This is a genomic window from Streptomyces sp. NPDC040589, assembly GCF_055594445.1.
In genome coordinates this window covers 1-113,887 of sequence record NZ_JBVIWP010000006.1, presented here as the reverse complement: position 1 = coordinate 113,887, position 113,887 = coordinate 1, and the positions used below count along the sequence as shown (strand labels likewise).

At 71.2% G+C, this 113,887-nt stretch carries 104 protein-coding genes, 1 pseudogene and 1 riboswitch (1 of these 106 cut by a window edge); of the genes and pseudogenes, 49 read left to right on the top strand and 56 right to left on the bottom strand.

Annotated features, from left to right (window positions below; genetic code table 11):
- On the bottom strand, positions 1-506 hold the 5' portion of the coding sequence (locus tag ACZ58V_RS26435) for a hypothetical protein (RefSeq protein WP_471292882.1). It extends 355 nt beyond the left edge of the window; 506 of the gene's 861 nt are visible here — the first part of the coding sequence; the start codon lies at positions 504-506; the stop codon falls past the left edge of the window.
- Positions 503-1,108, bottom strand: coding sequence for a SigE family RNA polymerase sigma factor (locus ACZ58V_RS26430; RefSeq protein ID WP_471292879.1), 606 nt, complete (start codon positions 1,106-1,108; stop codon positions 503-505). Before ACZ58V_RS26430 ends, ACZ58V_RS26435 begins: the two co-directional genes overlap by 4 nt.
- A gap of 271 nt (positions 1,109-1,379) precedes the next feature.
- Here ACZ58V_RS26430 and ACZ58V_RS26425 point away from each other — a divergent pair, with 271 nt between their 5' ends.
- The gene (locus tag ACZ58V_RS26425; protein WP_468193149.1) at positions 1,380-2,837 is read left to right on the top strand and encodes an NCS2 family permease; all 1,458 of its coding nucleotides are present in this window, start codon (positions 1,380-1,382) and stop codon (positions 2,835-2,837) included.
- An 86-nt stretch (positions 2,838-2,923) separates the two neighbouring features.
- On the opposite strand, the gene ACZ58V_RS26420 is transcribed toward ACZ58V_RS26425, so the two are convergent.
- The 6 genes from ACZ58V_RS26420 to ACZ58V_RS26395 all read right to left on the bottom strand — a co-directional run bounded on the left by ACZ58V_RS26420 (position 2,924) and on the right by ACZ58V_RS26395 (position 8,707).
- Positions 2,924-4,381, bottom strand: a complete 1,458-nt coding sequence (locus ACZ58V_RS26420; RefSeq protein WP_468193630.1) for a peptidoglycan D,D-transpeptidase FtsI family protein — start codon at positions 4,379-4,381, stop codon at positions 2,924-2,926.
- A gap of 55 nt (positions 4,382-4,436) precedes the next feature.
- Positions 4,437-5,099: a response regulator transcription factor gene (locus tag ACZ58V_RS26415; RefSeq protein ID WP_468193148.1), complete on the bottom strand. Its 663-nt coding sequence runs from the start codon at positions 5,097-5,099 to the stop codon at positions 4,437-4,439.
- Entirely contained in the window at positions 5,096-6,349 is a 1,254-nt protein-coding gene (locus ACZ58V_RS26410) for a sensor histidine kinase (RefSeq protein WP_468193146.1), read from the bottom strand. The genes ACZ58V_RS26415 and ACZ58V_RS26410 overlap by 4 nt, the downstream gene beginning before the upstream one ends.
- A complete protein-coding gene (locus tag ACZ58V_RS26405; protein WP_468193144.1) occupies positions 6,346-7,362 on the bottom strand; it encodes a hypothetical protein in 1,017 nt (338 codons plus the stop codon). Before ACZ58V_RS26405 ends, ACZ58V_RS26410 begins: the two co-directional genes overlap by 4 nt.
- 97 nt (positions 7,363-7,459) lie before the next feature.
- On the bottom strand, positions 7,460-7,930 hold the full coding sequence (locus tag ACZ58V_RS26400; RefSeq protein ID WP_468193142.1) for a GNAT family N-acetyltransferase: 471 nt from the start codon (positions 7,928-7,930) through the stop codon (positions 7,460-7,462).
- Between the two features lie 3 nt (positions 7,931-7,933).
- Entirely contained in the window at positions 7,934-8,707 is a 774-nt protein-coding gene (locus ACZ58V_RS26395; RefSeq protein ID WP_189730338.1) for an IclR family transcriptional regulator, read from the bottom strand.
- A gap of 150 nt (positions 8,708-8,857) precedes the next feature.
- On the opposite strand from ACZ58V_RS26395, the gene ACZ58V_RS26390 reads away from it, so the two are divergent.
- The 5 genes from ACZ58V_RS26390 (at position 8,858) to ACZ58V_RS26370 (ending at position 13,594) form a co-directional block, all read left to right on the top strand.
- Positions 8,858-10,387 (top strand): aldehyde dehydrogenase (NADP(+)), encoded by a 1,530-nt coding sequence (locus tag ACZ58V_RS26390; RefSeq protein ID WP_468193141.1) that lies wholly within the window; start codon positions 8,858-8,860, stop codon positions 10,385-10,387.
- A 98-nt stretch (positions 10,388-10,485) separates the two neighbouring features.
- The gene (locus ACZ58V_RS26385) at positions 10,486-11,094 is read left to right on the top strand and encodes a DUF1349 domain-containing protein (protein WP_471292872.1); all 609 of its coding nucleotides are present in this window, start codon (positions 10,486-10,488) and stop codon (positions 11,092-11,094) included.
- A 46-nt stretch (positions 11,095-11,140) separates the two neighbouring features.
- Entirely contained in the window at positions 11,141-11,647 is a 507-nt protein-coding gene (locus tag ACZ58V_RS26380) for a GNAT family N-acetyltransferase (protein WP_468193138.1), read from the top strand.
- Positions 11,648-11,721: 74 nt separating this feature from the next.
- Positions 11,722-12,444, top strand: a complete 723-nt coding sequence (locus tag ACZ58V_RS26375; protein ID WP_468193136.1) for a DsbA family oxidoreductase — start codon at positions 11,722-11,724, stop codon at positions 12,442-12,444.
- A 97-nt stretch (positions 12,445-12,541) separates the two neighbouring features.
- The gene (locus ACZ58V_RS26370; RefSeq protein WP_468193134.1) at positions 12,542-13,594 is read left to right on the top strand and encodes an aminotransferase class V-fold PLP-dependent enzyme; all 1,053 of its coding nucleotides are present in this window, start codon (positions 12,542-12,544) and stop codon (positions 13,592-13,594) included.
- A 64-nt stretch (positions 13,595-13,658) separates the two neighbouring features.
- Here the strand turns inward: ACZ58V_RS26370 and thpD are convergent, their stop codons facing one another.
- The 6 genes from thpD to ACZ58V_RS26340 form a co-directional block, all read right to left on the bottom strand.
- A complete protein-coding gene (thpD, locus tag ACZ58V_RS26365; RefSeq protein ID WP_189730326.1) occupies positions 13,659-14,567 on the bottom strand; it encodes an ectoine hydroxylase in 909 nt (302 codons plus the stop codon).
- 6 nt (positions 14,568-14,573) lie between these two features.
- The gene (locus ACZ58V_RS26360) at positions 14,574-14,972 is read right to left on the bottom strand and encodes an ectoine synthase (protein ID WP_184599670.1); all 399 of its coding nucleotides are present in this window, start codon (positions 14,970-14,972) and stop codon (positions 14,574-14,576) included.
- Positions 14,973-15,015: 43 nt separating this feature from the next.
- A complete protein-coding gene (gene ectB / locus ACZ58V_RS26355) occupies positions 15,016-16,287 on the bottom strand; it encodes a diaminobutyrate--2-oxoglutarate transaminase (RefSeq protein WP_471292867.1) in 1,272 nt (423 codons plus the stop codon).
- A gap of 58 nt (positions 16,288-16,345) precedes the next feature.
- Complete coding sequence (gene ectA / locus ACZ58V_RS26350; protein ID WP_189730324.1) at positions 16,346-16,852, bottom strand: diaminobutyrate acetyltransferase; 507 nt, start codon at positions 16,850-16,852, stop codon at positions 16,346-16,348.
- Positions 16,853-17,191: 339 nt separating this feature from the next.
- Positions 17,192-17,731 carry a DinB family protein gene (locus ACZ58V_RS26345; protein WP_468193131.1) on the bottom strand — a complete coding sequence of 180 codons (540 nt, stop codon included), beginning with the start codon at positions 17,729-17,731 and terminating at the stop codon, positions 17,192-17,194.
- 149 nt (positions 17,732-17,880) lie between these two features.
- Positions 17,881-18,981 (bottom strand): pyridoxal-phosphate-dependent aminotransferase family protein, encoded by a 1,101-nt coding sequence (locus ACZ58V_RS26340; RefSeq protein ID WP_468193129.1) that lies wholly within the window; start codon positions 18,979-18,981, stop codon positions 17,881-17,883.
- 121 nt (positions 18,982-19,102) lie between these two features.
- On the opposite strand from ACZ58V_RS26340, the gene ACZ58V_RS26335 reads away from it, so the two are divergent.
- A complete protein-coding gene (locus ACZ58V_RS26335; protein WP_471292862.1) occupies positions 19,103-20,194 on the top strand; it encodes an amidohydrolase family protein in 1,092 nt (363 codons plus the stop codon).
- 156 nt (positions 20,195-20,350) lie between these two features.
- A complete protein-coding gene (locus ACZ58V_RS26330; protein WP_471292860.1) occupies positions 20,351-21,274 on the top strand; it encodes an SCO1860 family LAETG-anchored protein in 924 nt (307 codons plus the stop codon).
- A gap of 563 nt (positions 21,275-21,837) precedes the next feature.
- Here the strand turns inward: ACZ58V_RS26330 and cobC are convergent.
- The 11 genes and pseudogenes from cobC to ACZ58V_RS26275 form a co-directional block, all read right to left on the bottom strand.
- On the bottom strand, positions 21,838-22,893 hold the full coding sequence (cobC, locus tag ACZ58V_RS26325) for an Rv2231c family pyridoxal phosphate-dependent protein CobC (RefSeq protein ID WP_468193126.1): 1,056 nt from the start codon (positions 22,891-22,893) through the stop codon (positions 21,838-21,840).
- Positions 22,883-23,701 (bottom strand): sirohydrochlorin chelatase, encoded by an 819-nt coding sequence (locus tag ACZ58V_RS26320; RefSeq protein WP_468193124.1) that lies wholly within the window; start codon positions 23,699-23,701, stop codon positions 22,883-22,885. The genes cobC and ACZ58V_RS26320 overlap by 11 nt, the downstream gene beginning before the upstream one ends.
- A 173-nt stretch (positions 23,702-23,874) precedes the next feature.
- Positions 23,875-24,267 (bottom strand): annotated as a pseudogene (locus ACZ58V_RS26315) (cobalamin biosynthesis protein); the annotation flags it as partial.
- A 17-nt stretch (positions 24,268-24,284) separates the two neighbouring features.
- Positions 24,285-25,667 carry a cobyrinate a,c-diamide synthase gene (locus ACZ58V_RS26310; RefSeq protein ID WP_471292855.1) on the bottom strand — a complete coding sequence of 461 codons (1,383 nt, stop codon included), beginning with the start codon at positions 25,665-25,667 and terminating at the stop codon, positions 24,285-24,287.
- Positions 25,667-26,266, bottom strand: a complete 600-nt coding sequence (cobO, locus tag ACZ58V_RS26305) for a cob(I)yrinic acid a,c-diamide adenosyltransferase (protein WP_189730307.1) — start codon at positions 26,264-26,266, stop codon at positions 25,667-25,669. Before cobO ends, ACZ58V_RS26310 begins: the two co-directional genes overlap by 1 nt.
- Entirely contained in the window at positions 26,266-28,287 is a 2,022-nt protein-coding gene (locus tag ACZ58V_RS26300; RefSeq protein WP_468193121.1) for a putative cobaltochelatase, read from the bottom strand. Before ACZ58V_RS26300 ends, cobO begins: the two co-directional genes overlap by 1 nt.
- Before the next feature lie 112 nt (positions 28,288-28,399).
- Positions 28,400-29,911 carry a cobyric acid synthase gene (locus ACZ58V_RS26295; RefSeq protein ID WP_468193120.1) on the bottom strand — a complete coding sequence of 504 codons (1,512 nt, stop codon included), beginning with the start codon at positions 29,909-29,911 and terminating at the stop codon, positions 28,400-28,402.
- Positions 29,908-30,849: a cobalamin biosynthesis protein gene (locus tag ACZ58V_RS26290; RefSeq protein ID WP_468193119.1), complete on the bottom strand. Its 942-nt coding sequence runs from the start codon at positions 30,847-30,849 to the stop codon at positions 29,908-29,910. Before ACZ58V_RS26290 ends, ACZ58V_RS26295 begins: the two co-directional genes overlap by 4 nt.
- 101 nt (positions 30,850-30,950) lie before the next feature.
- Positions 30,951-31,089, bottom strand: a riboswitch (cobalamin riboswitch).
- Positions 31,090-31,245: 156 nt separating this feature from the next.
- The gene (locus tag ACZ58V_RS26285) at positions 31,246-31,467 is read right to left on the bottom strand and encodes a hypothetical protein (RefSeq protein ID WP_184599685.1); all 222 of its coding nucleotides are present in this window, start codon (positions 31,465-31,467) and stop codon (positions 31,246-31,248) included.
- 35 nt (positions 31,468-31,502) lie between these two features.
- Positions 31,503-32,744: an inorganic phosphate transporter gene (locus tag ACZ58V_RS26280; RefSeq protein WP_468193118.1), complete on the bottom strand. Its 1,242-nt coding sequence runs from the start codon at positions 32,742-32,744 to the stop codon at positions 31,503-31,505.
- A gap of 144 nt (positions 32,745-32,888) precedes the next feature.
- Positions 32,889-33,641, bottom strand: a complete 753-nt coding sequence (locus tag ACZ58V_RS26275) for a lysozyme (RefSeq protein WP_471292848.1) — start codon at positions 33,639-33,641, stop codon at positions 32,889-32,891.
- Positions 33,642-33,839: 198 nt separating this feature from the next.
- On the opposite strand from ACZ58V_RS26275, the gene ACZ58V_RS26270 reads away from it, so the two are divergent.
- From ACZ58V_RS26270 to ACZ58V_RS26260, 3 genes are all read left to right on the top strand, one after another.
- Complete coding sequence (locus tag ACZ58V_RS26270; protein ID WP_471292845.1) at positions 33,840-34,571, top strand: class II aldolase/adducin family protein; 732 nt, start codon at positions 33,840-33,842, stop codon at positions 34,569-34,571.
- Between the two features lie 626 nt (positions 34,572-35,197).
- Complete coding sequence (locus ACZ58V_RS26265) at positions 35,198-36,325, top strand: alpha/beta hydrolase family protein (RefSeq protein ID WP_471292842.1); 1,128 nt, start codon at positions 35,198-35,200, stop codon at positions 36,323-36,325.
- Between the two features lie 189 nt (positions 36,326-36,514).
- Entirely contained in the window at positions 36,515-37,915 is a 1,401-nt protein-coding gene (locus tag ACZ58V_RS26260) for a hypothetical protein (protein WP_468193113.1), read from the top strand.
- Positions 37,916-37,937: 22 nt separating this feature from the next.
- Here ACZ58V_RS26260 and ACZ58V_RS26255 read toward each other — a convergent pair whose 3' ends face one another.
- Entirely contained in the window at positions 37,938-38,351 is a 414-nt protein-coding gene (locus ACZ58V_RS26255; RefSeq protein WP_468193111.1) for a VOC family protein, read from the bottom strand.
- A gap of 250 nt (positions 38,352-38,601) precedes the next feature.
- Here ACZ58V_RS26255 and ACZ58V_RS26250 point away from each other — a divergent pair, with 250 nt between their 5' ends.
- The 3 genes from ACZ58V_RS26250 to ACZ58V_RS26240 all read left to right on the top strand — a co-directional run bounded on the left by ACZ58V_RS26250 (position 38,602) and on the right by ACZ58V_RS26240 (position 41,664).
- Positions 38,602-40,200, top strand: a complete 1,599-nt coding sequence (locus tag ACZ58V_RS26250; RefSeq protein ID WP_468193110.1) for an ABC-F family ATP-binding cassette domain-containing protein — start codon at positions 38,602-38,604, stop codon at positions 40,198-40,200.
- A 335-nt stretch (positions 40,201-40,535) separates the two neighbouring features.
- Positions 40,536-40,754, top strand: coding sequence for a helix-turn-helix domain-containing protein (locus ACZ58V_RS26245; protein WP_010037790.1), 219 nt, complete (start codon positions 40,536-40,538; stop codon positions 40,752-40,754).
- A gap of 106 nt (positions 40,755-40,860) precedes the next feature.
- The gene (locus tag ACZ58V_RS26240; RefSeq protein WP_468193108.1) at positions 40,861-41,664 is read left to right on the top strand and encodes an enoyl-CoA hydratase/isomerase family protein; all 804 of its coding nucleotides are present in this window, start codon (positions 40,861-40,863) and stop codon (positions 41,662-41,664) included.
- Between the two features lie 30 nt (positions 41,665-41,694).
- Here the strand turns inward: ACZ58V_RS26240 and ACZ58V_RS26235 are convergent, their stop codons facing one another.
- Entirely contained in the window at positions 41,695-42,408 is a 714-nt protein-coding gene (locus ACZ58V_RS26235) for an Asp23/Gls24 family envelope stress response protein (RefSeq protein ID WP_468193107.1), read from the bottom strand.
- 87 nt (positions 42,409-42,495) lie between these two features.
- On the opposite strand from ACZ58V_RS26235, the gene ACZ58V_RS26230 reads away from it, so the two are divergent.
- The 5 genes from ACZ58V_RS26230 to amaP are packed head-to-tail and all read left to right on the top strand — an operon-like array spanning position 42,496 to position 44,866.
- Complete coding sequence (locus tag ACZ58V_RS26230) at positions 42,496-42,969, top strand: Asp23/Gls24 family envelope stress response protein (protein WP_184599695.1); 474 nt, start codon at positions 42,496-42,498, stop codon at positions 42,967-42,969.
- 46 nt (positions 42,970-43,015) lie between these two features.
- Positions 43,016-43,201: a hypothetical protein gene (locus ACZ58V_RS26225; RefSeq protein WP_468193105.1), complete on the top strand. Its 186-nt coding sequence runs from the start codon at positions 43,016-43,018 to the stop codon at positions 43,199-43,201.
- The gene (locus ACZ58V_RS26220; protein ID WP_468193103.1) at positions 43,198-43,581 is read left to right on the top strand and encodes an Asp23/Gls24 family envelope stress response protein; all 384 of its coding nucleotides are present in this window, start codon (positions 43,198-43,200) and stop codon (positions 43,579-43,581) included. Before ACZ58V_RS26225 ends, ACZ58V_RS26220 begins: the two co-directional genes overlap by 4 nt.
- On the top strand, positions 43,578-44,282 hold the full coding sequence (locus ACZ58V_RS26215; protein WP_468193102.1) for a DUF6286 domain-containing protein: 705 nt from the start codon (positions 43,578-43,580) through the stop codon (positions 44,280-44,282). The genes ACZ58V_RS26220 and ACZ58V_RS26215 overlap by 4 nt, the downstream gene beginning before the upstream one ends.
- On the top strand, positions 44,279-44,866 hold the full coding sequence (gene amaP / locus ACZ58V_RS26210) for an alkaline shock response membrane anchor protein AmaP (protein ID WP_471292834.1): 588 nt from the start codon (positions 44,279-44,281) through the stop codon (positions 44,864-44,866). Before ACZ58V_RS26215 ends, amaP begins: the two co-directional genes overlap by 4 nt.
- Positions 44,867-44,884: 18 nt before the next feature.
- Here the strand turns inward: amaP and ACZ58V_RS26205 are convergent, their stop codons facing one another.
- Genes ACZ58V_RS26205 through ACZ58V_RS26185 form a run of 5 tightly spaced genes read right to left on the bottom strand, consistent with a single transcriptional unit; the run spans position 44,885 to position 49,912 of the window.
- Positions 44,885-45,640, bottom strand: coding sequence for an SDR family oxidoreductase (locus tag ACZ58V_RS26205; protein ID WP_468193099.1), 756 nt, complete (start codon positions 45,638-45,640; stop codon positions 44,885-44,887).
- Between the two features lie 5 nt (positions 45,641-45,645).
- Positions 45,646-47,430, bottom strand: coding sequence for a glycoside hydrolase family 15 protein (locus tag ACZ58V_RS26200; RefSeq protein WP_471292830.1), 1,785 nt, complete (start codon positions 47,428-47,430; stop codon positions 45,646-45,648).
- 33 nt (positions 47,431-47,463) lie between these two features.
- Positions 47,464-47,784, bottom strand: coding sequence for a hypothetical protein (locus ACZ58V_RS26195; RefSeq protein WP_471292827.1), 321 nt, complete (start codon positions 47,782-47,784; stop codon positions 47,464-47,466).
- The gene (locus ACZ58V_RS26190) at positions 47,781-48,368 is read right to left on the bottom strand and encodes a sigma-70 family RNA polymerase sigma factor (protein ID WP_471292824.1); all 588 of its coding nucleotides are present in this window, start codon (positions 48,366-48,368) and stop codon (positions 47,781-47,783) included. The genes ACZ58V_RS26195 and ACZ58V_RS26190 overlap by 4 nt, the downstream gene beginning before the upstream one ends.
- Complete coding sequence (locus ACZ58V_RS26185) at positions 48,365-49,912, bottom strand: sodium:solute symporter family protein (RefSeq protein ID WP_471292821.1); 1,548 nt, start codon at positions 49,910-49,912, stop codon at positions 48,365-48,367. Before ACZ58V_RS26185 ends, ACZ58V_RS26190 begins: the two co-directional genes overlap by 4 nt.
- A gap of 237 nt (positions 49,913-50,149) precedes the next feature.
- On the opposite strand from ACZ58V_RS26185, the gene ACZ58V_RS26180 reads away from it, so the two are divergent.
- Positions 50,150-52,306: a carbon starvation CstA family protein gene (locus tag ACZ58V_RS26180; RefSeq protein ID WP_468193093.1), complete on the top strand. Its 2,157-nt coding sequence runs from the start codon at positions 50,150-50,152 to the stop codon at positions 52,304-52,306.
- Between the two features lie 394 nt (positions 52,307-52,700).
- On the opposite strand, the gene ACZ58V_RS26175 is transcribed toward ACZ58V_RS26180, so the two are convergent.
- From ACZ58V_RS26175 to ACZ58V_RS26165, 3 genes are all read right to left on the bottom strand, one after another.
- The gene (locus ACZ58V_RS26175) at positions 52,701-53,498 is read right to left on the bottom strand and encodes an SURF1 family cytochrome oxidase biogenesis protein (RefSeq protein ID WP_471292818.1); all 798 of its coding nucleotides are present in this window, start codon (positions 53,496-53,498) and stop codon (positions 52,701-52,703) included.
- Between the two features lie 49 nt (positions 53,499-53,547).
- Positions 53,548-53,781, bottom strand: a complete 234-nt coding sequence (locus tag ACZ58V_RS26170; protein WP_215122319.1) for a hypothetical protein — start codon at positions 53,779-53,781, stop codon at positions 53,548-53,550.
- A gap of 87 nt (positions 53,782-53,868) precedes the next feature.
- Complete coding sequence (locus ACZ58V_RS26165) at positions 53,869-54,849, bottom strand: DEDDh family exonuclease (protein WP_468193089.1); 981 nt, start codon at positions 54,847-54,849, stop codon at positions 53,869-53,871.
- Between the two features lie 489 nt (positions 54,850-55,338).
- Here ACZ58V_RS26165 and ACZ58V_RS26160 point away from each other — a divergent pair, with 489 nt between their 5' ends.
- Both ACZ58V_RS26160 and ACZ58V_RS26155 read left to right on the top strand, forming a co-directional pair.
- A complete protein-coding gene (locus ACZ58V_RS26160) occupies positions 55,339-56,271 on the top strand; it encodes a sterol desaturase family protein (RefSeq protein ID WP_471292813.1) in 933 nt (310 codons plus the stop codon).
- A complete protein-coding gene (locus tag ACZ58V_RS26155; protein ID WP_471292810.1) occupies positions 56,268-56,948 on the top strand; it encodes a lysoplasmalogenase in 681 nt (226 codons plus the stop codon). Before ACZ58V_RS26160 ends, ACZ58V_RS26155 begins: the two co-directional genes overlap by 4 nt.
- 3 nt (positions 56,949-56,951) lie before the next feature.
- On the opposite strand, the gene ACZ58V_RS26150 is transcribed toward ACZ58V_RS26155, so the two are convergent.
- The 4 genes from ACZ58V_RS26150 to ACZ58V_RS26135 all read right to left on the bottom strand — a co-directional run bounded on the left by ACZ58V_RS26150 (position 56,952) and on the right by ACZ58V_RS26135 (position 61,757).
- Positions 56,952-57,986, bottom strand: a complete 1,035-nt coding sequence (locus ACZ58V_RS26150) for a CopD family protein (protein WP_471292807.1) — start codon at positions 57,984-57,986, stop codon at positions 56,952-56,954.
- Between the two features lie 52 nt (positions 57,987-58,038).
- Positions 58,039-58,569, bottom strand: coding sequence for a hypothetical protein (locus ACZ58V_RS26145; RefSeq protein WP_468193084.1), 531 nt, complete (start codon positions 58,567-58,569; stop codon positions 58,039-58,041).
- Positions 58,570-58,646: 77 nt separating this feature from the next.
- Positions 58,647-60,167 carry a S8 family serine peptidase gene (locus ACZ58V_RS26140; RefSeq protein ID WP_468193083.1) on the bottom strand — a complete coding sequence of 507 codons (1,521 nt, stop codon included), beginning with the start codon at positions 60,165-60,167 and terminating at the stop codon, positions 58,647-58,649.
- A gap of 60 nt (positions 60,168-60,227) precedes the next feature.
- Positions 60,228-61,757: a S8 family serine peptidase gene (locus tag ACZ58V_RS26135; RefSeq protein WP_471292804.1), complete on the bottom strand. Its 1,530-nt coding sequence runs from the start codon at positions 61,755-61,757 to the stop codon at positions 60,228-60,230.
- Between the two features lie 254 nt (positions 61,758-62,011).
- Between ACZ58V_RS26135 and ACZ58V_RS26130 the strand changes: the two genes are divergently transcribed.
- The 3 genes from ACZ58V_RS26130 to moaA all read left to right on the top strand — a co-directional run bounded on the left by ACZ58V_RS26130 (position 62,012) and on the right by moaA (position 65,151).
- Positions 62,012-62,368, top strand: coding sequence for a DUF485 domain-containing protein (locus tag ACZ58V_RS26130; RefSeq protein WP_468193081.1), 357 nt, complete (start codon positions 62,012-62,014; stop codon positions 62,366-62,368).
- The gene (locus ACZ58V_RS26125) at positions 62,365-63,990 is read left to right on the top strand and encodes a solute symporter family protein (protein WP_468193080.1); all 1,626 of its coding nucleotides are present in this window, start codon (positions 62,365-62,367) and stop codon (positions 63,988-63,990) included. The genes ACZ58V_RS26130 and ACZ58V_RS26125 overlap by 4 nt, the downstream gene beginning before the upstream one ends.
- A 171-nt stretch (positions 63,991-64,161) precedes the next feature.
- Entirely contained in the window at positions 64,162-65,151 is a 990-nt protein-coding gene (gene moaA, locus ACZ58V_RS26120) for a GTP 3',8-cyclase MoaA (RefSeq protein WP_468193078.1), read from the top strand.
- A 64-nt stretch (positions 65,152-65,215) separates the two neighbouring features.
- On the opposite strand, the gene ACZ58V_RS26115 is transcribed toward moaA, so the two are convergent.
- A complete protein-coding gene (locus ACZ58V_RS26115; RefSeq protein WP_471292799.1) occupies positions 65,216-65,431 on the bottom strand; it encodes a hypothetical protein in 216 nt (71 codons plus the stop codon).
- A gap of 207 nt (positions 65,432-65,638) precedes the next feature.
- On the bottom strand, positions 65,639-66,034 hold the full coding sequence (locus ACZ58V_RS26110; RefSeq protein WP_468193075.1) for a DUF3099 domain-containing protein: 396 nt from the start codon (positions 66,032-66,034) through the stop codon (positions 65,639-65,641).
- A 244-nt stretch (positions 66,035-66,278) separates the two neighbouring features.
- Here ACZ58V_RS26110 and ACZ58V_RS26105 point away from each other — a divergent pair, with 244 nt between their 5' ends.
- Positions 66,279-66,554: a GlsB/YeaQ/YmgE family stress response membrane protein gene (locus tag ACZ58V_RS26105; RefSeq protein WP_468193073.1), complete on the top strand. Its 276-nt coding sequence runs from the start codon at positions 66,279-66,281 to the stop codon at positions 66,552-66,554.
- A 60-nt stretch (positions 66,555-66,614) separates the two neighbouring features.
- Here ACZ58V_RS26105 and tyrS read toward each other — a convergent pair whose 3' ends face one another.
- The 3 genes from tyrS to ACZ58V_RS26090 all read right to left on the bottom strand — a co-directional run bounded on the left by tyrS (position 66,615) and on the right by ACZ58V_RS26090 (position 70,870).
- Positions 66,615-67,883 carry a tyrosine--tRNA ligase gene (gene tyrS, locus ACZ58V_RS26100; RefSeq protein WP_468193072.1) on the bottom strand — a complete coding sequence of 423 codons (1,269 nt, stop codon included), beginning with the start codon at positions 67,881-67,883 and terminating at the stop codon, positions 66,615-66,617.
- Positions 67,884-67,955: 72 nt separating this feature from the next.
- A complete protein-coding gene (locus ACZ58V_RS26095) occupies positions 67,956-69,350 on the bottom strand; it encodes a metallopeptidase TldD-related protein (RefSeq protein ID WP_468193070.1) in 1,395 nt (464 codons plus the stop codon).
- Entirely contained in the window at positions 69,347-70,870 is a 1,524-nt protein-coding gene (locus ACZ58V_RS26090; RefSeq protein ID WP_471292795.1) for a TldD/PmbA family protein, read from the bottom strand. Before ACZ58V_RS26090 ends, ACZ58V_RS26095 begins: the two co-directional genes overlap by 4 nt.
- A 190-nt stretch (positions 70,871-71,060) precedes the next feature.
- Between ACZ58V_RS26090 and ACZ58V_RS26085 the strand changes: the two genes are divergently transcribed.
- From ACZ58V_RS26085 to ACZ58V_RS26075, 3 genes are read left to right on the top strand one after another with little or no spacing between them, the layout of a single operon-like run.
- Positions 71,061-76,328: a DEAD/DEAH box helicase gene (locus ACZ58V_RS26085; RefSeq protein ID WP_471292792.1), complete on the top strand. Its 5,268-nt coding sequence runs from the start codon at positions 71,061-71,063 to the stop codon at positions 76,326-76,328.
- Complete coding sequence (locus ACZ58V_RS26080; protein ID WP_471292789.1) at positions 76,325-79,339, top strand: helicase-related protein; 3,015 nt, start codon at positions 76,325-76,327, stop codon at positions 79,337-79,339. Before ACZ58V_RS26085 ends, ACZ58V_RS26080 begins: the two co-directional genes overlap by 4 nt.
- On the top strand, positions 79,336-83,838 hold the full coding sequence (locus ACZ58V_RS26075; RefSeq protein ID WP_471292786.1) for an Eco57I restriction-modification methylase domain-containing protein: 4,503 nt from the start codon (positions 79,336-79,338) through the stop codon (positions 83,836-83,838). The genes ACZ58V_RS26080 and ACZ58V_RS26075 overlap by 4 nt, the downstream gene beginning before the upstream one ends.
- An 81-nt stretch (positions 83,839-83,919) precedes the next feature.
- Here ACZ58V_RS26075 and ACZ58V_RS26070 read toward each other — a convergent pair whose 3' ends face one another.
- Entirely contained in the window at positions 83,920-84,141 is a 222-nt protein-coding gene (locus tag ACZ58V_RS26070) for a DUF397 domain-containing protein (RefSeq protein WP_471292783.1), read from the bottom strand.
- Positions 84,138-85,004 (bottom strand): helix-turn-helix domain-containing protein, encoded by an 867-nt coding sequence (locus ACZ58V_RS26065; RefSeq protein WP_471292780.1) that lies wholly within the window; start codon positions 85,002-85,004, stop codon positions 84,138-84,140. Before ACZ58V_RS26065 ends, ACZ58V_RS26070 begins: the two co-directional genes overlap by 4 nt.
- A gap of 155 nt (positions 85,005-85,159) precedes the next feature.
- Here ACZ58V_RS26065 and ACZ58V_RS26060 point away from each other — a divergent pair, with 155 nt between their 5' ends.
- The 8 genes from ACZ58V_RS26060 (at position 85,160) to ACZ58V_RS26025 (ending at position 92,118) form a co-directional block, all read left to right on the top strand.
- Positions 85,160-85,645, top strand: coding sequence for an ATP-binding protein (locus ACZ58V_RS26060; protein ID WP_471292777.1), 486 nt, complete (start codon positions 85,160-85,162; stop codon positions 85,643-85,645).
- A 123-nt stretch (positions 85,646-85,768) separates the two neighbouring features.
- Complete coding sequence (locus tag ACZ58V_RS26055; RefSeq protein ID WP_471292774.1) at positions 85,769-87,985, top strand: AAA family ATPase; 2,217 nt, start codon at positions 85,769-85,771, stop codon at positions 87,983-87,985.
- Positions 87,982-89,196, top strand: a complete 1,215-nt coding sequence (locus ACZ58V_RS26050) for an McrC family protein (protein ID WP_471292771.1) — start codon at positions 87,982-87,984, stop codon at positions 89,194-89,196. The genes ACZ58V_RS26055 and ACZ58V_RS26050 overlap by 4 nt, the downstream gene beginning before the upstream one ends.
- A 68-nt stretch (positions 89,197-89,264) precedes the next feature.
- A complete protein-coding gene (locus tag ACZ58V_RS26045) occupies positions 89,265-89,549 on the top strand; it encodes a type II toxin-antitoxin system Phd/YefM family antitoxin (protein ID WP_471292768.1) in 285 nt (94 codons plus the stop codon).
- A gap of 58 nt (positions 89,550-89,607) precedes the next feature.
- Entirely contained in the window at positions 89,608-89,940 is a 333-nt protein-coding gene (locus ACZ58V_RS26040; protein ID WP_471292765.1) for a PIN domain-containing protein, read from the top strand.
- Positions 89,941-90,110: 170 nt separating this feature from the next.
- A complete protein-coding gene (gene fabG, locus ACZ58V_RS26035; RefSeq protein ID WP_382828421.1) occupies positions 90,111-90,830 on the top strand; it encodes a 3-oxoacyl-[acyl-carrier-protein] reductase in 720 nt (239 codons plus the stop codon).
- Between the two features lie 5 nt (positions 90,831-90,835).
- Positions 90,836-91,603: an enoyl-ACP reductase FabI gene (gene fabI, locus ACZ58V_RS26030; protein ID WP_468193067.1), complete on the top strand. Its 768-nt coding sequence runs from the start codon at positions 90,836-90,838 to the stop codon at positions 91,601-91,603.
- 161 nt (positions 91,604-91,764) lie between these two features.
- Entirely contained in the window at positions 91,765-92,118 is a 354-nt protein-coding gene (locus tag ACZ58V_RS26025) for a hypothetical protein (protein ID WP_468193065.1), read from the top strand.
- Here ACZ58V_RS26025 and ACZ58V_RS26020 read toward each other — a convergent pair.
- Positions 92,096-92,788 carry a FadR/GntR family transcriptional regulator gene (locus tag ACZ58V_RS26020; RefSeq protein WP_471292761.1) on the bottom strand — a complete coding sequence of 231 codons (693 nt, stop codon included), beginning with the start codon at positions 92,786-92,788 and terminating at the stop codon, positions 92,096-92,098. The two genes, ACZ58V_RS26025 and ACZ58V_RS26020, sit on opposite strands and share 23 nt — an antisense overlap.
- 79 nt (positions 92,789-92,867) lie before the next feature.
- Here ACZ58V_RS26020 and ACZ58V_RS26015 point away from each other — a divergent pair, with 79 nt between their 5' ends.
- From ACZ58V_RS26015 to ACZ58V_RS26000, 4 genes are all read left to right on the top strand, one after another.
- Positions 92,868-94,253 (top strand): CynX/NimT family MFS transporter, encoded by a 1,386-nt coding sequence (locus ACZ58V_RS26015; protein WP_471292758.1) that lies wholly within the window; start codon positions 92,868-92,870, stop codon positions 94,251-94,253.
- 69 nt (positions 94,254-94,322) lie between these two features.
- The gene (locus tag ACZ58V_RS26010) at positions 94,323-94,439 is read left to right on the top strand and encodes an SGM_5486 family transporter-associated protein (RefSeq protein ID WP_106974401.1); all 117 of its coding nucleotides are present in this window, start codon (positions 94,323-94,325) and stop codon (positions 94,437-94,439) included.
- A 167-nt stretch (positions 94,440-94,606) separates the two neighbouring features.
- Positions 94,607-94,813, top strand: a complete 207-nt coding sequence (locus ACZ58V_RS26005; protein ID WP_382828436.1) for a hypothetical protein — start codon at positions 94,607-94,609, stop codon at positions 94,811-94,813.
- 65 nt (positions 94,814-94,878) lie between these two features.
- Positions 94,879-95,397: a SixA phosphatase family protein gene (locus ACZ58V_RS26000; RefSeq protein ID WP_471292754.1), complete on the top strand. Its 519-nt coding sequence runs from the start codon at positions 94,879-94,881 to the stop codon at positions 95,395-95,397.
- A 71-nt stretch (positions 95,398-95,468) separates the two neighbouring features.
- Here the strand turns inward: ACZ58V_RS26000 and serB are convergent, their stop codons facing one another.
- Both serB and ACZ58V_RS25990 read right to left on the bottom strand, forming a co-directional pair.
- Positions 95,469-96,683, bottom strand: coding sequence for a phosphoserine phosphatase SerB (serB, locus tag ACZ58V_RS25995; protein WP_468193059.1), 1,215 nt, complete (start codon positions 96,681-96,683; stop codon positions 95,469-95,471).
- Positions 96,684-96,812: 129 nt separating this feature from the next.
- On the bottom strand, positions 96,813-98,918 hold the full coding sequence (locus ACZ58V_RS25990) for a streptophobe family protein (RefSeq protein ID WP_471292750.1): 2,106 nt from the start codon (positions 98,916-98,918) through the stop codon (positions 96,813-96,815).
- A 241-nt stretch (positions 98,919-99,159) separates the two neighbouring features.
- On the opposite strand from ACZ58V_RS25990, the gene ACZ58V_RS25985 reads away from it, so the two are divergent.
- Positions 99,160-101,673 carry an ABC transporter ATP-binding protein/permease gene (locus ACZ58V_RS25985; protein WP_471292747.1) on the top strand — a complete coding sequence of 838 codons (2,514 nt, stop codon included), beginning with the start codon at positions 99,160-99,162 and terminating at the stop codon, positions 101,671-101,673.
- A 90-nt stretch (positions 101,674-101,763) separates the two neighbouring features.
- Here ACZ58V_RS25985 and ACZ58V_RS25980 read toward each other — a convergent pair whose 3' ends face one another.
- The 3 genes from ACZ58V_RS25980 to ACZ58V_RS25970 form a co-directional block, all read right to left on the bottom strand.
- Positions 101,764-102,492, bottom strand: a complete 729-nt coding sequence (locus tag ACZ58V_RS25980; protein ID WP_468193055.1) for a transglycosylase SLT domain-containing protein — start codon at positions 102,490-102,492, stop codon at positions 101,764-101,766.
- A 279-nt stretch (positions 102,493-102,771) separates the two neighbouring features.
- On the bottom strand, positions 102,772-103,890 hold the full coding sequence (locus ACZ58V_RS25975) for an S-adenosylmethionine:tRNA ribosyltransferase-isomerase (protein ID WP_471292742.1): 1,119 nt from the start codon (positions 103,888-103,890) through the stop codon (positions 102,772-102,774).
- Complete coding sequence (locus ACZ58V_RS25970) at positions 103,887-104,585, bottom strand: SDR family NAD(P)-dependent oxidoreductase (protein WP_471292739.1); 699 nt, start codon at positions 104,583-104,585, stop codon at positions 103,887-103,889. The genes ACZ58V_RS25975 and ACZ58V_RS25970 overlap by 4 nt, the downstream gene beginning before the upstream one ends.
- 235 nt (positions 104,586-104,820) lie before the next feature.
- On the opposite strand from ACZ58V_RS25970, the gene ACZ58V_RS25965 reads away from it, so the two are divergent.
- The 3 genes from ACZ58V_RS25965 (at position 104,821) to ACZ58V_RS25955 (ending at position 107,002) form a co-directional block, all read left to right on the top strand.
- Positions 104,821-105,966 (top strand): GAF domain-containing sensor histidine kinase, encoded by a 1,146-nt coding sequence (locus ACZ58V_RS25965; protein ID WP_468193051.1) that lies wholly within the window; start codon positions 104,821-104,823, stop codon positions 105,964-105,966.
- Positions 105,959-106,600 (top strand): response regulator transcription factor, encoded by a 642-nt coding sequence (locus tag ACZ58V_RS25960; RefSeq protein WP_328337677.1) that lies wholly within the window; start codon positions 105,959-105,961, stop codon positions 106,598-106,600. The genes ACZ58V_RS25965 and ACZ58V_RS25960 overlap by 8 nt, the downstream gene beginning before the upstream one ends.
- Positions 106,601-106,756: 156 nt before the next feature.
- Positions 106,757-107,002, top strand: a complete 246-nt coding sequence (locus tag ACZ58V_RS25955) for a chaplin (RefSeq protein ID WP_215122348.1) — start codon at positions 106,757-106,759, stop codon at positions 107,000-107,002.
- 202 nt (positions 107,003-107,204) lie between these two features.
- Here ACZ58V_RS25955 and ACZ58V_RS25950 read toward each other — a convergent pair whose 3' ends face one another.
- Positions 107,205-108,017 (bottom strand): hypothetical protein, encoded by an 813-nt coding sequence (locus ACZ58V_RS25950; protein WP_471292734.1) that lies wholly within the window; start codon positions 108,015-108,017, stop codon positions 107,205-107,207.
- Positions 108,018-108,178: 161 nt separating this feature from the next.
- On the opposite strand from ACZ58V_RS25950, the gene ACZ58V_RS25945 reads away from it, so the two are divergent.
- The 3 genes from ACZ58V_RS25945 (at position 108,179) to ACZ58V_RS25935 (ending at position 110,594) form a co-directional block, all read left to right on the top strand.
- Positions 108,179-108,976: an ABC transporter ATP-binding protein gene (locus tag ACZ58V_RS25945; protein ID WP_189730195.1), complete on the top strand. Its 798-nt coding sequence runs from the start codon at positions 108,179-108,181 to the stop codon at positions 108,974-108,976.
- Positions 108,977-109,071: 95 nt separating this feature from the next.
- On the top strand, positions 109,072-109,503 hold the full coding sequence (locus ACZ58V_RS25940) for an NfeD family protein (RefSeq protein WP_391108335.1): 432 nt from the start codon (positions 109,072-109,074) through the stop codon (positions 109,501-109,503).
- Between the two features lie 131 nt (positions 109,504-109,634).
- Positions 109,635-110,594: an SPFH domain-containing protein gene (locus tag ACZ58V_RS25935; RefSeq protein ID WP_184599739.1), complete on the top strand. Its 960-nt coding sequence runs from the start codon at positions 109,635-109,637 to the stop codon at positions 110,592-110,594.
- Between the two features lie 56 nt (positions 110,595-110,650).
- Here ACZ58V_RS25935 and ACZ58V_RS25930 read toward each other — a convergent pair whose 3' ends face one another.
- The 3 genes from ACZ58V_RS25930 to ACZ58V_RS25920 form a co-directional block, all read right to left on the bottom strand.
- On the bottom strand, positions 110,651-111,157 hold the full coding sequence (locus ACZ58V_RS25930; protein ID WP_468193048.1) for an HNH endonuclease: 507 nt from the start codon (positions 111,155-111,157) through the stop codon (positions 110,651-110,653).
- A 208-nt stretch (positions 111,158-111,365) separates the two neighbouring features.
- Positions 111,366-111,905, bottom strand: a complete 540-nt coding sequence (locus ACZ58V_RS25925) for a YbhB/YbcL family Raf kinase inhibitor-like protein (protein ID WP_468193046.1) — start codon at positions 111,903-111,905, stop codon at positions 111,366-111,368.
- A 53-nt stretch (positions 111,906-111,958) separates the two neighbouring features.
- Positions 111,959-112,741 (bottom strand): sporulation protein, encoded by a 783-nt coding sequence (locus ACZ58V_RS25920; protein WP_189730189.1) that lies wholly within the window; start codon positions 112,739-112,741, stop codon positions 111,959-111,961.
- Between the two features lie 145 nt (positions 112,742-112,886).
- On the opposite strand from ACZ58V_RS25920, the gene ACZ58V_RS25915 reads away from it, so the two are divergent.
- Entirely contained in the window at positions 112,887-113,528 is a 642-nt protein-coding gene (locus ACZ58V_RS25915) for a DNA-3-methyladenine glycosylase (protein ID WP_468193045.1), read from the top strand.
- Positions 113,529-113,887: the final 359 nt, after the last annotated feature.

Sequence of the window (113,887 nt, the reverse complement as noted above, 5' to 3'; positions counted from 1 at the left end):
CTCTGTGCCCAGAAGTCGTTGCTGTGCGGGTCGACCGAGCCGTCCGACCACAGCGGCCCGTCCTCGGTGGCGGCGGGCGGCCGCGTGGTGACGGAGGCGCTCTGCTTCCCGGAGGGCGGCGGGGCGGACTCGCGGCGCTCCGGCGAGGAGGTCGGCGTGGGATCCACCGGTGGCACGGGGGCCCGGCTCGTCGCCTCCGGCGACGGCCTGGGCGTGGGCGTCGGCGACGTCGCCACCTCCTGCTGCGGCGGGGCGGCCTCGTCCTTCACCGCGGAGGCGACCGCGTAGCCGCCCACCGCCAGCACGCCCGCCACCGCGGCCGTCGCACCGGCCACCCGCATCCAGCCGAACACCGGCGGACGCGTCGCGCGGTGGGCGGATACGGCCGGACCGGCCATGCCGCGCTCGACCCGGGCCAGGATGCTCTCCCGGTCGGGCTCGTGCCCCCCGGCCGCCTCGTGCAGCCGGGCGCGCAGCTCCTCGTGCACGTCCCGCCGCATGGTCATCGGTCCCTCCCTCCGCCCTCACCGGTGCGCGCCCGCAAGCCCTCCACGGAGGGTGAGCAACGGGGTGCCCCCACCGCCGCGTGCATGCGCTGCGGCACTCCCTTCGTGCCCAGCAACCGCTGCAGTTCGGCCATTCCCTTCGAGGTCTGGCTCTTCACCGTACCCACCGAGACGCCCAGGGCGAGCGCGGTGTCCTTCTCCGACAGGTCGAAGGCGTGCCGCAGCACCACACAGGCCCGCTTGCGGAACGGCAGCCGGCGCAACGCCTCCTGGACGTCGACCACGCCCGCGACGTCCGGGTTCTCGGTGTTCTCCTCGCGCTGGGACCAGAACAGCGCGATGCGCCGCCGCTCTCGCACCGCGCTGCGGATGCGGGTGCGGGCCAGGTTGGCGACCACACCGCGGGCGTACGCCGCCGGATGGTCGGCGGCGCGCACCCGGTCCCAGCGGTGCCACAGCGCCAGTAACGCGTCCGCCGCCAGGTCGTCGGCGGTGTCCGACTCGCCCGTCAACAGGTAGGCCAGGCGGGACAGTTCTGCGTAATGGCGCTCGAAGAAGGCGTGGAACTCCACGGAGGCGGCGTCGTCGACGACTGTGCCCACGGGCGACCTCTCCTCGCAGCGGCTTCGGGCACTCCCGGGCGGGGGCGCCTGTGCGTGTCATGTAGATGACATGTGATCATCCGGGGGAGGCCCGGACGAGATCGGGAAGCGTAGCAGCGTTCGTCAGGATGGTTCGTACGGAGCTTCGAACAACGTATGGCGGGCCGGACTTCGATTCCGTAACACGAAGAAAACCTGAACGTGGTTCAACGCGAGGAAAATCCAGCCAGCACCCGCACACCGATCACCCAGGCATCAAGGAGCACTCGTCATGTCCGAATCGCAGAAGGTGGCCGACCGGTCCGACGCCGCACCACCACCGGTGAACAGCGTCGACCGGTTCTTCAAGATCTCCGAGCGGGGATCCACCTTCGGCCGTGAGATCCGCGGCGGCTTCGCCACGTTCTTCACGATGGCCTACATCCTTGTCCTGAATCCCATCATCCTGGGCAGCGCGAAGGACAAGTTCGGGCACCAGCTGGACGCCGTCCAACTCACCACCGCCACCGCCCTGGTGGCCGCGGTCATGACGATCATCATGGGCGTGGGCGGCAATCTGCCCCTCGCGCTCGCCGCCGGACTCGGCCTGAACGCCGTGGTCGCCTTCCAGATCGCCCCGCTGATGAGCTGGGACGACGCGATGGGCCTGATCGTCCTCGAAGGCCTGCTGATCTGCGTGCTGGTGGTGACCGGTCTGCGCGAGGCCGTCATGCACGCCATACCCCAGCCGCTCAAGCAGGCGATCAGCGTCGGCATCGGCCTGTTCATCGCCTTCATCGGCTTCGTCGACGCCGGGTTCGTCAGCCGTATCCCGGACGCCGCGAACACCACCGTGCCCGTTCAGCTGGGCGGCACCGGCACCCTCACCGGCTGGCCGATGCTCGTCTTCTGTCTCGGCCTGCTGCTGACGATCGGCCTGCTCGCCCGCAAGGTCAAGGGCGCCATCCTGATCAGCATCGTCGGTATGACGGCGGTGGCGATCGTGATCAACTCCATCGCCGACATCAAGACCTGGGGCCTGACCACACCGTCCTGGCCCGGCAACCTCGTCGACACCCCCGACTTCGGACTCATCGGCGACTTCGACCTGTTCGGCGCGTTCAGCGCCCCCGGCGTCGGCGTCATCACGGTCGTCCTGCTGATCTTCACCCTGATCCTGTCCGACTTCTTCGACACCATGGGCACGGTCGTCGGCGTCAGCGCCGAGGCGGGCCTGCTGGACGAGGAGGGCAAGGTCCCGAACCTCGGCCGGGTGCTGCTGATCGACGGTGCCGCGGCGGTCGCGGGCGGCGCGGCCTCGGCCTCCTCGGCGACCTCCTACATCGAGTCGGCGGCCGGCGTCGGCGAGGGCTCGCGCACCGGTTTCTCCAACCTCGTCACCGGCGGTCTGTTCGCCCTCGCGCTGTTCCTGACCCCGCTGCTCACCATCGTCCCGCTCCAGGCGGCAGCCCCGGCCCTGGTCGCCGTCGGCTTCCTGATGATGACCCAGGTCAAGTACATCGACTGGGACCGGTACGACATCGCGATCCCCGCGTTCCTCACCATCGCCGTGATGCCGTTCACCTACTCCATCACCAACGGCATCGGCGCCGGCTTCCTCGCCTACGTCGTCATCAAGACCGTGCTGGGCAAGGCCAAGGAGGTCCACTGGCTGCTGTGGGGGACCTCGGCGCTGTTCCTCGTCTACTTCGCGATCGACCCGATCGAGCAGATCCTGGGCGCGAAGTAACGGCAGATGGGCCGCCCCCGGGGGGAAGGGGGCGGCCCATCTGTCTGTAGAGACGGCTTTCGTACGGCGAAGGTTCAGTCGGAGGTTCAGTCCTTCAGCGCCGCTTCCATCATCGCCTTGGCGACCGGCGCCGCCAGGCCGTTGCCGCTGACCTCCGAGCGGGCGGCGTTCGACTGCTCGACCATGACCGCCACGGCGACCTCCTTGCCCGACGAGTCGGACTTGCCGTACGAGGTGAACCAGGCGTACGGCACCTGGCTGTTGTTCTCGCCGTGCTGGGCGGTGCCAGTCTTGCCGCCGACCGTCGCGCCCGCGATCTGGGCGTTGGAGCCGGTGCCCTTGTCCACGACGGTCTGCATCGCCGACTGCAACTGCTCAGCGGTCGAGGAACTGACGATCTCCTTCGAGTCCGCCTCGTCGTCGTAGTCCTCCAGCACATCACCGCCGCTGTTGGTGATCTGCGACACCATGTGCGGCGAGACCAGCTTGCCGCCGTTGGCGATGGCCGCAGACACCATGGCCATCTGCAGCGGGGTCGCGGTGACGTCGAACTGGCCGATGCCCGTCAGGGCGGTCTGCGACGGGTACATGTCCGACGGGTACACGCTCGTGTAGGCCCGGACCGGCACATCCAGCTTGTCGTCGTTGAAGCCGAACTTCTCGGCCATCGCCTTCACCTTGTCCTGGCCCAGCTGGACGGCCATCTTCGCGAAGACGTTGTTGCACGAGTACTGCAGCGCCGTGCGGATCGTGGCGTCCGTGCAGGGCGCGTTCGGGTTCTCGTTCGACAGCTTCTTGCTGGTGCCCGGCAGCGTGTACGGGTCCGGGCTGTCGGTCTTGTCGTCCACCGAGTCGTACAGCCCGTCCTCCAGCGCCGCCGCGGCCACGACCAGCTTGAACGTCGAGCCGGGCGGCAGCGGCTGCCGCAGCGCACGGTTGGTCAGTGGCTTCTCCGGGTCGCTCGTGAGCTTCTTCCAGGCCGCCCCGGCGGTGTTGGCGTCCGTCAGCGACGAGGGGTCGTACGACGGCGTCGACACGACCGCGAGGATCTTGCCGGTCTTCGGGTCGACGGCGACGGCGCCGCCCTTCTTGTCGCCGAGCGCGTCGATCGCCGCCTTCTGCACGCCCGGGTCGATCGTGGTGACCACGTTGCCCGGTTCGGCCCGCTGGTTGGTGACGGTGTCCATCACGGACTTCAGACGGTTGTCCGTGCCGTTCAGGAGGTCGGTGTAGATGCCTTCCAGCTGGGTCGGCGCATACGCCTGCGAGGCGTAGCCCGTCACCGCCGCGTACCGCTCACCGTCCGTGTACGTGCGCTTGTACTTGAGGTCGCCTGTCTTCGTCGCGGTCGAGCCGGTGACCGACCGGCCGCCCACGATGATGTTCCCGAGCGGCGCCGAGTACGTCTCGATGGCGTTCCGCCGGTTGTCCTTGTCGTCTGCGAGCGCCTGGCCGTCGTAGAACTGCACCCAGGTCGCCCTGACCAGCAGAGCGAACACAAGGAGCAGCGCGAAGACCGATGCGCGCCTGATCGTCTTGTTCATCCCGAACATGAGGACGAACCAGGAGGGGTGGATCGTTCCCACCCGTCCCCTTTTCTCATTCGGCGTTAAGAAAGCCCGCCTCGTACGCCGCGATGACCGCCTGCGTACGGTCCCGGGTGCCCGTCTTGGCCAGGACCGCCGCCACGTGCGATTTCACCGTGGCGGGGCCGACCTCCATCCGGCGGGCGATCTCCGCGTTGGTCAGCCCGCCCGCCATGTGCCGCAGGACCTCACGTTCGCGTCCCGTGAGCTTCGCCACCCACACGGGCGGCGTGGGGCGCGCGCGAGCGTGCTCCGTCGCCAGCGTGCGGACGGCCGCCGGGAACAGCAGGCTGTCGCTGCGCGCCACCAGCCGCACCGCCTGCACGAGCGCGTCGGCGTCCGCCCGTTTCAGCAGGAACCCGGCGGCTCCGGCGCGCAGCGCGTCGTACACGTAGGAGTCGTTCTCGAACGTCGTCACGACGACGATCCGGGGCGGCTCGTCCAGCGTGGCCAGGATCTGCTCGGTGGCGCGGATGCCGTCGATCTCCGGCATGCGCACGTCCATGAGGACGACGTCCGGCCGCAGGTCCCGGACGACCGACACGGCCTCGGCACCGGTGGCCGCCTCGCCCACCACCTCCAGGTCCGGCTCGGCGGAGAGGATGGCGCGCAGCGCGGTGCGCACCATGCGCTCGTCGTCGGCGAGGACGACACGGATGGGTGCCGGGCGGGTCATGCGGGTCCTCTCATCGGCAGGTGTACGCGCAGACGCCAGGTCTGTGCGGCGGTCGGTCCGGCCGTCGACGTCCCGCCCAGCAGCCTGGCCCGGTCCGCGATGCCGCGCAGCCCGTGGCCGCCGCCGGGCCGGGAGGGCGCGGGGCCGGTCACCGGATTCTCCACGGTGATCTCCAACCGCCCGCCCGCCACCGCGATCCGCACCTCCACGGCGACCCGGTGACCGGTGTGCCTGAGGGCGTTGCTCAGCCCCTCCTGCACGATGCGGTAGGCCTCGCGGGACAGCAGCGGAGGCAGCGCCTCCGGGTCGGCGTCGATCGTGGCCGTCACCCGCGCCCCGCTCGCCCGGGTGCGGGACAGCAGGCCGTCGAGGTCGCCGGCGAGGGTGGGCGCCGGGGCTGTCCCGGGGCCGTCGCCCTCGCGCAGCACGCCCAGCACGGCGTCGAGTTCGCCGACGGTCCGCCGGGTCGTGTCCTCGATCGCGGCGAGGGCCTCGCGCACGAACTCCGGGTCGGAGTCGAGGACCCGGCGTGCCGCGCTCGCCTGGAGGGTGACCGCGCTCAGCGCGTGACCGACCGAGTCGTGCAGCTCCCGCGCCAGCCGGTTGCGTACGGCGAGGTCGGCGGCGCGTGCCTCGGCGGCCGCCAGCCGGCCCTCGGGAGACGGGCCGAGCAGGGCGGGTGCCCAGCGGGCCAGCAGCGCACCGCAGCCGGCCGCGCAGCCCGCGAGGGCGACGAGCATCGCCGCGCCCGCGACCGGCGCGAGCGCCAACGCCCAGGCGTGGTCGAAGACTTCGGGCAGCCCGAGCCGGGTGCCGCGCAACCCCGCGAGGAGCGGCAGCACGATCAGCACGGCGGCGAACGGCGGCACGGCCAGCGACATCCCGGCGATGATCCCGCCCAACCCGAGATGGAGCGTGAACCAGCCCGCCGTGCGCCCCTTCTCGCCCCGCGTCCGGGCCGGTCCGAAGGCGAGCCGGTCCGCGTCGACACCGCACAGCCAGCGCACGGCGGCTGCTTCCAGCGGCCGGGTCAGCGGGAACACGGACGTGACGGCGGCGAGCGGCAGCCCCACCCCGAACGAGGCGAGCTGGAGGGGGAAGGACCCGAAGACGTCCGTGCCGCCGGCGGCCGGGCCGATGATCACCGAGCCGACCAGCACATACGGCATGGCGAGCGCGCCGCCGAGGATCAGGTGGACCCAGCGCAGCCGCGCCCGCCGGCCGAACAGAAGCCGGGCGGCCTGTCTCACGCCGCCCGCCGAGCGGCCCTGGCCGAGCGCTCGGCGAAGTAGTAGACGCCGATGGCGGCGACGAGGAAGCCGACGAGCATCTGCCCAGCGTAGGCGAGGCTCATCAGCGGCGTAGGACGGTCGGCGAGGTCCTCCACACCGCCGAGGGAGGCCAGCGCCAGCCAGCCGCCCCAGCAGGCCACGGCACCCGAGCCGACCCAGGCGAGCCCGAGCGGCACCGCCACGGGCAGGGCCCGGCCGCGCCGGAACGCCAGCAGGAGGCCGCCGGCGACGGCCGCGACGAGGAACATCACGTACACGGCCTCCAGGACGTGGAAGTCGGCGGTGCGGTCCGCCGCCCGTCCCTCGCTGAGCCCGGCGGTGACGCCGCAGGCCCACAACAGATGGACGGTGAGCGGCAGCAGGGCGAGCACGGCGGCCGCGACGGCGAGCGCGCGGTGGGCGGGCCCGACGACTCCGACGGGCAGCTCCCACACCCGGCCGCGCCACAGGTGCCCCCAGCGGTCGCGGGCGTAGAGCACGAACAGGGCGCCGAGAGCGATCCCTTGGAGGATGAACCCGGTGTACACCACGGTGAACACCCATGCGTGGAGGAAGGAGTCATGGCCCTGGTCCGGCGCGGCTCCGCCGCCGAACGCCTTCACGACCAGCTGTGCCGGGAACCCGGTCATGATCGGCGCGAGCAGCCCGGTGGCGACCCACACGGGAAACGCCGGCAGCCACGCGGGCACCTTCAGCCCCCAGGGCCGGGTCAGCACCAGCGCCAGCACGATCACCGCGCTGTCCAGCAGCACGGACAGTCCGTTGATCACGGCCATGCCGGCACGGTCGTCGAGCAGGGCGCTCCCCTCGGGGATACCGACGTGGCTGCCGGCGATCCAGGCGGCCTTGAGCCCGAGGTACGGCAGACAGGAGAGGACGGCGACGGCGCGGAGAACGCGCCGGGGGCGGCTGAGCCCCGAAGGTCCGGGAGCGGATGTGGGCGCGGCGGCGGGAGCGAGCGACTGCGTCATGCGATCAGGCTCCCGCGCGGGAGGCCAACGGCACGTCCTGCACGGTGACGATCCGCCTCCGCCGGATGGGGGAGATCCGGATGGGGGGAGAGGCCCCTCAGCCCTCCAGGAGCAGCACCGTCTCGTCGATCTCGGCATCCCGGGCCTGGGCGTACCCCGTGGCCGCCGCCACGGCACGGAACCCGCACTTCTCCAGGACACGCAGCGACCCCACGTTGTCCGAAGCCGCCCGCGCGTAGAGGGGACGCTCGTCCACCTCCGTCACCAGCGCCCGCAGGGCGTCGGTCGCGATGCCCTTGCCCCAGTACGCGCGGTCGATCCAGTACGTCACCTCGCGCTCGCCCGGCTCCCCGTACACCGCCGCGCTGCCGACCACGTCACCGTCGGCCAGCACCGTGCGGACCACGGCGGACGAGGAGCGGATCTTGGCCCAGTGGGCGTCGAAGGCATCCCGGTCGGCCGGGTCCTTGGGGGTGAAGGCCGCCATGTGCAGCGCCTCGGGGTCGTTCATCTGCCGGAAGAAGACCGGCAGATCGCTGTCGTGGATCTCGCGCAGCTCGACATTCATGCCTCAGAGCCTACGGGTGGCCAGTGTCAGCCGGTCCCGTGCGTCGAACAGCGCGTCCTTCACGAGCTGTTCGTGCGCCGGTGTCAGCCGGGCCACCGGCACCGAGCAGCTGATCGCGTCCCGCGCCGGGGTGCGGTACGGGATCGCCACGCCGAAGCAGCGCAGCCCCAGCGTGTTCTCCTCGCGGTCCACGGCGAAGCCCTGCTCCCGCACCTGGTGCAGCTCCTCGATGAGCTTCTCCCGGTCGGTGATCGTGTGCTCGGTCAGCGCGGGCAGCGTCTCCGGGAGCATCTTGCGGACCTGCTCGTCCGAGTACGTGCTCAGCAGTGCCTTGCCGAGGGACGTGGAGTGCGCGGGCAGACGGCGGCCGACCCGGGTGAAGGGGCGCAGATAGTGCTGCGACTGACGGGTGGCGAGGTAGACGACGTTCGTGCCGTCCAGGCGGGCCAGGTGGATGGTCTCCGTGGTGTCGTCCGAGAGCCGGTCCAGCGTCGGGCGGGCCGACGCGACCACCTCGTCGCCGTCGATGTACGACGTGCCGACCAACAGGGCCCTCACGCCGATGCCGTACCGCGTGCCCGTCGCGTCCGTCTCCACCCAGCCCAGCTCGACCAGGGTGCGCAGCAGCATGTACAGGCTGGACTTGGGATACCCGACGGCCTCCTGGACCGCCGCGAGGGAGTGCATACCGGGCCGGCCGGCGAAGTACTCCAGCAGTTCCACGGTCCGCACCGCGCTCTTGACCTGCGCACCGCCGCCTGTCTCGCCTGCCGACATCGCCCTTGACCCCTTCGTTCGACGAGAAGCTGGAGATATAGTCTCCGACAGCATTCATCATCAGAGACAGCGTTCAGTATATCGAACATCCCTGGTGATGACGTACATACTGCGGCATTGCATGCGGCAACGAATGTGGAGGGACCCGCGGTGGCAGCAGCACCAGTCTGGAGTGTCGACCCCCGAACCGGGAAGCAGCGCGAGCAGGTTGCGGTGGAGGCCACAGCCCAGGAGGTGGACGCCGCCGTCCGGGCCGCGGACGAGGCGCGGGGCGCACTCGCCGACCGCGCCGTCCGCTCGGCCTTCCTGCGCACCGCCGCCGACGAGCTGCAGGCGGCCAAGGACGGTCTCGTCGAGACCGCCGACGCCGAGTCCGCGCTCGGCCCGGTCCGGCTCACCGGCGAACTCGCCCGCACCTGCTTCCAGCTGCGGGCCTTCGCCGACATAGTCGACGAGGGCGCCTTCCTCGACGTCGTCGTCAACCACCCCGACGACACCGCGACCCCGCCGATCCCGGACCTGCGCCGCTACAAGGTGCCGCTGGGCGTCGTCGCCGTCTACTCGGCGTCGAACTTCCCCTTCGCCTTCTCGGTCGCGGGCGGCGACACCGCGAGCGCCCTCGCGGCCGGCTGCCCGGTCGTCGTCAAGGCCCACCCGGACCACCCGGCCCTGTCCGAGTACGTCGCCGTGGTACTGCGCCGGGCCGCCGCCCGGCACGGCATCCCCGAGGGCGTCGTCGGGCTGGTGCACGGCTTCGAGGCCGGCGTCGAGCTGATCAAGCACCCGCTGGTCGCGGCGGCCGGCTTCACCGGCTCCGTACGAGGTGGCCGTGCGCTCTTCGACGCGGCGGCCGCCCGCCCCGTCCCGATCCCCTTCCACGGCGAGCTGGGCTCCCTGAACCCGGTCGTCGTCACCGAGGCCGCGGCCGCCGAGCGCGCCGAGGCGATCGGCGCGGGCCTCGCCGGGTCGATGACGCTGGGCGTCGGCCAGTTCTGTGTGAAGCCGGGCCTCGTCCTCGCCCCCGCCGGCGCCGCCGGTGACGCGCTGCTGAAGTCCCTGACCGACGCCGTCAGCGACACCGACGCGGGGGTCCTGCTCGACCACCGCATGCGCGACAACTTCGTCGCCGGTGTCGCCGAGCGCGCGCGGCTGTCCGACGTGGAGTCCCCGGTCACGCCCGGCTCGGGCGGCGAGCACACCGTCAGCGCGGGCTTCCTCACCGTCCCGGCGAGCAGGCTGGCCGCGGAGGGTGAGCACGACCTGCTCCTGGAGGAGTGCTTCGGGCCGGTCACCGTGGTGGCCCGCTATGAGGACGACGCCGAGGTGAAGGCGGTGCTGTCGCGGCTGCCGGGCAACCTCACGGCGACCGTGCAGCTGTCCGAGGAGGAGGCGGCGGGGGAGGGCCGCGGGGCGGAGATCCTCGCGGAGCTGACGCCGCTGGCCGGTCGCGTCCTCGTGAACGGCTGGCCGACGGGTGTCGCGGTCGCGCCCGCGCAGCACCACGGCGGTCCGTACCCGGCCACGACCTCCACGTCCACGTCGGTCGGCGGTACGGCCATCGAGCGGTGGCTGCGGCCGGTGGCGTACCAGAACGCGCCGGCGGCGTTGCTGCCTGCGGAGTTGCGGGACGACAACCCGCTGGGGCTGCCTCGTCGGTTCAACGGGCGTTTGGAGCGGTAGCGCCGTGGGGGTGCGGTGAATCGCGGTCTTCCGGTTCGTTGTGGTTGATCGCGCAGTTCCCCGCGCCCCTTGAGGTGGGACCTGGAAGAGTTGGCTGGATGGATCTGGAACTTTCCGAACTTCCTTTCGGTCTGCGTACGTATGGGCCTGACGGCCACTGGTCTTACGAGGACGGTGTGCTCTCCGGGTGGGCCGGGCCCAGGCAGGATCGGTTCGTGCCGCCCACCGGGGAGGGGCTGGACCCCGCCGCCGACGCGCCGCGGCTGCTCGGGGCGCCCGAAGGGGACTTCCAGCTGATCGCCCGGGTCACGGTGGGGTTCGGTGCGGCCTTCGACGCGGGCGTGCTCTACGTGCATGTCGGGGAACGGGCCTGGGCCAAGCTCTGCCTGGAGTACTCCCCGGACGTTCCCACCGTCTGCACGGTCGTCACCCGGGGCCACTCGGACGACGCCAACTCCTTCACCGTGGACGGCAGTTCCGTCTGGCTGCGGGTGAGCCGCACCGGCCGGGCCTTCGGCTTCCACGCCTCCCGGGACGGCGAACACTGGACCTTCGTCCGCCTCTTCACCCTGGGCGAGGAGAAGGAGACGGGCGCGGCCCTGGTCGGCTTCATGACGCAGTCCCCGATGGGGGAGGGCTGTGTGGTGACGTACGACCACATCGAGTTCCGCCCGAACTGGCCGAAGGACCTGCGGGACGGCAGCTGAGGTCCGCCGGTGGAACCGCCTCCTCGCCCGGCGCGTCCTGTGCTGCATGATCGAAACCAACCCGAATGTCGACGGTCTGGAGATCAGGACCGCACTGCCCGCCGAAGCCGGGGAGGTCGCCGCCTTACACCAGCGCGCCCGGGCCACCTACTACCCGGACGGGTTCCCGGACGACGGGGCCGACTGGCAGGGCCGGTGGCGGGAGGCGATAGGGAGGTCCGACGGGCGGGTGCTGTGCGCGGCGCGTGACGGGCGCCTGGCCGGGATCGCCTCCTACCGCAGGGCGGAGGGGGCTCCCGCCGGCACCGTCACGCTGTTCCAGTTCCACGTCGACCCCGACCGCTGGCGCGCCGGAATCGGCACCGCCCTGCATGCCGCGTGTGTGGAGGAGTGGCGGACCGGCGGGGTGCGTACGGCCTGGCTCGACGTGCATGTGGCCAATGAGCGGGCACGGGGCTTCTACGGTCGCCAGGGCTGGGTGCCGGACCCGGAGTCGCCGGTCGCCCCGGGCGATCACCACATGCGGCTGCGTCTCACCGTTCCCGGGGAATGAAGCCACCTGCTTGAACGTTCATGCACTTGGCGGAGGGAGTCTCCGTACCCGTACGAGCTGGAGAGAGCCGAGACATGCGCGTCGAGATCTGGAGCGACATCGCCTGCCCCTGGTGCTACGTGGGCAAGGCCCGCTTCGAGAAGGCGCTGCGGGACTTCCCGCACCGCGACGAGGTCGAGGTCGTGCACCGCTCCTTCGAGCTGGACCCGGGCCGCGCCAAGGACGACATCCAGCCCGTGATCACGATGCTCACCAGGAAGTACGGGATGAGCGCCGCGCAGGCCGAGGCGGGCGAGGACAACCTGGGCGCGCAGGCCGCCGCCGAGGGGCTGGGCTACCGCACCCGGGGCCGCGACCACGGCAGCACCTTCGACATGCACCGCCTGCTCCACCTCGCCAAGGAGCACGGCCGCCAGGAGCAGCTGCTCGACGTGCTGTACCGGGCCAACTTCGCCGAGGAGCGCTCGGTCTTCGGCGAGGACGAGCGGCTCGTGGAGCTCGCCGTGGCCGCCGGGCTCGACGCGGACGCCGCCCGTGCGGTGCTCGCCGACCCGGAGGCGTACGCCGCCGAGGTCCGGGCCGACGAGCGGGAGGCCGCGCAGCTCGGCGCGAACGGTGTGCCGTTCTTCGTGCTCGACCGGAAGTACGGCGTCTCCGGCGCCCAGCCCGCCGAGGTCTTCGCCCAGGCCCTGACGCAGGCGTTCGGTGAGCGCGCGCCGCTGAAGATCGTCGACAGCGGAGCCACCGACGGCGCGGACGCGTGTGGCCCGGACGGCTGTGCGGTGCCCCAGCACTGAAACCCGCAGGTCGGGGCGTATCCATAAGCGCTTCTTAGCGACGTCACGCAGACATCGGCAATGGACGGGGGGTTCCCCGGGGACGCAGAGTGGTCCCATGGAGACCTTCGAGAACCTCGTCCGTGCCGAGTTCACCCCGAAGCGGACCTACCTCAACACCGCGAGCAACGGGCTCCTGCCCGCCCGTACCGTCACCGCCGTGCACCAGGCGGTGCGGATGCGTGCCGAGGGCACGCCCCTGGGTCCCCTGTACGAGGACGTGGAGGCCGCCCGCGCGTCCTTCGCCCGGCTGGCCGGGGTGCCGGCCGAGCGTGTCGCGACCGGCGCCTCGGTCGCCGAGTACGGCGGTCTGATCGCCGCCTCGCTGCCCGCCGGCGCCGAAGTCCTCACGGCGGAGGGCGACTTCGCTTCTCTGGTGAACCCGTTCCATGTGCGCGGCGACCTCAAGGTACGCGCCGTGCCCCTGGAGCGGCTCGCCGAGTCCGTCCGCCCCGGCACCGCGCTTGTCGCGGTCAGCACCGCCCAGTCCGCCGACGGCCGGCTCGCCGATCTGCCCGCCGTGCGCGAGGCGGCCCGGGCGCACGGGGCCCGCACCTACGTCGACGCCTCGCAGTCGGCCGGCTGGCTGCCCATGGACGGTGACGCGGACGACTTCCTCGCCGCCGTCGGCTTCAAATGGCTCATGGGGCCGCACGGGGCCGCGTTCTTCGTCGCCCCGCGGGACTTCGGCGGCCTCACCCCGCTGCTCGCCGGCTGGGTCGCCGGCGAGGTCCCCTGGGACAGCTGCTACGGCCCCGTCGAGCAACTCGCCCACTCCGCAGGGCGGTTCGACATCAGCCCGGCCCTGTTCACCTACGCCGGGCTGCGCGCCTCGCTGGCGCTGATCGAGGAACTCGGCGTCGACGCCGTGCACGCCCACGACCTCGCGCTCGCGGACCGCTTCCGTGCCGGGCTCGACGGGCTGGGCCACGCGCCGGTGTCCGCGCCGGGCTCGGCGATCGTGTCCGTGCCGGGGCTCGGCCACCGGCAGGGCGAACTGAGCCGGGCGGGCATCGAGGTGTCCGACCGGGCCGGCAATCTGCGGGCCGCGTTCCACCTCTACAACACCCCGGCGGACGTCGACCGGCTCCTGGACGTCCTGTCCGGCTGAGGACATGACCGGGCCGGGCCTCCCGTCCCACACGAGGAGGCCCGGCCCGGTGCTCAAAGGGGCGTCACCGCACCGGCGTGAACTCCCGGGCCCCGATGAAATCGGGTCGCCTGACCGGCGCCGCGAACGGCTCGACCGCCGTGTTCTCCACGCTGTTGAACACGATGAACACGTTGCTGCGCGGGAACGGCGTGATGTTGTCGCCGGAACCGTGCATGGCGTTGCAGTCGAACCAGGTCGCCGAACCGGCCTTGCCCGTGAACAACTTGATGCCGTGCTGCGAGGCCAGCCGGCTCAGCGCCTCGTCGGAGGGCGTGCCCGCGTCCTGCATCTGCAGCGACTTCTTGTAGTTGTCCTTCGGCGTTTCTCCCGAGCACCCGAGGAACGTCTTGTGCGACCCCGGCATGATCATGAGCCCGCCGTTGGTGTCGTAGTTCTCGGTCAGCGCGATCGAGACCGACACCGTGCGCATCCGCGGCAGACCGTCCTCGGCGTGCCACGTCTCGAAGTCCGAGTGCCAGTAGAAGCCACTGGCCCCGAAGCCCGGCTTGACGTTGATCCGCGACTGGTGGACGTACACGTCCGAGCCGAGGATCTGCCGCGCCCTGCCGACGACCCGCTCGTCGCGCACCAGCCTGGCGAACACCTCGCTGATCTTGTGCACCTCGAAGACCGTGCGGATCTCCTTGGACTTCGGCTCGACGATCGACCGCTCGTCGGCCCGCATGTCCGGGTCGTGCACCAGCCGGTTCAGCTCGTTTCGGTAGACCGCGACCTCGTCCTCGGTGATCAGCTCGTCGATGGCGAGGAAGCCGTCACGCTCGAACGACAGCAGGTCGGCCGGCGCCACCGGGCCCGGGGCGTCGGGCGCACCCCAGACGACCGGGTCCTGGCGCGGCGTCAGCACCTCGGCGGCGCCACGACTCGGATAGAGGTCCGGCATACCGGTGGTGGTGTCGTAGGTGGCGGTCATGAAACGTCACACCTCCTCGGTGAGCAGCGGGTATACGCCGTTCTCGTCGTGGTCCTCCCGTCCGGTGACAGGCGGGTTGAAGACGCAGAGGCAGCGGAAATCCTGCTTGATCCGCAGCGTGTGCTTCTCGTGCCCGTCCAGGAGGTACATGGTCCCGGGGGTGATCGTGTACGACTTCCCGGTCTCGTGGTCGGTCAGCTCGGCCTCACCCTCCACGCAGACAACGGCCTCGATGTGGTTCGCGTACCACATCGACGTCTCCGTACCCGCGTACAGGACCGTCTCATGCAGGGAGAAGCCGACCTTCTCCTTGGCGAGGACGATGCGTTTGCTCTCCCACGTACCGGACGCCGACTTCACGTGCCGGTCGGTACCTTCGATCTCCTTGAACGAACGGACAATCACGGTGCTGCGATGCCTCCTAGGTGAGTGGTGCTCGGTTGGTGTGTCAGGCGGTCTCTCGGACGGCGCGGGCCAGCGTCCGCAGGCCCTCGTCCAGCTCTTCCGGCGTGATGGTGAGGGCGGGGAGCATCTTGACGACCTCGCTCTCGGGGCCGGACGTCTCGATCAGCAGCCCCAGGTCGAAGGCGCGCTTGGCGACCTTGTTCGCGCGATCCTTGTCGTGGAACTCCAGGCCCCACACCAGGCCGCGGCCCCGGTACTCCTTCACGTCGGCCAGGTTCTCCTCGGTGATGGAGATCAGCGCCTGCTCGACCTGCTCGCCGCGCTTGCGGGTCTGCTTCTCCATCGCGGAGCCGTCGGCCCAGTACGTCTCCAGGGTCGCGGTGGCCGTGACGAACGCGGGGTTGTTGCCGCGGAACGTGCCGTTGTGCTCGCCGGGCTCCCAGACGTCGAGCTCGGGCTTGAACAGGCACAGCGACATGGGCAGGCCGTAGCCGCTGATCGACTTCGAGACGGTGACGATGTCCGGCACGATGCCCGCCTCCTCGAAGGAGAAGAAGGCGCCGGTACGGCCGCAGCCCATCTGGATGTCGTCGACGATCAGCAGCATGTCCTGCCGCTCGCACAGCTCGGACAGGGCGCGCAGCCACTCGGGCCGGGCCACGTTGATGCCGCCCTCGCCCTGCACGGTCTCGACGATCACGGCGGCCGGCTTGTTCAGGCCGGAGCCCTGGTCCTCCAGCAGTCGCTCGAACCACAGGAAGTCCTCGACCGTGCCGTCGAAGTAGTTGTCGAACGGCATGGGCGTGCCGTGCACCAGCGGGATACCGGCGCCGGCCCGCTTGAAGGCGTTGCCGGTCACGGCCAGCGAGCCCAGCGACATGCCGTGGAAGGCGTTGGTGAACGAGACGATCGACTCGCGCCCCTTCACCTTCCGCGCCAGCTTCAGCGCGGCCTCCACGGCGTTGGTGCCCGTCGGGCCGGGGAACATGACCTTGTAGGGCAGGTCGCGCGGCCGCAGCAGCAGGTTCTGGAAGGCCTCCAGGAACGTGCGCTTGGCGGTGGTCGACATGTCGAGCCCGTGCGTGACGCCGTCGCGCTCCAGGTAGTCGATCAGCGCGCGTTTCAGGACCGGGTTGTTGTGCCCGTAGTTCAGTGACCCCGCTCCGGCGAAGAAGTCGAGGTACTCGTGGCCGTCCTCGTCGTACATACGGCTGCCCACGGCGCGGTCGAAGACGGTGGGCCAGCCGCGGCAGTAGCTGCGTACCTCGGACTCAACGGTCTCGAAGACACTCAGGTCGGGCTGGGTGATGGTCACGACGAATCGCTCCTCGGTGCGTGGGGGAAGTCTGCGGGAGTGGGGGTGGGACGGGAAGTCAGTGGGGCAGCGGGCCGATGCGGTACAGGACCTCGGGGTCGTGCGGCCCGTCGGGGAACACGGCCGTGTCGAAGAGCACCTCGCGCTCCAGCCGGGCGCCGTGACGCTCGGCGAACGACGTGAACAGGCGCTCCGAGGCGGTGTTGCCCGGAGTGATGGTGGTCTCCACCGTCGTCACCCCGAGGTCGGCCACGGTGCGGGCGGCAAGCCCGTCGAGCAGCGTGGCGGCCAGCCCGCGCCCGCGGTGTGCCTCGTCCACGGCCACCTGCCAGACCAGCAGGGTGCGCGGGCTGTCCGGCCGCACGTACCCGGTGATGAAGCCCATCGGCTCGCCGTGCTCGTCACGCGCCACGGCCGACGTCGCCGCGAAGTCGCGGCACCACAGCAGATAGCTGTAGGACGAGTTCAGGTCCAGAACCTTCGAGTCCTTCGCCATCCGCCACAGTGCGGCTCCGTCGGCCACGGTGGGACGGTCGATTTGCGGATCTGCTTGTACGGCAGTCATGCCAATTGAATTTACCCAGAGAAATTCAAAATCGCATCGCCGGACGGGGTCGCGCATGAGCCATGACTGTGTTATCGCGCGGGCGCGAGTCTTTAGGTGTAGGGGTGGTGAGATGCCCAAGTTTGTGCCGGAAATATCGGGCGAAGTGGTCACAGTGTGTAACGCGTCACAGCCATGTAATCCCCACGAGATCTGCCCGAATTTCCTCGCGAAGTGTCCCCAGAATCTCTGGGTTTAGGACCGAAGAAAGCGGGCAGAAGAATACGGGAAGCTGTTCGTTGATGAATTCTTAATATGTGTGCCAGCTTACATGCGGGGTGTAGTCAAAGCACGTGTAATTCAGGCCCCGGTCACTCCGTCGATGCGTTCCCGCAGGATATCGGCGTGACCGTTGTGCCGGGCGTACTCCTCGATCATGTGAATCAGCACCCATCGCAGGCTGACCTCCATCCCCGGGACCGGCCCCTCGGCGACCCGCCCGACGTGGTCCAGCGGCAGCCGGGCACACAGCTCCCGCCCGCGCGCGATCTCCCCCCGCCAGAGCTCCAGCGCCTCGTCGAGGCCCCTCCCCGGATCCAGCGCGTAGCCGGTCGGGTCCTCGAACAGAGGCGGCACGCCGAGACCGGCGGTCACTCTCTGGAACCAGTTCCGCTCGACCTCGGCGAGGTGCTGCACCAGCCCGAGCAGCGTCAGCGCGGACGGCTCGGCCGACGGGATCCGCGCCTGCGCGTCGTCCAGCCCCGCGCACTTCAGCTCCAGCGTGGCCCGGTGGAAGTCCAGCCAGCTCTCGAGCATGGCCCGCTCGTCACCACTGAGGTGCGGCACGGGACGGCCGTCGGGGAGGGACGGGGTGTGTTCGGCAGATGTGTCGGTGGTCATGCGGGGAGCATGGCACGCACCACTGACATCGCTCCCTGGCTACTGGCGCCGACCGGCGTCTTTCCGCCCGTCCGGCGCTTGAGGACGAGGCCGTCCGGGCCGAAGCGGGGGCCTGGGGCGCAGCCCCCAGCGGAGACCTCAGCCCCCGACTACCGCCACGCCTCCTCCACGGCCCGCAGCGCCCCCTCCACATCCACCTTCAGCCCCTGCTCGGAGAGCGCACCCCCGAGCGCCGCCAGACTCGCCCGCACAGCGCCCGGCGTCGCGTCCGCGCCGTAGTGGTTGACCCGGATCATCTCCTTGGCCAGCGCACCCCCGCCGGCGGCGACCGGCAGCGCCGGATCCGACGTCAGCGCCCTGGCCACCAGCTCCGACGCCACCACCCCGGACGGCGCCCGGAGCGTCGTGGCGACGGGCGCCGCGTCCCGGGCCTCGTACACATACGGTTCCAGGCCGCCACCGAGCGCGACCGCCCCGGCCCGCGTGGCCGCCGCGGCGGAGGCGTGCCGGGCCATCACGGCATCGAGCCCCGCCGCCTCGATCCGCTCCACGCACGCCTCCAGCGCCAGCATCTCCAGCTGCGCCGGAGCGTGCGGCAGCGCCTTGCGGCCGCCGTCGATCCACCGCTCCTTCCAGTCGAGGAGCGACAGATACGACCGGCGCGGCGCCCGCGGGTTCGCCGCCATCCGGGCCCAGGCCCGCTCGCTGACCGACACCGCCGAGACACCGGCCGGACCGCCCATCGCCTTCTGCGCCCCGATCACGCACAGGTCCACGCCCCACGCGTCCGTCAGCACCGGCTCGGCACCGATCGACGCCACCGCGTCCAGGTAGAACAGCGCCCCGTGCGCCCGCACCACCTCGCCGATCTCCGCGACCGGATTGGTGTTCCCGGTCGCCGCCTCCGCGTGCACCAGGGACACGAAGCCGATCTCCGGGTGCTCGGCGAAGGCCTGCCGGATCTGCTCGGCCGTGACCGCCGTGTGGAAGGGCACCGCCAGGTCGACCACCGTGGCACCGCAGTCCCGCAGCCAGTCGCCGAAGGTCTTCCCGTACGGGCCCGTGATGACGTTCAGCGCCGTCGTCCCCGGGCCGGCCGTCGCACGGATCGCGCCCTCCAGCGGCAGCAGCGCCTCGCCCTGCATGATCACGACGTCCTGCTCGGTGCTCAGCAGCCGCGCCACACGGTCCTCGATCGCGGCGAAGTGGTCCGCGCCGAGCGGGGCCAGGTCCAGAAACGGGTGCGTCACGGTGGGGCTCTCTCCATTCACGGGGGCCAACGGCATCTGCACGGGGCCGACGGCATCGAGGGTAACCGGCGGGTACGTCCCCCCTCGCAGGTGAGGTCCGCTGCTCATTAGGGTGCGGTGCATGAGCGATCGCACGGTGCTGCACGTGAAGGGACGGGTGCTCGTCGGGCCCGAGGACGTCCGCGACGAACTGTGGGTGGTGGACGGCCGCGTCTCCTACGACCGTCCCGCCGGCGCCCGCGACATCCGCACCGTCAAGGGCTGGGCCCTGCCCGGCCTCGTCGACGCGCACTGCCACGTGGGACTCGACCGGCACGGCGCGGTCCCCCAGGACGTCGCCGAGAAGCAGGCCCTGACCGACCGGGACGCGGGCACGCTGCTGATCCGCGACGCGGGTTCACCCTCCGACACCCGCTGGGTCGACGACCGCGAGGACCTGCCGAAGATCATCCGCGCCGGGCGGCACATCGCCCGCACCCGCCGCTACATCCGCAACTACGCCTGGGAGATCGAGCCGGAGGACCTGGTCGCCTACGTCGCCCAGGAGGCCCGGCGGGGCGACGGCTGGGTCAAGCTGGTCGGCGACTGGATCGACCGCGACCTCGGCGACCTGTCGGCCTGCTGGCCCCGCGGCGCGGTGGAGGCGGCGATCGCCGAGGCCCATCGCCTGGGCGCCCGCGTCACCGCGCACTGCTTCGCGGAGGACTCGCTGCAGGACCTCGTCGAGGCGGGCATCGACTGCGTCGAACACGCGACGGGCCTGACCGAGGACCTCATCCCGCTGTTCGCCGAACGGGGCGTCGCCATCGTCCCGACCCTGGTCAACATCGCGACCTTCCCGCAGCTCGCCGACGGCGGCGAGTCCCGGTTCCCGCGCTGGTCGGCCCATATGCGCCGGCTCCACGAACGCCGCTACGACACCGTCCGGGGCGCCTGGGACGCCGGCATCCCCGTCTTCGTCGGCACCGACGCCGGCGGCACCCTCGCCCACGGCCTGGCGGCGGCCGAGGTCGCCGAACTGGTCACCGCGGGCATCCCGCCCCTCGACGCCCTGGCGGCCGGAACCTGGAAGGCCCGCACCTGGCTCGGCCGCCCCGGACTGGACGAGGGTGCCCCGGCCGACCTCGTCGTCTACGACCAGGACCCCCGGGCCGACGTACGCGTCCTGGCGGCGCCGCGCCGGGTGGTGCTGAACGGGCGCGTGGTCGGGTAGCCGAGCGGGTGACGCGAGGGAACGTCAGTGCCGGGGGATTCGAAAACTTCCACGGTATCGCCACGTTGGAGTGAAGAGGCATCAGATCGCTGACGCCGTACCCCGGGTGCGCGAGTCTTTCCGGGTCCCGAGCCTGTCTCTCCTGGAGTCCCCACCGTGAACAGCACTTCCTTCCGCATGCCCGCACGCCGTCTGGCGACCGTGGCGACGGCCACGGCCCTCGCCGCCGGGCCTGTGGCACTGACCGGAGTGAGCCCGGCGCACGCCACCGGCGATCACGGCCGCGCGAGCGCCCTCGTCCTGCGCACCGGCCTCGATGTCTCCCTGCTGAACAAGTCGGTCGAGGCCCCGCTCGCCGTCACCCTCAACGAGGTACAGGCCCCGCAGAGCGCCGAGAAGACCGCGCTGACCGCCCGCCTGGACGGGGTGAACGGCGGAAAGCCCTTCAGCGTGCTGCGCGCGGACGTGGCCGAGGCGAGAGCCACCGCGACCGCCACGAAGGCCGAGGGGAGCACCACCCTGGCCCGCGCCCGCGTCCATGTCCCCGGCCTGCCGCTGCTGTCGGTCGTCGAGATCGAGCAGATCACCGCGAAGGCCGTCTGCGAGGCCGGGAAGAAGCCCGTCGCCACGACCGGCCTGCCCGGCTCGGTGACCGTGCTCGGCAAGCGCGTCACCCTGACCGCCGGCGGCCCGACGGACGTCAAGGTGCCGGGCGTCGGCGACGTACGCCTGGACCTCTCGAGGACGCGGACGACATCCCGGACGGCCGCCGCCACCGCCCTCGAACTCAAGGTGTCCGTCAACCCGTTGAAGCTGAACGTGGCCGAGGTGAACGGCACGCTCACCCTGGCCGAGGCGACCTGCGAGACACCGAAGGCCGCGCAGGCCGCACAGCCACCGTCCGAGCCCTCCGCCGAGCCGTCCGACGCCCCCGCCGGGCTCGAGCCGCAGGGCGCGCCGGCCGAGGAGGGTCTGGCCGAGACGGGCGGCAGCTCGACGACCCCGTACGTCACGGGCGGCGCGATCGCCCTGCTCGCGGTGGGCGGGGGAGCGGTGGCCCTGGCACGCCGCCGGAACTGACCTCCCGGGCCGGGGGCGTCAGGCGCGGCGGAGAACCGGTCCAGGGGAGGGCCCGGACCGCGCGCCTCCTCGCCGACTCGCCGACTCGCCCGGGCCGCCCCGGCACACGGACCGGAGCGGAGACGGCGGGGGCCGCCCAGGCCGGGTAGCCGTTTGCCGGTGCCGGCCGCGGGGGTTGGACGAGCCCGACGGTGCCGCGGTAGCCGTTTGCCGGTGCCGGCCGCGGGGGTTGGACGAGCCCGACGGTGCCGCGGTAGCCGTTTGCCGGTGCCGGGCGGGGGTTGGACGAGCCCGACGGTGCCGCGGCAGGGGTTTGCCGGTGCCGGGCGGGGGTTGGACGAGCCCGACGGTAGCCGCGGCAGCCGTTTGCCGGTGCCGGGCGGGGGTTGGACGAGCCCGACGGTAGCCGCGGCAGCCGTTTGCCGGTGCCGGGCGGCGGTTGGACGAGCCCGACGGTGCCGCGGCAGCCGTCTGCCGGTACCGCCCGCCGGTTCGACGAGCCCGACGGCGCCGGCGAGCGGCGCCCCGCCGGGAATCACCGCGGGCCCGCCGACCGTGAACCGTCAGCCCGTCACCGCACGCTCCAGCGCCCGCAGGAACCCGTCCGTCGTCGTCCGGTCCCGTACCGCCAGCCGTAGCCACTCCTCGTCCAGGCCGGGGAACGTGTCGCCGCGGCGCACGGCGTAGCCGAGGTCGCGCAGGCGCCGGCGGACGGCCGCCGCGTGGGGCAGGCGGATGAGGAGGAACGGGCCCTCCGCCGGCTCGACCACCCGCAACCCCGCCGGGGCGAACCGCGCGAGGCCCGCCACCAGGTGGGCGCGGTCCGCCGCGACGCGATGGGCGGCGTGGGCCGCCTCGGCCACGCCCCGGGGCCCCACGCACGCCCGCGCCGCGGCCAGCGCCGGTGTCGACACCGGCCACAGCGGCTGCGCCCGCTCCAGGTCCTCGATGGTCTCCGGCGCCGCCAGCACGTACCCGATCCGCAGTCCGGCCAGCCCCCACGTCTTGGTCAGGCTGCGCAGCACCACCAGACCGGGGACGTCGACGCGGCCCGCCAGGGCCTCGCGTTCGCCCGGCACCGCGTCCAGGAACGCCTCGTCCACCACCAGCACCCGCCCGGGACGGGCGAGCCCGGCGATCGTCTCCGCCGGATGCAGCACCGACGTCGGGTTCGTCGGATTGCCGATCACCACCAGGTCCGCGTCCTCGGGAACGGCCGCCGGATCCAGCCGGAAGCCGTCCTCCGCGCGCAGCAGCACCCGGTCGACCGCGTGCCCCGCGTCCCGCAGCGCCGCCTCCGGCTCCGTGAACTGCGGGTGGACGACGACCGGCCGCCGCACCTTCAGCGCCCGCGCCAGCAGAACGAACGCCTCCGCCGCCCCCGCCGTCAACAGCACCCGCTCCGCCGGCAGCCCGTGCCGCTCCGCCACCGCCGCGCGTGCGGCCCGCCCGTCGGGGTAGGCCGCGAGCCCGCCCAGCGACGCGGCGATGCGCTCCCGCAGCCACACCGGAGGCGTGTCGGCCCGGACGTTCACGGCCAGATCGACGAGCGATCCGCCGTCGTCCCGGACCTCCGCGTCCCCGTGGTGCCGCAGATCGTGCCCGCTCTCAGTGCGCATCCGAGTCCGCCCCCCGGTGGAAGTGCCCGGGCGCGTGGTGACCCGTGACGGCCTCCTCGTAGCGCTCCCACACCAGGTCCAGCAGCTCCGGCTCCGGACCGATGACGCCGGCCGAGCGCACCTCGATCTCCGGGTGCGCCTCCGCCCAGCCCTCCGTCTGCTGCCGCACCCGGTCCGGCTGGACACCGGTGAACAGGAAGTACGGCAGGACCACGATCCGCCGGGCCCCCAGCCGCACGCACCGGTCGAGCCCGTTCGGCACGTCCGGCGCCGCCAGCGACACGAACGCCGTCTCGACCCCCGCGTACCCGCGGCCCTCCCACAGCAGCCGCGCCGCCCTGTGCACCTCGGCGTTGGCGTCCGGGTCCGTGGACCCGGCCCCCACCAGCAGCACCGTCACATCGGCCCGGTCGCCCGGCCTGCGCCCGGCGGTGCCGCCCAGCGCCTCGTCCAGCCGCCGTTCCAGCACGTCCAGCAGCGCCGGGTGCGGGCCGAGCGGGGGCCCGTACGTGTACGAGATCCCGGGGTGCCGCTCCTTCTCACGGGCCAGGGCCGCCCGGATGCCGCCCTTGGCGTGCCCGGCGGGCACCAGCATCAGCGGAACGGCGGTGAAGTGCCGTACGCCCCGCTCCACCAGCTCGGTGACGGCGTCGCCCAGCGGCGGCCGCGACAGTTCGACGAAGCCGCCCGCGACGGGCAGTTCCGGGCGTCGGGACCCCAGCTCCCGTACGAACTCGCAAAACGCCTCGGATCCGGTGTCGTCGCGGGCGCCTTGGCCGGCGATGAGCAGGGCGGGAGGGGTGGTCACAGGTGCTCCTCGACGGAAGTGGGGTGGAACGGCGGGACGTTGCGCGCGGCCGCGGCCGCGGACTCGGCCGGACGGGTCGGGCCGGGACCCGGCTCGGCGCCCTGCGGGCGACCGACGGTCTCGCGGCAGGTGACGCCCACCGCGGCCGTCTCGATGTCGCGCGAGGTGTCCGGGCGGGCGCCCGCCCGGAGCCCGTCCACCCCTGGCCGCCGCACGACGGCACAGGTCGCCCTCGCGGGGCTCGCGGCCGACTTCCGCTTGGGGACGAGGAGTTCACCCCCGCCGGCGAGCGCGGCGGCCTCGGCCACCGACGGGGTGCCGACGGCGGTGAGCGGCACGTCGGACGGGTGCGGCACCTCGACCTCAGCCAATTCCCCGGCGGAGTAGGTCACCAGGGGCACCCCGAGCCGCCGCGCGGCCTCCACGACGCCCGGCTCCTCTGCCTTGGCGTCGACGGTGGCGAGCTCGGCCACGGACGCCGCGGACAGCCCGGCCTCCCGCAGGGTGTCCTCGACAAGCCCGAGCACCTCCTCGACGGAGACACCCCGCGAGGCCCCGATCCCGACGCCGACCAGCGTGCCGCTCATGACGTCCGGCACCTCTCCACGAACCGGAGGGCGACACCGGGCTCGGACGCCCAGTGCGTGTGCAGATAACTCGCGTGCACACCGCGCCGTACGAACCCTTCGACCCGCCGCTCCGGGGACCGGAACCCCCAGGCGGGATCCGGCCCCGAGCCGGGCTCCACGGCGGTCCGGTGGAATTCGTGCCCCCGCATCCGTGTCCCCGCCTCCGCGAGCACACTGTCGCCGACCGCCACGGCGTCCCGGTATCCCAGGGTGAGCCGCCGCGTCATCCGCGCCCCGGCGTCCAGCACCCCGCACATCGGCTGCCCGTCCAGCTCCCGGCACAGATACAGCAGCCCCGCACACTCGGCGGCGACCGGGGCGCCGCTCTCGGCCAGGCCGGCGACGGCCTTGCGCAGGGGTTCGTTGGCGGACAGCTCGGAGACGTACATCTCCGGGAACCCGCCCCCGATCACCAACCCGCTTGTGTCTTCGGGCAGTTCCTCGTCCCGCAGGGGATCGAAGGGCACGACCTCGGCACCGGCTGCGGTGAGCAGCTCGGTGTGCTCGGCGTAGGAGAAGGTGAACGCCTCACCGCCGGCCACGGCGATCCGTGGCCGGGGTCTCTCGTGCGACCGTGCCGGGTGGTGGCCGGGTGAGGAGACCGCCTCGGCCGCGTCCCAGGCCGCACAGGACAACGCGCCCGCCCCCTGGGCCAGCCGCATCAGCGCGTCCAGATCACAACCCTCGGAAACCTGCGCGGCCATGGCCGCGACAGCCCCCAGGGCCTCCTCGCGCCGCTCGGCGACCGGAACCAGCCCCAGATGCCGCGACGGCGTGTCCACCTGCGGCGCCCGCCGCAGCACCCCGAGCACCGGCACCCCGACCTGCTCCATGGCCTCCCGCAGCAGCCACTCGTGCCGGTCCGACGCGACCTTGTTCAGGATCACGCCCCCGACCCGCACCTCCGGATCCCAGGTGGTGAACCCGTGCACCAGCGCGGCCACCGACCGGGACTGCGACGACGCGTCGACGACCAGCACCACCGGCGCCCGCAGCAGCTTGGCGACATGAGCCGTGGACGCCAGCTCGCCCTCACCGGCCGCCCCGTCGAACAGCCCCATCACGCCCTCGACGACGGCGATGTCACACCCCCGCGCCCCGTGCAGGAACAACGGCCCGACCAGCTCCGGCCCGCACAGATAGGCGTCGAGGTTCCGTCCCACGCGCCCGCTCGCGAGCGCGTGATACCCGGGGTCGATGTAGTCCGGCCCGACCTTGTGCGGGGACACGGCGAGTCCCCGCGCGGCGAACGCGGCCATCAGCCCCGTGGCGACGGTGGTCTTGCCGCTGCCGGAAGCCGGCGCGGCGATGACCAGCCGTGGGACGGACGAGGACATCACCACTCGATGCCCCTCTGCCCCTTCTGCCCGGCGTCCATGGGGTGCTTCACCTTGGACATGTCGGTCACGAGGTCCGCGAAGTCGACGAGCTTCTCGGGCGCGTTCCGCCCGGTGATCACGACATGCTGGGTCCCGGGCCGGTTCCGCAGCACCTCCACGACCTCGTCGGTGTCGATCCAGCCCCAGTGCAGCGGGTAGGCGAACTCGTCCAGCACATACAGCTTGTACGTCTCGGCCGCCAGGTCCCGCTTGACCTGCTCCCAGCCCTCCCGGGCCTTCTCCTCGTTGTCCATCTGCCCGTCGCGCTGCACCCACGACCAGCCCTCGCCCATCTTGTGCCAGTCGACGGACCCGCCCTCACCGGACGCCCCGAGCACGCGCAGCGCGTTCTCCTCGCCGACCTTCCACTTCGCCGACTTGACGAACTGGAACACCCCGATCGGCCACCCCTGGTTCCAGGCCCGCAGCGCGAGCCCGAAGGCGGCGGTGGACTTGCCCTTGCCGACGCCCGTGTGCACGAAGACGAGCGGCCGGTTCCGGCGCTGTCGGGTCGTCAGTCCGTCGTCCGGAACGACACTCGGCTGTCCCTGCGGCATTACGCGGCCCTCCTCGAAGTACCCTGCACATCCTTGACCAGCCCGGCGATCGAGTCGGCCCGCAGCTCGTCCAGCGTCACGGCGGTGCCGCCCAGCTCGCCCGCGAGCTGCCCGGCGAGCCCCAGCCGCACCGGACCCGACTCGCAGTCCACGACGACGGACGCGACGCCCTCGGCCGCGAACAGCCGCGCCGCGCGCCCGGCCAGGGCGACCGGCTCCGGGCCCCCGGTGGCCCGCCCGTCCGTCACCACCACGACCAGCGGCCGCCGCGCGGGATCGCGCAGCCGCTCCACCCGCAGCACGTCGTGCGCGCGCAGCAGCCCGGCCGACAGCGGCGTACGGCCGCCGGTCGGCAGCGACTCCAGCCGGGCCGCCGCCGCGTCCACGGACGAGGTCGGCGGCAGCGCGACCTCCGCGCCCGACCCCCGGAAGGTCACCAGGCCCACCTTGTCCCGCCGCTGGTACGCGTCCAGCAGCAGCGACAGCACGGCCCCCTTCACGGCGCTCATCCGCTGCCGCGCCGCCATCGACCCGGAGGCGTCCACGACGAACAGCACGAGATTGCCCTCGCGGCCCTCGCGGGTGGCCTGCCGCAGGTCGTCGCGGCGCACCACGAGTCCCGGCCCGGACCGCCCGCGCGCCCGCTGGTGCGGGGCCGCGGCCTGCACGGTCGCCGCCAGGTGCAGCTTGGTGAGGGAGCCCTTCGGCCGCCGGGCGCCGGTGGTCCGGCCGTGTTCGGTCCGGGCCCGCGAACGCCGCCCGGCGGCACCCTCGCCGAGTCCGGGCACGCTCAGCACCTTGGTCCGGAAGGGTTCGGAAGCGCGTGCGGCCGACTGTTCGCCGGCTCCCGACGGCTGCGGCTGCGGCTGTCCCTCCTGCTCGCCCTCCGGCCGGGGCTCCTGGTCACCGCCCTGAGGCCCGTCGTCGGGCGCCGGCTGTCCACCGCCCCCGCCGGGCCCGTCCGGCCCCGAGTCCGGGTCCGGGTCGAGGTCCGGGTCCGGGTCGTCGTCCCCGGAGAACTCCTCCAGGGTCTCGTCCAGCTTGTCCTCGTCAAGACCCGGCGCGTCGAAGGGGTTGCGGCGCCGGCGGTGCGGCAGCGCGAGCAGCGCGGCCTGCCGTACGTCCTCGGCGAGCACGTCCGTACGCCCGGCCCAGGCCGCGAGCGCCGTAGCGGTCCGGGCCATCACGATGTCGGCGCGCATGCCGTCCACCTCGAAGGCCGCACAGGTCGCCGCGATCTGCCGCAGCGCGTCGTCGCCCAGCCGCACCGACGGCAGCAGCTTCTTCGCGGCCACGATCCGGGCCCGTACGTCGGCCTCCTCGTCGGCCCAGCGGGCGGCGAACCCGGCCGGGTCGTCGTCGTAGGCCAGCCGCCGTCGTACGACCTCGACGCGCTGCTCGGGCTCGCGCGAGGCCGCGACCTCGACGGTCAGCCCGAACCGGTCGAGCAACTGCGGCCGCAGCTCGCCCTCTTCGGGGTTCATGGTGCCGACGAGCAAGAAGCGGGCGGCGTGCCGTACGGAGACGCCCTCACGCTCCACGTACGAGGCGCCCATCGCGGCCGCGTCCAGCAGCAGGTCGACCAGGTGGTCGTGGAGGAGGTTGACCTCGTCGACGTAGAGGATGCCGCGGTGCGCGTCGGCGAGCAGGCCGGGCTCGAAGGCCTTCACGCCCTCCGACAGGGCCCGTTCGATGTCCAGCGCGCCGACCAGCCGGTCCTCGGAGGCGCCGACGGGCAGCTCGACCATGCGGGCCGGCCGGGAGGCGAAGCCCCCCGGCTCGTGCGGCCCGTCAGGGCAGCCGGGGTCGGGCGAGCCGGGGTCGCAGGAGAAGCGGCACTCGGAGACGACGTCCACCTCCGGCATGAGCGCCGACAGCGCCCGCACGGCCGTCGACTTGGCCGTGCCCTTCTCGCCGCGCACCAGCACACCGCCGACCGCCGGTGACACGGCGTTCAGCAGCAGCGCGAGCCGCAGATCGTCCTGGCCGACCACGGCCGTGAACGGAAAGGGGGTGGTCACTTTTCGTCGTCCTCCAAGTCGCCTTCGAATCGCGGATGGATCGGGCAGCCGGTCCAGCGTCTCAGGTGGCCCGCGGTCGCCGTGCCGGCGGTCCACATCACCGCCACGGCCCTCATGCGGGCGCTCCCGGCGGGACGAAGGGCAGCCCCGGCGGCGCGCCGGACTCGATGAGCCGCCACAGCGCGTCCGTGTCCGCGTGCTGTTCGATCAGGTCGCCGAGCCGGTCGAGCTGCTCCTCGCGCAGCGCGGCGAACGAGGTGTCCGGCGCCGGTACGAAGCGGCGGCCGGCGGCGGCCGCCACCTCCCGCAGGAAGGCACGCCGGAATCCGTCCGACTCCAGCGAGCCGTGCCAGTGCGTGCCCCAGGTCTGGCCGACCCGGCAGCCGTCCAGGAAGGGGGCGCCGCCGGTGACATCGGCGACCCCGTGGTGGATCTCGTAGCCCTCGACGTGCTCCCCGAGGGCCTCGCCCGCCGGCCGGGTGAGGGTCTTCTCGCGGGCGAACCGCACCCGCACGGGCAGGATCCCGAGCCCGTCGACCCGGCCCCTGCGGCTCTCGACGTCGTCCTCGATGTGCTCGCCGAGGATCTGGAAGCCGCCGCAGATGCCGAGGACGGGCCGCTGCTCGGCGGCCCTGCGCACCAGCGCGTCGGCCAGCCCGCGCTCCCGGAGCCACTCCAGGGCACGGACGGTCCCCCGGGTCCCCGGCACGATGACGAGGTCGGCGTCCGCCAGTTCCTCCGGCCGGTCCACGAACCGCACGACGACACCGGGCTCGGCGGCCAACGCGTCGACATCCGTGAAGTTGGACATGAGCGGGACCGCGCAGACGGCGACGCGCAGCACGTCCTCGCCGACGGGCGGGGCGACGACGGACTCCCGGACCGTCCCTCGCAGGGAGACGCGCAGCCCGTCCTCCTCGTCGATCCCGAGCCCGTGCCGGAAGGGCAGAACGCCGTACGTGCGCCGCCCGGTGAGGCCGTGGAGCATGTCGAGCCCCGGCTCCAGCAGGGAGACGTCCCCGCGGAACTTGTTCACGAGGAACCCGGCGACACAGTCCTGGTCCTCACGGGACAGCAGGGCGACGGTCCCGAAGAACGAGGCGAAGACCCCGCCCCGGTCGATGTCGCCGACGACGAGCACGGGGAGCCCGGCGTTACGGGCGATCCCCATGTTGACGATGTCCGTCCGCCGCAGATTGATCTCGGCCGGCGAACCGGCCCCCTCGCAGATCACCGCGTCATACGTGCCCCGCAGCCGCTCCAGGCAGTCCAGCACCGTCCCGAGCAGCCTCTGCTGCCGCCCCCCGTGGTACCCGCGCGCACTGAGCTCGCCGACCGGCTTGCCCAGCAGCACGACCTGACTGCTCTGCTCGCCGCCGGGCTTGAGCAGCACGGGATTCATCAGCGCGGTCGGCTCCACACGGCACGCCTGCGCCTGCATGGCCTGCGCCCGCCCGATCTCGGCGCCCTCCCGTGTCACGAACGAATTCAGGGACATGTTCTGCGCCTTGAAGGGCGCGACCTTGACCCCCTGCCGCACCAGCCACCGGCAGATCCCGGCGGTCACGACGCTCTTGCCGGCGTCGGAGGTGGTACCGGCGACGAGAAGCCCCCCGCCCGTCATGACGTACGCCCCTTCACGATGTGGCGCGCGGCGACACAGACGCCGAGCGCGAGCCAGCCGACGCGCCTGGACAGCCGTACGGCCCGTTCGATGTCCCCGGTGCCGACGCCGCGCCCCGCGCCGTTGAGGACGGGACGGTGCTCGACGCGTCCGCCGTAGGACAGGGTTCCGCCGAGCCGCACCCCGAGCGCCCCCGCGAACGAGGCCTCCACGGGCCCGGCGTTGGGACTCGGATGCTTGGCGGCGTCGGAACGCCAGGCCGTCACGGCTCCCCGGGGGTCGCCCCCGGCCACGGCCGCGAGCACGGCGGTCAGCCGGGCTCCTGGCCACCCCACGACATCGTCCAGCCGCGCGGAGGCCCACCCGTAGCGCCGGTACCGGGCCGACTTGTGCCCGACCATGGCGTCGAGGGTGTTGACGGCCCGGAACCCGACGAGCCCCGGCACACCGCCGACGGCCCCCCACACGAGCGCCCCCACGACGGCGTCGGAGGTGTTCTCCGCGACGGACTCGACGACGGCCCGGGCGATCCCGTCGGCGTCCAGGGCCTGCGGATCCCGTCCGCACAGATGCGGCAACCGCGCACGGGCCGCTTCGACGTCCCCGGCCTCCAGGGCGCGCCCGATGGCCTGTGCCTCCCGGGCGAGCGAAGTCCCGCCGACGACGGCCCAGGTGGCGACCCCGGTCAGCCCGACCGACGCGACAGTGGACGTACGCACGGCACGCGCGGCGACGGCCCCGAGCGCGACGGCCCCGCCCGCACACACCACGGTGTGCAGCGCGCCCCACCCGCGGTGGTCCCGCCACAACACCCGCTCCACCACACCCGCGGCCCGCCCGAACACGGCGACCGGATGCCCCCGGCGAGGATCGCCGAGCAGCAGATCACCGATCAGACCGGCGGCGGCACCGTACGCGTGGACGCGACCGGCACCCATGGGCTCAGCCGGCCACGGGGGCGGACAACGGTGGGGTACTGGCCCTCGATCGGCAGCCGAACATGGCGATATGTCCTCACTCAGGGTGTCCACGCCCTGGTTCGACGAGACCGGCGGTGAGAGTTCCTGGCTCCCGGTGAGTGCTACCCCGGTGACAGTGGCGGGACCGCGCCGGACTTCCACCGGCTTCCTCTCCTGCCGCCGCATTGGCCCCGGCAGTCCACCACGGCCGCGAACAGCCGTCAACTTGCTGTTGACCTGCGAGGGGAGAGTGTGGACAAGCCCACACCGCCTGCCTCGCGGGGGGGTGCCAACAGCTGCCCCGCACAAGGCAACCGGGCGGCCCGGGACCGAAGCCCCGTGCCGCCCGGCGACAGACGATCGTGGTGGTCGTGGTCAGGCCACGATCAGATAGATCCCGTACCCGACAGCCGCCGCACACGCCGCGAAGCACGCGTACGCACCCGTCACCGCAAGCCCCGCGGACCCGCCCGCCGCCACCGCCCGCTCGCGGCGCGACAGGCCCGTGATGCCGAGGGTGAACAGGCCGACGAGGGTCACGGTGGCCACGAGGCTGACGCCGAAGACGGAGCCGAGGGTCGCCCAGTCGATCTTCATCTCAGAGATTCTTCCTTGTCACCGGGTGGGCGGGATCAGACCGGGGTGGTCGTGGTGGAGGGCTTCCGTTCGGCCTGGGCCTGGGCCGGGATCGTGGCGGCCAGTTCCTCGGACGGGCCCGCCGGAGGCGGCGTCACCGCGGCGATCGCGGTGGTCACGACACCCGCCGGCTCCTCGTCGACCTCGTTGACGTTCGTGTGGTCGACGACCTCACGGCGCGACAGCTTCCAGATCACCGCGCTGGAGGCGACCAGGAAGACCGCCACGACCGCCGTGCCCCAACTCCCGAAGCCGGTCACGTACTCGGCGAGCGCGCCCACCAGGGCCGCCGCCGGCAGCGTCAGACCCCAGGCGACGAACATCCGGGTCGCCGTCGACCAGCGGACCACGCCGCCCTTGCGGCCGAGTCCCGCGCCCATCACCGCGCCGGACACGGAGTGGGTGGTGGAGAGGGAGAAGCCGAGGTGCGAGGAGGCCAGGATGACCGTCGCCGCGCTGGTCTGGGCGGCGAAGCCCTGCTGCGGCTGGAGGTCGGTCAGGCCCTTGCCCATGGTGCGGATGATGCGCCAGCCGCCGAGGTAGGTGCCGAGCGCGATGGCGATACCCGCCGAGAGGATGACCCACATGGGCGGGTCGGAGTCGGGGGCGACGGCGCCGCCTGCGACCAGGGCGAGGGTGATGACACCCATCGTCTTCTGGGCGTCGTTGGTGCCGTGGGCCAGCGAGACCAGGCCCGCGGAGGCGATCTGGCCGGCCCGGTAGCCCTTCTTGGAAGCCTCGCCGTCGGCCTTCTTGCCGAGGGAGTACGTCAGCCGGGTGGCGAGCAGCGCGGCGATGCCCGCGACCAGCGGGGCGGCGATCGCCGGGATCAGCACCTTGGTGACCAGGACGTCACCGTGCACCGCGCCGACGCCCGCCGAGGCGATCGTGGCGCCGATCAGGCCGCCCATCAGGGCGTGCGACGAACTGGACGGCAGACCGACGAGCCAGGTCAGCAGGTTCCAGAGGATCGCTCCGACCAGGGCGGCGAAGATGACCTCGGGACGGATTCCGGCCTCGTCGACGAGGCCCTTGGAGATCGTGTTCGCGACTTCGACGGACAGGAAGGCGCCGACCAGGTTGAGCACCGCGGACATGGCCACCGCGATCTTCGGTCTCATGGCGCCCGTGGAAATGGTCGTGGCCATCGCGTTCGCGGTGTCGTGGAAACCGTTCGTGAAATCGAACGCGAGTGCGGTTACCACCACAATCGCGAGGATCAGCGAGAAGCTTTCCATTTACCCAGGCAATCGTTCGGCGTCGTTGGCGGGACGAACGTAGGTAACCCGAGTGAACGGAAGATGAACTGGGAGGGGCGCAGGGGTGTCCGCAACAGAGGAGTGTCATTCCGCCCTGGTGTGGCGGCCCTTGCGCCCCAGCGATCAAGTGCCCCGTGCGAACCGTTTCAGTCGATCGAGTGACCCGTCGAAGAGATTCTGGTCACCCGGCAGGGTGCCGTCGCCGTTGTCGTACTGCCAGAAGGTCCAGGAGGTCCAGCCGGCCGGCAGTGGCCCCGCGCTCGCCGCGTCGTAGCGGGCGACCCACAGGTGGTGGTTCGCGGCGAAGGCACGGCTGTTGCCCGTGCACGTGTTCCACCAGTGGGTGGTCGTGTAGATCACCGGGCGGCGGCCGGTGAGCCGCTTGACCTCGCCGCTGAACGACTTGATCCAGCTGACCATCCCGGCCTTGCTCAGGCCGTAGCACTTGTGCTTCTTGTCGTACGGGTTGTACTCGATGTCGAGCGCCGGCGGCAGCGTCCAGCCGTCCGCGCTCCAGCTGCCGCCGTTGCGTACGAAGTGGGCCGCCTGTGCCTGGCCCGACGACCTGTTCGGCAGTGCGAAGTGGTAGGCGCCGCGGACGAGGCCCGCCGCGCGAGAGCCGTTGTACTGCCGGCTGAAGTAGGGGTTGCGGTACGTGGTGGACTCGGTCGCCTTGACGTAGACGAATCTGGCGCCCTTCGCCTTCGCGCTCGGCCAGTCGACGTTCTTCTGGTGGGACGAGACGTCGTGCCCCTTCGGGCGGCTCGCCGCCGCGGCCGGAAACTCCGCGAGCGTGGCCCCTCCCAGGGCGAGTGCCGCCGCGGAGGCCGCCAGTAAGCGGCCGCGGCGGCGGGTCGGTATGTGGTCACGGGCCATGTGATTCCCCCCGGAATGGCTGCGTGCACGGCAAATCCCCCAGAGAGTACTGAAGAGCCGTTGAATATCCGATGATCTCCAGCCAAGAGAGATCCATGACATGTTTGTGCCGGTATGCGCCCTTACGGATGCTCGGTTTCCGGCCTAAAGTGCCCCCGCTCGGCGGCGCGTCGAAGGGCTGCCTGGCAGGATCGCCGCATGGCTGAGCAGCGAGGCGACGAGCGGGACGCGGGGGACGTCGGAGGCGGCGGACAGGATGTGGGGGAGGCGCGGCGGAGCGGTGTGCGCCCCGAGGAGGCGCGCGCCTGGGAGGAGCTCGCCGCGACGGCCCGCCGGACGGTCACCGACGGGCTCGTCGTCGGAACGTCCGGCAATGTCTCGGTGCGCGTCGGGGACATCGTCCTGGTCACGCCGTCGGGCGTGCCCTACGACCGGCTGGCGCCGGACGACGTGACCGGGGTCGACCTCGACGGCCGACAGGTCCTCGGCGCGCTCGTCCCGACCAGCGAGCTGCCCATGCACCTCGCCGTCTACCGCACGACCGGTGCCCGTGCCGTCGTCCACACCCACGCCGTGCACGCGACGGCCGTCTCGACGCTCGTGAGCGAGCTCCCGCTGATCCACTACATGGCCGCCGCGCTCGGCGGACCCGTCCGGGTTGCCCCGTATGCGACGTACGGCAGCGACGAGTTGGCCGAGAACATGCTCCGCGCCCTCGCCGACCGCTCCGGCTGTCTCCTCCGGAACCACGGCACGATCACCTACGGCGCGACACTCGACCAGGCCTACGACCGCACCGCCCAGCTGGAATGGATGTGCCGGCTGTGGCTGACCGCCACATCGGTGCCGGGCCTGTCCCCGAGCCTGCTGTCCACGGAACAACTGGCCGAGGTGGGGGACCGGCTACGGGGGTACGGCCAGCGCGGCTGACCCCCCTCCCGGACCTCACCGCACCGGCACCGCGGGCCTCACCTGTCCGGGGGCTCCCGGCAACCGCCTGCCCCCACCGCCCACACCCCGGATGCCCGTCACGCCGCCCGCCACCGGCCCAGCCACATCGCCGGACCGCCGGCGTCCCCCGTGCGCGTGCGGCCACGGCCACGGCCAAGCCGACCGGCCTGCTCGCGCGAGCACGGCTCGGCCGGCCGCCGGCATCTCGCCCCGCGGGTGCGAGCCCCACTCCTCCGAACCGGTTTCCCGCCGTGCCTGTGTGGCCACGGCTCCGCCGGCGGCCTGCGTCTCGCCGTGCCCGCGTGGCCACGGCTCCGTCGGCCACCGGCATCTCGCCCTGCCCGCGTGGCCACGGCTCCGCCGGCCACCGGCATCTCGCCCTGCCCGCGCGAGCACCGCTCCGCCGGCCACTGGTATCCCCACCCTGCGGGGCGCGAACACCGCTCCGCCGGTCAGTGGCGTCCCGCCCTGCGGAGCGCGGCCCCCGCCCCGCCGAGCGCCCGGGCCCGCCCACCGCGTACAACCGCCCTGCCGGCCACCCGCGCCCGTCACCCCACCGCCCCCGCCCACTGGTCCCTCGCCCCGTCCGCCGGGACACTGGAGACGTGCGCACTGTCAAAGCGGCGGCCGCCGCCGCCACCGCCGTGATCGGAGCCGGCGCAGCCGCCGTGGCCGCCGGACGGTTCGCCAGTGACGTCGCGCTCAAGGCGCCTCCCGGCAGGCCGCTGCCCACCGAACCCCGGCTCACCGTGCACGGCACCGCCGCCGGGCAGATCGTCCTCACCCGGGACCTGGCCGCCCTGCGGCCCGGCCGCTACGGCCTCTCCGGTGACGGCTCCCACGCGGTGGTCGGCCCCGTCCTGACCACCGCCCCGCACGCCGCCGACACCGTCGTACGCCGCCTGGAGAGCGTCACGCACGGCACCCTGAAGGCCGGCGACAAGGCCTGGCTCACCCCGAACGTGTACGTCGGCAACCCGAGCGCCGCCCTCGGCCTCGAACACGCCGACGTCGACATCCCCGGCGAACTCGGCACCCTGCCCGCCTGGTTCGTGCCCGGTGCCCGGGACACCTGGGTGATCGCCGTGCACGGCCTGGGCACCACACGGGAACTGGCCATGAACGTCATGGGGTTCCTGCACCGCAACCGCTTCCCGGTGCTCGCCCTCGCCTACCGAGGCGACCTGGGCGCACCCCGCCGGCCCGACGGCCTGAACCACCTCGGCGAGACCGAGTGGCGCGACCTCGACGCGGCGATCCGCTACGCCGTGCGCCACGGCGCCCGGGAAGTCGTCCTGCACGGCTGGTCCACCGGCGCCACCATGGCCCTGCGCGCCGCCGCGCACTCGGGACTGCGCGACCGCGTCTCGGGGCTCGTCCTGGACTCCCCGGTGCTCAGTTGGCAGACCACCCTGCGCGCCCTCGCCGCGGCCCGCCGCACCCCGGGAGCGCTGCTGCCCCTCGCGGTCCGCGCGGCCCAGGGCCGCACCGGCCTGCACGACGACGGCGTCGCGGGCCCGGCCCCGTTCGACGGGCTCCGCATCCCGGCGCTCGTCTTCCACGGACCTGACGACACGGTGGCTCCCTGGCGGTTCTCCCGTCACCTCGCCGACGCGCGCCCCGACATGGTCGCCCTGTACACCGTCGGCAACGCGCCCCACGGAGCGATGTGGAACGCCGACCCACAGGCCTACGAGGAGGCGCTGCGACGCTTCCTGACGCCTCTGATGTGACTCCGGGCCCCGTCGCGACCCCCTTCCGTTCCGCCCCTACCGACCGGTCGCGATGATTCCGTTTAGCGTCGTACCACTGGCTTGTTTCCGGCCCTCGGCGGCTCGCGGGGCCCGGTGCGTTGGCCTTCTCCGTCGCCCGCCGTGACATTCCGTTTGGGTTTTCGGACCGTCAACCGGAAGACTGCACCTGTGACGTCCCGTATCCCGCGCGACTCCAGGCTTCGACTCGTCCGCCCGCGACCCCTGGCCGCCACCCCCAGAGCGATGAACCAGCGGCGCTCGCGCCGACCCGCACCGCGCCCCCCGGAGGGCACCCCGGCACCGGCGGAGCTGGCCAGAATGGCGCGCTCAGGTCTGGCCGCCGCGGCCCGCGTCGCCCGCTGGGCCGACGCGGCGCTCGGCCCCGGCGGGGACAGCGCCACCGCCGACGGCAAGGCCACCCTCTCCGACGCGACCGCCGAACGGGCCGCCCGCGACCTGGGGCTGACCTCCGCTCAGGTCAGGGGCGACTGGGACACCGCCCGCCTCGCCGGCCTCGTCGAGGTGCACGGCGACAGCGCCCGCCCCGGCTGGCGGCTGCGCGCCTGGGACCGCGACGACAGCGCCGTCCTGCGCGGCTGGGTCGCCCTCTTCGACGCCTGGTCGCTCGCCTACCCGGAGCCCGAGGACCGCGAGCCCGCCGCCGTCGCGGAGGTCGTCTCGGCCATGCCGCAGGCGCTCTCCTTCCTCCAGCTGTCCGCCGGCCCCGTCCCCGTGGAGCAGCTCCTCGACCTCCTGGAGCAGCGCGTCACCGAGCTGCGCACCGCACGCTGTGAGATCCCCTACGGTCCCCAGCCCGAGCCGGTGGCCGAGCCGGAGCCCACCGACGCCCCGCTCGCCCCCCTCCTCGACTGGGCCCTGCGCGCCCTCGCCTCCGTCGGCGCCCTCACCTACGGCGACGGCCAGGCCACGCTCACCCCGCTCGGCAGCTGGGCGGTCTGGGTCAAGCTGGAGCAGATCTGCGTCGCCGCGCAGAGCCCGGCCGGGAACATCGAGCAGGCGGCCGAGGACATGCTCCGCGGCTGTGCCCAGCTGCGCCCGAACGCGGCCCGCGCCGAGTACCGCGCCTGGCTCGCCGCCCGCCCCGTCGGCAGCGCCGTCACCGAACTCCTCGGCGCCGCCCGTGGCGAGGACGCCCTGCTGCGCGGCCTCGCCTTCGAGGCGCTGCGCGTCGTCGGCGCCCCCGCCGAGCCCGTCGTCCGCGGTGTGGTCGCCGAGCCGACGCTCAGGCCGTACGCCCTGCTGTGGCTGGCCGAGCACGACGGGGCCGACCCGGAGGACGCCCACGAGGTCCTCACCCGTCAGGAGGCGACCTGGCTGTGGGTGGACACCGCGGCCGCCGTCGCCGACCACGGTGAGGCCCCGCTGCTCGTCCGCCATCTGGAGTCCGCGGTGCAGCCGACCATCCCGATGCTCCTCGACGAGGTACGTGCCGTGGGACACCCGCGCACCGTGCAGGTCCTGGTCGCCCTCGCCGCGGCACACCCCGACCCGGCCCTGGCCAAGGCCGTACGCCGGGCCGCGTTCCAGGTGCACACCGGCGGCAGCTAGCAGCCGGCAGCCGGTGGGGCTCTCAGCCCGCTATCTCGGGCGCGTACGTCCCGAAGCTCCACACATTGCCCTCGAGGTCCCGGGCCATGTAGTCCCGCGAGCCGTAGTCCTGGTCCGTCGGGGGCATGAGGATCTCCACGCCGTGGTCCACGGCGCGGCGGTGGTGTGCGTCCACGTCGTCCACCACCACGTACACCCCGGTGGTGCCCGCGGCCTTCATGGCCGCGTCGAAGACGCCGCCGCGGCCCTTGGTGCCGACCATCACCGCGCCGTTGCCCTGTGTCAGCTCGGCGTGCATCACCGAGCCGTCCTCACCCTCGTACACCGAGAGCTCCGTGAAGCCGAAGGCCTCCGTGAGCTGCCGGATCGCCGTCTTCGCGTCCGCGTAGAGCAGCGTCGGATAGATGCTCGGACGTCCGCCGGACGTGCCTGCCATAGCGATCACTTCCTTGTGTCTCGCCGAGTGTCCCGCTGCCGGAAAGCCGGAGTCCGGCCTGCTCCACAGTCTTCCACCGACCACTGACAACGGCCCCGCCCCGGGGTGCGACCCTCGAACACGCACACGCAGAAAAAGTTGGTTGCACGGCCCCGTTAGACTGTCCGCATGGCCATTCTCCTCGCGCATTAGACGGCGGGAACGTCCTCAGCCGCCCATCCCGCCCCCGTATCCGCCCTGGAGTCTGTCCGTGATCTCCGCCTCCGGTATCGAGCTGCGCGCCGGTGCCCGCGTCCTCATCGAAAACGCCACCTTCCGAGTCGCCAAGGGCGACCGCATCGGCCTCGTCGGCCGCAACGGCGCAGGGAAGACCACCCTCACCAAGTGCCTCGCCGGCGACGGCATCCCCGCCGGCGGCACCATCACCCGCTCCGGCGAGGTCGGCTACCTCCCGCAGGACCCCCGCACCGGCGACCTCGACGTCCTCGCCCGCGACCGCATCCTCTCCGCGCGCGGCCTGGACGTACTGATCCGCAAGATGCGCGAGAACGAGGAGCGCATCGCCAACGGCAAGGGCGGCACCCGCGAGAAGGCGCTCAAGCAGTACGAGCGCCAGGAGACGGAGTTCCTCACCAAGGGCGGGTACGCCGCCGAGGCCGAGGCCGCCACCATCGCCGCCGCGCTCAACCTGCCCGACCGCGTGCTCGGCCAGCCCCTGCACACGCTCTCCGGAGGCCAGCGCCGCCGTATCGAGCTGGCCCGCATCCTGTTCTCCGACGCGGACACGCTGCTGCTCGACGAGCCCACCAACCACCTCGACGCCGACTCGATCATCTGGCTGCGGGACTACCTGAAGACCTACCGCGGCGGCTTCATCGTGATCTCCCACGACGTCGACCTGGTCGAGACGGTCGTGAACAAGGTGTTCTACCTGGACGCCAACCGCTCCCAGATCGACGTCTACAACATGGGCTGGAAGCTCTACCAGCAGCAGCGCGAGTCCGACGAGAAGCGCCGCAAGCGCGAGCGGCAGAACGCCGAGAAGAAGGCCTCCGCGCTGCATTCGCAGGCCGACAAGATGCGGGCCAAGGCCACCAAGACCGTCGCCGCGCAGAACATGGCCCGCCGGGCGGACAAGCTGCTGGCCGGCCTGGAGGCCGAGCGGAAGTCCGACAAGGTCGCCAAGCTGCGCTTCCCCGAGCCCTCCCCGTGCGGCAAGACCCCGCTCATGGCCGAGGGCCTGTCGAAGTCCTACGGATCGCTGGAGATCTTCACCGACGTCGACCTGGCCATCGACAAGGGCTCGCGCGTCGTCATCCTCGGCCTCAACGGCGCGGGCAAGACGACCCTGCTCCGGCTGCTCGGCGGGGCCGAGAAGCCCGACACCGGCGAGGTCATCGAGGGCCACGGCCTCAAGCTCGGCTACTACGCGCAGGAGCACGAGACCCTCGACCCGGAGCGCACGGTCCTGGAGAACATGCGCTCGGCCGCCCCCGACCTGGACCTGGTGGAGGTCCGCAAGACGCTCGGCTCGTTCCTGTTCTCCGGCGACGACGTCGACAAGCCGGCCGGGGTCCTCTCCGGCGGCGAGAAGACCCGTCTGGCGCTCGCCACCCTGGTGGTGTCCTCGGCGAACGTCCTGCTCCTCGACGAGCCCACCAACAACCTCGACCCGGCCAGCCGCGAGGAGATCCTCGGCGCGCTGCGCACGTACAAGGGCGCGGTGGTTCTCGTCACGCACGACGAGGGCGCGGTCGAGGCGCTCCAGCCGGAGCGGATCATCCTGCTGCCGGACGGCGTCGAGGACCTGTGGGGTGCCGACTACGCGGACCTCGTCGCCCTCGCTTGATCGAATACGTGATCAACGCCGTATGGATCATTCGGCCTAGCGGTGATCCATCATCTGTGTGAGATCTCCTCGTACCGAGGTGTGTCCTACATCGATTTCGCGGCCGAGCCCCCGATTCTTCCGGGCTCGGCCGCGACGCCTTTCTGACCTGGCATTTTCCGGGGCGATCCGTTCGGTCGTACGGACGCCACTCTTCGGAATTCCATATTCCGGATGTGGGGATGTGCTCCCGTCGTCACAACCTTGTCTCACGGACCTTGCCGAATGGGTGGCCATCAAGGCCCGGAGGGGTGATCATGAGGAGACCAGAGCGCACTTCCCATGAGGAGGCACGGGTGGCCGAGACTCTGAAGAAGGGCAGCCGGGTGACCGGCGCCGCGCGCGACAAGCTCGCGGCAGACCTGAAGAAGAAGTACGACGCCGGTGCGAGCATCCGGGCGTTGGCCGAGGAGACCGGCCGCTCGTATGGCTTTGTGCACCGCATGCTCAGTGAGTCGGGCGTCACGCTGCGAGGGCGTGGCGGGGCGACCCGGGGCAAAAAGGCCACGGCCTGACCCCGGGTGGCCCCTCGGCTTCGATGGTGGCCACCCGGTCGGTCGTCTGATCGGCCGGGTGGTTACTGTGCAGTCACTTAGCTGACCGCACACATCGGAGGCGTCCATGGCTTCGCCCGACAAGGACCTCGTTCCCGTACTCGACAAGGACGGCGTACGGCTCACCGTCGACGACGCGGTCGCCACGGTGACGCTGACCAACCCCGCCAAGCGCAACGCGCAGAGCCCCGCTCTGTGGCGGGCGCTGACCGAGGCCGGTCGGCAGCTGCCGGGCTCCGTCCGTGTCGTGGTGCTGCGGGCCGAGGGCAAGTCCTTCTCGGCCGGTCTCGACCGGCAGGCGTTCACGCCCGAGGGCTTCGACGGGGAACCGTCGTTCATCGACCTCGCGCGTGGTGACGACGCCGAGCTGGACGCGACCATCGCCGAGTATCAGGAGGCGTTCGCCTGGTGGCGGCGCAGCGACATCGTCTCCGTCGCCGCCGTCCAGGGGCATGCCATCGGGGCGGGCTTCCAGCTCGCCCTCGCCTGCGACCTGCGCGTCGTCGCCGACGACGTGCAGTTCGCGATGCGCGAGACCAGCCTCGGACTCGTGCCCGACCTGACGGGCACGCATCCGCTGGTGGGACTCGTCGGATACGCCCGCGCGCTGGAGATCTGCGTGACCGGGCGCTTCGTCACGGCCGAGGAGGCCGTGAACACCGGACTGGCCAACGTGGCCGTGCCCGCCGACCAGCTCGACGACACGGTCCGCGACCTCGCCTCGGCCGTCCTCGCCGCGCCCCGCGACGCCGTCATCGAGACCAAGGCACTGCTGCGCGGCGCCCAGGACCGCACGTACGAGGCCCAGCGCGGCGCGGAACGCCAGGCCCAGGCCCGCCGGCTGCGGGACCTCGCGGGCATCGGGGACTGAGGCGGGACCTCCCGGCGGATCGGGGATTACTCAGCCGATCCCGCTCACCAGTACCGCCACCGTCGGGTGGTCCGACAGTGTCCTCCTCACTGCCGTGCGGACCTCGCGGGCCACGTCCCGGGCCCGGTGGTCCGCCGCCACCGCGAGTTCCAGCCGGACATGACGGTGCGGCAGCGCGGTCTCGCCCGGGAGGTTCTCGATGTGCACGGGGTGGCCCAGTGCGCCGGTCAGGTGAAGCACGCCCGGGACTTGGAGGGCGGCGGCCGCCACGCGGGCTTCGTCGCCGTCCACGGGCCGCGCGGCCCGCGGCGGTTCGGGGAGAAGGACGGCGGGCCCGGGTTCCGGCTCCTCGTCCAGCAGCCCCGTCACCTGCAGGTCCACCTCCGTCACCGTCAGACCCAGCCCCTGCGTCGCGGCGGTCGCCAGCGTCGCCCGCAGCAGGGACGCCGAAGTGGGCAGCGGCTGCGAGGCCGTGGCCGCGAACTGGGCCGTCACCCGCAGCGGTCCGGGCGGCTGCGCGCTCGGCGGGGCCGGTACGGCCGGCTCCCCGGTGTCCGCCGGATGGGCGAGCGCGACCCGGAGCGCGTCGACGCGTACGCCCGGCGCCTCCTGAGCCGCGCGCCGCAGCACCGCCTCGGCCGCCTGCTCGGTGATCCACGCGCCGTCCCGCGCATCACCCAGCGGCAGGAGCCTGCCGAGGCCCATCTGATGTTTCACTGCCTGCGTCCACCGGTCACCCGTCATTCCTCCAGCCTGCCGCATCAAAGGCGCGCAACCACGTAACCGTGCTTACGGTGGTCGAAGGACGACAACCGAAAAGGACGTACGCCGATGACTGACATGACCGAGAACCGGGGCGGGGAGAGCGAGACGCCGGCGGCACGCAGGAGTCCGTTGGCCAAGCGCAGTGGCGGAGATCCGGGCTCGCGCGGGCGGACGACGATCGCCGACGGCGTGGTGGAGAAGATCGCCGGGCTCGCCGCACGCGACGTGGACGGCGTGCACGCCATGGGCAGCGGCATCTCCCGCACCTTCGGAGCCGTGCGCGACCGCGTGCCAGGTGGCGCGAAGTCGGTTTCGCGCGGGGTGAAGGCCGAGGTCGGCGAGGTGCAGGCCGCCCTCGACCTGGAGATCGTCGTCGAGTACGGCGTGTCGATCGCCGATGTGGCCCGGGACGTACGGGAGAACGTCATCACCGCCGTCGAGCGGATGACCGGGCTCGAGGTCGTCGAGGTCAACATCGCGGTGAGCGACGTGAAGCTGCCGGACGAGGAGGAAGAGGAACCCGAGCGGCGGATCCAGTGAGGCACGGCCCGTCGGACAACACAGCGGCTGAGGAGCTGAGGAGCGCATGAGCATGGCCGTGGTCGGCATGATCGCCGGCATGGCGTTGGCATTCGCCGGATACTTCGGCGGATTCGGTGCCTTCCTGCTGGTGGCGGCGCTGGGCGCCGTCGGCTTCGTCGTCGGCCGGTTCCTGGAGGGGGACTGGGAATTCGGCGACTTCTTCCGCACCCGTCACGAACGGCGGCGGTGACGCCCGTGAGCGCGGGGGCCGGTGAGCTCGGCAGACCTCTGACCGCCGTCCCGCCGGGTGAGCGCGGCTCGACCCGGATCGCCGACCGGGTGGTCGCGAAGATCGCCTCGCAGGCGGCCCGCGAGGCCGTGGGGACACTGCCGCCCGACGCAGGCCGGCCGTCCGCCAGCGTGGTCGTCCACCACGAGGCCGCCCACGTCCGGGTGCACGTCGAACTCGACTACCCCTGCGACGTCGGCGACCGCTGCCGCCGGGTGCGTCGCCAAGTCGTCGAGCGAGTAGGCACGCTGGCGGGAATGGAGGTGCCGGAGGTGGTCGTCCAGGTGGAGCGGCTGCATCCGGTCGCCGGGCCCGGCGCGGCACAGGGGAGGACGCGATGAGCGAACCCCGGGACACCGACCCGACCGAACCGCCCGAGTCCGAGAGCAGCACACAGCGCCTGCCGGTCCTGGAATCGTCGGAGAACGGCGCCGGACCCGACCAGGCCGCTCCGGCGGACGCCGACGGACAGCCGCCCGCACTCGACGACGAGGGCGGACGCGAAGGCCGCTTCTGGTCGGCCCGCCGCGTCCCCGCCGGCATCGTCGCGCTGCTGCTCCTGGGCCTCGCCGGACTGTTCCTGTACGACATCGCGTCCGTGCGCGCCGACCGGCCCGCCATGAGCTGGCGCCGGGAGTTCGCCCGGCAGCTCGCCGAACGGCCCCTGGACGACACCTGGGTGCTCGTCGGGGCCGGCGTCGCCGCCGCCCTCGGGCTCTGGCTGCTCGTCCTGGCCGCCACGCCCGGCCTGCGCGATGTGCTCCCGATGCGGCGCGCGCACGCCGACGTACGCGCCGGACTGCACCGCGACGCCGCCGCGTCCGCGCTGCGGGACCGGGCCATGGAGGTGGCCGGTGTGCAGTCCGCGGAGGTCCGGATGCGCCGGACCCGGGCGAAGGTCCGCGCCGCCTCGCATTTCCGTGAACTGGACGACGTACGAACCGAACTGGACGCCGTGCTCACCGACGCGGTCCGCGGACTGGGGCTGTCCCGGCCGCCCGCGGTGTCGGTGCGCGTGCGGCGGCCCGGCAGGAAGGGGTGACGGCGGTGCTCCGGATCGTCAACCGCGTGTTCCTCGGACTGGTGGGCCTCGTCCTGGTGGTGCTGGGCGGCTCGGTACTGGCCGTCGGCCTCGGCGCCCCGGCACCTACGTGGTGGATCCACGACAGCCGGCACGACGTGCTGCTGAGCTACGCCGAACGCACGCGCTGGCGGGAGGACGGCTGGTGGTGGCCGACCGTCATCGCCGTACTCGCCGTCCTCCTGCTGCTCGCCCTGTGGTGGCTCGTCGCGGTACTCCGCCGGCGCCGCCTCGCCGAGGTCCTCGTCGACACGGGCGACGGCGAGGGCGCGCTGCTGCGTGGCCGGGCCCTGGAGAACGCCCTCGCCCAGGAGGCGGAACAGGCCGACGGCGTGGACCGCGCCGACGCCCGGCTGACGGGCCGCCGTAGCACCCCCGAGGCCCGAGTGCGGCTCGCGCTGGAACCGCACGTGGACCCGGGAACGGCCCTGCACGGCCTGACGACGGGCGCCCTGGCCCACGCCAGAACATCGGCGGGCCTCGCCTCACTCCCGGCGGAGGTGAGGCTGAGGGGCGTCAAGCACCGTGCGGAGAGGGTGAGTTGAGTACGGGAGTATCAGGTATCAGAACCCGTGCCGGGCTCCGCCGTCCACCGGCACCATGACCCCGGTCAGATACGAGGCCGCCGGCGACAGCAGGAACGCGGCCACTCGCCCGAACTCCTCCGGCGCCCCGTACCGCCGCAACGGAATGCGAGACTCCGAAGCCGCCCTGGTCGCCTCGGGGTCCGCCGACAACCCGTCCAGCTGGCGGACGCGGTCCGTGTCGATCCGGCCGGGCAGCACCCCGACCACCCGGATCCCCCGCGGCCCCAGTTCCTCCGACAACGACTTGGCGAATCCCGCGAGCCCGGGCCGCAGCCCGTTCGAGATCGTCAGCCCGGGAATCGGCTCGTACACCGAGCCGGAGAGCACGAACCCGATGACACCCCCGGCCTCCAGCTCGGAGGCCGCGGCGCGAGCCAGCCGTACCGCACCGAGGAACACCGACTCGAACGCCGCCTGCCACTGCTCGTCCGTGTTGTCGGCGACGAACCCGGCCGGCGGGCCGCCCACGCTGATGAGGACACCGTTGAAGCGCCCGAAGTTCTCCCGCGCGGCCCCGATCAGCCGGGCCGCCGCCTCGGGGTCGGCGTTGTCGACGGCCACCCCGACCGCGTTCGGGCCCAGCGCTTCCGCCGTCTCGGCGACGCTCTTCTCGTCCCTGCCCGAGACGACCACCTTCGCCCCGTCCGCGACCAGCTCGCGCGCGGAAGCGTTGCCGAGGCCTCGCGTGGCCCCGGTGACGACGTACACCCGGTCCTTCAGTCCAAGATCCATGGTCCCTATCCTGCCCCCTCCTCACCGAACAGGGCGAGGGCGGTGTTCACGAGGCCGATGTGGCTGAACGCCTGCGGGAAGTTGCCGAGCTGCCGGCCGCTCACCGGGTCGAACTCCTCGGACAGCAGGCCGACGTCGTTGGCGAGCCCCACCAGCCGCTCGAACAGCGCGCGGGCCTCCTTCGTACGGCCCGTCATGTACAGGGCGTCCGCGAGCCAGAACGAGCAGACCACGAAGGTGCCCTCGGCACCGGGCAGTCCGTCGACGTCCGCGTCGTCGGTCGTGTAGCGGAGCAGCAGCCCGTGGTGGTCCAGTTCCTCGCGGATCGCGTCGATGGTGCCGATCACCCGCGGATCGTCGGGCGGCAGGAAACCGACGCGGGGGATGAGCAGCAGCGCGGCGTCCAGTTCGCGTGAGCCGTAGGACTGCGTGAAGGTGTTGCGTTCGGGGTCGTAGCCCTTCTCGCACACCTCGCGGTGCACCTCATCGCGCAGCGCGCGCCAGCCCTCCAGGTCGCCGTCCAGCTCCGGATGGCGCTCCAGGGTCCGTACGGCACGGTCGGCGGCCACCCACACCATCACCTTCGAATGCACGAACTGGCGCCGGCCGCCGCGCACCTCCCACAGCCCCTCGTCGGGCTGGCGCCAGTGGGTCCGCAGGAAGTCCATCAGGGCCGTCTGCAGCGCCCACACGTCCGGCTGGGCGGACAGGCCCGACTCGCGGGCCAGTGACAGGGAGTCCATGACCTCGCCGTAGACGTCCAGCTGGAGCTGGTTCACGGCGTCGTTCCCGATCCGGACGGGCTGGGACCCGGCGAAGCCGGACAGCCACGGCAGCTCGACCTCGGGCAGCCGTCGCTCGCCGGCCAGGCCGTACATGATCTGGAGGTCGGCCGGGTCGCCCGCGACCGCGCGCAGCAGCCAGTTCCGCCAGGCCTCGGCCTCGTCCTGGTAGCCGACCGCCAGCAGCGCGCCCAGGGTGAGGGTGGAGTCGCGCAGCCAGCAGTAGCGGTAGTCCCAGTTGCGCACCCCGCCCGGCTCCTCGGGCAGTGAGGTGGTGAGGGCGGCGACGATGCCGCCGGTCGGGGCGTAGGTGAGCGCCTTGAGGGTGATCAGGGAGCGGACGACGGCGTCCCGGTACGGTCCGTCGTAGCGGCACCGGGACACCCAGGCCCGCCAGTCCTCGACGCTGTGGCGGAGCGCCTCGTACGGGTCGACGAGCGGCGGGCGCTCCTCGTGGGAGGGGTGCCAGGTCAGGACGAACGCGACCTTCTCCCCCTTCTTGACCGTGAACTCCGCGTGCGTGCCGAAGTCCTCGCCCCAGCTGCGCACCTCCGGCTCGCTGCGCAGCCAGGTGGAGTCCGGGCCCGCGACGGCGACGCGGTGGCCGTCCACCCGGCGGACCCAGGGGATGATCGAGCCGTAGTCGAAGCGCAGCTTGAGGACGCTGTGCAGCGTCACCTCGCCGTCCAGGCCCTCGACGACGCGTACGACGTCGGGGGCCTGGTCGCGCTGGGGCATCAGGTCGGTGACCCGGACCGTGCCCTGCTCGGTCTCCCACTCGGTGTCCAGGACGAGGGTGTCGCGGCGGTAGGCGCGCCGGGTGCACCGGTCCGCTCCCACGGGAGCGACGCGCCAGTAGCCGTTGTCCTCGTCGCCGAGCAGTCTGGCGAAGCAGGCCGCCGAGTCGAAGCGGGGCAGACACAGCCAGTCGACGGAGCCGTCCGTGCCCACCAGGGCCGCGGTCTGTTCGTCACCGATGAGCGCGTAGTCCTCGATACCGGTATGCACGGAGTGCGGGTTCCCGGCAAGTCGGGCCTGCAATCAGGGCTGGAGCCGGGGGAGTGACGGGCCCTCGGCGCCGGAGGAGCCGGTGCCGGTGCCGGAGAAGATGACACCGGGATCCGACGGCGCCTGGTTGAGCACCCACAGGCCGATCAGTGTGGCCAGGGTGAAGACGACCGCGATCAGCACGGCGAGCACGAGCCGCCGCCGGCGTTCGCGCCGCAGCCACTCACCGCGTGCAGTGCGGTACGCGTCGGGGTCGGGGAGCACCCCGCCGGCCAGTGCCTCGAGCGCCTCGCGCAGCTCGCGTTCGGTGCGGCCGTCGCCGTGGCCGGTCCGGTCCGGGCTCGTGTCCTTCATCGCCGGGCCTCCATCGCCTGGGTCAGGGCGGCGATGCCGCGTGCCGTGTGGGTCTTGACGGAACCTCCGGAGATGCCCATCGCGGCGGCTATCTCGCTCTCCTTCAGACCGAGCCAGTGCCGCAGCACCAGCGCCTCGCGCTGGCGGGGCGGCAACTCCTGGAGCGCCGCGATGAGCACGCGCTGGTCGTCGCGCAGCAGCGCGGCGTGCTCGGCGGAGGCGACCATCTCGTCCGGCGGGCTCGGCGGGTTCTCCTCGTGCCGGCGGGCGACCTGGAGGTGGCGTATCCGCATCCGCGTCAGATTGCAGACGGTGGACCGCAGGTACGCCTCCGCCGCGGCCGCGTCCCGCAGGCGCCGCCACTTGCGGTAGATCTGGTAGTACGCCTCGGCCACCACGTTCTCCGGGTCGTCGGCGCCGAGCAGGACGGCGAGGCGCAGCATCGAGGAGTAGTGCAGCTCGAAGAGGCGGGCCACGCCTGCCTCCCGCTCCCGGTCGGCCGGATCGGCGGCTGGGGGCAGGGGCACGGCGGCGGGCTGTGGCACGGCCGGTGGCGCGGTGGAGGAGTTCTGACTGCGTCTCACGGGTTGTTCGCTCCGGTCTCCGGGCGTCGCCGGACGGTCAGGCGGGACGGCAGGTCGGTCGAGTCGACGCCGCGCGGGACGCCGAGTCGGGTCAGCGCCGCGGTGCCGGCCACCGCGACGGCCAGATTGAGCAGCAGGGCGGCGAGCCCGGCGTAGATCTCCAGCGGCCCGGCACCGGTGCCGAGCGGCACGATCGAGGAGAACCCCTCGCGCACCACCAGATACGTCCCCGACGCCATGCCCACGGCCCACCCGGCGAGCAGCGCCCGCGGATGCAGTCGCCCGGTGAACAGCCCGACGGCCACGGCCGGGAAGATCTGCAGGATCCACACGCCGCCGAGCAGCTGGAGGTTGATGGCGTCCTGGTCGCGCAGCCCGAACACGAATGCCACGGCCCCCGCCTTCGCGGTGATCGACACCGCCTTGGCGATGCGCACCTGGCGCTTGGGCGTGGCCGTCGGCTGGACGTACTCGACGTAGACGTTGCGGACGAAGCTCGTCGCCGCGGCGATCGACATCACCGCCGCCGGGACGAGCGCACCCACGGCGATCGCGGCGAACACCAGCCCGGCCAGCGGCGCCGGCATCAGCCGGTCGACCAGCATCGGCACGGCCGCCTCGGCACCACCGCGCGGCGCCCGTACCCCCGCCGCGAGCGCGGCGAAGCCGAGGAACCCGAACAGCGCGAGCAGCCCGGTCCAGGCAGGCAGCGCCACCGAGACCTTGCGCAGGGTGCGCGGCCCGTCGGCGGCGAAACCGGCGGTGAGCACATGCGGGTACATCAGCAGGGCGAGGGCGGAGCCCAGGGCGAGGGTGGCGTAGGCGGGCTGCTGGGCGGGGGACAGGAGCAGTGCCCGGTCGCCCAGCCGCGCAGCGGCGCCGTCGAAGACCGGGCCGGGGCCGCCGAACCGTACGAGGACCAGCCAGGTCACGGCGGTCAGCGAGACGAACACGGCCACCGCCTTCAGCGCCGAGATGACCGTGGGCGCGCGCAGCCCGTGCCGGTATGTGGCCACCGCGAGCCCCGCGAACAGCGCGACCAGCACCAGATCCCCGGACACGCCCCGCGGATGGACGCCCCCGGCGGTCAGCACCGCCCGGATGCCGATCAGTTGCAGCGCCAGGTACGGCATCGTCGCGAGGATCCCGGTCAGCGCGACCACCAGGGCCAGCGGCGGCGACCCGTACCGGCCCCGTACGAAATCGGCGGCGGTGACGTAGCCGTTCCGGCGGGCCACGCTCCACAGCCGGCTCAGCAGCACGAAGGCGAGCGGGCAGACGATCACCGTGTAGGGCACCGCGAAGAAGGCGGGCGCGCCGTTGCCGTAGGCAAGACCGGGCACGGCGGTGAAGGTGTACGCGGTGAAGATCGTGCCGCCGAGCAGCAGCCAGGTCCAGCCGGGGCCGAGGCTGCGGTCGGCCAGCGCCCAGCCCTCCAGGGAGGGCAGCCGGTCCACCGGACGCAGCCGCCGTGCGGTGACCGCGAGCAGCGACGCCCCGCCGATCACGGCGAGAAACGTCGCGGTCATGGCGCCGTCAGCCATGGGTCACCGTCCTTGGTGTGCCTGTGCCCTTGCGCGAGAGTTGCGCGGACGGCCCGTCCGGAGGACAGGGAACCGGCGGGAAATCTTCTGGGAACGCCGTGTCATCCACTTCCGGCGGGAGCGCAACTCTTGCACAGACCGACAGCGAGCGGGAGAGGTGCGCAGGTCGGGGAAGCGCCCCCGCACCGGCCCCCGCGCAGGTCCTGTCGCACACCACCGCCACGGTGAGGAGCCGCCATGCCCGTATCAGTCCTGCCCGAATCCGGCCGGTCAGCGCCCGAAAAGCGGCGAATACCCCCTCGGTCCCTCCTGCTCTGGACCGCCGTCTCCCTCCTCGGCGCGATCGCCTGGGGTGTCCTCGCCCTCGCCCGCGGCGAGGAGATCTCGGCGGTCTGGCTGGTCGTCGCGGCGCTCGGCTCGTACGCCATCGCCTACCGCTTCTACTCCCGCTTCGTCGCCCGGCGGGTGCTCCGGCCCGACGACCGCCGGGCCACTCCCGCCGAGCGCCTCGAGGACGGCGTCGACTTCCACCCCACCGACCGCCGGGTGCTGCTCGGCCACCACTTCGCCGCGATCGCCGGCGCCGGACCGCTGGTGGGGCCGGTGCTCGCGGCGCAGATGGGCTATCTGCCCGGGACGCTGTGGATCGTCGCCGGTGTGATCTTCGCGGGCGCGGTGCAGGACATGGTCGTGCTGTTCCTGTCCATGCGGCGGGACGGGAAGTCGCTCGGGCAGATGGCCCGGGACGAGATCGGCCGGTGGGGCGGGGCCGCCGCCCTGATCGCCGTGTTCGCCATCATGATCATCCTGCTGGGTGTGCTGGCCCTGGTCGTCGTCAACGCCCTCGCCCACTCCCCGTGGGGCACCTTCTCCGTCGCGATGACCATCCCCATCGCCCTGTTCATGGGCTTCTGGCTGCACGTCATCCGGCCGGGCCGGGTCGTCGAGACCAGCCTGATCGGCGTCGTGCTTCTCCTGCTCGCCATCGTCGGCGGCAGCTGGATCCAGCAGTCCTCCCTGGCCTCCGCCTTCACCCTGAGCCCCACGACCCTCGTCTTCTGCCTGGTCGGCTACGGCTTCGTCGCCTCCGTCCTGCCGGTGTGGATGCTGCTCGCGCCGCGCGACTACCTTTCCACCTTCATGAAGATCGGCACGATCGCCCTGCTCGCGGTGGGCGTGGTGGTCGCCGCCCCGGTGCTGCGCGCGGACTCGGTGAGCGACTTCGCCTCCTCGGGCGCGGGGCCCGTCTTCGCCGGCGCGCTCTTCCCCTTCCTCTTCATCACCATCGCCTGCGGCGCGCTGTCCGGCTTCCACGCTCTGGTCGCCTCCGGCACCACGCCGAAGCTGATCCAGAAGGAGTCCCAGGTCCGGATGATCGGCTACGGCGCCATGCTGATGGAGTCGTTCGTCGCGATCATGGCGCTGATCGCGGCGGCGACCCTGGAGCCGGGCCTGTACTACGCCATGAACGCCCCGGCTGCTCTCCTCGGCACGACGGCCGAGTCGGCGTCCCACGCGGTCGCCGGCCTCGGCTTCACGATCACCCCCGACCAGCTGACCCAGGCCGCCAAGGCCGTGGAGGAACAGACGCTGATCGCCCGCTCCGGGGGTGCCCCGACCCTCGCGGTCGGCATGTCGGAGATCTTCTCCGGGGTCATCGGCGGCACCGCGATGAAGGCCTTCTGGTACCACTTCGCCATCATGTTCGAGGCGCTGTTCATCCTGACGACCGTGGACGCGGGCACCCGGGTCGGCCGCTTCATGCTCCAGGACATGCTCGGCAACGTGTGGAAGCCGGCCGGCCGGGTCAACTGGAAGCCGGGCATCTGGCTGTGCAGCGCCCTGGTCGTCGCGGCCTGGGGCTACTTCCTGTACACCGGCGCCACCGACCCGCTCGGCGGAATCAACCAGCTCTTCCCGCTCTTCGGCATCGCGAACCAGCTCCTCGCCGCGATCGCCCTGGCCGTCTGCACCACGGTCCTGATCAAGTCCGGGAAACTGCGCTGGGCCTGGGTCACCGGTGTCCCGCTCGCCTGGGTCGTCGCCATCACCTTCACCGCCGGCTGGCAGAAGATCTTCTCCGACGACCCGAAGGTGGGCTTCTTCGCCCAGCGCGCACGCTACGCCGACGCCCTCGACGCCGGTCAGGTCCTGCCGCCCGCCGAGAGCCCGGCCGACATGCGGACCGTCGTCACCAACTCCACGGTCGACGGAGTCCTGATCGCGCTGTTCCTGCTGCTGGTCGCCGTGGTGCTCGTGAACGCGGCGGTGGTGTGCGTACGGGCGATCCGGGCCCCGGCTCCGCTGCCGACCACCGAGGCGCCGTACGTCGAGTCCCGCATCGAGGTGCCGGGTGAGGAGCCGGCCGGGTCCCTGGCGGGGGCCCGCTCATGAGGGCGGTGCGCTGGGCGCGGGCCGTGGCCTGGTACGTCCGCGAGCTGCTGCGCACGCTGGACCGGGGGTCGGGCCCGCGGGGGAGGTGCTGCTAGCGGACCGGGGGCAGGCCTGTGGGGGCGGTGCTGCTGATGGGGCCGGGGGACGGGCCTGCGGGGGCGCTGCGGGTGGTCGGCCCGTGGGGGCGGTGCCTGTGCTCGCTGGGTCGGGGGTCGGGCCCGCTGGGGTGCTGCTGGTGACGGCCCAGGGCTCGGCCTGAGCGGCGCTGCCGCCAGTGGCCCGGGGCGGCAGCGCCGCTCAGGGCCACTGGCCCGGGGCGGCCGCAGGGGCGTTGCTGTCGACGTGACCGCGGGCGCCTGTTGACCTGGACCGTGGGGAGGCCGACCGCCGGCCGTCACACGGCCGCCGGCTCCGCCTCCGTCGTGTCGGTGTCCTCGGCCGCCGCCCGGGCCCGGTCCCGGGCCTCGCGGCGGGCCAGGACCACCCAGCCGACCGGGACGGCCGCGGCGAACAGCCACCACTGGTAGGCGTAGGCGTAGTTCAGCGCGGCGTCCTCCTTGCCCGGGTTGCCGAGGAGCTCGGGGGTGTCGCCCTTGGGCTCGGGCGCCGTCTGGGCGACGTAGCCGCCGAGCACCCGGACGTCCAGGCGCCGGGCCTCCTGCTCACTGTTGATCAGCATGATCTGCCGGTCCGGCAGCCCTTCGAGGTTCTTGATGCCGCTCGCCTCGGTCGTCTCGTCGGGCATCAGCCGCCCGGTGACGGTGACCTCGCCGGCCGGCGGTGCGGGAACCTTCGGGAACGCGGTCTGGCTCGGGCCGTCGGAGGGGATCCAGCCCCGGTTGACCAGCAGGACCTTGCCGTCGTCGAGGACGAACGGGGTGAGGATGTGGTAGCCGACCTCGTCGTCGGAGTTGGTGCGGCGGCGGACGACGACCTCGTCCTCCGTGTCGAAGTGACCCTTCGCGGTCACGGTGCGGTACCGCTCGGCGCTGGTGACGGTGTGCCCGGGCCCGGTCAGCTTCTCCACGGGCACCGGGTCGGCCGCCAGCGCGTGCGAGACCAGCTGGTTCCGGGCGGTGCGCTCCTCGTAGCGATGCATCTGCCAGATGCCCAGCCTGATCATCGTGGGGATGAGTAGCAGGGCGATCAGTGTGAGGATCACCCACTGCCGGGACATCAGGAAGCGGTACACCCCACGACCGTACAACTCGGTCGTGGGGTGCGATCAGGCGGGTACGGGTTCACACCTTGTCGACAATTCCCGCCTTTCCCTCCGCGCGTGCGCAGTGCGCGCCGCAGTACCACTGGCCCTCGACCTCCACGCCCTGCCCGATGATCTGTACACGGCAGTGCTCGCAGATGGGTGCCATGCGGTGGATCGCGCAGGAGAAGCAGTCGAAGACGTGCACCGCGCCCTGCGCGTGCACCTCGAAGGTCATTCCGTACTGATTGCCACATACCTCACAGGTCGCCATGCGCCACAGGGTGAGCCGTCACCCCGGCCCGGGCGAGCGGGTGCCGGGCGAGTCGCTCCCCAATCACCCGTCCGTACGGTCCCCCCGCTACGCCGGCTCCACATCCGCGAGGAGTTGCCCGAACGCCGCCTCGTCCACGACCGGCGTGCCGAACTGCCGTGCCTTGACCACCTTGGACGTGCCCGAGTCCGGGTCGTTCGTGACGAGCAGGCTGGTGAGCCGGGACAGGCTGGTGGCCACGTGCAGTCCGGCCTCGGTGGCGCGGTCCTCCAGCAGATCGCGCTCCACCGAGGTGTCACCCGAGAAGGCGACCCGCATGCCCTGCTTGAGCCGCCCGCCCGCCTCGTAGCGCCCCGGGTTGGGGTAGGGGCAGGCGGGCCGCTTGCGGGCCGGGCGCCAACTGGTCGGCCGGTAGCCGCCGTAGCCCGCCTGCTGTCCGATGCGGGGCGCGGGGCGGTCCGACCACTCGGTCAGCGGCCGGCACTCCAGCAGCGGCAGCCGTACGCCGTTCGCCGCCGCGGCCCTGAGGCTGGGCCGGAACGCCTCGGCCAGCACGCGCGCGTCGTCCAGCGCGTGGTGCGCCCGCTGCTGGACGACGCCGAAGTGCGCGGCGAGGGACTCCAGCTTGTGGTTGGGCAGCGGGAGCCCGAGTTCCTTGGAGAGCGCGATGGTGCACAGCCGCTGCCGCACCGGAGCCTCCCGCTTCGCGCGCGCGTACTCCCGGGCGATCATCTGCCAGTCGAAGACGGCGTTGTGCGCGACGAGCACCCGCCCTTCGAGCCGGGTCGTGAACTCCTCCGCGATGTCCTGGAAGAGGGGCGCGCCCTCGAGTGCCTCGCTCGTCAGTCCGTGGATCCACACGGGGCCGGGGTCACGCTCCGGGTTGACCGTCGAGTACCAGTGGTCCTCGACCTCGCCGCGCGCGTCCAGCCGGTAGACGGCCGCGGAGATGATGCGATCGTCCCGGGCCAGACCTGTGGTCTCCACGTCAACAACCGCGTACCCCTGGGGATACGCGGCCGGCCATGACGTGGGAGAGGGCACTGCGGTCGTCAGGTCATCGAGCATGGTCCCTGAGGATACGGGCCACGACTGACACCACGGCCCGCCAGGTGCGCGCACCCGGCCCTTCCGATACTCCCTCAGGCGTGTTGTCCGGTCTGTCCGTTCACGAGGCGTACGTCTGACCGATGCTCAGCCGCTTGGTCGAGGGGTGAGGGTCCGGGGCACCGGCGCGAGGGCCCGCCCGAGCGAGACGGCGACCGCGTCCGGGCGTCCGCCCCTCGCGCCCGGTGCCGGCGTCGTCGAGCATCGCCAGTTCGCCGCCCGGCGCGCACGGCCGGCTCGAACGGCGATCTCGGGGCGCAGGCGGACGTGAATCTCCCGGCGGGTGCGGTCTGCCCCGATGCCGGAGTCCGGGGTCCGGGTGGTCACCGCCGCCCGCCTGCCGCGCCTTCCCGATTGGCGGAGATCACCAAGAAGCAAGCGCGTACCGTCGGTAATACTTGTGGGTAACAACGTCTAGTCGGGGCAGGGCGGCGGTCCTACGGTGCTTGCATGCCGAACCTGCCCGATGTCGTGCTGTGGTCGATTCCCGCCTTTGTGCTGCTCACCGTGGTCGAGATGGTGAGCTACCGTCTCCATCCCGACGAGGACGCGGAGGGCTACGAGGCGAAGGACGCCGCCACGAGCGTCGGCATGGGCCTCGGCAGTCTCGTCTTCGACTTCCTGTGGAAAATCCCGATCGTCGCCCTCTACACGGCCCTCTACGAACTCACGCCCCTGCGCGTGCCCGTCCTGTGGTGGACCGTCCCGCTGATGCTGCTCGGGCAGGACTTCTTCTACTACTGGTCCCACCGCGGCCACCACGTCATCCGCGTTCTGTGGGCCTGCCACGTCGTCCACCACTCCAGCCGGAAGTTCAACTTCACCACCGCGCTGCGCCAGCCCTGGACGTCCCTGACCGTGTGGCCGTTCTACGTGCCCCTCATAGCCGCCGGCGTGCACCCCGCCGCCCTCGCGTTCTGCTCCTCCGCGAACCTCGTCTACCAGTTCTGGATCCACACCGAGCGGATCGACAAGATGCCCCGCTGGTTCGAGTTCGTCTTCAACACCCCCTCGCACCACCGCGTCCACCACGCCTCCCAGGGCGGCTACCTCGACCGCAACTTCGGCGGCATCCTCATCATCTGGGACCGGCTGTTCGGATCGTTCGCCCCCGAGACCGAACGGCCCGTGTACGGACTGACCAAGAACATCGACACGTACAACCTGCTGAAGGTGGCGACGCACGAATACGTGTCCATCGCGAGGGACTTGAAGGCGGCGCACAGCTGGCGCGAGCGAGCGGGACGCGTGTTCATGGGACCGGGCTGGGGGCCCACGCCCGCCTCTGCGCCGTCGACGGCCCTCACCAGGCCCAGGCCTGCGGATCCGCCCCTGGACCCCGCAGCGACCCCCGCCCCCGTCGGCGAGAGCACATCGGCGTGACCCGCTCCCGCCTCCTCCTCGCCGCCTTCGGTCTCGCCGCCGCCGTCGACCTCGTCTCCCTCGCGACCGGTTTCGACGCCGGGCACACCGTGGCCAAGCCCCTGCTGATGCCGCTCCTGGTCCTGTGGGCCGCCCTGCGCCAGGCACCTCGGCTCCTCCTGGCCGCCCTGCTGTTCGGCTGGGGCGGGGACGTCCTGCTGCTGTCCGACGCCGAGCCGGCCTTCCTCGCCGGCATGGGCTCCTTCGCCGCGGGCCATGTCTGCTACCTCGTCCTCTTCAGGGCGTACGGCAGCCGGAACGCGGTCCCACGCGCGCGTGCGGGCCTCCTCGCCCTCGGTTACGGCACCGCCCTCGTCACGACCGTCGCGCTGCTGTGGCCGGACCTGCCCGCGGACCTGCGCGTGCCCGTCGCCGGGTACAGCCTCCTGCTCACGGCCATGGCGTACGGGTCCGCCACCCGGCTCGGCCTCTGTGCCGGACTCGGCGGTGCGCTGTTCCTGCTCTCCGACACGCTCATCGCGACCGGCGTCGCCGAATGGCCGCAGCTGCCCAGGCCGGACTTCTGGATCATGCTCACGTACATCGCCGCGCAGGCCCTGCTGACCGGCGGCACGCTGGGGGCGCTCAACGCGCGCAGGGCACCGGCCGCGACGTACGGCGAGATGCGGGCCGTCTGAGGCTCACCAGCGGATGGGGACCGGAAGGGCCGTCAGCAGTCCGGACGCCGCGACCACCAGGCCCAGCGCGACGACCTCCGCCCGCGCCGGCGCACAGGCGCTCAGCGGATCGGCCGCCCGGCGCAGCCGGCTCCGGGCCCACAGGGCGATGACGGCTACGGCGGCCACGAGCAGCACCTTGGCGAGCAGCGCCCGCCCGTACGCCGTGGCCGTCAGCTGCTCCAGGATCGTCCCCGGCGGCATTCGGCGCAGCGAACTCCACACACCCGTCGCGGTGATGGCGGCGAGCAGCACGGCCGCCACGCGCGCGTAGAGGCCCAGCAGGGCCGCGCCCGCCCCCGTGTCGTACCGGCCGTGCCACAGACGCAGGGTCCGCAGCGCGTGCAGCAGGCCGCCCGCCCACAGCGCCGCGCAGGTCAGGTGGACGAGCGTCAGCCCGGAGCCGGTCAGCGGGCTGTGCTCGGTCGGGGGGTGCGCGCGCAGCGCCTCCGCGACGATCACGGCGGCCAGCGGCCACAGCTGCGTGGCCGGCCGGCGAGACAGGGTGCACAGCCCCGCCACCAGGAACGCGTTGACCTCGAGCAGGGCGAGCTTGCCGTCCCGGGACGCGTGGAGCCCGCCGACGTCCATGTCCGCCAGACCGCCCGGGACGAGATTCCCCGTGGCGACGACCGAGGCGAGCCCCAGGGCGGCGACGAAACCGACGACGGCGGCGAAGGGCGACCAGCTGCGCGGCACGGCCAGGGGCCGGCCGAGGGCCTCCTCCGCGCCGGGCACGGAATGCGCCAGCCGGTTCACGAACAGCTCACCCACCGGGACGCACAGCGCCGCGAACAGCACCGTACGCAGCAGGGCGATGCCGCCGGCACCGGGCGCGCCGGCCTCCCCGGTGCCGTGCAGCACGGTGGACGGGCCGAGCAGCGGGATCAGCGCGGCCAGGGCCACCAGGACCAGGATGGCGACGGCCCGGCCCGCACCGGCGCGCCGTACGGGCCCGCCGCTGCCGGCCACTCCTGGCGTGGGTCTTGTCAAGGTCACCCCAAGATCTTCACCAACCTTCACATGGTCGGGCAAGTCCAGGGGGGCGAACTCAGTCGCCCTTCGACGCGGCCGACCACCACAGCCGCACTTCCTTGCCCACGTCCGTGGGGCGCAGCTCCCATCCCTGTGCGAGCGCGACCTCGGCGACGTACCACCCGCCGACACCGCGGTACGCCCGCAGCGGTATGGCACACTCCACCGGCGGCTTGGGTTTCTGCGGCTCGACCGGCTTCGAGGCCCGCGCGGTCCACTTCCCGACCCGCTTGTCCACGCGCGCCTTGTAGTGATCGACGTCACCCTCATGGCGCAGCTCCGGCCAGGACACGCACCAGGAGGCCAGGCGCCCGACGCGCAGAACCATCCCGCCCGCGGCTTCGATGAAGCGGCGTTCGAGGGTGCTGCTGAAAGCCGTGATCACCTCGGCGAACATGCCGACGACGAAGAGCACCGCCGCCACCGCCACCCACAGCACACACACCACCGGAAACCACACCACGCTCCCCGCGAACCGCAGGGCCAACTGCCACCGCGGCCGGACCGGTTCGGCGGTCCAGGTCGCGGGATCTTCGTACACGTCCATGACAAGAGATCCTGCCGCAAGGACGCAGCGGGCCGGGCGGGTGTCCCCGCCCGGCCCGGACCACCTTCACACGAGCTCTACTTGGTCACCGCGTCCAGGGCGTCCGCGATGCCCCAGCCGTAGAAGCCGTTGCGGTTCTTGGAGCCCTCGCACACCGCGTCGATCTTGCCGTCGGCGTCGATGTCGTACGGGTCCGTGCACGGCGTGGCGTCGGCCTCCGCGTACAGCAGGGCCTTCACCAGGGCCGGGGGAGCGTACGGGTGCGTCGACTTGATGAGGGCGGCGACGCCCGCGACGTGCGGGGACGCCATCGACGTACCGGCCATGTAGCCCCACTTGCCGCCCGGCAGCGTGCCCAGGATCAGCCCGCTCGTGGCAGGTGCATCCGGCTTCTGGTAGGCGGTCGAGTCGCCGCCCGGTGCGGCGATGTCGGCGACGCCCAGCCCGTAGTTGGAGAAGGACGACTTGATGCCCTTCGCCCCCGTCGAGGCGACCGTGACGACACCCGGCAGCTGGGTCGGTATGTCGAGGCACTCCGAGGGGTCGACGGTCCGGTCGCCCGGCGTGGTGTCGTTCGGGGACGACGGGTCGGTGATCTCGTCGGCCGAGAGGTCGTAGTTCTCGTTGCCCGCCGCCGCGACGTTGACCGCGCCCTTCTTCTCCGCGTACCGCGAGGCCCGGCCGACCGCGTCCAGGAGCGCCTTCTGGTCCGGGTCGTCTCCGCAGTTGAAGTACCAGGGGTCGGTGTAATAGCTGTTGTTGGTGACGTCGACCCCGTGCTCGGCCGCCCACACGAAGCCGCACACCACGGCCTCCGTGTAGAAGAAGCCGTCCGGGTTGGACACCTTGATGCCGGAGACCTTCACCCCGGGCGCGACACCGGTCATGCCGACGCCGTTCTTGGCGGCCGCTATCTCACCCGCCACATGGGTGCCGTGCGGGCTCTCCGACGCGCCCGGCCGCCAGGCCCCGTCCGCGGTGTCCGGCTTGCCCGACACGCAGTTGACCGACGCCTCGCGGTCGAAGTTGGGCGCGATGTCGGGGTGTGTGTCGTCGACGCCGGTGTCGATCACGGCGACCGTGACCTTCTTGCTGCCCAGCGACTTCTCGTGCGCCTTGTCCGCCTTGATGGCCGGCAGGTCCCACTGCTGGGGCTGGAGCGGGTCCTGCCCGGCGGGGGCCTCGGCCTTGGCGACCTCGGCCGCGCTCAGCGCCTTCGGCGTGCCCAGGTCGCCCGTCGTCGCCGTGGGCAGCGGCTTGGTGCGGGTGGCACCGGCCGACTGCACGCCGCGTACCTTGCGGACGGTCTTGGCGAAGTCGGGGTTCGAGGAGTGGACGACGATGACGCCTATCTGGTCGTACGACGTCACGATCGTGCCCCCGGCCTTGCCGACGGCCTTCTTCACGTAGGCCGAAGTGCCGTGCCCCGGCTTGACGTTGACCACGTAGCTGAGCGGGGTCGCGTCGGCCGAGACCGCCGCGGGGGCGTCGTCGGCGGCCGTGGCCGTGGTGTTCGGCAGGAACGCGAGGGCCGTGGCCATGGCCATCCCGGCCGGGATCGCGACGGCGCGGCGGTAGCGCGCGAGCGGCGCTGTCATGGTGTCTCCAGTAGGTTCGCGGTACGAGCTGACGGTGCGTGAAGTCTCAGGATGTACAAGTCACTTGACCGCGCGCAGCGCATTCACGATGCCGTGTCCGTAGAAGCCGTTGACGCGCTTGCCGCCCTCGCACGTGGCGTCCTGGGTGCCGTCGCCGTCCTGGTCGTAGGACTCGGGGCAGGCGGTCCGGTCGGCCTGCGCCTTCAGCAGCGCCTGGAGCTGGGCCGGAGACGCCTTGGGGTGCTCGGACTTCAGCAGCGCGGCGACACCGGAGGCGTGCGGAGCGGCCATCGAGGTGCCCTGGAGGAAGCCCCACGCGCCGCCCGGCATGGTGGACAGGATGCGGCCGTTCTTCGAAGGCGTGTCGGGGATCTGGTACCGCCCGTCACCGCCCGGCGCCGCGACGTCGACGACGCCCTTGCCGTACGTCGAGAAGTACGACTTGACGCTGTTGACGCCCGTCGAGCTCACCGTGACGACACCCGGGAGCTGGTTCGGCACGTCGAAGCACTCGTGCGGGTCGATGGTGCGCTCGACGGGGGTGGAGTCGTCCGGGCTGGAGTCGTCGACGATCGCGTCCGAGTCCAGGTCGTGGTTGGAGTTGCCCGCCGCGGCGACGTTGAGCGTGCCCTTCTTCTGGGCGTACAGCTGGGCCCTGTTGACCGCGTCGACGATGGCCCGCTGATCCGGATCGTCCATGCAGTTGTACAGCCAGGGATCGACGTAGTAGCTGTTGTTCGTGATCTCGACCCCGTGGTCGGCGGCGAACACGAAGGCACACACGACGCTCTCCGGGTAGAAGAGGCCGTTGGCCCGGTCGGTCACGTTGATGCTGGAGACCTTCACACCGGGGGCGACGCCCGCCACGCCTATGCCGTTGCGGGCGGCGGCTATCTCACCCGCCACATGCGTGCCGTGGTAGTCCTCGGGGGTGTAAGGCCGCCAGGCGCCCTCGCTGGTGTCGGGCTTGCCGCCGGCGCAGTTGGCGGACTGCGACGCGGAGAAGTTCGGGGCGATGTCGGGGTGGGTGTCGTCGACGCCGGTGTCGATCACGGCGACGGTCACCTTGCGGCTGCCCGGGTTGATCTTCGCGGCCTTGTCGGCGCCGATCGCGCGCAGATCCCACTGGTCGGCCTCGAGAGGCTCGCTGTCGGGTGCCTTGGCCGAGGCGGCCTCGACCCGCGCGGCCTGGGCGTCGGTCAGATACTGCGCCGCGCCCTCCTCCTTCGTCCCCGCGGCGGTCAGCGGTGTCGTCCTGGTCGCACCCGCCGACCGGACGCCGCGCACCTTGCGGACGGACTTGGCGAAGTCGGCGTTCGAGGAGTGGACGACGATCACGCCGATCCGCTCGTACGTGGTCACGACCGAGCCGCCGGCCGCGCCGATCGCCTTCTTCACCGACGCGATCGTGCGACGGTCGACCTTGGTGTTGACGACGTACGCCAGGTTGGGCGCGTCCGCCGAGGGCGCGGACGACTCCACGCGCGGGGCCGCCGAAGCGGCAGCCGGCAGAAAGCCCAACGAGGTCGTCAGCGACAGCACGACGGGCACGGCGAGGGCGAGCCGGCGTCTGGAACGCAGCTGGGACATGGGGTCTCCACATCATCCGGAAACGAAACCGGCCCGAGGCACAGGTGGTGCTCGGGCAGGTACATGACGGGTGGTTCAGGGCGAAGCTATCCCGCGCTCTCGCTGGCCAGCAACGGTTTCCCGAAACGACTTCGGAAAGAACGCCGGGCAGTTGAACCGGTTCTCGTGTGCCGCCGTGACGTTGAGCAGGGAGCGCGAGGACACTCGCCTCCGTCCCCGTTCAAACCGCTTCCGTCGTCACGAGGAGACTCTCCGTGTCCACCGATGCACCGCCCCCCTCGAAAGAGCAACACAAACTCCCCTCACCCGAGGAGTTCGCCGAGGTGCAGGAGAGCGCGGAGTTCGGTGAACTGCGCCGCTCCTACCGCTCCTTCGCCTTCCCGCTGACCGTCGCCTTCATCGCCTGGTACCTGCTGTACGTGCTGCTGTCGAACTACGCGGGCGGCCTCATGGGCACCAAGCTGTTCGGCAACATCAACGTCGCCCTCGTCCTCGGCGTCGCCCAGTTCCTCACCACGTTCCTCATCGCCTGGTGGTACTCGCGGCACGCCGCCGTGAAGCTCGACCCCAAGGCCGAGGCCATCAAGTCCCGGATGGAGGGCGGCGCATGAGCTCCGTACAGCACACCCTGCTCGCCGCGAACGAGGCCAGCGAGCACCGGCCGCTGATCATCACCCTGTTCGCGCTGTTCGTCCTGGCCACGCTCGGCATCACCGTCTGGGCCGGCCGCCAGACCAAGGACGCCGCCGACTTCTACGCGGGCGGCCGCCAGTTCAGCGCCTTCCAGAACGGACTCGCGGTCTCCGGCGACTACATGTCGGCCGCGTCCTTCCTCGGCATCGCGGGCGCGATCGCCCTCTTCGGCTACGACGGCTTCCTGTACTCCATCGGCTTCCTGGTCGCCTGGCTGGTCGCCCTCCTCCTGGTGGCCGAGCCGCTGCGCAACTCCGGCCGCTACACCATGGGCGACGTGCTCGCGTACCGCATGCGCCAGCGCCCCGTCCGCACCGCCGCCGGTACGTCCACGATCGTCGTCTCGATCTTCTACCTGCTGGCCCAGATGGCCGGCGCGGGCGTCCTCGTCTCGCTGCTGCTCGGCATCACCTCCGACGCGGGCAAGATCCTCATCGTCGCCCTCGTCGGCCTGCTGATGATCGTGTACGTCTCCATCGGCGGCATGAAGGGCACCACCTGGGTCCAGATGGTCAAGGCCGTGCTGCTCATCGGCGGCACCATCCTGATCACCTTCCTGGTGCTGCTGAAGTTCAACTTCAACATCTCCGACCTGCTCGGCACGGCCGCCGAGAACAGCGGCAAGGGCGCCGCCTTCCTGGAACCCGGCCTCCAGTACGGCATGACCGGCACCTCGAAGCTGGACTTCGTCTCCCTGGGTATCGCCCTGGTGCTCGGCACGGCGGGTCTGCCGCACATCCTGATCCGCTTCTACACGGTGCCCGACGCCAAGGCCGCCCGTAAGTCGGTGAACTGGGCCATCGGCATCATCGGCGGCTTCTACCTGATGACCATCGCCCTCGGCTTCGGCGCCGCCGCGCTGATCTCCCAGGAGGAGATCGTCGCGTCCAACCCGTCCGGCAACACGGCGGCACCCCTGCTCGCCCTGCACCTCGGCGGTGTCGACTCGACCTGGGGCGCGATCCTGCTCGCCACGATCTCGGCGGTCGCCTTCGCGACGATCCTCGCCGTCGTCGCCGGCCTCACCCTCGCCTCGTCGTCGTCCTTCGCGCACGACATCTACGCCAACGTCATCCGCAAGGGGAAGGCGTCCGGCGCCGAGGAGGTCCGCGCGGCCCGCTGGGCGACCGTCTTCATCGGCGTCGTCTCCATCGGCCTCGGCGCCCTCGCCCGCGACCTGAACGTGGCCGGCCTGGTCGCCCTCGCCTTCGCGGTCGCCGCCTCCGCCAACCTGCCGACGATCCTCTACAGCCTGTTCTGGAAGCGCTTCACCACCCAGGGCGCCCTGTGGTCGATCTATGGCGGTCTGATCGTCGCCGTCGGCCTGGTGCTGTTCTCGCCCGTCGTCTCCGGCGACCCCAAGGCGATGTTCCCCGAGGTGGACTTCGCCTGGTTCCCGCTGAAGAACCCGGGCATCATCTCCATTCCCTTCGGCTTCCTCATGGGCTGGCTCGGCACCGTCCTGTCCAAGGAGGAGCCGGACGCCAAGAAGTACGCCGAGCTGGAGGTCCGGTCCCTGACCGGCACCGGCGCCCACTGATCACCAACACCCGCGCGCGGCCGCGTCGTAGGAACCTCCAGGTCCCTGCGGCGCGGCCGCGTTCCGCGTCGTGGGATCGGGCCTGTGGAGTTGTCGGTGGGGTCACGTAGGCTCGCAGCTGTCGGAGAGGAAGTGCTCCGGGCACGATCCGCGTCGAGGGAGGGGGCCCACGTGCTCATCGACACCTACGGCCGAGAGGCCACCGACCTGAGGGTCTCGCTGACCGACCGGTGCAATCTGCGCTGCACCTACTGCATGCCCGAGGAAGGCCTGCAGTGGCTGGCCAAGCCGGACCTGCTCACGGACGACGAGATCGTCCGCCTGATCGACATCGCGGTCACCTCCCTCGGTATAGAGGAGGTCCGCTTCACCGGCGGCGAGCCCCTGCTGCGCCCCGGCCTGGCCGGCATCGTCGAGCGCGTCGCGGCCCTCGACGCGCGCCCCCAGATGTCCCTCACGACCAACGGCATCGGCCTCAAGCGCACCGCGACCGCCCTGAAGGCGGCGGGCCTGGACCGGGTCAACGTCTCCCTCGACACGCTCCGCCCGGACGTCTTCAAGACCCTCACCCGCCGCGACCGCCACAAGGACGTCATCGAGGGCCTGTACGCCGCCCGCGACGCCGGCCTGACCCCGGTCAAGGTCAACTCGGTCCTGATGCCGGGCCTCAACGACGACGAGGCCCCGGACCTCCTCGCCTGGGCCGTGGAGCACGACTACGAGCTGCGCTTCATCGAGCAGATGCCCCTGGACGCCCAGCACGGCTGGAAGCGCGACGGCATGATCACGGCAGGCGACATCCTGACCTCCCTGCGCACCCGCTTCGAGCTGACCGCCGAGGGCGAGGAGAAGCGCGGCTCGGCACCCGCGGAGCGCTGGCTGGTGAACGGCGGGCCGCATGTGGTCGGCGTCATCGCCTCCGTCACCCGCCCCTTCTGCGCGGCCTGCGACCGCACCCGCCTCACCGCCGACGGGCAGATACGCACCTGCCTCTTCGCCCAGGAGGAAACCGACCTCCGCGCCGCCCTCCGCTCCGACGCTCCGGACGAGGAGATCGCCCGCATCTGGCGGCTGGCGATGTGGGGCAAGAAGGCGGGCGCGGGCTTGGACGACCCGACATTCGTACAGCCCGACCGTCCCATGTCGGCGATCGGTGGTTGAGGCACCCAGGGGCGCGGGGAACTGCGCGAACAACCACACACGGCCCGCACCCGAACGCGGAGCCTCAGCCCTCGGGTGCTTCCCACTCCTTCAGAAGAACCACGTCCTTCAAAAATCCCCGCACCCCGAGGAACTGCGACAGATGCTCGCGATGCTCGTCACACGCGAGCCACGTCTTGCGCCGCTTCGGCGTATGGATCTTCGGGTTGTTCCACGCAAGCACCCACACCGCGTCGACGCGGCAGCCCTTCGCGGAACAGATGGGCGTCTCGTCACTCACAGCTTCTTCTCACCAGAAAAGGCGACGCCGAGCAGCCACGGGGGGAGCTGCCCGGCGTCGGTCCGTCGCTCCGACGGGGGATGCGGAGCGCGTACGAAGTATGTCACGGGTAACCCCGAGCCCGGCACCTGAACAACATGATTGATCTGAGCTTTTCTTGAGCTTGGCGGGAAGATGACTTCCGTTTGTGATCGCCCCCGGGCGTCCCTATCGCTCGTGCGAATCGGTCTTCGCACCCGGCGCGGGCCCGGACACGGCATCTTCCGCGGCGGATTCCGCGGAGCCGTCCCGCGCACCCGGCGGCGCGATCATCGGACGCGTCGGCGCCGCCACGAATGTCGACGGCAGAGACGGCGCGTTCTCGCGCCCGGCGTTCGCGATCACCACCGCGATGTACGGCAGTACCAGCCCGAGCACCAACGCCACGATGGCGACGTGCCGTTCGACGTTCCACAACGTGGCCGCGAGGATCACGGAGATCGTGCGGACCGTCATCGAGATCACGTACCGGCGCTGCCGCCCGCGTACGTCTTCCTGAAGTCCCGTCCGGGCGCCGGTGATCCGGAAAACCTGGACGTTGCCGCCGCCATGCTGCTTCCGCATCGCATTCCACCATCCGCCCGTATCGGACTCTCCCCGCCCCGTGGCCGTCCCCGGCCGGCCGGGGAACCTGACCAGGACAGCTCCCACGTTACGCCGAGCCTGCGCCCGCTACGAGACCGGGGCCCGTCCGGCCGAGGCGAACGGCGTGGGCCGTGGCGCGTACGGCCATCCCCGGCATGCGGCGTACGGCACCTGGGCCGACACTGGCCGTAGAGCTCACGTCGAGCCGTACGAGGAGGCAGCGATGGGCTGGTTGTGGGCGATCATCGTGGGACTGGTACTGGGCCTGCTCGCCAAGGCGATCATTCCGGGCAAGCAGCACATCCCCCTGTGGCTGACCGTCATCCTGGGCATCATCGGAGGCATCGCCGGCAACGCCATCGCCCGGGCGGCCGGCGTCGACGCCACATCGGGTATCGACTGGTGGCGGCACGTCTTCCAGCTGGCGATGGCGATCATCCTCGTCGGCCTCGGCGACAAGGCCTGGACGGCGGCCCGGGGAGACAGACGCACCGCATGACGGGGCGCACGGCGAAGGGGGCCGCCTCCGCACCGGAGACGACCCCCTCCCCGCGCGTGCTCAGCCGCCCGTGACCTCGACCGCCGCCAGGTTCTTCTTGCCCCGGCGCAGCACCAGCCAGCGGCCCTGCAGCAGGTCCTCCTTGGCGGGGACCGCGTCCTCGCCGGCGACCTTGACGTTGTTCACGTAGGCGCCGCCCTCCTTGACCGTGCGGCGCGCGGCCGACTTGCTGGCCACCAGGCCGACCTCGGCGAACAGGTCGACGACCGGGCCGAGCTCGGAGACCTGGATGTGCGGCACCTCCGACAGGGCCGCGGCCAGCGTCCTGCCGTCGAGCTCCGCCAGCTCGCCCTGCCCGAAGAGGGCCTTGGACGCGGCGATCACGGCGGCCGTCTGGTCCGCGCCGTGCACCAGCGTCGTCAGCTCCTCGGCCAGGGCGCGCTGCGCGGCACGGGCCTGCGGACGCTCCTCCGTCTGCCGCTCCAGTTCCTCCAGCTCCGCACGCGAGCGGAAGGACAGGATGCGCATGTACTTGGAGATGTCCCGGTCGTCCACGTTCAGCCAGAACTGGTAGAACGCGTACGGCGTCGTCATCTCCGGGTCGAGCCAGACGGCGCCGCCCTCGGTCTTGCCGAACTTGGTGCCGTCCGCCTTGGTCATCAGCGGCGTCGCCAGAGCGTGCGCCGTGGCGTCCGGCTCAAGGCGGTGGATCAGGTCCAGGCCCGCCGTGAGGTTGCCCCACTGGTCGCTGCCGCCCTGCTGGAGCGTGCAGCCGTAGCGCCGGTAGAGCTGCAGGAAGTCCATGCCCTGCAGGAGCTGGTAGCTGAACTCCGTGTAGCTGATGCCCTCGGAGGACTCCAGGCGCCGGGCCACTGAGTCCTTCGTCAGCATCTTGTTGACGCGGAAGTGCTTGCCGATGTCCCGCAGGAACTCGATGGCGGAGAGGTTCTCCGTCCAGTCGAGGTTGTTGACCATGACGGCAGCGTTCTCGCCCTCGAAGGCCAGGAACGGCTCGATCTGGGAACGCAGCTTGCCGACCCAGCCGGTCACCGTCTCCGGGTCGTTCAGCGTGCGCTCCGCCGTCGGACGCGGGTCGCCGATCAGACCCGTGGCACCGCCGACCAGCGCCAGCGGCCGGTGACCGGCCTGCTGGAGCCGCCGCACGGTGAGCACCTGCACCAGGTGCCCCACGTGCAGCGACGGCGCCGTCGGGTCGAAGCCGCAATAGAACGTGACGGGACCGTCCGCGAGCGCCTTGCGCAAAGCGTCCTCGTCAGTGGACAGGGCGAACAGCCCGCGCCACTTCAGCTCGTCGACGATGTCCGTCACGGTTCTCGTATCTCCTTGAGTGGGCTCGAATGGAGTGGGCCCGAATGATGGGGCTCGTAATCAGGTACGAGGTTATACGCCCTGACTGACAGAGCTCATATTGAAGTCCGGCACCCGCAGGGCCGGCATCGCGGCCCTGGTGAACCAGTCGCTCCATTCCCTCGGCAGCGTCTTCTCCGTCCGCCCGGCCTCCGTCACCCGGCCCAGCAGACCGACCGGCGTCTCGTTGAACCGGAAGTTGTTCACCTCGCCGGTCACCTCGCCGTTCTCGACCAGGTAGACGCCGTCCCGGGTCAGGCCCGTCAGCAGCAGCGAGGCCGGGTCGACCTCGCGGATGTACCACAGGCAGGTCAGCAGCAGCCCGCGCTCGGTGTTCGCGACCATCTCGTCCAGAGAGCGGTCCTCGCCCCCGTCCAGGATCACGTTGTCGATGCCCGGCGCCACCGGCAGACCGGTCAGGCCCGCGCTGTGACGGCTGGTCGTCAGGTGCCGCAGCTCTCCCTCGCGCATCCACTCGGTCGCCGCCAGCGGCAGCCCGTTGTCGAACACCGACTCGTCGCCGCCGGAGGAGTGCGCGATCACGAAGGGCGCCGACTCCAGGCCGGGCTCGTTCGGGTCGCTGCGCAGGGTCAGCGGCAGGTCGGTCAGCTTCTCGCCGACCCGCGTGCCCCCGCCCGGCTTGGAGAACACCGTGCGGCCCTCCACCGCGTCCCGGCCCGACGCCGACCACAACTGGTAGATCAGCAGATCGGCCACGGCCGACGGCGGCAGCAGCGTCTCGTACCGGCCCGCGGGCAGCTCCACGCGCCGCTCGGCCCACCCGAGGCGCACCGCGAGCTCCGCGTCCAGGGCCGCCGGGTCGACGTCCTTGAAGTCCCGCGTGGAGCGCCCGGCCCACGCGGACCGGGTCCGGTCCGGTGACTTGGCGTTCAGCTCCAGCGTCCCGTTCGGCTGGTCGTGCCGCAGCCGCAGCCCCGTGGAAGTGCCCACGTACGTCGACACCAGTTCGTGGTTGGCGAACCCGTACAGCTCCCGGCCGCCGGCACGCGCGCGTGCGAAGGACTCGCCGAGCGCCGGGGCGAAGTCGGCGAACACCGCGGAGGAGGTCTCGGCGGGCGCCTCCGTGAACTCCGGGCTCGCGGCCACGCCCGTGACCAGCGGCTGCGCGTCCTCGGCGGGCCCGGCACCGCGCGCGGCGGCCTCGGCGGCCCGCACCAGGGGCTCCAGCTCGTCGGCGGTCACGGCGGACCGCGACACCACACCCGAGGCCGTGCCCTCCTTGCCGTCGACCGTGGCGACGACGGTGAGCGTGCGCCCGCGCGTGACGCCGTTCGTGGTCAGGGCGTTGCCCGCCCAGCGCAGGTTGGCGGTGGACTGCTCGTCGGCGATGACGACACAGCCGTCCGCCCGGGACAGTTCGAGGGCGCGCTCGACGACCTCGTGCGGCTTGCTGGAACGCGCGCTCATCGACCGGCCTCCTGGGTCGTGTTCAGAATGTTGACGCCCTTGAAGAGGGCCGACGGGCAGCCGTGCGACACGGCCGCGACCTGCCCCGGCTGGGCCTTGCCGCAGTTGAAGGCGCCGCCCAGGACATAGGTTGCCGGACCACCGACGGCGGACATGGAGCCCCAGAAGTCGGTGGTCGTCGCCTGGTAGGCCACGTCCCGCAGCTGCCCGGCGAGCCGCCCGTTCTCGATCCGGTAGAAGCGCTGCCCCGTGAACTGGAAGTTGTAGCGCTGCATGTCGATCGACCAGGACCGGTCGCCGACGACGTAGATCCCCCGCTCCACGCCCCCGATCAGGTCCTCGGTCGACATCCCGGCCGGGTCCGGCCGCAACGACACGTTGGCCATGCGCTGCACCGGCACGTGCCCGGGGGAGTCGGCGTAGGCGCACCCGTTGGAGCGCTCGAACCCGGTCAGCTTCGCGATCCGCCGGTCCAGCTGGTAGCCGACGAGCGTGCCGTCCTTGACGAGGTCCCAGGACTGGCCCTCGACGCCCTCGTCGTCGTACCCGATGGTGGCGAGCCCGTGCTCGGCGGTCCGGTCGCCGGTGACGTTCATCAGCTCCGAGCCGTAGCGCAGCCTGCCCAGCTGGTCGAACGTGGCGAAGGACGTGCCGGCGTAGGCGGCCTCGTAGCCGAGCGCCCGGTCCAGCTCGGTCGCGTGCCCGATGGACTCGTGGATGGTCAGCCACAGGTTGGACGGGTCGACGACCAGGTCGTACAGGCCCGGATCGACACTCGGCGCGCGCATCTTCTCGGCGAGCAGCTCCGGGATCCGCTCCAGCTCGCCCTCCCAGTCCCAGCCGGTGCCCCGCAGGTACTCCCAGCCGCGTCCCACGGGCGGCGCCAGTGTGCGCATCGAGTCGAACTCGCCGCTCGACTCGTCCACCGACACGGCGTTGAACACCGGGTGCAGCCGTACCCGCTGCTGCGTGGTAACCGTCCCCGCGGTGTCGGCGTAGAACTTGTTCTCGTGGACGGTGAGCAGCGAGGCGTCGACATGGTCCACCCCGTCGGCCGCCAGCAGCCGCGCGCTCCAGTCCGCGATCAGCCCGGCCTTCTCCTCGTCGGGCACGGTGAACGGATCGATCTCGTACGACGAGACCCAGGTCTTCTCGGAGTGCACGGGCTCGCCCGCCAGCTCCACGCGCTCGTCGGACCCGGCCGCCTTGATCACCTGCGCGGACAGCTTGGCCATGGCCACCGCCTGCCCGGCGACCCTGGCGGCGGCGTCCAGGCTGAGGTCGACGCCGGACGCGAAACCCCACGTACCGCCGTGCACCACCCGCACCGCGTACCCGAGGTCGGTGGTGTCCGACGACCCGGCGGGCTTGGCGTCCCGGAACCGCCAGGAGGCGCCCCGCACCCGCTCGAACCGGAAGTCCGCGTGCTCGGCGCCCAGCGCACGCGCGCGTGCGAGGGCCGCGTCGGCCAGAGCCTTGAGGGGCAGGTTCAGGAATGTTTCGTCGATGGCATGGGCCATGAAGCTCTCCCCGTCTGTTCTGCGGATGTCCGCAGTGAACCATGCCGTGGGGCGCCGGTCGGCAGCCACCTGTTTGCGCGTTCTTGGAGTGCCGATGGCAGTAGGCTGATGCACCGTCGGCGACCGGGGGGCGTTGTCCGGGCAACGGCGCTGACACAGCCGTTACAGCAGTAGGGGAGCACAGGCGACGATGGACATCTTCGGGGTCCACCAGAATCTGATCAGTGATTATGGCGCCTTCACAAGTTCGCTGGTATCCGTCCGGGACAGGGGTATTCAGCAGCACCTTGATGAGGAGCGGGAGCGCAAGGCTCGCTGGCCCGACCCCCGTATCTCTCTCAATCCGAATTTCCGCAGTGGCGGAACTGTCGCTGAACTGGTCGATGCCGACGTTCTGCACCCCATGTGCCGCGACTATTTCCGCGTAAAGGAACACGAGGATGACCCTGGCTCCCGGACCCTGAGGCTCCACCGCCACCAGCGGGAGGCGATCGATGCGGCGGCTCGCCGGGATTCATACGTCCTCACGACGGGGACCGGATCCGGCAAGAGCCTCGCCTACATCCTTCCTATCGTCAACGAGGTGCTGCGCCATCCGAACCCCGACGGCATTTCGGCAATTGTCGTCTATCCTATGAACGCGCTCGCCAACAGTCAGGAATACGAACTCGCTCGCTATCTGCAATGGGGGATCCCCGAGGCGGACCGCCGAGTCACTTTCGCTCGGTACACCGGTCAGGAGAATGCCGAGGGGAAAGCGGCCGTACTGCGTTCCAAGCCGGACATTCTGCTGACGAACTACGTGATGCTGGAGTACCTCCTCACGCGCCCCCACGAGCGGGAGGAACTCATCGGGGCAGCCCAGGGCCTCAGGTTTCTGGCTCTCGACGAGTTGCACACCTATCGCGGCAGGCAGGGGGCGGATGTCGCCTTCCTCGTCCGCAGGCTCCGGGACGCCTGTGCCGCCCCTGATCTCCAGTGCATCGGTACGTCCGCCACCATGGCCAGCGCCGCCACGTTCGAGGACGCCCAGGAAAAGGTCGCCGACGTCGCATCCCGGCTGTTCGGTACGCCGGTGCGGCCCGACAACGTCATCGGCGAGACGCTGGAGCGGTCCACCGACCCGGGGGCCTACCTCGCCTTCCCCGCTGCCGAGCGGAGAGCGGGGCTGTCCGCTTCCGTCCGCCGGGCCGCGCAGGAACCGCACGCGCTGTCGCGCGACTACTCGGTGTTGAAGGTCGATCCCCTCGCGATCTGGGTGGAGGACTCCTTCGGCCTGGTCGAGGACGAAAGAGTCCGCGGCGGGCTGGTGCGCCGGACGCCGATCACGGTGCCCGCCGCGGCAGCCGCGCTCAGCGAGGACTGCGGCGAGCACCAGGAGACGTGCCACGCGGCGATCGAGGCCGTCCTGAGAGTCGGCGCGAAGGCGCTGCACCCGCAGCACAGACGTCCGCTGTTCGCCTTCAGGCTTCACCAGTTCCTCTCCAAGGGTGACACCGTCTACACGAGTCTCGAACCATCGGGGCAGCGCCACCTGACCAGCCAGTACCAGGTCAGCGTGCCCGCACAGCGGGACAAGCCGCTGATTCCGCTGGCGTTCTGCCGGGACTGCGGCCACGAATACCTGGTGGTCACCCGCGAGGAAGGCGCGGCCGGGCAGCGCTTCGTCGCGCGCAGGGATCCCGAGGCCCCCGCCGAGGACGGCGACGGCTACCTCTACGTCAGTGAGGAGCGGCCCTGGCCAACCGCTCCCGACGAGATCCTGGGAAGGCTGCCCGACAGTTGGGTCGAGACCGCCGATGACGGGTCACGCTCCATCGTGCAGGCCCGCAGCGGTGACGTCCCGCGTGAGGTGCGGCTGGCTCCGGACGGAGCGGTCGTTGCCGGAACCGGGGACGGAATGCGCGCCTGGTGGATCGCCGCCCCCTTCCGCTTCTGTCTGCGCTGTCGCGTCAGCCACGAACAGTTGCGCGCCCGTGATTTCGCGAAGCTCGCCACCTTCGCGGCCGAGGGCCGCAGCTCGGCGGTCTCCCTCATCAGCTCCAGCGTGGTGCGCTCCCTGCGCGGCCAGCAGGACATCGACGAACGGGCGCGCAAGCTCCTCACCTTCGTCGACAACCGTCAGGACGCCAGTCTCCAGGCCGGGCACTTCAACGACTTCGCCCAGGTCACACAGATCCGTGGTGCCCTGTACCGGGCACTCGCCGCCGCAGGCCCGGCGGGGCTGCGCCACGACGCGCTGCCGCAGGCCGTCGAGGAGGCGCTGGGCCTGAGCATGGAGGACTTCGCCCGCAACCCCGGAGCCAAGTACAGCCAACGGGAGTCCGCCCGCTCCGCCCTGCGAGCGGTCCTCGCCTACCGTGTCAACGCGGATCTCGAACGCGGCTGGCGCATCACCATGCCCAACCTCACCCAGACCGGACTGCTGCGCTTCGAGTACACGGACCTGCGGGAGATCGCAGCCGACCAGGAGTGCTGGCAGGACGCACCCGCGGCGCTCGCCGGTGACTCTCCCGAACACCGCGAGTACGTCGCCCGAGTCCTTCTGGACGAGCTCCGCCGGTCCCTCGCCGTCGACGAGCCGCTGTTGACGCAGGCAGGGTTCGACCAGCTCCGGCGCCAGTCCGAGGCCCACCTGCTCGGCGTCTGGGCGCTCCCGCCGAAGGAGCCCGGCGTGCCCTCGCGGGTCGCCTTCCCCGGCAGCGGCCCCAAGGGCGCCCCCTCCGGCGAGGCCATCTACCTCAGCGGCCTCGGCGCGTACGGCCGCTTCCTGCGCCGCCCCGACCAGTTCCACCAGATTCCCGGGCTTGCCGGTAAGCGCATGTCCGTCGCCGACGCGGACGCGGTGATCCGCGGCCTGCTGCGCGTCTTGGAAACCCAGGGTCTGGTCGCGATCGTCCGCGAGGAGCGGGACGGCTCACTCGGCCACCAGGTCAGAGCCGCCGCCCTGCGTTGGCTGCCGGGTGACGGGCTCGCTCCCGAGCCCGACCCGCTGCGCAAGGTCAGCGATCCGGACGCCGAGCCCTACGTCAACACCTACTTCAGAGACCTCTACCGAGACACCGCGTCCCAGCTGACGGGCATCGAAGCCCGGGAGCACACCGCGCAGGTCCCCTCCGACCTGAGGGAGAAGCGGGAGAAGGCGTTCCGCGACGGCGATCTCAGCCTGCTGTACTGCTCGCCGACCATGGAACTCGGCGTCGACATCGCCACCCTGAACGCGGTGGCCATGCGCAACGCCCCGCCGACCCCGGCCAACTACGCCCAGCGATCGGGCCGCGCCGGCCGTTCCGGGCAGCCCGCATTGGTCACCACGTACTGCTCGACGGGCAGTGCCCATGACCAGTACTACTTCCGGCGCCCCGAGCTGATGGTCGCGGGCAGTGTCACCCCACCCCGCCTCGACCTGGCCAACGAGGAACTGCTGCGCAGCCACGTCCACGCGATCTGGCTGGCCGAGACGGGAGCCGCCCTCGGCCAGCGCATGACCGACTTCATCGACGCCGAAGCCACCGCACATGCGCCCGGTGAGCCGGTGCCTCTCCGGCTCACCGAGGGCATGCGCACCCAGCTCGCCAGCGAGGCGGCCCGCCGCCGGGCCATCGACCGCGCCACCGCAGTGCTCGAACCGCTCGTCGACGACCTCCGGGCACGCACCACCTGGTGGTACGACGGATGGATCGAGGACGTCGTGCGCACCGCACTGCGCCGCTTCGACGAGGACTGTGAGCGCTGGCGCCGCCTGTACCGCGCGGCGCTCGCCGAGCGTGAGGAACAGCACCGCATCGCAGGTGATCTCTCAGTCGATCCCAGCCGCCGCCGCATCGCCCAGGCACGCCGGGCCGAGGCCGAGAACCAGCTGAAACTGTTGCGCAACGAGGACAGCGAGGAGTCCTTCAGCGACTTCTACACCTACCGTTACTTCGCATCCGAGGGGTTCCTCCCCGGTTACTCCTTCCCCCGCCTTCCGCTCGCCGCCTACATCCCCGGGCAGCGGGGCGAAGGAAGGCTCGGTCAGAAGAACGGGGCATACATTCAGCGCCCCCGCTTCATCGCGATCTCCGAGTTCGGTCCCGGGGCGCTGATCTACCACGAGGGCCAGCGGTACGCCGTCGACCGGGTGCAGGTCCCCATGGGGGCCACCCCTGGTCAGGTGGCCACCAGCGATGTGCGGATCTGCGGCACCTGCGGTACCTGGTTCGACCGTTCGGACGGGTTCGACCGGTGCGACGACTGCGGGGTGCCGCTCTCCCTCACGCTGAGCCGGACCATGCTCCTGTCCACGGTGCACGCGTCACCGGTGCGCCGGATCTCCTCCGACGAGGAGGAACGCCTCAGGTCCGGCTTCGAGTTGCTGACGGGTTACCAGTTCTCGCAGGGCGGCGGGCGGCTGGACGCCACCGCGGCGGATGACGACGGTCCGGTGCTGACCGTGAGCTACGGCGACACGGCACGGGTCCGGGTCTTCAACATCGGCCGCCGCAAGCGGAAGCAGCCCTCGGACCGCGGCTTCTGGCTCGACCCGATCCAGGGCCGGTGGCTCAGTGCCAAGAAGGCGAATGAGATCCAGGAGGCATCGGCTGAGGACGAGGCCCTGAGCCCGTTCGCCTCCGCGGACCGCACCCTCCAGGTCATCCCCTATGTCGAGGACCGCAAGAACATCGCTGTCCTGCGCCTTGCCGAGCCAGTCGACGACGAAACGGTCGCCGTCACTCTCCGTTACGCCCTGGAGCGCGGCATAGAGGCCCGCTACCAGCTCGAGGACTCCGAGCTAGACAGCCAGGACCTCCCGGACGACGAGCAACGCGGCCGGATGCTCCTCATCGAGGGAGCCGAAGGCGGAGCAGGCGTGCTCAGGCTCCTCCACGACGACCCCGAAGCCCTCGCCCAGGTGGCCCGGACCGCTCTGCGGATCATTCACGTCGACCCGGACGACGGCCGCGACCTCGGTCAGGCCCCGGGTGCCGTGGAGCGCTGCGAGCGGGGCTGCTACGACTGCCTGCTCACGTACAGCAACCAGCGCTTCCACACCCGTATCGACCGGCTCGTCGTCGTCCCCGTCCTGATGCGGATGGCCGCGTCGACCACCCGGGGCGAGCGACAGGTGACGCCCGCGGCGCAACGGGCACAGGTGCTCGCCCTGGCCACGGAGCACGCGCGGGGACCGGTCGCCGAGTTTGTAGAGTGGCTGGGCCGCTCGGGCCACCGTCTCCCCGACGAGACGCACCCCGAGCGGTCCGGTGACTCGGCCCGGCCCGATGTCGTCTACCGCCTTCCGGGCGCGGACGTCGCCGTCTATGTGGACGAACCGGGCGGCCGGCATCTCGACCGGCAGACCGAGTTCCGGCTGATCGACGACGGCTGGCTGGTCATCCGGGCCGGCGCGGACACCAAGGAGTGGGAGAACGCAGTGCTTGCACACCCAGACGTCTTCGGCATCGGACGGAGTGTCCGATGACGTCTCCCGGCACCGGATCGGCGCAGTCGACGACGCCTCCCCGCGCACCCGGCGATCTGATCTCCGCCCGCGGCCGCGACTGGGTGGTGCAGCCCGGCTCGCCCGGCGGCCTGGTGATCGCGCAGCCTCTCGACGGGGACCGCGAGTTCGTCACCGCGCTCTTCCCGCACGAGATCGAGGAACCCGGCTTCGGCAGGCCCCGGGCCGTACCCGGAGAGGTTGGCGACTTCGCCTCCGCCGGACTGCTGCGCACCGCCCTGCGCATCGCGGCCAGCCACGGAGCCGGCCCCTTCCGTTCGCTGGCGTCCATCTCGGTGCAGCCCCGCCAGTACCAGCTGGTGCCACTGATGATGGCGCTGCGCATGGACACCGTACGGCTCCTCATCGGCGACGACGTCGGTATCGGCAAGACCGTAGAAGCCGCCCTGATCGGCAAGGAACTCATTGAGCAGGGCTCGGCCTCCGGCATGGTGGTGCTCTGCTCACCGTCGCTCGCCGAGCAGTGGCAGAGCGAACTGCGCGAGAAGTTCGGCATGGAGGCGGAACTCGTCCTGCCCTCCACCGCGTCCAGGCTCCAGAAGGGGGTGGAACAGGGGCAGACACTCTTCCAGCGCTACCCCTACACGGTGGTGTCCACCGACTTCATCAAGCAGTCGGACCGCCGTGAGGCGTTCCGCCGCACCTGCCCCGATCTGCTGATCGTCGACGAGGCGCACACGTGCGTCGGCGCGGGCACCGGGCACCAGCAGCGCTACGAGCTCCTCAGCTCTCTCGCCCGGGACGAGGACCGCCATCTGGTCCTTGTAACTGCGACCCCGCACAGTGGTGACGCCCATGCCTTCGCCAAGCTCACCGGACTGCTCGACCCCGGCCTGAAGGGCCTCGACCCCTCGCTGCCCGCGCACCGCGACCGCCTCGCCCGCCACTTCGTGCAGCGTCGCCGCCGCGACATCAGGCACTACCTCGACGAGGACACACCGTTCCCCAGCGACCGTAAACTGCGCGAAGTCCCTTATCAACTGGGCTCAGAGTATGCCCAGTTCGTCCGGGACATCATCGCCTACGCCCGCGAGCAGGTCCGGCGACCCGACGGCTCTCTCAAGCAGCGTCTCACCTGGTGGTCCGTACTGACCCTGCTGCGCTGCGTGCTGTCCTCACCCGCGGCCGCCGTCGAGACGCTGACCACACGCGCCTCGATCGCCGCCGCCCGCAGCGAGGAGGAGGCCGACCGGATCGGTCGCGCGGCAGCCCTGGAACTCATCGACGACGAGGCCACCGAGGGAATGGACGCCGTCCACGGCTCCCTCCTCGACACGGACGACATCGGCGACGGAGCCAGGGGCAGCCGCAAGCTGAAGGCGTTCGCCGCCCGGGCCGCGGCCCTGGCGGGCCCCGACACCGACACCAAACTGCGCACTCTCGTCGAGGAGGTGAAGGGCCTCCTCGTCGACGGCTACGACCCGATCGTCTTCTGCCGCTTCATCCCCACGGCCGAGTACGTCGCCCAGCACCTGGCCGACGCCCTCGGGCGCAGCGCCCACGTCGACGCCGTCACCGGCAAGCTGCACCCGGACGCCCGCCAGGCCCGAATCGACGAGCTCACCGCCAAGCGTGGCCGGCACGTCCTGGTCGCCACCGACTGCCTCTCCGAGGGCGTCAACCTCCAGGACGACTTCGGCGCGGTCCTCCACTACGACCTGTCCTGGAACCCCACCCGGCACGAGCAGCGCGAGGGCCGCGTCGACCGCTTCGGACAGTCCCGTGAGAACGTCCGGGCGGTCACTCTGTACGACACCGACACCGGCATCGACGGCCTCGTCCTGGACGTCCTCATCCGCAAGCACCGGGACATCGCCCAGCAGATCGGCGTCGTCGTCCCCGTCCCCGACGGTGGCGACGGCGTACTGCGCGCACTGGCCAACAGCCTCCTGGTGCGCGGCCAGGGCGTCGACGAGCAGCTCACCCTCGACTTCGGCACCGACGAACTGTTCAGCCAGGCCAGGGAGCGGCTGCACAAGGAGTGGGACAGCGCCGCCGACCGCGAGTCGAAGGTCCTGACCAAGTTCGCCCACAGCGGCCTGCGACCCGACGAGGTCCAGGCCGAATTGGCGGCCCTGCGCCAGGCGCTGGGCGAGCCCGCCGACATCGCGGACTTCACCCGGGAGACGCTGAAGGCGCTCGGCTCGCCGGTACGCCCCGACCCGCGCTCCACCGGGTTCACCGCCCCGGCGGGCCCGCTGCCGCGTGGCCTGCGCCATGCGCTCGGCATCTACGAGGACCCGGACCAGAGCGAAGGGCCCGGAGCCGCCCCGGCGCCCGCGCGCACGGCCGCGAAGGGCCGGGCACGCACGACGACGGCCGCACGCGAGCTCGTGTTCCGGCAGGACCTGCCGGTCGCGGCGGGCGAGCACGCCCTCTTCCGCGGCGACCCGGCCGTACGGGCCGTGGCCCGCTACGTCCTGGACTCAGCCCTCGACCCGAAACTGTCCGAGCACGACCGCCCCGCCCGACGACTCGGCGTCATCCGGACCACCGCCGTCGAGGCGCGTACCGTGCTGCTCCTCGCCCGCTATCGCTTCCGTCTGACCCTCCCGCCCCGCCGCACCGGCCCCGGCAAGGGCCGGCCGCACGAACTGGTCGCCGAGGACGCCCAGTTGCTGGCCTGGCGGGCCACCGGGGACGGCGCCCGGGAATGGCTCACCGACGAGGAGATCGCGGACCTGCTGCGCGCCGCCCCCGACCGCAACACGATCCCCTCCATGCGCGAGCAGCAGATCGGCCGGGCCCTCGAGGAACTCGACGAGGAAGAGGTGGAGCAGCGTCTCATCGCCCACGGCCGTGACGTGGCCCGTCGCCTCGAAGCCGCCCACAAGCGGGTACGCGAGGCCGCCGGCGAACGCGGCCGGGCACGCGGCGCCGCCGCGGTCCGCAACATCACCGCCGACCCGGCAGGCGACCCCGACCTGCTCGGTGTCTATGTGTACGTCAAGCGCCCCGGAGGCTCCAGGTGACGACTCTCGCCCCCGATCACCTCCCGGCGAGCACGGCGGTGCGCGTAGAAGGGGCTTTGCTCTCCGCCGACCTGATCAACAAGATCCGTTTCGGCGACAAAGAACTCCCCGGCGCCGCCCCCGCCGACTACGGCCTGCCGCGCGGCGTGCGCGTGGAGGACGCGGCCAGCCGCAAGTGGGAGTACCTCAAGGCCACGTACGCCTCCTTCCGCGAGCAGCTGGCGACGCTCGGCCCCGAAGCTGACTCGACGAAGCTGACCTACAAGGAATGGCTGAGCGTCCTCCTCGACGAGCTGGGCTACGCGGGCCGTACTGCCGTACCCAAACGGCCCGGCATCCTGGTCCCCGGCCGCGACCCGGGCTCGTACCGCGTCAGCCATCTCTGGCAGTCGCACCTGCCCGTCCACCTTCTGCGCTGGGACACCCACCTCGACCGGGGGATCGGCAACGACCGAGCCCCCCAGTCGATGCTCCAGGAACTCCTCAACGTTTCCGACAAGCACCTGTGGGCCCTGCTCTCCAACGGCAGGGTGCTGCGCGTCCTGCGGGACTCCACCGCGCTCGTCGGCTCCGCGTACGTTGAGTTCGATCTCGACGCGATCTTCGGCGGCGACCAGTTCGCGGACTTCCAGCTCCTGTACGCGATGCTTCACGCCTCCCGCTTCGAGCTCACGGCCAAGCCGGAGAAGAAGCGCCGTACGGCGGCCGTCGCCGACGAGCCGGAGGACGACGCCGAGGCCGAGGAGGGCACCCTCGACGAAGCCGCGAGCTCCGCGGACGACATCGACGAACTGACCCCCGCCGACTGTCGCATCGAATGGTGGCGCGCCTTCGCCATCGAGACCGGCATCCGCGCCCGCGACCGCCTGCGTAACCAGGTCAAGGCGGCCCTCGGCATCCTCGGCAGCGGCTTCCTGGAGGCCAACCCGAGCCTCGGTGAAGCCCTCACCCGCGGCGGCAAGGCGGCCCTGGACGACTTCCATCACGAACTGCTCCGCCTTGCCTACCAGTTGGTGTTCCTGTTCGTCGCGGAGGACCGCGACGCCCTCCTGCTGCGCCCCCAGGACGACACCTCCCCCGAGGAAGCCGAAGCGCTGGACGAGGCCCGTGACCTCTACACCCGCTACTTCTCCACGGCCCGCCTGCGCCGCATCGCCTCCCGCAGGCCGGGCGACCGCAACACCGACCTGTGGGTCGGGCTGCGCACGGTCCTCAACGCCCTCGGGCAGGAGGGCGGCCTCGAAGCACTCGCCCTCCCCGAACTCGGGGGCCTGTACTTCCGCTTCGAGGAGGACGATTCCGAGTGGGCGGCGCTGCTGCCCGGCAGCCCCGAGCCCCTGCGCGCGGCCGACCTGCCGAACGAGAACCTCCTCGCCGCCATCAAGCTGCTCTCCCGGGTGTACGACCGCCAGGGCCGCCCCACCCGGGTCGACTACCGCCACCTCGGCGCCGACGAACTCGGCAGCGTCTACGAATCCCTCCTGGAACTCATCCCGCGCCACAACCCCGCGAAGAACGAGTTCTGGCTCCAGGACCTGGTGGCGGGCAACAAGCGCAAGACCACCGGCTCCTACTACACCCCGTCCGTCCTGATCGAGAAACTCCTCGACAACGCCCTCGACCCGGTCATCGAGAAGCACGGGGCCTCCGGCATCCCGGACGACCTGCTCAAGATCCGTTTCGTGGACCCGTCCTGTGGATCAGGACACGTCCTGGTCGCCGCGGCCCGCCGTATCGCGCTGCGCTACGCCCAGATGTACGACGACGAGCTGGAACCCGCGCCGGAGCGGATCCGCGAGGCGATGTCCAAGGTCGTACGCAACTGCGTCCACGGCGTCGACATCAACCCCCTGGCGGCGGAGATCGCCAAGGTGTCCCTGTGGCTGGAATCCCTCACCCCCGGTGAGCCGCTGGCCTACCTCGACGACCGCATCAAAGTCGGCAACGCCCTCCTCGGCACGACGCCGACGCTCCTGGAGACGGGAATCCCCGAGACGGCGTTCAAGAAGCTGGAGGGCGACGAGCCCAAGGCGGTCACCGAGGCCCGCGACCGCAACCGCAAGGAACTCAAGGGCGTCGCGGTCTGGGTCCAGACCCAGCTCGGCGAGCCCGCGACCAACGCCGGCACGGCGACGGTACGCGTGGCCGCCGAGGAGGCCGCCAGGCGCCCGGTCGGCAAGGGCCTCGCGGCCATCCGCGAACTGGCCAAGCGCCACCGGGAGTTCGAGCGCGACCCGGAGCTCAAGCGGCTCAAGAAGGTCGCCGACGCGTGGTGCGCGGCGTTCATCTGGCCCAAGCGCGCGGACGCGCCCGCTCCGATCACTACGGGGACCCTGGCCAAGCTGGAGAAGGACCAGCTGCTGGAGGGCATCCCGAAGCCCGAGCCGAAGATGGGGGAGGAGCCCGTCGAGGAGACGGACGAGGAGGTGGAGTGGAGGGAGCGCGCGGGAGAGCGTGAACTGCGCGACATCGTCTCCCGTAACCGCTTCTTCCACTGGCACCTGGAGTTCCCCCGTGTGTTCCGGGTCGAGGACAGCGAGGCAGAAGACGCGAACCCGGCCACGGGGTGGCAGGGGGGCTTCGACGCGGTGCTGGGGAATCCGCCGTGGGAGCGGGTCGAGCTTCAGGAGAAGGAGTGGTTCGCGGCTCGCCACGATGAGATCGCGGATGCAGCGTCGGCGCAGCGAAAGCCTCTGATCGACCAGCTGCGTTTCAGCACGGATGAGCACGGCAACCCGATTGAGGCCGATCGCGAGCTGCATCGAGGTTTCCTGACAGCCCACAGGGAGGCCAAAGGCACGTTGGCGATGCTGCGCGACTCGGGCCTCTACCCGCTGACGGGTGCGGGGCGAGTGAATCTTTACGCCGTGTTCGCTGAGCGAGCCCGTTTCCTGCTCGCCCCGAAGGGCGTGGCAGGCTTGGTGCTGCCTACAGGTATCGCCACAGACAAGACGACGTCGGTCTTCTTCGCAGATCTGGTGGAACGGCGGCAACTGGCGACGGTGCTCGATCTGGAGAACGAGGAGAAGCTGTTCGCGGACGTGCACCACTCGTACCGCTACTGCTTGTTCACGTTCGGCGGTCCAGCCCGGGCGTACGAGCGGGTCCGGATGGCTTTTCGGGCCCGACGGCCGGATCAGCTGGACGCGCGGGAGTTCACACTGGACGCTAAAGGCTTCCGTAAGATCAACCCCAATACCTGTACTTCTCCTGTCTGCGAAGGGCCGAGGTACCTCGCGGTTCTGCAGGCAATCCACGAGGAGGTGCCCGTGTTGTGGAACAAACGCGGCAACTCGGCTTTGGCAAGCCCGTGGGGGGGACTGCGGTACTCGCAGATGGTCAATATGTCGAGCGATGCCAAGCTATTCCGGGACGCTGGAACTCTGGCGGACGATGGTTGGGTCCGAGACGGCAACGTCTTTGCGAAGGGCAGCGAACGATACCTTCCGCTCTACGAGGCCAAGTTGGTCCATCAATTCGACAGCCGTTTCTCGACGTTCGAGAACGCCACTGAGGCCCAGCTCAAACTACGCACCTTGCCGCGACTAGACACTGACGCCCATCGCGACCCTGCGGCCGTCCCATTGCCGCGCCACTGGATTCCCGAAGCTGAGGTGGAGGATCGACTGGCGTCAGATCCACGTAGGCCGGAAACGGAATGGCCGCACGACTGGCTGCTTGGGTGGCGGGATGTGTGCCGGGCGGCGGACCAGCGGACGGTCATTGCATCGGTACTGCCTCGAACTGCCGTAGGCCACAAGTTTCCTCTGGTGTTTCCGGCTTACGTGCCGGACCTGCTCCTGGCGAACCTCTCGGTCTATGTCCTCGACTTCACGGCCAAGCAGAAGCACGCGGGTGCATCCCTCGCTTACTTCACATTCGAGCAGCTCCCCGTTCTAGCCCCCTACCAGTACGCCAAGCCCGTCCCTTGGCTCGGCGATCAGCCCCCCGAGCCCTGGATCCGCTCACGCGTACTCGAACTCACCTATACCTCCTACGAAATGGCTCCTTGGGCTAACTACCTCGGTGACGGAAACGCCCCCTTCATCTGGGACGAGGAGCGCCGTTTCCTCATGCGTGCCGAACTCGACGCCGCGTACTTCCACCTCTACGGCATCGAGCGCCAGGACGTCGATCTCGTCATGGACAGCTTCCGAGCCTTCCGCAACAAAAAGCCGGAGCTGTTCGAGCGCACGAAGAAGGAAATCGTCCGCATCTACGAGGAGATGGCGTCCGGCGCTCCCTACGTCACCCCCCTCGACCCGCCCCCGGGCGCAGGCCCCCGCCACGACCCCGGCACCAGCCCTCTGACCCGCGTGGCCCCGCCGTCACCGCCTGCACCGGCGGCCGACCTGCCGACTCAGAGGAAGAAGGTGTCCCCGGCCAAGAAGGCCAAGAAGGTCTCCGAGGTCGATCAGTTGGGCGGTGGCCTGTTCGGTCTGGAGGAGGTCGAAGGAGTCGACATACAACTCGACATCTTCTCCTCCGGCGACGAGTAACTGCCCGGCGCGCCGACGTACCCAGAAGTGGCCGTCACCCGAATCTTCCGGGTGACGGCCACATGCGTAACGCCCACCCGCTCAGAGCTCGCCGGCGAGCACACCCGCCCGGAACGCCGCCCACTCCGACGCGGTGAACCGCAGCGGCTCCCGCTCCGGGTTCTTCGAGTCCCGCACGGCCCGAGCGCCACCGGGCAGTTCGGCTATTTCGACGCAGTCGTTCTCGGCGCCGCTCGCGGACGCCTTGCGCCAAGCGGTGTCAGCGAGGTCCAGGGCGTACAGGTCGCTCTTGCGGTCGGTCACTGTCTCAGGCCTTCTTCCAGTTCGGCGATGCGGACGAGCGAGTCCTCCACGGAGAGCGCCGTAGCCCGGATACGCTCGTACGCCCTCTCGAAGGGCGCCGCGTCTTCACCCTCAACGTATGTCGCGCTCCCGGCGTTCTCCAAGAGCACGACATCCGGCAGCGGGGGCCTGAACCTGGTGAGGCTGAACCCTCCTTCGAGTCCTGGATGGGCGGTGGAGGCCAGCGGCATGATCTGGACTGTTACGTTCGGGAGTTCGGAGGAGTCGAGCAGCTTGCGGAGCTGCTCCCGCATGGTGGCCGGGCGTGCGGCGAAGCGCTGGTGCAACGCGGCCTCATGGATGATGGCCCACAGCTCCAACGGAGCACCGGGCCGGGTCAGTACGGACTGCCTCGCCATGCGGACCTCCGCGAGCGCGGCGACCTCTTCCGGCGTGCGGGTCGTCGTGATCCCGGTGATCGTCTCGCGTGCGTAGGCGGCGGTCTGGAGCAGCCCCGGGATGAGCAGCGGTGTCCAGGTGCAGACCTGCTCGGCGTCCGACTCCAGGGAGATGTAGTCGGCGTACGCAGGCTGCACGATCCCCGAGTAGGCCTGCCACCAACCCTTCTTCGCCGTGTCGGCACGCAGCGTTTCCAGCACGGAGCAGACGGCTGGGTCCGTCACCCCGTACACCTTGAGGAGTTCCGCCAAGTCGCCGGGCTTGATGCCTTGAAACGCGTTCTCGATCTTCGACATCTTCGGGCCGTTCCACCCCATCGCCTCGGCGGCCTGGTCGAGGCTGAGGCCCGCCTCGTTGCGGAATCTGCGCAGGGTCGCTCCGAGGCGACGCCGTCGAACTGTCGGGACCATGGGCGAGTTGGGCATGAGGGAAATCCTGCATCGAGCATGCCGTCGCCGCCCACGGTTCATCGAAATCGTCACCCAATCGGGTTGAAAGGTTGCGATCGATCGAGGAATGGGTCCACGCTCAACCTCGCCGCACTCGCGGCAAGTTGGCGAGCGGACCGCAAGGAGCCACCGTGCCCCTCACTCCCCACCCCCTCCTCCACCCCCTCACCCCCACCGCCTCCCTGGGCCACTACCTCACCCCCACCCCCACCGGCTTCACCCTCCACATGTCCGCCTCGCCCAGGAACCTCCATGCCGTCCGCGGACTTACCGCCCACGCACTGCGCGGCGCCGGCGCCGGACCGGACCTGGTCGACGCCGCCCAACTCGTCCTCTCCGAGCTGTACTCGAACGCCGTCCGCGCCTGCGGCGACCACGCGCCGCTCGTCGCCGAGGTGGAGGCGGCGCGGACCGGAGTCTGGCTGCGGCTGCACGACCCCGACCGGCACCGACGTCCGCACCGCGAGCCCAGGGCTCAACTCGACGACGCGGAAGCAGAGTCGGGGCGCGGGCTGGCGCTCATGGATCTGCTCGCGCCCGGCTGGGACGTGGTGGCCACGCCCGTCGGGAAGCAGGTCCGCTGTCTGCTTGCGCGAGGCCTGGACGGGGACGGCTGACCGTAGGACGGCCGGTGGCTGGATCACCGTAGTGGGCGGTCGGCGGCCCCGGTGATTGTCAGTGCTCGGAGTTAGCCTCTCTGGTGGGTGGAGTTGAAGGTCAACTCCGGACGGAGGGAACCCGTGAGCACGCCTTTCGAGGTCAGCGCCAGGGCGGTCCACCAGGCGGCGACGGTGCTTCTTGAGCACACTCAGGACGGACTTCCGTTCCGGCAGCTGTGGCCGCTCGTCCAGGCAGCCGATCCAAGCCTGGAGGACGACTTCAGGGCCGTCGCGCCGAATGCCAGGCGGGGCATCGACGTCAACCTGAGTCACAACGCCACCAGCCTGGTCAAGGCGGGCTGGCTGTGCCGCAAGCGTCCGGTGTGGCGGCTGACGGGGCTCGGTGTCCAGGCCCTCGCCGAGTTCCCCAAGCCGGTGGACTTCCTCAGCGAGGCGGGCGACCGCTACATGGACTGGCGCAGGGACCGAGAGGCGTTCGACGCGGCCGCCGCTCTGCTCCAGCTCCTCCCCGACGGCCGCTGGCTGGACATCGAGGACCTCGCCGCCGAGTACGAGGTCGACGCGTACACACTCGCCTCGGTCTTCCAGGGCACCCGCCCCGACGGCTGGCACGTCGCGCTCGACCACGAGGGCACGACGGCAGGCATCGGTATCACGCTGCTGTCGAACGAGATCGAGACGTGGCGGAACCTGCTCACCGAGGACCGTCTTCTCGATGAGCAGACGTCCAGCATGGACGTCGTACGGGCCTTACCTGACAAGAAGCTGAGCCGCGAGGAGATCACCGCGCTCGTCCTGGGTGAGCCTGCCGACGCCCCCATTCTGCCCGAGCGGCCCCGCCGGGTCTGGGTGCTGCGGGGCACCGACGAGGGCGGCGCGAGCCTCATCCGGACGCTCTGGCGCGACGAGTCCGTGGTCACCCTCGGGGCGGGGCGCATGTCACCGCTTCCCACGGGCGCGGGCCCGCAGCGGGTGCGCAAGGCCGTCGACGACGCGTACGAGTCGTTGTCCGTCAGCCGCCGCGAGGAGCTGGCCAAGGAGGTGCACACCTTCGTCGCCCGGATACAGGAGGGCGACATCGTGGTGTGCACGGACGGCACCAAGGGATACCTCGGGGTGGTGAGCGGCCCGGCCGTGTACGAGCCGGGCACCACGGGCGCGTACCGGCGCAGGGTCGACTGGCGCAACCTTGACGCCCCACTCGACATCGTCAAGGACCTCGGCGACGCACTGCTCGGCCGGCTCGGGGATGCCGACGCCCGGATCGTCGACATCAGCGAGTTCGCGCCCCGCCTCGAAGCACTCATCGGGCCGGACCCGGTGGAGGAGGCGCCGCCCGCCGACATCGAGCCCCAACTGCCCGATATCACCGAGGCCCTGGTTACCGAACTCACCCAGGAGAACGCGGTCTGGCTCCAGGAGTGCGTGGAACTGCTGCGCGCCAAACCCCAGCTGGTCTTCCACGGCCCGCCCGGCACTGGTAAGACCTTCACCGCGCTGGCCCTCGCCCGCCACCTGACGGGTGGCAACCCGGGCAACGTACGGCTGGTGCAGTTCCACCCCGCCTACTCCTACGAGGACTTCTTCGAGGGCATCCGGCCCCGACTCGCCAAGCAGGGCGCCGACACCGGCGCGGACGACGGCTCGGGCGTGGTCTTCCATCTGGCGAAGGGACCGCTGCGCAGGCTCGCCGACGCGGCCGAACTCCGGCCCGCCGAGATCTTCGTGCTGGTCATCGATGAGATGACGCGCGGCAATCTCGCCAAGGTCTTCGGCGAGCTGTACTTCCTGCTCGAATACCGCAAGCAGTACATCCACCTCCAGTACGGCTCGGACGACGGCAACGGCTTCCGGCTGCCGCCCAACCTGTTCATCCTCGGCACCATGAACACCACCGACCGCAGCGTCTCCCTCATGGACGCGGCGATGCGGCGGCGCTTCTCCTTCATGGAGCTGCACCCCGAAGTCGAGCCGTTGGAAGGCATGCTGGAGCGGTGGCTGAAGGACAGGGGCCAGTCCCAGGACGCTGCGAGGCTCCTCGCCGAACTCAACCGGCGCATCGGCGAAAGCCCCTCGGGTGACCAGGGATTCCGTATCGGCCCGTCGTACTTCATGCAGCCCCTGGCACACGGCGGGCGTGCCGGACTCGAGCGCCTGTGGCGGACCCAGATCATCCCGCTGCTCACCGAGTTCCACTGGGGAGACGACACCGACGTGGCGGCCGACTACGCACTCGACGAACTGCTCCGCCACCTCGGCATCGGCGAGGAAGACGCGGCGGAAGCCGAGCCTACTGACGGCACTGACGGCACTGACGGCACCGGAGGTGCCCCGTGACCGAGGTGCCGCCGGTTCGGCTGAAGGAGGCCGGCGGTTGGAGCGAGTGGCAGCTCACCCCCGCGCAGGTCGTGGCCCTCGACGAGAGCGAACACGTCAAGGTACGGCCCTCTCGTCGCCCCGGCTGGTGCCGCCTTGAGGCCCGCGACCGGGTCGGCGCCGCCCGGATAGGCCGCGGTCCGGCACAGGTCCGGCTCTCCGTCGAACCCAAAGTCGCCGTGAACCGGCTCCTCCATCTCCTCGGTTACGCCGAGGAGGAGTGGCTGCACGACGGCGGTCCGGTCGACGCCGCGACCCGCACCGATCTTCTGCCGGCTGTCGCCCGCGCCTACACACGAGCCGCACAGAGGGCCCTGCGGCAAGGAGTGCTGCTTGGTTACCGGGAGACGGAAGCGTCCCAGCCCGTCCTGCGTGGCAGACTCCGGGTGGCGGCACAGATGAGCCGCCACCCCGGACTCGTATTGCCGCTGGAAGTCGCCTATGACGAGCACACCGTCGACATCGCGGAGAACCGGTTGCTGCTAGGTGCCGCACGGCGCCTGCTGCGCGTTCCGGGAATCGACGGAGCACAGCGCGCGGCACTCCACGCACTGGCCGCCCGCCTGGACGGGGTCACGCCGCCGGTCCCCGGCACCCCACTCCCGCCATGGCGGCGACATCGCCTGAACGCCCGCTATCACCGGCCCCTCGCCCTCGCTGAACTCATACTCGGCGGGGCGTCGTACGAACTCGAGGACGGTCGGGCCGTCAGCGTGGACGGCGTGATGTTCCAGATGTGGCGGGTGTACGAAGCGTTCCTCGCCGGCACCCTGGGGGAGGCGCTGACCCGCAAGGCGGGCGGCTGGTACAAGACGCAGGACCGCGACCACTTCCTCGCCACGCCCCGCAAGTACGTCCTCAGACCCGACCTCGTCCACTACCTCCCGGCGCCATCCGGCGGGCGCCGGGCCGCGGTGGTCGTCGACGCGAAGTACAAGCGCGGCTTCCACCGGGACGACCTCTACCAGATGCTCGCGTACTGCGTACGCCTGGGCCTCACGGACGGCCACCTTGTGTACGCATCCGGTCGGCCCGACGTCGTATGTGTGCCGGTGGCCGACGGTGGGGTCAGACTGCACCGCCATGTGCTGGACCTGAACCAGCCCGTACGGCAGTTGAACCGGAACATCGACGTCCTAGCCGGAGCTGTGCTGGCACCTCGTGCGCCGTAGAACCCGCGCAATGTACGTACACTCTGTGTGATGTAGGTACATGCTCCGGCCTGCCGAAGGGGCACTCCATGACCACCATCTCCGTGCGCGAGTTCTCGTACAACCCCAGCGCTGTCTTCGCCCGCGTCGAAAAGGGCGAGGCGATCGAGGTCACCCGGCACGGCAACGTGATCGCGATACTGTCTCCGGCCGGCAGTCCCATGGAGCGGTACGCGCACTTGGTGGCGCAGGGGAAGATCAAGCTGAAGCCGGTCACCGCCGCCGACCGCCACAGCATGCCGCACTACGAGGTGCCGGAAGATATCGACCCCGTGGCGCTCCTGCTGGCCGAGCGCGCAGAGGACGAGCGTTGATCTACCTGGACACGTCCGCGCTGGTCACCTGGATGACCCGGCGCAGTCACTGGACGCGTTGGACGCCTTCCTCCAGCAGCGGGCCACGGAGCCGCTCGCCACCAGCACGCTCGGCTTCGTGGAGACCGTACGGACGCTGGACCGCATGGGGCACTTTCCCAAAGCGATGGACGACCTGGACGCCCGGATCACCGAGATCCTGCTCACCCGAGAGGTGCGCGACGCTGCGGCCCTACTGGTCGGGCGCCTGGGAACGCTGGACGCGATCCATGTGGCCAGCGCACTGTCGCTGCGTGACGACGTGACCGCAGTAGTGACGTACGACCGCAAGATGCTCGAGACAGCGCGCTCCCAAGGGCTGCCCGTCTACGCACCCGGAACGGCGGAATAATCTAGCGGTCGACTGTAGAAACCCGACAGTGAGTCCCGTACGCCACTGTCGGTGCCCGATTGTCCGCGGGCGTGCCCGGACCGATAGGTTTTCGAGGAAGCCGCCTGTCATCGCCGCCTGTCGTCCAGGCGCCCGGGCGGGCATCAGACCGCTATCGAAAGGGTGATCCGTTGAGCCGCTCGGTTCTCGTCACCGGAGGAAACCGGGGCATCGGCCTCGCCATCGCCCGTGCTTTCGCCGATGCGGGCGACAAGGTCGCCATCACGTACCGCTCGGGTGAGCCGCCGGCCGCCCTGACGGAATTGGGCTGCCTGGCCGTCAAGTGCGACATCACCGAAGCCGAGCAGGTGGAGCAGGCCTACAAGGAGATCGAGGAGGCCCACGGCCCCGTCGAGATCCTCGTCGCCAACGCCGGCATCACCAAGGACCAGCTCCTGATGCGCATGTCCGAGGAGGACTTCACCTCGGTCATCGACACCAACCTCACCGGCACCTTCCGCGTGGTCAAGCGGGCCAACCGCGGCATGCTGCGCGCCAAGAAGGGCCGCGTCGTCCTGATCTCCTCGGTCGTCGGCCTGTACGGCGGCCCGGGCCAGGCCAACTACGCCGCCTCCAAGGCCGCCCTGGTCGGCTTCGCGCGCTCCCTCGCCCGTGAGCTGGGTTCGCGCAACCTCACCTTCAACGTCGTCGCGCCCGGCTTCGTCGACACCGACATGACCAAGGCGCTCACCGACGAGCAGCGCGAGAACATCGTCAAGCAGGTCCCGCTCGGGCGGTACGCCCAGCCGGAGGAGATCGCCGCGACGGTGCGGTTCCTCGCCTCGGACGACGCCTCGTACATCACTGGAGCCGTCATCCCGGTTGACGGCGGACTGGGAATGGGTCACTGATCACCATGAGCGGAATTCTCGAGGGCAAGCGCGTCCTGATCACCGGTGTGCTGATGGAGTCCTCCATCGCCTTCCACGCCGCCAAGCTGGCCCAGGAGCAGGGCGCCGAGATCATCCTGACGGCGTTCCCGCGGCCCACGCTGACCGAGCGCATCGCCAGGAAGCTGCCCAAGCCCACCAAGGTCATCGAGCTCGACGTCACGAACGACGAGCACCTCGGGCGCCTGGCCGACGTCGTCGGCGAGGAGCTCGGCGGCCTCGACGGGGTCGTGCACTCCATCGGCTTCGCGCCGCAGGACGCCCTCGGCGGCAACTTCCTGAACACGCCGTTCGAGTCGGTCAGCACGGCCATGCACGTCTCGGCGTACTCACTGAAGTCGCTGACCATGGCCTGTCTGCCGCTGATGCAGAACGGCGGCTCGGTCGTCGGCCTCACCTTCGACGCGAAGTTCGCCTGGCCGCAGTACGACTGGATGGGCCCGGCCAAGGCCGCCCTGGAGGCCACCAGCCGTTACGTCGCCCGCGACCTGGGCAAGCAGAACATCCGCTGCAACCTCGTCTCCGCCGGCCCTCTCGCCTCCATGGCCGCCAAGTCCATCCCGGGCTTCGGCGAGCTGGCCGCCGTGTGGGACGACCGTTCGCCGCTGGAGTGGGATCTCAAGGACCCCGAGCCGGCCGGCCGCGGCATCGTCGCGCTGCTGAGCGACTGGTTCCCGAAGACCACGGGCGAGATCATCCACGTGGACGGCGGTCTGCACGCCATCGGCGCCTGATCCGCCGTACGCCGTCGACGCCCCGTTCCCCGCAGCGCGCGGGGAGCGGGGCGTCACCCGTTCGGCCCAGCCGGCCGGGCGGGGGAGGCCCACAGCCGGGCACCCTGGAGTACGCGTTCACCACGCGGTCCCCTCCCCAGCACGGCCGAGGAGGAACCCTTGTGCGCTTGTCCCGCCGCATGGCCTCACTGTCCGTCGCCGCCGCTCTCGTGCTGACCCTGGCGTACGAGGCGGTGCCGCACGCGCGCGTGCCCGCCGACGACGAGCGGGAGCGGGCAGACCTCTTCGGCGCCGCGTGCCGGATCCGTGTCGACGACTCCAGGGTGACCGCGTTCTGTCACAACCCCTATCCGGAGACCGACCGCGTGAGCCTGCACGTCGAGTGCGCCCGCTGGTGGGACATCGACACCGACAGCTCCCCGGTGGAGGCCGGGCCCGCGCAGACCGTGCGGCTCACGGGACGATGCTGGAAGGAAGTCGGCGACGCGTGGGTCAGCCACCGGCGGGCGAGCTGATCCCGCCCAGGCGGCACAGGAACGGGTAGCGGGCCGCCTCGGCCCCCGCCCCGTCCGCGTTCCCCGTGCGGATCGCGTCGAGCAGCCGCCCGTGATCCATGTACGTCTCCGGAGTCAGCTCCTCGCCGACGTCCTCGCGCAGCCAGTCCCGCAGCACCTCGCCCAGGTCCGCGTACATGGCCGTCATCACGTCGTTGTGGGAGGCGGACACCACGGCCAGGTGGAAGGTCGCGTCCGCGGTCACGAAGGCCTCCGCGTCACCCGACTCCCAGGCCTCCTCACGCCGCAGCAGCAGCGCGTCGAGTTGCTTGAGGTCCTTCTCGGTCCGCCGCTCGGCGGCCAGCCGGGCGGCGGACGACTCCAGCGTGGAGCGCAGCTCGGCGATGTGCCGGGGGTCGGCGCCGGCGAACCGCCGCTGCATCACTCCCGCCAGCTCACTCGTCGCCACGACGTACGTGCCGGAGCCCTGGCGGATGTCCAGCAGGCCGTTGTGCGCCAGCGCGCGGACGGCCTCTCGGACCGTGTTGCGGGCGACGCCCAGCTGCTCGACCAGTTCCGGCTCGGTCGGGATGCGGGAGCCGACCGGCCACTCGCCCGACGTGATCTGGGCCCGCAGCGCGGCGATGACCTGTTCGGACAGCGCCGAACGACGGGGATGGCTCAGAGGCATGGCTCACCTTCGCACGGCCGGGGCGCCGGACGGCAGCCGAGGAGTGGACGGATTGGACAGTCAATCATCCCATGATTCTATGATGGGCCTCATGGCTAGTGAGGAAACCCGGACGATGACGCCCCCGACCGTTCGCAGCTCGGCCGCGCACGACGCCCGGAAACCGGGCGGCCCGTCCACGCGCGCGTGGACGACACGGCTGCTCGTCCTCGGCATCGTGCTGTCCGCCCTGAACCTCCGGCCCGCCATCACCAGCCTCGGCGCCCTCCTGGAGGAGGTCCGCGACGGGCTCGGCATGAGCGGCAGCGTGGCCGGACTGCTCACCTCCGTACCGCCGCTGTGCTTCGCCGTCTTCGGCGTCATGGCCCCGCGGCTCGCCCGCCGCTTCGGGGCGGGCGCCGTGGTGTGCGCCGGCATGGCGGCCATCGCCACCGGCCTGGCGATCCGGCCGTACGCCGGCGGCACGGCCGGCTTCCTGGCCGCCAGTGCCCTCGCCCTGATGGGCATCGCGGTCAGCAACGTCCTGATGCCGGCCATCGTCAAGCAGTGGTTCCCCGACCGTGTGGGCTCCATGACCGGGGTCTACTCCATGGGACTCGCCCTGGGCACGTCCCTCGCGGCCGCGGTCACGGTGCCCGTGTCCGACGCGCTGGGCGGAAGCTGGCAGTCGGGCCTGGCCCTGTGGTCGGGGCTCGCCGTCGCGGCGATCCTGCCGTGGCTGCCGTTCGTGCGGGGGCGCGCGGCGGCGTCGGCCTCCGTCCGGACGGGAGCCGGGCGCGAGGACCGGTCGGAAGCCGAAAGCGAGGACCTGTCGGAAGCCGGCCGCGAGGAGACTCCCGCCCCCGCCGCGGCGGATCCCGCGCGCGGGGAGGTACCGAGGATGCGGATCACCCGGAGCCGTACCGCCTGGGCGCTGGCCGTCTTCTTCGGGCTCCAGGCCACCGCCGCCTACATCACGATGGGCTGGATGGCGCAGATCTTCCGGGACGCCGGCGTGCCCGCCGGCACCGCCGGACTGCTGCTGGCGCTCACCATGGCGATGGGCGTGCCCCTGGCCTTCGTCATACCCCGCCTGGCCACGCGGCTGCCGCACCAGGGCCCGATCGTGCTGGCCCTGGGCATCTGCGGCCTGATCGGCTACGCCGGGCTGTATCTCGCGCCGGCCGACGGCGCCTGGGCCTGGGCCCTGCTGCTCGGCGTCGCGAACTGCGCCTTCCCGCTCGCCCTCACCATGGTCGGCATGCGGGCCAGGACCGGCCCGGGTGTGGCCCAGCTGTCGGCGTTCGCGCAGAGCACCGGCTACCTCATCTCCATCCCGGGACCGCTCCTGGTGGGCGTCCTCTACCAGCACAGTGGCGGCTGGGGCCTGCCGATCACGCTGATGAGCGCCCTGATGGTCCCGCAGGTCGTGGTCGGCTGGCTGGCGGGCCGCAACCGCACGGTGGAGGACGAGGCGGGCCGCTGAATCCCGGCCCCGTCGTGGCGGCCTCACCCCGGGGGGTACCGCGCCCGGGGTGGGTGCGACACTTGCCCCATGCCAGTGCTCGATCCGAATCCCCAGCATGGTCAGAAGAAGATGCTGCTCGTGTTCGGCGCATTCTTCGCGATCTTCATCGTCATCGGCGTCATCGCGACGATCGCCTCGCCGTGACCGGCCCTGGCCCCGCCGATGGTGGGGCCAGCCCCCCTGTCCCCTAGGGGGTGAGGGTCAGGGTCAAGTGGGTGGGTCACCGGATGGGTTGGCCGGCGCGGATTCCGTAACTTCGAGGTGTGGCCGTGAGACGGGGGCCACCGGCCACTCGAAGAGCGGAGGCACCCATGTCGGCCCCTACGCAGACCCCGCCCCACCCGGCGACCCGGTCCGGCGCAGACAGCCGGCTTCCCTGGTGGGCCCTGGCCCTGCCGGCGCTTCTCTTCACGGCCCTGCTCGCCCTGATCCTGAACCCGTCCGACGCCCACGCGGCCACCGGTGACCCCGTGGTCACCCACCTCTTCGAGCGACTGCAGCAGCTGACAGCCCGCTGAGCACCGCCGAAGCCGGTGGTCAACTCCCTGCGCCCGATGGCGTGTTTCATGCGAAGCTGGATCTCATGAGCGTCGCAGAACCCCGTACGATTGTCCTCTTCCGCCATGCGAAAGCCGACTGGCCACAGGTGACCGATCACGAGCGTCCGCTCGCCGACCGGGGCCGAAAAGACGCGGCGGAGGCCGGGCGCAGGCTGGCCGACACCGGCATCCCCTTCGACCTGGCCCTGTGCTCCACCGCGGTCCGGACCCGGGAGACCTGGAAGCTCGCCGTCCATGAGTTCCCGCATCGGCCGAAAACCGTCTACGAAGAGCGGATCTACGACGCCTCGCCGGGCGAACTGATCGCCGTGCTCAACGAGACCCCCGACGATGTGCGGAACGTCCTCATGATCGGCCACAACCCGGGCATCCAGGGCCTCGCCGACATCCTGGCGGGCTCGGCCGAGGACGACGCCCGCGAGCGGATGGACCGCCGCGGGTTCCCGGCCGCCGCCTTCGCCGTCCTGTCGTTCACCGGCTCGTGGAAGAGCGTGGAGCCGGGCGTGGCCGCGCTGCGGGACTACTGGGCGCCGACCGAGTGACCGTCGCCGCGTGACCGTGTGGCGGTGACAGGGGCCCGGCACCGCACGGTGCCGGGCCCCTCCTGCCTGCTTCAGACCGTGTCGAGGGTGTCCGCCGCCTCGACCTCTTCGCGCGTGACGCCCAGCAGGTAGAGGACCGTGTCCAGGAACGGGAAGTTCACCGCGGTGTGCGCGGCCTCGCGCACCACCGGCTTGGCATTGAAGGCGACGCCCAGACCGGCCGCGTTCAGCATGTCCAGGTCGTTCGCACCGTCACCGATCGCCACGGTCTGCGACAGCGGCACGCCCGCCTCCGCCGCGAACCGGCGCAGCAGCCGGGCCTTGCCCGCGCGGTCGACGATCTCGCCGGTCACCTTGCCCGTCAGCCTGCCGTCGACGATCTCGAGCGTGTTGGCGTGGGCGAAGTCCAGCCCCAGCCGCTCCTTCAGATCGTCGGTGACCTGGGTGAACCCGCCCGAGACGACACCGACTTGGTAGCCGAGCCGCTTCAGCGTCCGGATCAGCGTGCGGGCGCCCGGCGTCAGCCGCACCTCGCTGCGCACCTTGTCCACCACCGAGGCGTCCAGCCCCTCCAGCAGCGCCACGCGCGCGTGCAGGGACTGCTCGAAGTCCAGCTCCCCGCGCATCGCGGCCGCCGTCACCTCGGCGACCTTGTCCTCACACCCGGCGTGCGCGGCGAACAGCTCGATGACCTCGTCCTGGATCAGCGTCGAGTCGACGTCCATGACGACCAGGCGCTGCGCACGCCGGTACAGACCGGCGGCGACGACCGCCACGTCGATGCCGAGCTTCGCCGCGTCGGGCGCCAGGGCGGTGCGCAGCGGCTCGGTCTCCACGCCGGACACGGCGAACTCGACCGCGGTCACGGGGTACTTGGCGAGCCGGAAGATACGGTCGATGTTGCCGCCGGTCCTGGTGATCCGCGCGGTGACCGCGGCGGTCGCCTCCGAGGTGAGCGGATGCCCGAGCACGGTGACCAGGGAGCGGCCCAGTCCGCGCGGCCGGTTGTCGCCGAGGCCGGAGATGATCTCCGCCTGCATCCTCATCGACTCGGCCCAGCTGTGGACGGTCGCCCGCAGATCTCCCTCGAGACCGGGGGGCGGCTCGGTCACGAGCGCGCACAGCACCATCCGGCCACGGGTGACGACCTGCTCGATGTCGACGACGTCGACGGAGAAGGCGGCGAGGGTGTCGAAGAGGCCGGCCGTGATGCCCGGCCTGTCCTTGCCGAAGATCTTGACAAGGAGGGTGGGGACGTCAGAGGACGAGGTCTGCGATGCGCTCATGGTGGTTCCACCGTATCGGGCGGGCAGGTCACACCGCCCGTGAGGTCCGGCTGGCGGACGGCGAACACTGGGTGTCGTGTCGATGGCGTGAATCTTGCGTACCGGTACGGCGTCCCTCCGGCCTCGGGATCACCTCCCGCCCCGCGGCTTCCGCGGCGGCGGGGGAGGCGGCGGGGGTGGCGGCCCGTTCCCGCCCCGCGGCCCGGGCGGCTGGCGGGGGCCTCGCGGAGGCGGCCCGACCGGCCGCGCCACGGTGGGCGCGCCGTACACGTCGCCGTTCCCGGGCTCGGCGGCCCCCGGGTCCGACCGCTCTTCAGCCTGCCGGCCCCGGCGCGCGTCGCCGGGGCCCCTCCAGGTCTCTCCCGGCCGCCGCTCCTCACCGGCAGGCCGCGCGTCCTCCGGTTCTCGCAGTTCGTCCGGCACCCGGAGGTACGGATTGGTGGCCGGGTTCGGCGGCCGGTACGGCGTACCCGGCGCGTAGGGCCCGGCTTCCCTCCCGTACGACGCCGGCTCGCCCTGCGGATCGCCCCGGTCCCCGGACTGACGGGTGCCCTCGTCGTGCCGGATCTGGCCTTCGTCGTGCCGCCCGGCCTGGTCGTGCTGGCCCTGGCTCTCGTTGTGCCGCCCGGCCTGGTCGTGCTGGCCCTGGCCCTCGTTGTGCCGCCCGGCCTGGTCGTGCTGGCCCTGGCCCTCGTCGTGCCGCCCGGCCTGGTCGTACCGGCCCTGGCCCCCGCCGTTCCGGCCCATGCCCTCGTCGTGTCGGCCCACCCCCGAGCCACCCCCCGCCCCCGCCGACCCGTCCCCCCGGGCCAACGCCGCCGCCGACCGCCCGGCGGCCCCGCTCGCCCACGCCAGCAACGCCCCCACGGCCCCGGCCCCCGCGCCCCACACCGCGCCCAGCAGCAGGGCCATGCCGAGATGCCCGTGCAGTTCGATGCCCGCGCCGAACGCGTCGAAGCCGAGCACGGACAGGGAGGCGGTCACGGACACATCCGTCAGCCAGGCCAGCAGCGGCAGGGCCAGCGCGGTCGCGACCCCCAGCCGCAGCGCGCACCTGCCCGCGAAACCGAGGGCACCGGAACCCCGTGTCGCCGCCCCCGCCCGCACCTCGGCGACGCTCCCCACCGGCGACCGCACCGCCGTCAGCACCCCCGCCAGCAGCATCATCAGCGCCGCCGCCACCCCGAGCAGCCACACCCGCCCGTCCAGCTCGGCCAGCCTCCCCAGCGTCACCTGCTGGTCGGGGCGGGCCACGAGCAGGTCGTCCAGCGGGTCGGGCAGGAAACGGGTCAGTTCACCCGTTGCCCGGCCGTCCCATGGCACGAACAGGCCGATCGGCACGCCCAGCCACACCCCGTTCGGTGCCCCGAGCAGCGCCGCGCCGGCGACGCGCTCTGGGTGGTCGTCGCCGCTCGCCGCGTACGCCGCCGCGGCGAACCCCGCCGCCACGGCCACCAGCAGCACGGTCACCACCGCGGAAACGGCCGGCCGTACGACCCGGTGCACGGCCTCCCACCCCGGGGGCAGCGGCGTGCGGCGCGAGGCCAGCAGGGCTACGAGGAGGATCCCGGCCGACCAGCCAAGACCGCCGAACAGCGTGGGCACGGTGTCGACCGTGAAACCGACCGCCGCCTGCGCGTCGACCAGGTCCCCGATCCGGTCCGGCAGCAGCCCGCCGATGTCCCCGACGTCCCCGAGCCCGGGGATCTCCAGGCCGCCGTTTCCGCCCCCGCTCCCGCCGGTCAGGTCGTCCAGCCCCAGCGAGCCGCCGTCGATCGTGATGACGTCGTGCCCCGCCCACGCCAGCCCGCCCAGCATCGCCACGAACAACGCGACCACCGCGCCCGCACGCGCGAGGAGTTCGGCCGGTGAGATCACAACTCCCGCCGCCCGCAAGGACCGCAGGAAGAAGTACGACAGCAGCACCGCCCCGACCAGGCTCACCCCCAGTGGCGTGATCTCGATGGCGGTGTCCGCTTCCGCGCCCGTGAGGCCGAACACCGACACATCTCCGGACGGTGTGACCGAACCACCGGCCCCAAGGGCCACCACCGCCGCAGTCATCGGTCCCAACGAGCCCGCCGCGTCCGCCTCCAGCAGCCGCAGCCCCAGCGCCGCCGTGCCCGCCATCCCGATCAACGCCCAGCTCACAGCGGCGACGGCGGACATCAGCACGTCCCCCCACGGCACGCGCGTGCCGTCACTCGCCTTCTCGACACCTGTACCGGCACCCATGGCAGACCCCCCGATCCGCTACGCGGCGGGAACTCCGCGCATGTCCCCCTCGCGACGAAATACCACTCTCCGGCCCGGTTTCAACCCCGTCAACGGAATCGGCCGAGGTGCCCGTCCGCGGTTTTCACAAGGCCCGACTTTCGGTCAGGGGGCCGCTCCTGAAATAGTTCCCCCCGATGTTCGACATCCCTAGACTCCCCATGTCGGGGGTAACTCGGGGGACAACTCAGTGGGGCATGGAGTGCCGGAACTCGTACTGGAATCAAACGGACGTACCTGGACGCTCGATCCGTCCAGGGCATACACCCTCGGACGTGATCCGCAGGGGGACGTCGTCTTCGACGACGCCAGGGTCTCCTGGCGTCACGCCACGGTCAGCTTCAACGGCCGCAGTTGGGTCATCGAGGACCATGGCAGCACCAACGGCACGTTCGTGCAGGGGCAGCGGATCCACCACCTGGAGCTCGGCCCGGGCTCGGGGGTGAACCTGGGCAACGCCACCGACGGACCGCGTCTGAACCTCTCCGACGCCGCCTCCTCCGTCGCCACGCCGCAGGCCCAGCCCCAGCAGCAGCCGTACGCGGCGCAGGGCGCGAACCCCGGCTGGGCCCAGCAGGCGCCCCACCAGCAGCAGGCTCCGCAGGCCGGCTGGCAGCAGCCGCAGCAGCCCGGCGGGCACATCCCGCAGCAGCAGGCCCCCGGCGGTGCCGCGGGGGCGCCGCCGGCCCACGGCGACCGCAGCCCCACCACGTTCCACCAGTTCTCCCTCGGCCGCGTGATGCGCATCGGCCGCGCCCTGGAGAACGAGCTGGTCGTCTCCGACCTGCAGGTCTCCCGGCACCACGCCGAGTTCCACGCCACGCCCGACGGCCGCATGGAGATCCGCGACCTCGGCTCGCACAACGGCACGTACGTCAACGGCCTGCCGATCCCCAAGGGCGGCGGGCAGTTGCTCGGCGCGGCCGATGTCGTCGGCGTCGGCCACTCCACGTTCCGGATCGTCGGGGACCGGCTCGAGGAGTTCGTCGACACCGGTGAGGTGTCCTTCTCCGCCCGCCATCTGACCGTCACGGTCGACGGCGGCAAGCAGATCCTCAAGGACGTCTCCTTCGGCGTCCCCGAGAAGTCGCTCATCGCGGTCATCGGCCCGTCCGGCTCCGGCAAGTCGACCCTGCTCAAGGCGCTCACCGGCTACCGCCCGGCCGACCAGGGCGAGGTCCTCTACGACAACCGGAACCTCTACAAGCAGTTCGCCGAGCTGCGCCAGCGCATCGGTCTGGTCCCGCAGGACGACATCCTGCACAAGGAACTGACCGTCAAGAAGGCCCTGAAGTACGCGGCCAAGCTCCGTTTCCCCGCCGACACCACGGCCCGCGAGCGCGAGGCCCGTATCGACGAGGTGCTGCGCGAGCTGAAGCTGGACATCCACAAGGAGAAGAAGGTCACCTCCCTCTCCGGCGGCCAGCGCAAGCGCGTCTCCGTGGCCCTGGAGCTGCTCACCAAGCCCTCGCTGATCTTCCTGGACGAGCCGACCTCCGGCCTCGACCCGGGCATGGACCGCGACGTCATGCAGCTGCTGCGCGGCCTCGCCGACGACGGCCGTACGGTCCTCGTCGTCACCCACTCCGTGGCCGAGCTGGCGATCTGCGACAAGCTCCTCGTGATGGCGCCGGGCGGCTCCGTCGCCTACTTCGGCCCGCCCGAGGAGGCGCTGAACTTCTTCGGCTACGACACCTGGGCCGATGTCTTCTCCGCCTTCGAGAACTACCGCGACTACGACTGGGCGGGCCGCTGGAAGGGCTCGCAGCACTACCAGATGTACGCCGCGGACATCGACGCCGTGGCGCCGCAGTCCGTACAGGTTCCGCCCATGCAGGCGATGAAGCCGCCGAAGCCACAGGGCTGGATGTCCCAGTTCGTCACGCTGGTGCGGCGCTACGTCTCGGTGATCGCGTCCGACAAGGGCTTCCTGGCCCTGATGGTGATCCTGCCGGCCGTGCTCGGCGCGGTCAGCCTGCTCATCGACGCGGACAAGGGCCTGCTGCCGAACCCGGTCAACCCGCAGTCCGGCCGGATCATCCCGAACGGCACCGCCACCACGGTCCTGCTGATCCTCGCCGTCGGCGCCTGCTTCGCGGGCGCGGCGAACTCCGTCCGTGAGCTGATCAAGGAACGGGTCATCTACGAGCGGGAGCGCGCGACCGGCCTGTCCCGCTCGGCGTATCTGATGTCCAAGGTGTTCGTGCTCGGCATGATCACCGTGCTGCAGGGCCTGCTGGTCGGCGTCATCGGCTTCTCCACCCGGGAGATCCCCGAGGAGGGCCTGGTCTTCGGCGGCGCCACGCTCGTCGAGCTGTCCGTGCCGATCATGGCCCTGGGCTTCACCTCGATGATGTTCGGCCTGATCATCTCCTCGCTGGTGAAGACCGCCGAGAAGACCATGCCGCTGCTGGTGATGTTCGCCATCATCCAGGTCGTCTTCACGGGCTGCCTGTTCACGCTGCACGGCTCGATCGGCGTCAACCAGTTCTCGTTCCTGATGCCGTCGCGCTGGGCGGTCGCCGCGTCCGGCGCCACGCTGGACTTCAACAAGATCGCCCCGCCGGAGACCGCCGGGGACAACGATCCGCTGTGGGAGCACACGGTCGGCGCCTGGGCCATGGACATGGGCGCGCTCCTCGCGCTCGGCGTGCTCTGCGGCTTCTTCGTGGCCCGCTTCCTGCGACGCCACGAACCCGAGGTCATGCGCAAGTAGTCACCTCGGTAAGACGCCCGAAGGGCGGCACCCCGCCAGGAGGGTGCCGCCCTTCGGCGTTCCGTTCAGCGAGCAGAGGTCCGCGCTACCTCAGTACGCGCTGTCGACGTTGTCCATCGAGCCGTACTTGTCGGCCGCGTAGTTGCAGGCGGCGGTGATGTTGGCGACCGGGTCGTAGATGTCCCAGGAGGTGCCGGGGACGTGCCAGGTCTTGAAGGTCGGCGGGATGACCTGCAGCAGGCCCTTCGACGGGATGCCGTTGATGGCGTTGATGTCCCAGTTGTTGATGGCCTTCGGGTCACCGGACGACTCGCGGATGATGTTGCGGTGGATGCCGTCGTAGGACGCCGGGATGTCGTGCTTCTTCAGGATGTCGAGCGACTCGCGGATCCAGCCGTCGAGGTTGTTCGGGTAGCTCTTGGCGGCGGCCTTCTTGGCCTCGGCGCGCTTGGCGTCGCGGCTCGCGGCCTCCTTGGCCTCGCGCGCGGCCTCGGCCTTCTTCTTCGCCGCCTCGGCGGCGGCCTTCTTCTTGGCGGCAGCCGCGGCGTCGGCCTTCTTCTTCGCCTCGATCTGCTCGGCCTTCAGGCTGGCACCGGCCATCTGGTCGGTGACGCTCGCCTTCACGTCCTTGATCTGCTGGTTGCTGAACGCCACCGGAGCCGACTGAGCGGCTTCCGTCGTGGTCTTCGTCGAAGCACCGCTCGGCACCGCGGAGAACCCGATGGCGGCGGCGCCGAGGGTGGCGACACCCGCCATGGCGATCTTGTGGTGACGGGTCAGGTTACGACTGGGGCCACGGCTGAAGATGTTCTTGGGCATGGTGGTTGGACCTCTTCGAATAGCGCGGGAGTCGCTCGGCGTCCGGCGTTGGACTCGGTGTGTTTCCGACACAAACGCCGCGGAGGTGAACCCACGGCGCTGAGCGACGGCAGCCATTCTTAGCGGCCGCAAAATGGCGTGGCAAAGGTGTGACGTACGAAGGGAGATAGTGGATCAGGGAAGGGCAAATCGGGGCAGACTGGACCGTATGCGCCGCTCAAAAGGTGCGGCTTTGTCTCCTACGTCCTTTCGTACGTGACGTGGGTCCTATGCGAGGGCTCACATCGGGCGAGGCCCGGCCTCACTGGCAGTTGCTTGAGCAATGCACTGTGTGAGCGGCCTGTCACGGCTCTGCCCCGGCAGGACGAGGTGCACGTCCCCGAACTCGTGCCACAGGTAACGGCCCTGCAGTGCGGCCTCGTAGCCGCGCTCGACCGCCGCCCGCCCCGCGATCGCCTCCAGCATCAGCAGATGCGAGGCCTCCGGCTCGTGCAGCCCGGTCAGCAGCCCGTCCACCACCCGCACCCCGCGCTCCGGGGTCACCACGAGAGAGGTCCACCCCGCCCGAGGCCGTACGACCCCGTCGGCACCCGCCGCCGACTCCACGGCCCGCACCGCCGTCGTCCCGACCGCGAGAACCCGGCCCGCACCGGCCTTCGCGGCGTTGATCAGCCGCGCCGACGCCGCAGGCACCACGAAGCGCTCCGGATACGGCGGCTCGTGCGCCTCCGCCGACGCCACCCCCGTGTGCAGCGTCACCGGCGCGAACCGCACCCCCCGGCCCACCAGCTCCGCCACCAGCCGCGCCGTGAAGGGCCGCGCCGCACTCGGCATCTCCGCAGAGCCCGCCCCGTCCGCCGACGGCAGCGCGAACACCGTCTGGTAGACGGACAGCGGCTGGTCCCGCTCCGTATAGGAGTAGCGAATGGGCCGCCCGTACTCCCGCAGCAGCCCCGCAATCCCGGGCCCGGCCACCCGCGCCCACCACAGCCGCTCGCTCCGCCCGCTCAGCGCCTCCTCCAGCACCAGCCGTACGCCTCCCGCCAGACACACCTCCGTCCCCGCGGGCTCGGCCGCACGCGCGCGCGTGGTGCCCCGCCCGTCGGGCTCCCGCAGCTCCACCGCCCAGCGGCCGTCGTCCCCGGAGGTGGAGAAGTGCACCACTACGCGCGCGTGCCCGATCCATCCGTCGACGGCCGCCGCCAGCGTGGCCGAGGTGTTGACCACGAGCAGATCCCCCGCCCGCAACAGCCGCGGCAGCTCCGAGAACGTGTGATGCGCCACCCCGGCACCCCGCGACACCAGCATCCGTACGGCGTCCCGGTCCAGCCCCGGCCCCCGCTGCTCGATCGGCACCCGGGCCGACAGTTCCTCCGGTACGCGCACCGCCGGTGTCATCGGGCCCCGTCCAGCAGGGCCGGAGCCCCGTACCGCCCGCTCGGCGGACGCTCGTCCAGCAGCCGCAGGAACCCCGGCACCACAGCCGCCGGCTCCGGCCGCGGATCGTGATCGTCCGGTACGGCCGCCGCGTACAGGTCCGTGGCCATGTCCCCGGGATCCACCGCCCAGACCCGCAGCCCCGGCTCCTCCACGGCGAGCACCGCCATCAGATGGTCCAGAGCCGCCTTGGACGCCCCGTAGCCGCCCCAGGTCTCGTACGCCTCGGCCGCCGCGTCCGAGCTGACGGCGACGACCGTGCCCGCCCCCGAAGCCCGCAGCAGCGGCAGCGCCTCCTGGACCAGGCCGAGCCCCGCCACGAGGTTCACCTCCAGTGCCCGGCGCAGCCCGTCCAGGGGCAGCTCCTCCAGCCGCACCAGCGGCTGGGCGCCCAGCGCGCTCGCGTTGTGCACCAGCAGGTCGACGCCGCCCAGCCGCCACGCCGCCGACACCAGCTCCGCCCGGTGCCGGGCGTCGGTGACGTCCCCGGGCAGGGCGGTCACGCGCGTGCCGTGCGCGGACACGGCCCCGGCCGCCTCCGACAGCGCCTCGGCACCCCTGGCATCGAGCACCAGGTCCCAGCCACGCCCGGCCAGGGCCTCGGCGAGCGCACGGCCCAGGCCCTTCGAGGCCCCGGTGATGATCGCAACCGGCATGATCGGCTCCCTCGTCGTGATCGCGTGCCCTCAACGTAGGAACGGAGCCGCCCGGACCGCCTCGGACGCGGGCCGCATCCACCGGGGCCCTTCGCCCTACGCCACAGGCCCGGCGCCCCCGGTCCTACGCCGCGCCGCCCTGCCGACTCGGCCTCGCGACCTAGGCCCACCGGACCGGGCACCCGCCGCCACTGGTCCGATCCGCGCTGTCACAGCCCGCCGGTACCGTGATGACATGAGTCACGGTCCCCGGTCCGGCCTCGCCGCGGTGAGTTCCGCGTTGCTGGCCATGAGCAGGCATCTCGAGGTGCGCGACGTCCTCAAGACGATCGTCGCCTCGGCCCGCGAGCTGCTCGACGCGCAGTACGCCGCGCTCGGCGTGCCGGACGATCACGGCGGCTTCGCCCAGTTCGTGGTCGACGGCGTCAGCGAGGAACAGTGGAAGGCCATCGGCCCCCTCCCGCGCCAGCACGGCATCCTCGCCGCGATGCTGCACGAGGCCAGGTCCGAGCGCCTCGCCGACGTCCGCAAGGACCCCCGCTTCGAGGGCTGGCCGAAGGCCCACCCCGACCTGGTCGACTTCCTGGGCCTGCCGATCCGTGACGGCGACGAGGTCATCGGCGCGCTCTTCCTGGCCAACAAGAACTGTCCGAAACCGGAAGGCAGTTGCGGCTTCACAGCGGAGGACGAGGAACTCCTCGGCATCCTCGCCCAGCACGCCGCGATCGCCCTCACCAACGCCCGCCTCTACGAACGCAGCCGCGAACTGACCATCGCCGAGGAGCGCTCCCGCCTCGCTCACGAACTGCACGACGCGGTCAGCCAGAAGCTCTTCTCCCTCCGCCTGACGGCCCAGGCCGCGGCCCGCCTGGTGGACCGGGACCCCTCCCGCGCCAAGGGGGAGCTCCATCAGGTGGCGGTGCTGGCCGCCGAGGCCGCCGACGAACTGCGCGCCGCGGTCGTCGAGTTGCGCCCCGCGGCCCTCGACGAGGACGGCCTCGTGGCCACCCTCCGCACGCAGATTCAGGTCCTCGACCGCGCCCACACCGCCCGCGTGACCTTCGCCTGCCATGGCGTGAAGGTCCTGCCCGCCTCCCAGGAAGAAGCCGTCCTGCGCGTCGCCCAGGAGGCCCTGCACAACGCCCTGCGCCACTCCGGCGCCGACCACGTCGACGTGACCCTGGACCGACGCGGCGGCGGAGCCGTCCTGCGGGTCACGGACGACGGCTGCGGCTTCGACCCCCAGGCGGTGCGTCGCGCGGGGCGCCATCTGGGCCTGGTCTCCATGCGAGACCGGACGAGCGGGGCAGGTGGCACGCTGACCGTGGAATCGGTGGCCGGCAAGGGCACCACGATCGAGATGGAGGTCCCCGGTGGCTGACGCAATCAAGGTGCTGCTCGTCGACGACCACCAGGTCGTCCGCCGGGGCCTGCGCACGTTCCTCGAGGTGCAGGACGACATCGAGGTCGTCGGCGAGGCCGCGGACGGCGCCGAGGGAGTGGACCGCGCCGAGGAGTTGAAGCCCGACGTCATCCTCATGGACGTCAAGATGCCGGGCATGGACGGTGTCGACGCCCTGCGCAGACTCCGCGAACTCGGCAACCCCGCGCGCGTGCTGGTCGTCACCAGCTTCACCGAGCAGCGCACGGTGGTGCCGGCCCTGCGGGCGGGTGCCGCCGGATATGTCTACAAGGACGTAGACCCCGACGCCCTCGCCGGAGCCATCCGCTCCGTCCACGCCGGGCACATCCTCCTCCAGCCGGAGGTCGCGGGCGCCCTGTTGTCCCAGGAGGAGGCCAACTCGGGGCCGGGAAGGGCCGGCTCGCTCACCGACCGGGAGCGTGAGGTACTCGGCCTGATAGCGGACGGCCGCTCCAACCGGGAGATCGCCCGCGCGCTCGTCCTCTCCGAGAAGACCGTCAAGACCCACGTCTCGAACATCCTGATGAAGCTCGACCTGTCCGACCGAACCCAGGCCGCCCTGTGGGCCGTTCGCCATGGCGTGACCGGCTGACACGCTCACCCCACGGCAACGCGGAAGGTTCCACTCCGGACCGAGATTCATACTGTCGTGGGAATGTCCCTCGCATGGCGCATCCTCGGTGGATCTCGGCCGTTCTCCAGTGCGTGCCGCGGCGCCTGCCGCGGCGATCGCAAGGAGGGCTCAGAAGTGAAGAACCTGAAGAAGGCCGCTGCCGTGACGATGGTGACCGGTGGACTGCTGGCCGCCGGTGCGGGCATGGCCTCCGCCACGAACGGCTCGCACGCCGACGGCAGCGCCATCGGCTCGCCGGGCGTCGCCTCGGGCAACGTGGTCCAGGCCCCGGTGCACGTCCCGGTCAACGTCTCCGGCAACAGCGTGAACGTCATCGGCGTCCTGAACCCGGCGTTCGGCAACCTCGCCGTCAACCACTGACTTCACCTCCGTCTCCGAGCCGAAGGTGACCACCGGCCTCCCGGTCCTGCCCGGGAGGCCGGTCAGTCGTTTACAGCGTCGCTCAGCCTGCGGGCAGTCGCGCCGCTGGGGCGGCACGGGCGGGCGCGGGCGCCACCCCGCACCGCCGGGCTGCGAACCCACCCGCCCCCAGCACAAACGCCGAGCACCCGACACCCGACAGTCACCGCACCCCCCGCTCCCGCTCCTCCACAACGGAGTTGTACGCGGCGACCTGCGCCCGCCGAGCCGTCCGCTCCACCGGCCGCAACGCCTCCCGCCGCGCCCCCATCTCGGACGCACTCACCGCACCCCCGTGCCCACTCTCCGTCGCCACCACGATCAACGTCCCCACCCGCTGCGCCAGCTCCAGCACCCGCACCGCCCGCGGCGGATACCCCGGCGCCAACACTTCCCGCCCCCGCTCGGCCCGCGCCCGATACGCGTCGACCGCCGCCTCGGCCACCGGCCCCGACCCGGCCACATCCAGCCGCGTCAGCACCTCCGTCGCCTCCCGCAGGGCCTCCGCCAGCTCCCGCTCGGCCTCACCCAGCGAGGGCACATCCGCGGGCGGCGCCTCCCGCACCGGCAGCACATGCCACACGACCTCGACATGCACATCACCCTCGGGCCCGGCCTCGTCTGCGGAGCGCTGGCGGTAGCCAGACACCTCCGGCACCAGCCCGAACGAGGCGCCGTAACAGACCACCGCCTGCTCGGCGTCCAGCGCCCGCGCGTTGAACTCCGGCGGCCCGCTCAGCCCCAGCGGATGCCCGGGCGCGGGCAGCGCGAGCCGCAGCCCGGTCACCCCGAGCGTCCGCAGCCGCCCCAGCGCGAGCGTGAGCCCGACGGGCGCCGACTCCCCGGGCAGTCCCTCCACCCGGTGCACCGCGTCCTCGCCGACGATGGCGAGCACGGCGTCATCAGGTGAGACAAGTCCGGCCAAAAGGGCATTTCCCCAAGCTGTGAGACGTCCAGCACGCGGTTCCGAGAGCATGCCTCCACCCTAAGAGAGCCCAAGACCCGGACCGAGGGAATGCCCGGACCGACCGGTGGCGTAGATTTCATGGAGGGCTGCGCCCACCGGCGCGGCGGACCGAGCCACAGGCTTACGCGACAGCCGAGACCGGCCACACTGCAAGGGGAGACAACGCGCTCATGAGCGATGTTCTGGAGCTTCAGGACGTATCCGTGGTCCGCGAGGGCCGGGCTCTGGTGGACCAGGTCTCCTGGTCGGTCAAGGAGGGCGAGCGCTGGGTCATCCTGGGCCCGAACGGCGCCGGCAAGACCACCCTCCTCAACCTCGCTTCCACCTACCTCTTCCCCAGCTCGGGCACCGCCGCCATCCTCGGCGAGACCCTCGGCAGGCCCGGCACCGACGTCTTCGAGCTGCGCCCGCGCATCGGCATGGCCGGCATCGCCATGACCGAGAAGCTCCCCAAGCGCCAGACGGTCCTGGAGACCGTGCTGACCGCCGCGTACGGCATGACCGCCACCTGGCACGAGGACTACGAGGAGATCGACGAGCGACGCGCCCGCGCCTTCCTCGACCGCCTCGGCATGAGCGACTACCTGGAGCGCAGGTTCGGATCGCTTTCTGAGGGTGAGCGCAAGCGCACCCTCATCGCCCGCGCCCTGATGACCGACCCCGAGCTGCTCCTCCTCGACGAGCCCGCCGCCGGACTCGACCTCGGCGGCCGCGAGGACCTCGTCCGCCGCCTCGGCCGGCTCGCCCGCGACCCCATCGCCCCCTCGATGCTCATGGTCACGCACCATGTCGAGGAGATCCCCCCGGGCTTCACCCACGTCCTCATGATCCGCCAGGGCAAGGTCCTCGCCGCCGGCCCCCTGGAGCTCGAACTCACCTCCCGCAACCTCTCCCTCTGCTTCGGCCTCCCGCTCGTCGTCGAACAGGCGGGCGAGCGCTGGACCGCACAGGGCCTCCCGCTGTCCTGACCCGGCCCCACGCCGCACAAATGCCAGAGCAGGAACGGCATTTCACACGCCGGGCGCCCTGTCGGCGACAGGGGCGTCGGACCTACCATGACCATGTGGAAATCGACGCATGGCTGTGGTGGCTGATCGGCGCGGCAGCGCTCGGCATCGCGCTCGTGGTCACCGCGATGCCCGAACTCGGCATGCTCGCGGTGGGCGCCGTCGCCGCGGCGGCGGTCACCGGCGTCTTCGGCGGCGGAGCCGTCGCCCAGGTCGCGGTCTTCGCCGTCGTCTCGACCGCTGGCATCGCCGTCGTACGGCCCATCGCGAACCGGCATCGCGCCCAGCGGCCCCAACTCGCCACGGGCGTGGACGCGCTGAAGGGCAGACAAGCCGTCGTCCTGGAACGCGTCGACGCCTCCGGCGGCCGGATCAAGCTGGCCGGAGAGGTCTGGTCGGCCCGCGCCCTCGACACCGACCGCGCTTACGAAGTAGGCCAGGAAGTGGACGTCGTGGACATCGAGGGAGCCACCGCGATCGTCATGTGACCTCGCAGGACGTAACTGGAGTGAACTCCTCGCCAGCTACGCGACGGTCTGACAGACTCGACCAGCAAGATCTTCAACAACCATAAGATCTGCCGAAGTCGCCGAGGCGGAGAAGGGTACGGGGAACGACGATGGAACCGGTCATCATCGTCCTGATCATTCTGGTGGTGTTGGTCTTCATCGCCCTGATCAAGACGATCCAAGTCATCCCACAGGCCAGCGCGGCCATCGTCGAGCGGTTCGGCCGCTACACGCGGACACTCAACGCGGGCCTCAACATCGTGGTCCCGTTCATAGACACCATCCGCAACCGCATCGACCTGCGTGAGCAGGTCGTCCCCTTCCCGCCGCAGCCGGTGATCACCCAGGACAACCTGGTGGTCAACATCGACACCGTCATCTACTACCAGGTGACCGACGCGCGGGCCGCCACCTACGAAGTCGCCAGCTACATCCAGGCGATCGAGCAGCTCACCGTCACCACGCTCCGCAACATCATCGGCGGCATGGACCTGGAGCGGACCCTGACCTCCCGCGAGGAGATCAACGCGGCCCTGCGCGGCGTCCTCGACGAGGCCACCGGCAAGTGGGGCATCCGCGTCAACCGCGTCGAGCTCAAGGCGATCGAACCGCCCACCTCCATCCAGGACTCGATGGAGAAGCAGATGCGCGCCGACCGCGACAAGCGCGCCGCGATCCTCCAGGCCGAAGGTGTCCGGCAGTCCGAGATCCTGCGCGCCGAAGGTGAGAAGCAGTCCCAGATCCTGCGCGCCGAAGGTGAGGCCAAGGCGGCCGCCCTGCGCGCCGAGGGCGAGGCCCAGGCCGTCCGTACGGTCTTCGAGGCCATCCACGCCGGAGACCCGGACCAGAAGCTCCTCTCCTACCAGTACCTCCAGATGCTCCCGAAGATCGCCGAGGGCGACGCCAACAAGCTCTGGATCGTCCCCAGCGAGATCGGCGACGCCCTCAAGGGCCTCTCCGGCGCGATGGGCAACTTCGGCGGCCTCGGCGGCGGTTCAGGCGGCAACGGAGGCGGGTCCGGAGCCGGTGTCCCCGCCCAGGAACGCCGCGAGAAACCGTCCATCGACTGACCCGGCACACACGAAGGGGCCCGCTTCTCAGAGAAGCGGGCCCCTTCGCATGACAACTAGGCAGCGGGCTGCGCCAGCCACTCCGGCAGCGCGTCGAAGTCGTCCTGCCCCAGCGCCAGCAGCATCGCGTCCGCAGGCGTCGGCTCGAACGGCTGCCGGAGCAACGGCATACCCGCCTCCACCGGAGTCCGGTTCGCCTTACGGTGATTGTCCTCCGCACACGAGGCCACCGTGTTCAGCCACGAGTCCTGTCCGCCCCGCGACCGCGGTACCACGTGGTCGACCGTCGTCGCCCGCCTCCCGCAGTACGCGCACCGGTTCCGGTCCCGGACCAGCACACCCCGCCTCGACCACGGCGCTCGTCTTCGGAAGGGCACCCGTACGTACTGGCAGAGCCTGATCACACGGGGCGCCGGTATGTCGACCGCGGCTCCCCGCATCCGCAGTTCGGGGTGGGACTGCTCGACGACGGCCTTGTCCTGAAGCACCAGAACGACGGCTCGGTTCAGCGTTACCGTCGACAGCGGCTCGAAGCTCGCGTTGAGTACCAGCGTGTCCCGCATACCAGCCCACCTCCCGTGTGCACCGGCCCACCCCCTGGCGGGCTGGGATCAACTCTGGCCGGGCACGCCGAGATGGACAACGCAATATCTGCTGCTCTCACGGGGGGTGACCCCCGTGCCCCCGGCAACAAAAATGCCCGCTCCTGATCAATTCCAAGACCAGGAGCGGGCAAACGTTCTGTGAACGCTGGGATCGCCGGACGACGGCTCAGCCTTCGGCGGGCACCTCGTACTCACCGATCAGCTGGGCACGCCCGATGGTGTGAAACCGCAGGTTGAAGCCCACGACGGCAGGCGAAGCCTCCGCATCCGGACCGAGCTTCTCCGTATCCACGGCGTACACCGTGAACACGTAACGGTGCGAACCGTCCCCGGGCGGCGGCGCGGCACCACCGAACTCCTTGCTTCCGTAGTCGTTGCGCGCCTGGATCGCGCCCTCGGGCAGACCCTCGAACGCGCCACTGCCCGCACCCACCGGCAGCTCGGTCACCGAGCCCGGAATGTCGAACAGCACCCAGTGCCAGAACCCGCTGCCCGTCGGGGCGTCGGGGTCGTAGCAGGTCACGGCGAAGCTCTTGGTCTCGGGCGGGAAGCCCTCCCACCGCAACTGCGGCGAGGTGTTGCCGGCCGCGTAGACCTGAGCGTCCTGGAGCGTCGCACCCTCCTCGACATCCTTGCTCGTGACCGTGAACGACGGCACGGGCGGATGGAAGTCATGGGGGAGCGGCCGCCGCTTGAGCTCGGTCACCTCGGTACCTCCTGATCGATTCGTTCAGTCAGCCCCGAGCCTAGGGCCTGCGTCTAGAACCAGTTGCGCTTGCTGCCGACCTCGGACAGCCACTGGTTGAGGTACGCGGTCCAGTCGGTGCCCTGGTAGTCCTGGAGCCCCACCTTGAAGGAGCGGAAGGTGTCACTGCCCTCGCTGAACAGCCCCGGCTTCTTGTCCATCTCGAGCACCACGTCCATGGCCTGCTCGTCGGCCACGAAGCTCAGCTCGACCTGGTTCAGACCCCGGTACTGCTGCGGCGGGTAGAACTCGATCTCCTGGTAGAACGGCAGCTTCTGCCGCGTACCCCGGATGACACCGCGTTCCATGTCCGCGTTCTTGAACCGGAAGCCCAGCTGGATGAACGCGTCCAGGATCGCCTTCTGCGCCGGCAGCGGGTGCACGTTGATCGGGTCCAGGTCACCCGAGTCCACGGCCCGCGCGATCTCCAGCTCCGTGGAGACACCGATGTGCATCGAGCGCAGCGCCTGCCCGTCGATCATCGTGATCGGGGTCTCCCACGGGATCTCCAGCCCGAACGGCACCGCGTGCACCGCGTTCGCCTGGAGCTCGAACGCCCCACCCAGCCGCGACTTCGTGAACTCGATGTCCTGCTTGTACTCCTGGTCGCCGCTCTCCACCTCGACCTTGGCCTGCAGCCCGACCGAGAGCCCCTCGATCTGCTGATTCACGGACCCGCCCTGGATCCGCACCTCACCCTGGACGACACCGCCCGGGACGACGTTGACCTCGTGCAGCACCGTCTCGACCGAAGCCCCGCCGGCCCCCAGGCTCGCGAGCAGCTTCTTGAACGCCATGTCTCTCCCTCTCGCCCACTACGGGTGGATCCTTGATCCATACAAACGCGATCCGGCCGTGGCCGGTTCCATCCCCTCACCCTGGCAAGGCCGGTGCCCGCTGGCCACCCCGCCGCACCACCCGTCTTGAGTACCCTCGGACGGCATGATCGCGACCCCCGACCGTACGCCCCTGTCCAGGGAGTTCTTCGACCGGCCCGTCCTCGAGGTGGCCCCTGACCTCCTCGGCCGCATCCTGGTACGCACCACCCCGGACGGTCCGATCGCCCTGCGTCTCACAGAGGTCGAGGCCTACGACGGCTCTGACGATCCCGGTTCCCACGCCTATCGCGGTCGCACGGCCCGCAACGACGTGATGTTCGGTCCGCCCGGGCACGTCTACGTCTACTTCACCTATGGCATGTGGTTCTGCATGAACCTGGTGTGCGGCCCGGAGGACAAGGCGAGCGCGGTCCTGCTCCGCGCCGGTGAGGTCATCGAGGGCGCCGAACTGGCCCGCACCCGTCGACTCTCGGCCCGAAACGACAAGGAACTGGCCAAAGGCCCCGCCCGACTGGCCACGGCCCTGGGCGTGGACCGCTCCCTGGACGGCACGGACGCGTGCACCCCCGCGGACACCCCCCTCCGCATGCTGACCGGCACTCCCGTGCCCTCCGACCAGGTACTCAACGGACCCCGCACCGGGGTGTCCGGCGACGGCGCCGTACACCCCTGGCGCTTCTGGGTCGCCGACGACCCGACGGTGAGCCCCTATCGCGCCCATGTCCCGAGGCGCCGCCGAAGTTGACGCGTCCCCGCAAGATGCGTAATGTGGCCCGAGCCGCTGAAACGGGTACGGCAATCGCCAGCACTCGGAAGCGGCCAACCCACTACCTAGTCTCTCCCCTCAGCAGGGGCGAATTCGGCGTGCCCGCATGCCTGAATTCGATGCCGACGGACTCGATTATGAGTTGGACGGCGAATCGGCTAACGTAGTGAATGTCGAAAGGCCGACAGGCGAAAGCCAAAGCCCAACGGCAAATCCCGCCGACAGGGAATCAGATCGAAAAAGGATCTGATAGAGTCGGAAACGCAAGACCGAAGGGAAGCGCCCGGAGGAAAGCCCGAGAGGGTGAGTACAAAGGAAGCGACCGTTCCTTGAGAACT

Bases quoted from the DNA above. Each gene is read 5' to 3' on its own strand.
- ACZ58V_RS26145 (WP_468193084.1), bottom strand. From the start codon at position 58,569: ATGGACGTGTACGAAGATCCCGCGACCTGGACCGCCGAACCGGTCCGG.
- ACZ58V_RS26160 (WP_471292813.1), top strand. From the start codon at position 55,339: ATGCCGAACCTGCCCGATGTCGTGCTGTGGTCGATTCCCGCCTTTGTG.
- ACZ58V_RS26000 (WP_471292754.1), top strand. From the start codon at position 94,879: ATGAGCGTCGCAGAACCCCGTACGATTGTCCTCTTCCGCCATGCGAAA.
- ACZ58V_RS26140 (WP_468193083.1), bottom strand. From the start codon at position 60,167: ATGACAGCGCCGCTCGCGCGCTACCGCCGCGCCGTCGCGATCCCGGCC.
- ACZ58V_RS26015 (WP_471292758.1), top strand. From the start codon at position 92,868: ATGATGGGCCTCATGGCTAGTGAGGAAACCCGGACGATGACGCCCCCG.
- fabI (WP_468193067.1), top strand. From the start codon at position 90,836: ATGAGCGGAATTCTCGAGGGCAAGCGCGTCCTGATCACCGGTGTGCTG.
- ACZ58V_RS26170 (WP_215122319.1), bottom strand. From the start codon at position 53,781: ATGGCGACCTGTGAGGTATGTGGCAATCAGTACGGAATGACCTTCGAG.
- ACZ58V_RS26080 (WP_471292789.1), top strand. From the start codon at position 76,325: ATGACGTCTCCCGGCACCGGATCGGCGCAGTCGACGACGCCTCCCCGC.
- ACZ58V_RS26400 (WP_468193142.1), bottom strand. From the start codon at position 7,930: ATGAATGTCGAGCTGCGCGAGATCCACGACAGCGATCTGCCGGTCTTC.
- ACZ58V_RS26165 (WP_468193089.1), bottom strand. From the start codon at position 54,849: ATGCTCGATGACCTGACGACCGCAGTGCCCTCTCCCACGTCATGGCCG.
- ACZ58V_RS26425 (WP_468193149.1), top strand. From the start codon at position 1,380: ATGTCCGAATCGCAGAAGGTGGCCGACCGGTCCGACGCCGCACCACCA.
- ACZ58V_RS25980 (WP_468193055.1), bottom strand. From the start codon at position 102,492: ATGCCCAAGAACATCTTCAGCCGTGGCCCCAGTCGTAACCTGACCCGT.
- ACZ58V_RS26225 (WP_468193105.1), top strand. From the start codon at position 43,016: ATGAGCATGGCCGTGGTCGGCATGATCGCCGGCATGGCGTTGGCATTC.
- ACZ58V_RS25930 (WP_468193048.1), bottom strand. From the start codon at position 111,157: ATGCGGGACACGCTGGTACTCAACGCGAGCTTCGAGCCGCTGTCGACG.
- ACZ58V_RS25915 (WP_468193045.1), top strand. From the start codon at position 112,887: ATGATCGCGACCCCCGACCGTACGCCCCTGTCCAGGGAGTTCTTCGAC.
- ACZ58V_RS26045 (WP_471292768.1), top strand. From the start codon at position 89,265: ATGACCACCATCTCCGTGCGCGAGTTCTCGTACAACCCCAGCGCTGTC.
- ACZ58V_RS26380 (WP_468193138.1), top strand. From the start codon at position 11,141: ATGATCGAAACCAACCCGAATGTCGACGGTCTGGAGATCAGGACCGCA.
- ACZ58V_RS26185 (WP_471292821.1), bottom strand. From the start codon at position 49,912: ATGGCTGACGGCGCCATGACCGCGACGTTTCTCGCCGTGATCGGCGGG.
- ACZ58V_RS26270 (WP_471292845.1), top strand. From the start codon at position 33,840: ATGGCTGAGCAGCGAGGCGACGAGCGGGACGCGGGGGACGTCGGAGGC.
- ACZ58V_RS26295 (WP_468193120.1), bottom strand. From the start codon at position 29,911: ATGACGGGCGGGGGGCTTCTCGTCGCCGGTACCACCTCCGACGCCGGC.
- ACZ58V_RS26020 (WP_471292761.1), bottom strand. From the start codon at position 92,788: ATGCCTCTGAGCCATCCCCGTCGTTCGGCGCTGTCCGAACAGGTCATC.
- ACZ58V_RS25945 (WP_189730195.1), top strand. From the start codon at position 108,179: ATGAGCGATGTTCTGGAGCTTCAGGACGTATCCGTGGTCCGCGAGGGC.
- ACZ58V_RS26005 (WP_382828436.1), top strand. From the start codon at position 94,607: ATGTCGGCCCCTACGCAGACCCCGCCCCACCCGGCGACCCGGTCCGGC.
- ACZ58V_RS25920 (WP_189730189.1), bottom strand. From the start codon at position 112,741: ATGGCGTTCAAGAAGCTGCTCGCGAGCCTGGGGGCCGGCGGGGCTTCG.
- ACZ58V_RS25965 (WP_468193051.1), top strand. From the start codon at position 104,821: ATGAGTCACGGTCCCCGGTCCGGCCTCGCCGCGGTGAGTTCCGCGTTG.
- ACZ58V_RS26310 (WP_471292855.1), bottom strand. From the start codon at position 25,667: ATGTCCTCGTCCGTCCCACGGCTGGTCATCGCCGCGCCGGCTTCCGGC.
- ACZ58V_RS26135 (WP_471292804.1), bottom strand. From the start codon at position 61,757: ATGTCCCAGCTGCGTTCCAGACGCCGGCTCGCCCTCGCCGTGCCCGTC.
- ACZ58V_RS26395 (WP_189730338.1), bottom strand. From the start codon at position 8,707: ATGTCGGCAGGCGAGACAGGCGGCGGTGCGCAGGTCAAGAGCGCGGTG.
- ACZ58V_RS26240 (WP_468193108.1), top strand. From the start codon at position 40,861: ATGGCTTCGCCCGACAAGGACCTCGTTCCCGTACTCGACAAGGACGGC.
- ACZ58V_RS26280 (WP_468193118.1), bottom strand. From the start codon at position 32,744: ATGGAAAGCTTCTCGCTGATCCTCGCGATTGTGGTGGTAACCGCACTC.
- cobC (WP_468193126.1), bottom strand. From the start codon at position 22,893: ATGCGCACTGAGAGCGGGCACGATCTGCGGCACCACGGGGACGCGGAG.
- thpD (WP_189730326.1), bottom strand. From the start codon at position 14,567: ATGACCGCCACCTACGACACCACCACCGGTATGCCGGACCTCTATCCG.
- ACZ58V_RS25970 (WP_471292739.1), bottom strand. From the start codon at position 104,585: ATGCCGGTTGCGATCATCACCGGGGCCTCGAAGGGCCTGGGCCGTGCG.
- ectA (WP_189730324.1), bottom strand. From the start codon at position 16,852: ATGACTGCCGTACAAGCAGATCCGCAAATCGACCGTCCCACCGTGGCC.
- ACZ58V_RS26275 (WP_471292848.1), bottom strand. From the start codon at position 33,641: ATGGCCCGTGACCACATACCGACCCGCCGCCGCGGCCGCTTACTGGCG.
- ACZ58V_RS25950 (WP_471292734.1), bottom strand. From the start codon at position 108,017: ATGCTCTCGGAACCGCGTGCTGGACGTCTCACAGCTTGGGGAAATGCC.
- ACZ58V_RS26385 (WP_471292872.1), top strand. From the start codon at position 10,486: ATGGATCTGGAACTTTCCGAACTTCCTTTCGGTCTGCGTACGTATGGG.
- ACZ58V_RS26235 (WP_468193107.1), bottom strand. From the start codon at position 42,408: ATGACGGGTGACCGGTGGACGCAGGCAGTGAAACATCAGATGGGCCTC.
- ACZ58V_RS25935 (WP_184599739.1), top strand. From the start codon at position 109,635: ATGGAACCGGTCATCATCGTCCTGATCATTCTGGTGGTGTTGGTCTTC.
- ACZ58V_RS25975 (WP_471292742.1), bottom strand. From the start codon at position 103,890: ATGACACCGGCGGTGCGCGTACCGGAGGAACTGTCGGCCCGGGTGCCG.
- ACZ58V_RS26215 (WP_468193102.1), top strand. From the start codon at position 43,578: ATGAGCGAACCCCGGGACACCGACCCGACCGAACCGCCCGAGTCCGAG.
- ACZ58V_RS26415 (WP_468193148.1), bottom strand. From the start codon at position 5,099: ATGACCCGCCCGGCACCCATCCGTGTCGTCCTCGCCGACGACGAGCGC.
- ACZ58V_RS26105 (WP_468193073.1), top strand. From the start codon at position 66,279: ATGGGCTGGTTGTGGGCGATCATCGTGGGACTGGTACTGGGCCTGCTC.
- ACZ58V_RS26255 (WP_468193111.1), bottom strand. From the start codon at position 38,351: ATGGCAGGCACGTCCGGCGGACGTCCGAGCATCTATCCGACGCTGCTC.
- serB (WP_468193059.1), bottom strand. From the start codon at position 96,683: ATGAGCGCATCGCAGACCTCGTCCTCTGACGTCCCCACCCTCCTTGTC.
- ACZ58V_RS25990 (WP_471292750.1), bottom strand. From the start codon at position 98,918: ATGGGTGCCGGTACAGGTGTCGAGAAGGCGAGTGACGGCACGCGCGTG.
- ACZ58V_RS26345 (WP_468193131.1), bottom strand. From the start codon at position 17,731: ATGACCACCGACACATCTGCCGAACACACCCCGTCCCTCCCCGACGGC.
- ACZ58V_RS26205 (WP_468193099.1), bottom strand. From the start codon at position 45,640: ATGGATCTTGGACTGAAGGACCGGGTGTACGTCGTCACCGGGGCCACG.
- ACZ58V_RS26095 (WP_468193070.1), bottom strand. From the start codon at position 69,350: ATGAGCGCGCGTTCCAGCAAGCCGCACGAGGTCGTCGAGCGCGCCCTC.
- ACZ58V_RS26230 (WP_184599695.1), top strand. From the start codon at position 42,496: ATGACTGACATGACCGAGAACCGGGGCGGGGAGAGCGAGACGCCGGCG.
- ACZ58V_RS26090 (WP_471292795.1), bottom strand. From the start codon at position 70,870: ATGGCCCATGCCATCGACGAAACATTCCTGAACCTGCCCCTCAAGGCT.
- ACZ58V_RS26335 (WP_471292862.1), top strand. From the start codon at position 19,103: ATGAGCGATCGCACGGTGCTGCACGTGAAGGGACGGGTGCTCGTCGGG.
- ACZ58V_RS26405 (WP_468193144.1), bottom strand. From the start codon at position 7,362: ATGACGCAGTCGCTCGCTCCCGCCGCCGCGCCCACATCCGCTCCCGGA.
- ACZ58V_RS26285 (WP_184599685.1), bottom strand. From the start codon at position 31,467: ATGAAGATCGACTGGGCGACCCTCGGCTCCGTCTTCGGCGTCAGCCTC.
- ACZ58V_RS26290 (WP_468193119.1), bottom strand. From the start codon at position 30,849: ATGGGTGCCGGTCGCGTCCACGCGTACGGTGCCGCCGCCGGTCTGATC.
- ACZ58V_RS26370 (WP_468193134.1), top strand. From the start codon at position 12,542: ATGGAGACCTTCGAGAACCTCGTCCGTGCCGAGTTCACCCCGAAGCGG.
- ACZ58V_RS26110 (WP_468193075.1), bottom strand. From the start codon at position 66,034: ATGCGGAAGCAGCATGGCGGCGGCAACGTCCAGGTTTTCCGGATCACC.
- ACZ58V_RS26195 (WP_471292827.1), bottom strand. From the start codon at position 47,784: ATGAAGGACACGAGCCCGGACCGGACCGGCCACGGCGACGGCCGCACC.
- ACZ58V_RS26375 (WP_468193136.1), top strand. From the start codon at position 11,722: ATGCGCGTCGAGATCTGGAGCGACATCGCCTGCCCCTGGTGCTACGTG.
- ACZ58V_RS26420 (WP_468193630.1), bottom strand. From the start codon at position 4,381: ATGAACAAGACGATCAGGCGCGCATCGGTCTTCGCGCTGCTCCTTGTG.
- ACZ58V_RS26010 (WP_106974401.1), top strand. From the start codon at position 94,323: ATGCCAGTGCTCGATCCGAATCCCCAGCATGGTCAGAAGAAGATGCTG.
- ACZ58V_RS26180 (WP_468193093.1), top strand. From the start codon at position 50,150: ATGCCCGTATCAGTCCTGCCCGAATCCGGCCGGTCAGCGCCCGAAAAG.
- ACZ58V_RS26065 (WP_471292780.1), bottom strand. From the start codon at position 85,004: ATGCCCAACTCGCCCATGGTCCCGACAGTTCGACGGCGTCGCCTCGGA.
- cobO (WP_189730307.1), bottom strand. From the start codon at position 26,266: ATGCCGCAGGGACAGCCGAGTGTCGTTCCGGACGACGGACTGACGACC.
- ACZ58V_RS26125 (WP_468193080.1), top strand. From the start codon at position 62,365: ATGAGCTCCGTACAGCACACCCTGCTCGCCGCGAACGAGGCCAGCGAG.
- ACZ58V_RS26085 (WP_471292792.1), top strand. From the start codon at position 71,061: ATGGACATCTTCGGGGTCCACCAGAATCTGATCAGTGATTATGGCGCC.